Origin of the sequence: Vibrio sp. H11, from assembly GCF_004804295.1 — a bacterium.
GTDB classification, from domain to species: domain Bacteria; phylum Pseudomonadota; class Gammaproteobacteria; order Enterobacterales; family Vibrionaceae; genus Vibrio; species Vibrio ostreae.
The window spans coordinates 115,343-230,685 of record NZ_SSHN01000002.1 but is presented as its reverse complement, the minus strand read 5'-3'; the positions used below and the strand labels follow the sequence as shown (position 1 = coordinate 230,685).

Below are 115,343 nucleotides of genomic sequence, written 5' to 3'. Positions count from 1 at the left end.
CTGGATCTGGACGTGATCGGTTATCGCGTTCTGCCAACCGACAACTCAATGCTGGGTGCAGACCCGCTGAGCACGGAACCGCAATTCGAGCATGTGTTTATTTCCGGCGGTCCGGGCATGAGCGCGGACGAGCTGGAGCGTAAACTGTACGTTCTGCGTAACTACACCGTACGTGTGTGTCTGGAAAGCGTGTCGAACATCGGCGACGACTTCTACATCAACTCACTGTCTTACAAGACTCTGGTGTACAAAGGTCAGCTGACCACCGAGCAGGTACCACAGTACTTCCTCGATCTGCAGAATCCGACTATGGTGACCGCGCTGGCGCTGGTTCACTCACGCTTCTCTACCAATACATTCCCTAAATGGCGCCTGGCGCAGCCTTTCCGTTATATTGCCCACAACGGTGAAATCAACACCGTGCGCGGTAACCTGAACTGGATGAAGGCACGCGAAGCGATTCTGCAATCAGACCTGTTTACCCAGGCTGAAATCGACATGCTGCTGCCAATCTGTCAGGAAGGCGGATCAGACTCAGCCAGCTTCGATATGGTACTGGAACTGCTGGTACTGTCAGGCCGCAGCCTGCCACATGCCCTGATGATGATGATTCCGGAAGCGTGGCAGGAAAACAAAAACATGGATCCGAAGCGTCGCGCTTTCTACCAGTTCCACGCCAACGTGATGGAACCGTGGGACGGCCCGGCTTCAGTGTGCTTTACCGATGGCGTACAGGTTGGTGCAACCCTGGACCGTAACGGTCTGCGTCCGTCACGTTATACCGTGACCAAAGACGATTTCCTGATCATGGCATCCGAGTCCGGCGTGGTTGAAATTGCTCCGGAAAACGTTGAACACCGTGGTCGTCTGCAACCTGGCCGTATCTTTGTGGCGGACCTGGAACAGGGTCGCATCATCTCTGATGAAGAAGTCAAAGATGGCATTGCTAATGCTCAGCCATACCAGAAATGGGTGGAAGACAACCTGCTGAGCCTGAAAAAACTGCCGGCTTCAGACAACGTCCACAGCCAGCCTTCACCGGAACGTCTGCTGCACCGCCAGCAATCATTCGGTGTCAGCAGCGAAGAAGTCAACGACATCATCCTGACTCTGGCCAAAACCGCGTACGAACCGCTTGGTTCTATGGGTGCGGACTGGCCGGTTGCCGTGCTGTCACATCAGTCACAGCATCTGTCTAACTACTTCAAGCAGCTGTTTGCTCAGGTCACCAACCCGCCGATCGACCCGATCCGTGAGCGTATGGTGATGTCGCTTAATACCTACATTGGCCGCGACCAGAACCTGCTGGCAGAAAGTCCGGCTCACTGCCGTAAAGTTGAGCTGGAATCTCCGGTCATCTCTAACGCCGAGCTGGAAAAACTGCGTGCTATCGACAACGAGCACCTGCAGGCGAAAACCCTCGACATCGTATTCCAGGCCAGCGAAGACGCCGGTAAGCTGGAACGCGCGCTGAAACGTATCTGTCAGTACGCCGAAGATGCGGTGGTTGACGGTTACTCTATTATCGTTCTGACTGACCGCGCGGTGAACTCAAACCACGCGGCGATTCCGGCCATGCTGGCAGTCGGTGCCGTGCACCACCACCTGATCCGTAAAGGTCTGCGTGCTAAATGTGGCATCGTGGTTGAAACCGGCGATGCGCGTGAAACCCACCACTTTGCAACTCTGGTCGGTTACGGCGCCAACGCGGTCAACCCGTACCTGGTCACCGAGACCATCGTTGATCTGCAGCGCGTCAAGAAACTCGACGCAGACGTTTCTGTCGAGCAGTACTTCGACAACTACCGTAAAGGTATCAATGGCGGCCTGCTGAAGATTTTCTCGAAAATGGGCATCTCGACCCTGCAGTCGTACAGCGGCGCGCAAGTGTTTGAAGCGCTGGGGATCAGCAAAGCCGTGGTGGATAAATTCTTCACCGGCACCGTGACCCGTATCCAGGGCATGACGCTGGATGATATCGCCAAAGAAGTGCTGGTTCGTCACCGTGTCGGTTACCCGACCCGTGAAATCCCGCTGCAAATTCTGGATGTGGGCGGTGTTTACCAGTGGAAACAGCGTGGTGAAAAACACCTGTTCAACCCGGAAACCATCCACCTGCTGCAAAAATCGACCCGTAACAAAGATTTTGCTCAGTTCAAGCAGTACGCCGCTGAAGTCGACCGTCAGGGCGACAAAGCCGTCACGCTGCGCAGCCAACTGGACTTCGTTAAGAATCCGGCCGGTTCCATTCCGATTGAAGAAGTGGAATCGATTGAAAGCATCGTGAAACGTTTTGCGACCGGTGCGATGTCGTTCGGTTCTATCTCGTACGAAGCGCACTCGACCCTGGCTGTGGCGATGAACCGTCTGGGCGCGAAATCGAACTCTGGTGAAGGTGGTGAAGACCCAATCCGCTTTACGCCAAAAGAGAACGGCGACTGGGAACGCTCAGCGATCAAACAGGTCGCGTCAGGCCGTTTCGGCGTCACCTCTTACTACCTGACCAACTCTGAAGAGATTCAGATCAAGATGGCGCAGGGCGCAAAACCGGGTGAAGGTGGCCAGCTACCGGGCGACAAAGTCGATGACTGGATCGGTGCAACGCGTCACTCCACTCCGGGCGTCGGTCTGATCTCGCCACCGCCGCACCACGATATCTACTCTATCGAGGACTTGGCGCAGCTGATCTACGATCTGAAAAACGCCAACCGTAAAGGCCGTGTCAACGTTAAGCTGGTGTCCGGCGCAGGCGTCGGTACGATTGCCTCTGGTGTGGCGAAAGCGAAAGCTGACGTCGTGCTGATTGCCGGCCACGATGGTGGTACCGGTGCATCGCCAATTTCATCCATCCGTCACACCGGTCTGCCGTGGGAACTGGGTCTGGCTGAAGCGCACCAGACACTGCTGAAAAACGGTCTGCGTAACCGTATCGTGGTTCAGGCTGACGGCCAGATGAAAACCCCGCGTGACATCGCGATCGCTACTCTGCTGGGTGCAGAGGAATGGGGTGTGGCGACGGCGGCCCTGGTGGTTGAAGGCTGTATCATGATGCGTAAGTGTCATAAAAACACCTGTCCGGTTGGTATCGCAACCCAGAACAAGACCCTGCGTGAGCGCTTTGACGGCCGCGTAGAAGACGTGGTGACCTTCTTCCAGTACATGGCGCAAGGTCTGCGTGAAATCATGGCTGAGCTGGGCTTTCGCACCATCAACGAGATGGTTGGTCAGGCCCAGAAACTGAAAGTGCGCGAAGAAGTCGGTCACTGGAAGTACAAAAACCTGGATCTGTCGACCCTGCTGTTTATCGAGCCGCCACGTGCCGGCGACGGTATTCACTGTCAGACTCAGCAGAACCACCAGCTGGAAAGCGTGCTGGATCGCCAGTTGATCGAAATTGCCCAACCGGCGCTGCACAGCGGCCAGGCAGTTGAAGCTGAATTGCCGATCATCAACACCGACCGCAGTACCGGTACCATGCTGTCGAATGAAATTTCGAAAGTGTACAAAGATGCCGGTCTGCCGCAGCCAATGAACGTCAAGTTCAACGGTAGTGCAGGTCAGTCATTCGGTGCCTTCCTGACCAAAGGCGTTAAATTCGAAGTCGAAGGCGATGCCAACGACTACTGGGGTAAAGGCCTGTCCGGCGGTACGCTGGTGCTGTATCCGGATCGCAACTCCAGCCTGGTGGCTCAGGATAACATCGTGGTCGGTAACGTCTGTTTCTACGGCGCGACCTCAGGTGAGTCTTACATCCGCGGTCTGGCAGGTGAGCGTTTCTGTGTACGTAACTCAGGCGCCAAGGTGGTGGTGGAAGGCGTGGGCGACCACGGCTGTGAATACATGACCGGTGGTGTGGCTGTGATTCTGGGCGCAACCGGACGTAACTTCGCCGCCGGTATGAGTGGCGGTACCGCCTACGTGTGGAACAAATCAGGCGACTTCGAAACCAAGCTCAATGCTGAACTGGTGGACTTGGATCCGATCGAAGCCGAAGACAAAGCACTCCTGAAAGAGATGCTGACCAAACATGTAGAGTTCACAGGAAGTGACGTTGCACAAGCGTTCCTGGACAACTTCGAAGATAACCTGGCCGATATGGTTAAGGTCATGCCGCGTGATTACAAAGCGGTACTGAAGCAGCGTCAGGAAGCAGCAGCAACAGCAGAAGCGGAGGCAGTGTAATGGGTAAGCCTACTGGATTTTTAGAATTTGGTCGTGAACTACCACAGAAGATCGACCCGGCAGAGCGTATCAAGAACAACAAAGAGTTTGTTCTCAACGACGAGTTTGGCAGCAAGATCAACGAGCAGTCATCCCGTTGTATGGATTGTGGCGTACCGTTTTGTCATAACGGCTGCCCGATTGGTAACATCATTCCTGAGTTTAACGATGCGGTGTATCGTGACAGCTGGGAAGAAGCGTGGAACATTCTGAGCTCGACCAACAACTTCCCGGAGTTTACCGGTCGTGTGTGTCCTGCTCCGTGTGAAAGTGCCTGTGTCCTGGGCATTAACCAGGACCCGATCACCATCTGTAACATCGAAAAGACCATCGTGGAGCGTGCCTACCAAGAAGGTTACGCCAAACCGAAAACCCCACGCAGCCGCACCGGCAAAAAAGTGGCGATCATCGGTTCAGGCCCGGCGGGCCTGTCCGCAGCCGAGCAGCTCAACAGTGCCGGCCACGAAGTGACGGTATTTGAACGGGATGAGAAAGTCGGTGGTCTGCTGCGCTTTGGTATCCCGGATTTCAAACTGAGCATGGATGTCATCGATCGTAAGATTAATCTGATGGCGGAAGCCGGCGTCAAGTTCGAAGTCAACCAGCACATCGGTGTCGATGTGAACGCTCAGCAACTGCGTCAGGAATTTGATGCCGTGCTGCTGACCGGTGGCTCAACCGTACCGCGTGATCTGCCGATCCCGGGCCGTGAACTGAATGGCGTATACTTTGCGATGCAGTTCCTGGGTCAGAACAACCGCCGTGCCAACAACATGGACCTGAAGACGGAAGAAATTCACGCCAAAGGCAAGCATGTGGTGGTCATTGGTGGTGGTGATACCGGCTCTGACTGTGTCGGTACGTCCAACCGACACGGCGCAGCCAGCATCACTCAGGTGGAAATCATGCCGATGCCACCGGAAAAGCGCCCGGCAAACATGCCTTGGCCGCAATACCCGATGATTCTGCGCACCTCAACCTCCCATGAAGAAGGCTGTGAGCGTCACTGGAATATTCTGACCAAAGAATTTATCGGCAACGATAAAGGCGAAGTGACCGGTCTGCGCATTGCCGACATCGTGTGGAAAGACGCCGCACCTGGCGAACGTCCGGGCTTTGAAGAAGTCGCGGGCAGCGAGCGTGTGATTGCGTGTGATATGGCGTTCCTGGCCATGGGCTTCCTGCATCCGGAACCACACGGCGTGCTGGCTCAACTGGACATTAAACTGGATGAGCGCGGCAACGTGGCGACCCAGGATTTCGCCACCAACCAAAAAGGCGTATTCGCAGCAGGCGATATGCGTACCGGCCAGTCTCTGGTGGTACGTTGTATCAACGAAGGCCGTGAATCTGCCCGTGCGGTTGACGCTTACCTGATGGGTAATACCCATTTAGAGGCAAAAGCGGACTCACTGATGCTTTCAGCATAAAAGTCCAGAAATTAAGGCTCGACAGAAGCAATTCTCTGCAAGCCTTAATTTAGACACCATAAGATCCTTCCTATTGTTCCTATTTGGCTAGCAGTCTCTGCTAGCCTTTTTTATGTGATTCTCATCCGCTGAGAGTTATTTGTTAAAAACCTGTAACACCACCATTCCTATCTATTTGAATTTATTGACAATTAACAGAGTAATAGCTGGTAAATAGCTGACAGACATGATTATTCACCAAAAACTTGACCTTTTTCACAATAAGCTATAGGTTGTGAATTCAGTGATAAATAGACTGTCTCGAATTGTTAAGTTTTTAGTCACTTAATTTTCATAATTATTTAAATTATAACAATACGAACGAATAGTTAGTCATTTACTGTCTGGATGACAGAGAAGCAAAAGGGAGAATTGCAATGGCTCTATATGATCCAAGTCTTGAGAAAGACAACTGTGGATTCGGCTTGATCGCGCACATGGAAGGTCAGGCTAGTCATAAATTGGTTCGCACCGCGATTTCTGCTCTCGATCGCATGACTCACCGTGGCGGTATTGCTGCCGATGGAAAAACCGGTGATGGCTGTGGTCTCCTGCTACAAAAACCCGATTCTTACCTGCGCCTGATGGCTGAAGAACAGCACTGGAAGCTGGGTAAGCAATACGCGGTTGGTATGATCTTCCTGAGCAGAGATCCTGTAAAAGCGCAGACTGCGCGCGACATCATTAATAAAGAGCTGGCGCAAGAAACACTCACGGTATCCGGATGGCGTACCGTACCAACCAATCCGAAGGTACTGGGTCCGATCGCCGCGGAATCCCTGCCTGATATTCAACAAGTCTTCATTTCTGCCCCGGCTGGCTGGCGCGAGCGTGATATTGAACGCCGCCTGTATATCGCCCGTCGTCGCATCGAAAAACAGATCAGCGAAGACAAAGATTTCTACATCTGTTCGCTTTCAACTCAGGTCATTGTTTACAAAGGCTTGTGTATGCCGGCGGACCTGCCACGTTTCTATCTTGATCTGGCAGACCTGCGCATGGAATCCGCGATCTGTCTGTTCCACCAGCGTTTCTCAACCAATACTCAGCCTCGCTGGCCGCTGGCTCAGCCGTTCCGCTATCTGGCGCACAACGGTGAGATCAACACCATCGAAGGTAACCGTCAGTGGGCCCGTGCCCGCGCGTACAAGTTCTCTTCGCCGCTGCTGCCGGATCTGAAGAGTGCCGCCCCGTTTGTTAACGAAACCGGTTCTGACTCGTCCAGCCTGGATAACATGCTGGATCTGTTTTTGGCCGGTGGTATGGATATCTTCCGTGCCATGCGCATGCTTGTGCCGCCAGCGTGGCAGAATCACCCGGATATGGACGACGATCTGCGCGCGTTCTACGATTTTAACTCCAAACACATGGAGCCGTGGGATGGCCCGGCCGGTATCGTTCTGTCTGACGGCCGCTACGCAGCGTGTAACCTCGATCGTAATGGTCTGCGTCCGGCGCGCTACGTTATCACCAAAGACAAGCTGATCACCCTCGCCTCTGAAGTCGGTATCTGGGATTACGCTCCGGATGAAGTGGCCGAGAAAGGCCGCGTCGGTCCGGGCGAGCTGCTGGTGATTGACACCCGTAAAGGCAAACTGTGGCAATCGGCCGAGATCGATAACGATCTGAAGAGCCGTCACCCGTACCGCGAGTGGATGAAAAATAACGTCTACCCGCTGAAAAGCTTTGCTGAACTGCCGGATGATCAGGTCGGTGAGCGCAACTTCGATGAAGATCAGCTCAACACCTACCAGAAACAGTTTGCAGTGACCCGTGAAGAAGTGGATCAGGTGCTGCGCGTCATGGCCGATATGGGCCAGGAAGCGGTCGGCTCTATGGGTGATGACACTCCGATGGCGGTGCTGTCTTCCAAAGAGCGCCTGCTGACCGACTATTTCCGTCAGAAATTTGCTCAGGTCACCAACCCGCCGATCGATCCGCTGCGCGAAAAACACGTGATGTCGCTGGCGACCAGTATCGGTCAGGAAATGAACGTCTTTAACGAGACCGATGGCCACGCCCATCGTGTGACTTTCGACTCGCCGGTCCTGCTTTACTCAGACATGCAGCAGCTGCTGACGCTGAGCGATCAGCATTACCGCAATACGATTCTCGACATCAACTTTGATCCGCAGCAGCAAGATCTGAAACAGGCCCTGCTGGAACTGTGTGATAAAGCCGAGCAGGTGGTGCGCGAAGGCACAGTGCTGATCGTTCTGTCGGACCGCGCCCTGACTGAAGGCAAACTGCCGATCCCGGCCGCGATGGCCGTCGGCGCGGTGCAAACCCGCCTGGTGGAAGCCAACCTGCGTTGTGACGCCAACATTATTGTTGAAACCGCGACCGCCCGTGACCCGCACCAGTTCGCCGTACTGATCGGCTTTGGCGCGACAGCAGTCTACCCGTACCTGGCGTACGAAGTGGTTGGCAAACTGGTTGATGACGGCGTGCTGGAGAAGAGCTACCGCGACGCGATGCAGAACTACCAGTACGGTATCAACAAAGGTCTGTACAAGATCATGTCCAAAATGGGCATCTCGACCGTGGCCTCTTACCGTTGTTCACAACTGTTTGAAGCGGTCGGCCTGCACACCGACATCGTCGATCTGTGCTTTAAAGGTGTGGCGACCCGTATTCAGGGCGCGAACTTTGAAGACTTCCAGCAGGATCTGTTCAACCTGTCACGCAAAGCGTGGACCAAACGTAAAACTGTTGAACACGGTGGTCTGCTGAAATACGTCCATGGCGGTGAATACCACGCCTACAACCCGGATGTGGTCGGCACACTGCAAAAAGCGGTCAAATCCGGCGCAAGCAGCGATTATGCTGAGTTTGCCAAACAAGTGAACCAGCGTCCGCCAGCCATGCTGCGCGACCTGATGACACTGAAAAAATCCGATAAGCCACTGCCGCTGGAGCAGATTGAACCGGCTACCGAGCTGTTTAAACGTTTCGACTCAGCCGCAATGTCTATCGGTGCCCTGAGTCCGGAAGCGCATGAAGCGCTGGCCATGGCGATGAACCGCATCGGTGGTCACTCCAACTCAGGTGAAGGTGGTGAAGATCCACGTCGTTTCGGTACCGAGCGTAACTCGCGCATCAAACAGGTCGCCTCCGGCCGCTTTGGCGTCACACCGCATTACCTGACTAATGCTGACGTGCTGCAAATTAAAGTCGCACAAGGCGCGAAACCAGGTGAAGGCGGCCAGCTGCCGGGCCACAAAGTGACGGCGGAAATCGCCAAGCTGCGTTACTCGGTGCAGGGCGTCACCCTGATTTCACCGCCGCCGCACCACGATATTTACTCGATTGAAGACTTAGCCCAGCTGATCTTCGACCTCAAACAGGTTAACCCGCAGGCGCTGGTTTCGGTCAAACTGGTTTCCGAACCGGGGGTCGGCACCATCGCGACCGGTGTGGCGAAAGCCTACGCGGACCTCATCACCATTTCCGGTTATGACGGCGGTACCGCCGCCAGCCCGCTGACGTCGGTTAAGTATGCCGGCAGCCCTTGGGAACTGGGTCTGGCGGAAACGCAGCAGGCACTGGTCGCCAACGGTCTGCGCCACAAGATCCGCCTGCAGGTGGACGGTGGCCTGAAAACCGGTCTGGACGTGATTAAAGGTGCGATTCTCGGTGCGGAAAGCTTCGGTTTTGGTACCGGTCCAATGGTGGCGATGGGTTGTAAATTCCTGCGTATCTGTCACCTCAACAACTGTGCAACCGGTGTGGCGACTCAGGACGAAACCCTGCGCCGCGACTACTTCAAAGGTCTGCCGGAAATGGTCATCAACTACTTCACCGGTATTGCCGAAGAAGTGCGTGGCTACCTGGCGGAGCTGGGCGTTGAGAAACTGACCGATCTGATTGGCCGTACTGACCTGCTGGAAACCGTGCAGGGCATGACCGCCAAACAGAGCAAACTGGACTTGTCCGGTATTCTGGAAGCGCCGCTATCACCGGATAACTTGCCACTGTACTGCACCCAGCCAAACACACCGTTTGACAAAGCGGTACTGAACCAGAAGATTGTCGACGATGCGCTGCAAGCGGTTGAGAACCAGCAGTCGACTGAACTGTACTATGATGTGATTAACACTGACCGCTCCGTCGGCGCCCGCCTGTCGGGTGAAATTGCCAAACGTTACGGCAACGCCGGTATGGCGGCTAACCCGATCAAAGTGGTACTGCAAGGTACCGCGGGTCAGTCCTTCGGGGTATGGAACGCAGGCGGCGTAGAGCTGTACCTGACCGGTGATGCCAACGACTACGTCGGCAAAGGCATGGCCGGCGGTAAGATTGTGATCAAACCGCATCTGGGTACCGCGTTTACCTGTAACGAAGCGACCATTGTCGGTAACACCTGTCTGTACGGCGCAACCGGCGGTAAGCTGTTTGCGGCCGGTAAAGCGGGCGAACGTTTCGGCGTACGTAACTCAGGCACCATCGCGGTTATCGAAGGCGCGGGCGACAACGCCTGTGAATACATGACCGGCGGTATCGTCGCGATTCTGGGTGCAACCGGGGTCAACTTCGGTGCGGGTATGACCGGTGGTTTTGCTTATGTGCTGGATGAAAACGGCGATTTCGCAGGCCGCGTCAATGACGAGTCGGTCGAAGCGCTGTCGCTCAATGAGCTGTACATCCATCAGGAGCATCTGCGTGGTCTGATCGCCGAGCACCTGGAAGAAACCGGTTCAGTGCATGCTGAAAACATTCTTGCGAACTTTGATGAATGGATTCCGAAGTTCTACTTAATTAAACCTCAGTCTGCGGATCTACAGACCCTGCTCGGTCACCAAAGCCGCAGCTCTGCAGAACTGCGCGTTCAAGCACAATAATTGGAAGGAGCCGAAGTAATGAGCCAGAACGTATACCAATTTATTGATGTTAACCGGGTTGATCCGGCCAAGAAGCCGATCAATGTGCGTAAAATTGAATTCGTAGAAATTTACGAACCTTTCACCCAGCAGCAAGCGGGCGCTCAGGCGGACCGCTGCCTGGATTGCGGTAACCCGTATTGTGAATGGAAATGTCCGGTGCACAACTACATCCCGCAATGGCTGAAACTGGCCAACGAGGGCCGGATTCTGGAAGCGGCCGATCTGGCGCACCAGACCAACAGCCTGCCGGAAGTGTGCGGACGCGTCTGTCCGCAGGACCGTCTGTGTGAAGGTTCCTGTACCCTGAACGATGATTTTGGCGCAGTCACCATCGGTAATATTGAAAAATACATTACCGATACCGCGTTCGAAATGGGCTGGAAACCGGACATGTCGAAAGTGGTGTGGACCGACAAAAAAGTCGCGATCATCGGTGCCGGCCCTGCTGGCCTCGCTGCGGCTGACGTACTGGTGCGTAACGGGGTCAAACCGGTCGTGTTTGACCGTTACCCGGAGATCGGTGGCCTGCTGACGTTCGGTATCCCGTCCTTCAAGCTGGAGAAAGGCGTGATGGAAAACCGTCGCCGCGTCTTCACTGAGATGGGGGTTGAGTTCCGCCTTAACATCGAAGTGGGTAAAGATGTCCAGCTGCAGGATCTGATCAACGAGTACGATGCCGTGTTCCTGGGCGTAGGTACCTACAAGTACATGCGTGCCGGTCTGGAGAACGAAGATGCGCAAGGCGTGTACGATGCGCTGCCGTTCCTGATTTCCAACACTTATAAAGTGATGGATCTGCCAAGCAACGAACCTTTCCTCGATATGGCCGGTAAAAAGGTCGTCGTGCTGGGTGGTGGTGATACCGCAATGGACTGTGTACGGACCTCAATTCGTCACAACGCGGCTAACGTTATCTGTGCGTACCGTCGTGACGAAGAGAACATGCCGGGCTCACGCCGCGAAGTGAAGAACGCCAAAGAGGAAGGGGTTGAGTTTATGTTCAACCTGCAGCCACTGGGGATTGAAGTCAACGCCGCGGGCCATGTCAGCGGTGTCAAAGTGGTCAAAACTGCACTGGGTGAACCGGATGCCGCCGGCCGTCGTCGTCCGGAGCCGGTCGAAGGCAGCGAACACGTGCTGGCGGCAGATGCCGTTATCATGGCGTTTGGTTTCCAACCGCACCAGATGAGCTGGCTGGAACCATTCGGGGTCGAGCTGGATCAATGGGGCCGCATTAAAGCGCCTTCTGAGCAATCATTCCGCTTCCAAACCAGCAATGAGAAAATCTTTGCCGGTGGTGACGCAGTACGCGGCTCAGATCTGGTGGTGACCGCTATCGATGAAGGTCGTAAAGCGGCCGAAGGCATCATGGACTTCCTCGAGGTCTGATCGATAGCCGTAGTGCCTGTCGCCATGCGTCAGGCGCTACACGCTTCACTGTTTGACAAAAGGATTCATCATTGATGAATCCTTTTTGTTTTATACTAGGGACTGTCGGCTGCAGCGCTCAGGGCGTTGGGTTTAGTCAAGCTAAGCGAGGTAAACCTAAGCTAAGCGTGATGACCTTGCGGCCGCTTATCTTCACTCATATCAAGTTACAGGACCGCGCCGATGCGAAGAGAGGGAATCCTGCTGGTTGCCGTGCTATTGCTCAGCGCGTGCAGTCAGGGAGTCGCACCAATGACAGACAGAACCCAAACCCCTTGCGGTGATAAGCCCAACTGTGTTTCCACCCAGGAAAGCCGCGACAAGTTTGCCCTGGCGCCCTTTATCCTGCGTCCGGGCGTCACGCTCGATCAGATTGAACGGGTCGCCCTGACCCTGCAGGGGGCGAAAACCGCCGACAAACAGGATAACTACCTGCGCATCGAGTGCACCACGCGCTTCCTGCGTTTCGTCGATGATCTGGAGCTCAGGCTGCGTGACGATCACCTGATCGTGCGCTCTGAATCGCGGGTCGGTTACAGTGACTTTGGCGTCAACCGCCGCCGCGCCGAAAATCTGCGCGAGAAACTGGCCGCCGCCGGTATGCTGCGCCAGCCTTAGAGCTTCTCTATACACGAATAAACCCGGCCTCACACGAATAAACCCGGCCTCGCGCAAGCAGCGCAGAACGTGGTAGACTCTGCGCAGTTTTTTCATAATTGATATAAGAGATTCTGCATGAAAATTGGCATCATCGGCGCAATGCAACAGGAAGTCGCGATTTTAAAAGACGCCCTGGAGAACGTTCAGCAAACCAGCAAAGGCGGCGCGACCTATTACACCGGTCAGCTGCACGGCGTAGACGTTGTGGTACTGCAATCGGGCATCGGTAAAGTGGCCGCTGCGGTCGGTACCGCGATCCTGCTTGACCAGCACCAGCCGGATGTCGTGATCAATACCGGTTCAGCCGGTGGTTTTGACTCCTCCCTCAACGTCGGCGATGTAGTGATTTCAACTGAAGTTCGCCATCACGATGCTGATGTGACCGCATTCGGCTACGAAATCGGTCAGATGGCTGGCCAGCCAGCCGCGTTTAAAGCCGATGACAAGCTGATGGCGGTGGCAGAGCAAGCGCTGGCCACCATGCAGGACAAACATGCGGTTCGCGGCCTGATCTGTACCGGCGATGCGTTCGTGTGCAGTGCGGAACGTCAGGCAGAAATCCGTCGCCACTTCCCATCGGTAATCGCGGTTGAGATGGAAGCCTCGGCCATTGCCCAGACCTGTCACCAGTTCCAGGTACCGTTTGTGGTCGTGCGTGCTATCTCTGACGTGGCCGACAAAGAATCTCCGATGTCTTTTGACGAGTTCCTGCCACTGGCAGCGCAAAGCTCGTCAGAGATGGTGATCAAAATGGTGGAACTGCTGAAGTAAAGCCACGCTCATGGACGAGATATTTCATACTCTGTATGCCAACGGTGCGCTCCTGGTTATGTGGGGCGCGCTGTTATTTCATCTGATCCTGCCTATCCCACGCGGTGCTCATCCGGTCACGCTGTGGCACAAGTTCGCCGATCTGCTGGCCAGTAAAGTCAACACCCAAACCAATTACGCTCAGAGTCAGTTATCCGGTACCTTAGCCTGGATGCTGATGATCCTGCCGGCGCTGGCGGTTCTGATTGCCCTTAAACCACTGGTCTGGCAGCCACAGCTGTTTGAAATGGCCCTGCTGCTGCTGGCGCTGGACTGGCGCAGCCAGGAGCAGCTCGCTAATCAGCTCAGTCAGGCTCTGGCACGCGAAGATAAAAAGCTGGCGCGCAGCCTGCTGATGCCTTACGTCAACCGCGATACCTCCACCCTGTCACCTCTGGGGCTGGGTAAGGCCGGCACCGAAACCATAGTGATGGGTTTTGGCCGCAATGTGGTATGCGTACTGTTCTGGTACGGATTACTCGGTGGCGTTGGCGCCCTGCTCTATCGCCTGATGGTCGAACTGTCTCGCGCCTGGTCACCGTCCCGCGCCCGTTTTCAGCCATTCGGACGACCAGTGGTGCACGCGGTCGCAATACTGGAATTTATTCCGCTGCGCCTGTTCAGTTTGTTTGTGGTGTGCGGCAGCAAAGCCACAGAAGTGTTGTCGACCACGCTGGCACAAAGCCGCGCCTGGCCGCTGCCCGGGCCGGGCTGGTTGCTGTGTGCCGTCGGCAACAAACTGCAGCTGTCGCTGGGCGGACCAGCCATTTACGGCGAGCAGAAAGCGGTGCGGGTTAAAATTGGCGGTCGAATAGCCCCGTCAGCCATTCATCTGGCGCAGGTACATAAACTGCTGGCTTGGCGCATCTTCGCCTGGATTGTGGCAGAAAGTGCCGTGCTGGTATTGATTCATCAAGGAGTTTAAATGCGCCTCTGGACGCTCAGCCTTATCTGTTTCAGCGCCTGGTGTCAGGCCGCCCCGTCTCAATCTCAGGTCGCCTCGTCTCAATCTCAAGCCTCATCGGTGCAGCGGATTATCAGCCTGGCACCGCACGCAACCGAAATCGCCTTTGCCGCCGGCCTCGGCGATAAGCTGGTGGCGGTCAGTGAACACAGCGACTACCCGCCAGCCGCGCGGAAAATAGAGAAAGTGGCCAACTATCAGGGCATCAAGATCGAACGTATTCTGGCTCTGCACCCGGATCTGGTGCTGGCCTGGCCGTCGGGTAATCCGGCACGCGAACTGGATAAACTCAAACAGCTCGGCCTCAATATTTACTATTCAGAAACCGGCGATCTGGACAGTATTGCCAACAATATCGACAAGCTGAGCCAGTATGCCGATGATCCGTCGGTCGGTGCCAGGGCCGCAGCCGATTTCCGTCAGCAGCTCAGCGAACTGCGTGCCCGCTATGCCGATGCAAGACCAGTGCGCTACTTTTATCAGCTCAGTCAGAAACCAATCATTACTCTGGCGCAAAACGGCTGGCCGACGGAAGTGTTCCGCTTTTGCGGCGGTGAAAATGTGTTTCAGAACAGCCCGTCTCCCTACCCGCAGATAGGTATCGAGCAGGTGCTGGTCGCCCAGCCGGAAGTGATTTTCACCTCCCAGCATGCAATGGCCAACGGCACCATGTGGTGGCGCTGGTCAGAACAACTGCCGGCGGTAGCAGAGCGCCATGTCTGGTCACTCAATTCGGACTGGATCAACCGCCCGACCCCGCGTACGCTCAATGCGATCAAACAGGTGTGTGATTATTTTGATCAGGTGCGAAATCAGTAACAGGATCAGCAAAAATCCCTTACAATCTGCGCCCCATAAATACATCACTCGCAGGATGTTATCCGCCGATAAACCGGCTGTGACCAGATTAGGTTATGCTTAAGGCAGCCAAAGGTCGCAGGTTATCTCGTGGCGGCTACCATCCGGCGAACCTTTATTCACAGATCTAACAAAGCGAACGACATCTTGGATACTTCACTGCTCTTTCTGATCGATATGTTTGGTACTGCAGTTTTCGCCATTTCCGGCGTACTTTTAGCCGGACGGTTAAAAATGGATCCGTTCGGGGTTATTGTGCTGGCCAGCGTCACCGCCATCGGCGGCGGCACGATCCGCGACATGGCTCTGGGCGCTACCCCGGTCTTCTGGGTACGGGATACCACTTATCTGTGGGTGATCCTGATCACCTGTATTGTGATGATGATTGTGGTACGCCGCCCGAAGCGTCTGCCGTGGTGGATTCTGCCGGTGTGCGATGCCATCGGCCTGTCGGTATTTGTCGGCACCGGAGTGGAAAAAGCGCTGATGTATCAGGAATCGGCGATGATTGCGATCATCATGGGCGTGATCACCGGCTGTGGCGGCGGCATTATCCGGGATGTGCTGGCGCGCGAAATCCCGATGATACTGCGCAGTGAAGTGTATGCCACCGCTTGTATTATCGGCGGGGTATTCCATACCACTGCACTGGCGATGGGCTACGACAGCTCGACCGCGTTTATCTCCGGTACCCTGTCGACCCTGATTATCCGCCTCGGTGCGATTCGCTGGCACTTATCCCTGCCAACGTTTGCTCTGACCCGCTAACGCCAGCCATCACCGCTGGCAGTGGCTTAACGCTGCGTCGCAAACCACCTTAATCGGTGGTTTTTTTATTGCTTTATCCTGCTTTTTTTCCGCCACCAGACGAATTTCTCACCCAGCCCAGGCAATTAAATAAAGTAAAATGTTTACTTAATCAGTTTTACACGACTAAGCTGAAAGAGCAGACCGATAATAACAAGGAGAATGTCATGTCAGCTTATGTCGAACACGCCAATATCACCGTCGCCGATTTAGATCAGGCGATTGTGTTTTTACAGACTGCTGTGCCGGAATTTACCGTGCGTCATCAGGGACAAAACCGCTATCGCTGGTGTCATATCGGTACAGAGCACAGTTACATCGCCCTGCAAGAAGTCGTCGAGCGCACTGAGCCGGACCGCACCCCTTATGTCGATGTCGGTATTAACCATATCGGTATTGTGGTCGATGACAGCCACGCTGTGGAGCAGCGCCTGCTTGCCGCCGGCTATCGTGCCAATGAATTGAGTGAAGACAGTGCGTACCGGCGCCGGGTGTACTTTTTCGACCCGAGCGGAACAGAGTGGGAATTCATCGAATATTTCTCTGCCGACCCGGCGCAGCGTAATCATTATCCGGAGTAAGTGCCAGCCAAAGCGGTCAAAGATAAGGTCAGTGCTGCTTGGTGTGCGCTGCGACATAGACTCATTGGCGGCTTAGGGTACAATAGGACTATCTATTCCTGATTGTCATTGAAAGCCCATGCTATTGGAAGGCATTGAAACTTTGCTGGTACTGAGCAAAGAAAAAACCATGAGTCGTACCGGTAGTCAGCTGTATATCAGCCAGTCTGCGGTCAGCAAACGGATTGCAAATCTGGAAAAAAAACTAGGTAAAAAGCTGATTGCTCCGGCTGGCCGCCAGGTCAAACTGACTGCCGAAGCCGAGCAGCTGATTGCCAATATCGGCCCGACCTTTAACGAACTGCGCGGCATGATTTTCGAGCAGCAGGCGCTGGAAGACAACACCCAGATCCGCCTCGACTGCTCGGAAACGCTGGTGGCCGGTTACCTTAGCAAGGTGATGGGCCAGTTTCGCCAACGCGACCCGCATTTTACCATCACCACCCACCATACCCCGCGTATCGTTGAACATGTCCAGTCCGGTAAAGCGACTTTAGGCTTCTGCGCCGGTTATCTGCCGGGCAATCACGGCCTGATGGCTTTTCACCTGTATGACGAGCCATTCTGTATTGTCAGTCACAGCCAGCTCAGCGGTCTGCCGGCTGAGCTGGTGACCAACGATCTGAACAATCCGGCCAATACCTACCAGGCCGCGATCCTGGAACGACTCGGTATCACGCCGGTAATGGAAATGGACTCCTACACCGCCGCCGCCCAACTGGCGCTGGGCGGAATGACTCCGGCGCTGGTGCCTTTATCAATCGTCAATGCATTGAAAATAGAGCCGGGCTACTGCCACTATTTTGCCGAGCTGGCGCCGCTGTTTCGCCCAATTCACATCTGTGTACGCGCGACCAGCTACCGCTCGCAAAGGGTCAGAACATTGATAGCAACCATTGAGAGTGCTGTTCCCACAACAGCTTGGTCGCCATCAGCATCGACATCACAATCACCAGCGGACGGATCCACTGCTGGCCTTTACTGATCACCACTTTCGCGCCCAGGCGGGCACCGATAAAGCCGCCGACGGCCATCGTCAGACCAAGCTGCCAGATAGGCAGACCGGCTATCAGGAAAAAGGTCAGCGCGGCAATGTTGGAGGTAAAGTTGAGTACCTTGGTACGTGCGGTGGCTTCCACCAGACTGAAATGGCCCAGCACCACAAAACAGACGGTAAAAATTGACCCTGTGCCCGGGCCAAAAAAGCCATCATAAAAGCCGACTCCGCCACCGACACAAAACGCAAACAGCGCTTCCGGCAGAGGCTTTTTACCTGAATCAGCACGGGTTTGCGGTGCCAGCAGAAAGTAGAGTGAGATAGCAATCAGCAGCAGCGGGATCAGGCTGGTCAAAAGCGAGGCATCTATCACCTGCACCAGCTCAGCACCGGCGGCAGAACCAACAAAGGTACACACAATCGCCAGGCGCATATCTTTGAGGCTGACAATGCCGTTACGGATAAAATACCAGCTGGCGGAAAAGCTACCGAACGAACTCTGCAGCTTATTGGTCGCCAAAGCCTGAGTCGGCGGCACCCCGGCCGCCAGCAGAGCCGGCACGGTCAGGAGTCCTCCCCCTCCGGCCATCGCATCAATAAACCCGGCCACACCCGCGACCACAAACAGCAGAGCTAAAATATCTAACGAGACTTCCATGAACTTCCAAAACTGAGACGAGAAAGGCTACACGCTACCACTGCGCCCCGTCCGCTAACAGCGAATTGAAAGAAAATAATCCATTCCTAATATTCAACGATAAAATCCCGTAGCGCGATTAACGATAGTAATCTTTGCCCGTTACCAGTTGCAGCCAGTCTTTCACGGCATATAAAGAAACAAATACCGCCGGATGAGAGGCTTGCTCTCCGTTCGGCCAGAGGACACTGCCCGAGACATAACCATGATTGATGCCAATCAGCTCAGCATGATCATTATAAACCCCGCCACCAGACATACCGCTGGACACGACACCGGTTGTGGCCGACATCTGGCATCCGTCCCAGCCCTGAACAAATACATCGCCGACATACTTACCCTTGCTCGCCGACAGAGGCAGTCCTATCGGATAGCCGACATGCAGGATTTCCTGGCCATTAAACACCATACCTACCGCAGCAGAAATGGTGCCGGCATTTTTGACCAGTGCAATATCGCAGTAAGGATGGTAGTAAACTTCTCTGCCCTGCAGAGCCAGAATGACCCGGTTGTGTTTCGCTGTCAGTATCCAGCTTTCATCCAGCCTGGCCATCGAACCTTCTAAACTGGCAAGTACCGGAATTCCAATAAATATTTTCTGGTTGTTTTGCTCTATCGTGCCATCGATATCACTCCTGGCGATCCATTGACTGCTGCATCCGGTCAGTAGTAAGCACAACATAATGACGAAACGTTTCAACATGACTCATCACTCCGTTCAGTAAGGAGGAACTAGCCACATTGACAATTCAATCAGTAAAGTTTGTTGTTTTTATGATAAAACCCACATTAATAATAGGGAAAGTAGAAACGAAGATGAGCAAGTGATGCCGTTGTCGCAAAAAATAGACAAGCTTTCAGCTGTGCTACCAAACTGAGTCATAGCGACAGGAAATAAAAAAGCCCGCTCAGATGAGCGGGCAATGAGGTTGTCAGATAAGTTTTACTTACCCGTATTGTTATCCGTTATGCTTTTGCAGCCTGATCAGCGCGCACTTGTGCGTGCAGTTCCTGAACTGACGTTACGTTCGCTTTCGCATCCGCAGTGTGAGACATACAGGTTGCAAACGCCGCATTCAGCGTTGTGGTGTAGTTCACTTTCTCAGCCAGAGCGCCGCGACGCAGAACTTTTGAGTCTTCAATCGCCTGACGGCCGGCAGCCGTGTTGATGATGTAGGTGTACTCATTGTTCTTGATACGGTCCAGAATGTGCGGACGACCTTCGTGTACCTTGTTGACCAGACGAGGGTTGATACCCGCTTCGCCCAGAATCACAGCCGTACCGTGAGTGGCATCCAGTTTGTAGCCCAGTTTCTCCAGCTTAGAAGCCAGGTCAACCACACGCTCTTTGTCGCCTTCACGCACAGACAGCAGTGCACGGCCACCTTCAGGGTACACGTTGCCACAGCCCAGTTCCGCTTTCGCGAAAGCTTCAGCAAACGTTGCACCAACACCCATCACTTCACCGGTAGAGCGCATTTCAGGGCCAAGCAGCGGGTCAACACCCGGGAACTTGTTAAAAGGCAGCACCACTTCTTTGACTGAGTAGTACGGTGGAATGATCTCTTTGGTGAAACCTTGCTGTTCCAGAGACTGGCCAGCCATGACGCGCGCAGCGATTTTCGCCAGCGGTGCACCGGTTGCTTTCGATACGAAAGGCACGGTACGGGCCGCACGCGGGTTCACTTCAATCAGGTAAACTTCGTTGTCTTTGACCGCAAACTGCGTGTTCATCAGACCACGAACGCCCAGTTCCATCGCCAGTTTCTCAACCTGCTCACGCATCTTGTCCTGGATTTCCTGGCTCAGCGTGTACGCTGGCAGAGAACATGCCGAGTCACCGGAGTGAACACCTGCCTGCTCAATGTGCTCCATGATACCGCCGATCACAACGCGCTCGCCGTCACAGATAGCATCGATGTCAACTTCGGTTGCATCATCCAGGAAACGGTCCAGCAGAACCGGAGACTCGTTCGATACGCTCACCGCCTCGTTGAAGTAACGACGCAGGTCTGCTTCATCATATACGATTTCCATCGCACGGCCGCCCAGCACGTAAGAAGGACGAACCACCAGCGGGAAGCCGATCTCTTTTGATTTCTCAACCGCTTGTTCGATTGCAGTCACGGTCGCGTTTTCTGGCTGTTTCAGACCCAGACGCTCAACCGCGTGCTGGAAACGCTCACGGTCTTCTGCGCGGTCAATCGCATCCGGGCTGGTACCAATGATAGGCACACCTGCCGCTTCCAGCGCACGCGCCAGTTTGAGCGGAGTCTGTCCGCCGTACTGCACGATAACGCCTTTTGGTTTTTCAACGCGTACAATGGCCAGTACATCTTCCAGAGTCACGGGTTCAAAGTACAGACGGTCTGACGTGTCGTAGTCAGTCGATACGGTTTCCGGGTTACAGTTCACCATGATGGTCTCGTAACCGTCTTCACGTAGCGCCAGTGACGCATGCACACAGCAATAGTCAAATTCGATACCCTGACCGATACGGTTCGGACCACCGCCCAGAACCATGATTTTGTCTTTGTCAGTCGGGTTCGCTTCACACTCGTCATCGTAAGATGAGTACATGTACGCAGTGTCAGATGAAAACTCAGCGGCACAGGTATCCACACGTTTGTAAACCGGGTGAATGTTGAACTGGTCACGCAGACGGCGGATTTCGCTTTCCGCTACGCCCAGCAGAGCAGACAGACGAGCATCCGAGAAGCCTTTGCGCTTCATCGCGCGCAGTGTGGTCTCAGTCAGACCGGCAAAGCCACCCGCTTTGATGTCATTTTCCATCAGTACCAGTTCTTCAATCTGAACCAGGAACCAACGGTCGATGTTCGTCAGGTTGAATACACCGTCGACCGACATACCGGCACGGAATGCATCAGCAATGTACCAGATACGCTCGGCACCTGCGTCTTTCAGCTCGTGACGAATCTTAGTCAGTGCATCCGGAGCATCCAGATCGACCATTTCGTCCAAACCGTTAGCACCCACTTCCAGACCGCGTAGTGCTTTCTGCAGTGATTCTTGCTGGTTACGGCCGATCGCCATCACTTCACCGACAGATTTCATCTGCGTGGTCAGACGGTTGTTAGCACCCGCAAATTTCTCGAAGTTAAAGCGAGGAATCTTGGTCACAACGTAGTCGATGGTCGGCTCGAACGACGCCGGAGTTGCACCGCCGGTGATGTCGTTCATCAGCTCGTCCAGCGTAAAGCCGACTGCCAGTTTGGCGGCGACTTTTGCAATCGGGAAACCGGTCGCTTTTGAGGCCAGTGCAGAAGAGCGCGATACACGCGGGTTCATCTCGATGATAACCATACGGCCATCTTTCGGGTTGATACCAAACTGTACGTTTGAACCACCGGTTTCTACGCCGATTTCGCGCAGAACCGCCAGAGATGCGTTACGCATCAGCTGGTACTCTTTGTCAGTCAGAGTCTGGGCCGGTGCCACAGTGATCGAGTCACCAGTGTGGATACCCATAGGATCGAAGTTTTCGATCGCACACACGATGATGCAGTTGTCCGCTTTGTCGCGCACCACTTCCATCTCGTACTCTTTCCAGCCGATCAGAGATTCGTCAATCAGCAGCTCGTTGGTTGGCGACAGGTCCAGACCACGGCGACAGATTTCTTCAAATTCTTCTTTGTTGTAAGCGATACCGCCGCCGGTACCACCCATAGTGAACGAAGGACGGATGATACATGGGAAACCCACCATATCCAGCACGCGGTATGCTTCTTCCATTGTCTTCGCGGTATCGGCTCGTGGACACTCCAGGCCGATAGATTTCATCGCTTTATCAAAGCGCGAGCGGTCTTCTGCTTTATCAATCGCATCCGCCGTTGCACCGATCATCTCCACGCCGAACTCTTCCAGCACGCCATGTTTTTCCAGCGCCAGCGCACAGTTCAGTGCCGTCTGGCCACCCATGGTTGGCAGAATCGCATCCGGACGCTCTTTTTCGATGATCTTACGCACAACTTCCCACTGGATTGGCTCGATGTAAGTCGCATCCGCCATTTCCGGGTCAGTCATAATGGTCGCCGGGTTAGAGTTGACCAGGATAACGCGGTAACCCTCTTCACGCAGCGCTTTACACGCCTGCGCGCCAGAGTAGTCAAACTCACAAGCCTGACCGATAACAATTGGACCAGCACCTAAAATCAGAATGCTTTTAATGTCAGTACGTTTTGGCATTGTTTACTACTCCAAATTAAGCGCGGTGTTGTTTAATCAATTCAATGAAGTGGTCGAAAAGCGGTGCCGCATCGTGTGGGCCCGGGCTCGCCTCAGGGTGACCCTGGAAGCTGAATGCCGGCTTGTCCGTACGGTGGATACCTTGCAGTGAACCATCAAACAGCGATTTATGAGTCGCACGCAGGTTCTCCGGCAGAGTCGCTTCATCGGCCGCAAAACCGTGGTTTTGCGAGGTGATCATCACGACATTACGATCCAGATCTTTCACCGGGTGGTTAGCACCGTGGTGACCGAACTTCATCTTGACCGTTTTAGCGCCTGAGGCCAGTGCCAGAATCTGGTGGCCCAGACAGATACCGAAGACCGGCAGACCTTTTTCAAGGAATGTCTTGGTTGCTTCGATAGCGTAAGTGCATGGTTCAGGGTCACCCGGGCCGTTTGACAGGAACACGCCATCCGGATTCAGCGCCAGAACGTCCTCGGCAGACGTTTCAGCCGGAACCACAGTCAGACGACAGCCACGGTCAACCAGCATACGCAGGATGTTACGTTTCGCACCGAAATCGTAAGCCACAACGTGGTACGGCAGTTCGCTGTCATCTTTCGCTTCAGGCAGTCCGCCTTCCAGCGTCCATGAACCTTGCTTCCATTCGTAAGCTTCTTTCGTCGTTACTACTTTCGCCAAATCCATCCCTTTCAGGCCCGGGAACTCTTGTGCTTTTGCCAGCGCCAGAGCTTCATCCAGGTTATCGCCTGCCAGAATGCAACCGTTCTGAGCACCTTTTTCACGCAGAATGCGAGTCAGCTTACGGGTATCGATATCCGCAATGCCGACGATGTTTTGCGATTTAAGGTAATCAGAAAGGGAACGTTCACTACGGAAGTTAGAAGCGATAAGAGGAAGATCGCGGATCACAAGGCCTTGTGCATGAATCTGGGATGATTCTTCATCTTCGGCATTGGTGCCGGTATTGCCAATGTGAGGGTAAGTAAGGGTAACGATTTGTTGAGAATAGGAAGGATCAGTGAGGATTTCTTGGTACCCCGTCATCGAGGTATTAAAAACGACTTCACCAACGGACGAACCATCTGCTCCAATGGAAATTCCGTGGAACACTGTCCCATCTTCCAGGACTAACAGTGCTGATTTACTCAAGACAACCTCCAGAATAAAAATGCAAAAATTTTAAATTAAACTGCACATTTGCCTTCCTGTTCGCATTTTAACTTTGCTTTAGGGCATATCAGACAAATTGGCGGTATTCTAATTATCACCGTGACTTCTGTCAATAATTGTTCAAAAATAAAATTGGAATTTGACCTATTACAACGAAAAATTCACTCAAACACAGCAAAACTACATGTTTTGGCCGGTTTGAGAATTAACTTATGCAGAATTGAATAAAAAACAGCCACACAGAGTCAATCTTGGCGTTTTTTTTGCTATCCCGATTGAGGCAAACGATAATCTGGATTTTTTAACACATAAAAAATCGATTACATTCCATTTTTTACTTCAAACTAAAATAATAAGCAGAAAAGTAGTCAGGAAAGACTAAAAAAGGATGAGATGATTTTGCTGAGTTTAACAGAAAGGAAACGAATGCGCCAAGGGGTCTTGGCGCATAATTATGTAATTAGAGATCGTTAAGACCGATCACGTCTGTCATGGTGTAGAAACCCGCTGATTTTTCATCCAGCCAGATCGCTGCCTTAACGGCGCCATTGGCAAAGGTCATGCGGTCGGTCGCTTTGTGGGTGATCTCAACCCGCTCACCGATATCAGCAAACATCGCAGTATGCTCACCGACAATATCGCCTGCGCGGATAGTGGCAAAACCAATTTCGTTACGGCTGCGCTCGCCGGTAATACCTTCACGGGCATACACAGCCACATCGCTGAGCTTATTGCCCATCGCACCGGCAATCGCTTCACCCATGCCGATAGCAGTGCCGGACGGCGCATCGACTTTATGACGGTGATGCGCTTCGACGATTTCGATATCGCAGTAGTCACCCATCACTTTGGCCGCTTTTTCCAGCAGCTTGAACACCAGGTTAACACCCACACTGTAGTTCGGTGCCATCACGATTGGAATAAGCTTAGCAGCTTCATCAATTTGCGCGCGCTCTTGTTCACTGAAACCTGTGGTACCAATCACCAGCTTCTTACCATGTTTTTTACACAACTCCAGGTTAGCCAGCGTGCTGACCGGGGCGGTAAAATCAATAATGACGTCAAACTGGTCAATCACCTGCTCCAGGTTGTCGACCAGGGCAACATCAAAACGGCCTTCACCGCACAGTTCACCGACATCGACCCCCACCAGAGATGACTCGGGACGTTCTGAACCCGCACCCACAGTAGACAGCGGGTTATGATGCGTCGCTTTAACCAGATTACGGCCCATACGACCGGCAGCGCCTGCAATCGCAATTCTTACCATTGCGTATTCTCCATTCTTTTGTTCATTCGTGCAGAGCACGATGGTTCCTGCTAGTAACGATAAACTATCAACTATCGCTGGCTGTGGCTAGCACTTACTGTGGCTGAGCGTTAAGCGAATTCTCTCAGCACGCGCTCCAGCACGGGCACGTTGGCTTCCGGGAAAGGATAGTCTTTCAGATCGGCGACTTTAACCCACTGCCCACTTTGTCCTTCACGTCCGTAAGGCTGGCCGTTAAACGCCGTCACTAGGATGAAATCAAACTTGAGTGATTTTTCCGGATAGTCATATTCCAGGTGCTCGAAACACGCCTGCTCAGTGACTTCAATGCCAATCTCTTCGTTGAGTTCGCGCGTCATCGCCTGTTCAATTGACTCACCCGCTTCAACTTTGCCGCCGGGAAATTCCCAGAAACCGCCTTTATGCAGGTTATCCGGACGCTTAGTGATAAAAATGTGTGATTGGTCGGGATTAAAAATAATCCCTGCGACGATATGAATACGTTTCATATAAATTCCTGTGCATTAGAACTCGGAGCTCACTATTGACCGACTAGATTATCGCTCAAGATGTGAAAGTCCAGAGTTAGCTGCGCCCGGCCGTTATCATCTGAGATCAGGCTGAGCATAAATATGCAATAGATTGCGTTCTAAAAAAACTCATCAGAGAAAGTGGGCTTAGCAACAAAGCCATGACCCTCTCTGTAAACGGGCGGGCAATCTCAAAACACTGACCAGCAGACCAACAGACAAAAAAAGAGCCGCCCTGGGGCGACTCTCTGTTTCAATCAGGATCAGGCAATCTTGCCATGACACTGTTTGTATTTTTTACCACTGCCACACGGACAAGGTTCGTTGCGACCGACTTTACGCTCGTCACGCACTTGTGGCTGATGATCATTCGGCTCGTCGTCGGAACCATCCACGCTCTGGTGCTGAGCCTGAGCCAGACGTGCCGCTTCTTCAGCCTGCACCCGGCGCTGCTCTTCCATGCGTTCCACTTCTTCCTGCTGCTGAACACGAACTTTGGACAGAATCATGATCACATCAGATTTCAGTGAATCAAGCAGACCTTCAAACAGTTCAAACGACTCGCGTTTGTACTCCTGTTTCGGGTTTTTCTGCGCGTAACCACGCAGGTGAATGCCCTGACGCAGGTGATCCATCGCCGCCAGATGCTCTTTCCACAGCGTATCCAGAGTCTGCAGCATCACCGATTTCTCGAAGTTGCGCATTACAGATTCGCCCACTGCGGCTTCTTTCTGCTGGTAAACGGTGACCGCCTGCTCAAGGATACGCTCACGCAGCGCTTCTTCGTACAGTTTGTCGTCGTTATCCAGCCATTCCTGCAGCGGCAGTTCCAGATCAAAGTCGTTTTTGAGGCGATCCTGCAGGCCGGTGATATCCCACATATCTTCCAGTGACTGCGGCGGGATGTATTCATCAATCACAGCCGTCAATACATCGATACGGTTTTGTTCAATCATCTCACTGATGTTGTCTGCCACCATCAGCTCATCACGCAGCTCGTACACCACTTTACGCTGGTCGTTTGCCACATCATCGTATTCCAGCAGCTGCTTACGAATATCGAAGTTGCGGCCTTCCACTTTACGCTGGGCCTTTTCGATCGAGCGCGACAGCATCTTGCTTTCGATCGCTTCGCCTTCTTCCATACCGCTCTGGATCAGGCTCGCCATCCGATCTGAGGTGAAGATACGCAACAGGGTATCTTCCATCGACAGATAGAATCGGGTTGAACCCGCATCCCCCTGACGGCCGGCACGACCACGTAACTGGTTATCGATACGACGTGATTCGTGACGCTCAGTACCGATAATGTGCAGACCACCGGATGCCAGTACCGCATCGTGCACCTGTTTCCACTCTGCTTTGATCTCGGCAATCTGTTCCGGAGTCGGGTTATCCAGCGTCTCAACTTTAGACTGCCAGCTGCCACCCAGCACGATATCGGTACCACGACCGGCCATGTTGGTCGCGATAGTCACCGAACCCGGTTTACCCGCTTCCGCAACGATTTCCGCTTCTTTTTCGTGGAACTTGGCGTTCAGCACGTTGTGCTTGATGTTGTCTTTCTTCAGCGCGTTGGAGAGCAGTTCCGACTTTTCAATCGATACCGTACCCACCAGTACCGGCTGGCCTTTTTCGACCCGTGCCTTGATGTCTTCTTTAATCGCGGCAAATTTTTCTAATTCGGTACGGTACACCACATCCGGCATATCGTTACGAATCATTGGTTTGTTGGTTGGAATCACCACAGTTTCCAGACCGTAGATCGACTGAAACTCGAACGCTTCAGTATCTGCAGTACCCGTCATACCCGACAGTTTTTCGTACAGACGGAAGAAGTTCTGGAACGTAATCGAAGCCAGAGTCTGGTTTTCGTTCTGGATCTTCACGCCTTCTTTGGCTTCCACCGCCTGGTGCAGGCCATCCGACCAGCGACGACCCGGCATGGTACGACCGGTGTGTTCGTCAACAATGACCACTTCGCCATTGTCCGTCACGATGTAATCGACGTTCTTCTCAAACAGAACGTGAGCGCGCAGTGCCGCGTTCACATGGTGCAGCAGGCTGATGTTAGCTGGCGAGTAAAGGGTATCACCCTCTTCCATCAGGCCATTGTTGATCAGCAGCTCTTCGACATATTCCTGACCGGTCTCGGTCAGATAAACCTGTTTGGATTTTTCATCCACGGTGTAGTGACCGTCACCACGGTACTCTTCCGAATCCTCTTTATCCTGCAGCTTCAGGTGCGGGATCAGAGTATTAATCTTAGTGTACAGCTCAGAACTGTCTTCTGCCGGACCGGAAATGATCAGCGGAGTACGTGCTTCATCGATCAGGATCGAGTCCACTTCATCGACCACAGCAAAGAAACGTTCACGCTGCACACGGTCTTCCACACGGAAGGCCATGTTGTCACGCAGGTAGTCAAAACCGAATTCGTTGTTGGTGCCGTACAGGATATCCGCTTGATACGCTTCTTTTTTCTCTTGTGGTGGCATGTTCGGTACGTTGACGCCGACGGTCATACCGAGAAATTCGAACAGCGCACGGTTGGTTTCCGCGTCGCGTTTAGCCAGATAGTCGTTGACGGTGACAATATGCACGCCTTTACCGGGCAGCGCATTCAGATAAGCCGGCAGGGTTGCGGTCAGGGTTTTACCTTCACCGGTACGCATCTCTGCGATTTGGCCGGCATTAAGCACCATGCCACCAATAAGCTGCACGTCGAAATGACGCATGCCAAAGACACGTTTAGAGGCTTCACGTACGGTTGCAAAGGCTTCTGGAAGGAGTTGGTCGAGCGATTCGCCCTGTTCAATACGTTGACGGAATTCGACGGTCTTGGCTTTTAGTTCATCGTCAGAAAGTGTTTCAAATGCAGGTTCGTAGTTGTTGATCTCTTTTACGATTTTTCTTAAGCGACGCAATGTACGGTCATTGCGGCTGCCAACCACTTTGGTCAGTAACTTAGTTATCATTGATGTGAATCTCTCTTTACTTCGATCATCCCGATCTACTTAATGCCTTTGTAGTGTCTACCTAATTTCAACTAAGGATACTGAGGTATGTCATGTATCTTGGGATATTGTGATGGTGACGCGTATTTTCAAGGCAGTAAATGAATTAAGTGGCGCCTAGTTTAGAGAATTTTTGTCCGAACAACCATGCTCAAACCCGTTTGTTTACAGCAAGCTTACTAATTTGTGCGCTCAAGCCACTGTTTAGTGCGTCATTGGTCATCAAAGCGCACTGCAGCAGGCCGGTTGATGCCGGTGTGTAGCGCTCAACTGCCGGGCGCTTCTGGCTCAGTGCAGATCCATTTTCGTTCAGGGCCGATAACAGTTAGAATAAAACCAGACCCATTACCGGATGCACCCGATGCGCGATCACCGCCCGACCAACACTGAAGAACTGCTCGAAGCATCGCGACTCAAGCAGGTGCAAGAGCATGCCAAAGAAATTCTCCAGCTCAATCAAATCCTCAAAACGCTGTTGCCACGCGGCACGGAAAAGCATGTGCGCGCCGCCAACATCCGCGGTGGCCATCTGATCCTCGAAGCCGCCAGCGCGGCGATCAAAATGAAGATCGACTACGATCGTCTGTCACTACTCAATCAGCTGCGCGCGCAAGGCTTTGGGCGCTTGATCAGCATAGAGATCCGGATCAACCCGGCTCTCTATCGCGGCAATTCTGCCGCGGCGGCAAAAAAAGACGAGGCAAAAGCTCGCCCTCCCCTGACTGATCATGCCGCCCATGTGTTGATGACCATCGCCGAAAATGCGTCACCCAAAGTGCGTAAGCGACTAGAAAGCCTGGCCAAACTTGCCAAAAAGTAGTCATCCGCCAAAGGGAAAGCACGGTAACGGATGCCAGTCGCTGTCTATGCCAATAGCTGCGTAACTCATACCTTATATGTAAGCAATACCGATAGCTGTGTAAATCCTACCAAGCGCCAAATTTCAGACACAAAAAAGCCAGACCTGAGTCTGGCTTTATTATTCTTTCGACCTGATGACAGGCTTTCAAGCGCTGATGCGTTAAGCAATCACCATGTTTGGTTCTGCAAATGCCACCGGAGAGCCCACTTCTTCTTCGAAGGTCGCCCATTCCCACGCTTCCTGATCCGCCAGTACTGCGCGCAGCAACTGGTTATTCAGACCGTGGCCCGATTTGTAGGCACAGAATTCACCGACAATCGCGTGTCCGCTCATGTACAGGTCGCCGATTGCGTCCAGGACTTTATGGGTCACGAATTCGTTGGCAAAACGCAGGCCTTCTTCGTTCAGAATGCGGTAATCATCCAGTACGATAGCACAATCGAAGCTACCACCCAGACACAGGTTCTGTGACTGTAAGTATTCGATATCACGCATGAAACCAAAGGTACGTGCACGGGAAATCTCTTTTACAAAGCCTTGCGATGAGAAGTCGAACACCAGATGCTGTTCGTCACCATCAATCGCCGGGTGATTGAATTCGATTTCGAAGTCCATTTTGAAGCCGTTATGCGGGCGCAGTTCCGCCCACTTGTCGCCGTCTTCAATGCGAACTGGTTTCTTAATACGAATGAATCGCTTAGGTGCGTTCAACGTTTCTACGCCCGCTTGTTGCAGCAGGTATACAAATGGACTCGCACTACCGTCCATAATCGGAATTTCCGGCGCATCCACTTCAACGATCACGTTGTCGATGCCCATACCCGCTAACGCTGCGCTCAGGTGCTCAACGGTAGAGATACGAATGCCTTCGTCATTCACCAGAGCGGTACACAACATGGTGTCACGTACAGATTCTGGGTCAGCCGGGAAATCCACTGGTGGATTTACGTCAGTACGACGGTAAACGATACCCGTGTTTGCAGCAGCTGGGCGAAGAGTTAACGTGACCTTACGACCAGAGTGAAGTCCCACCCCAGTTGTTTTCACTATTTCTTTCAGTGTACGTTGTCTAATCATCTACTTGCCTCTAAATCGATGCCACAAAGCTCGGCCGATATACTTACCGACCGACATCCTACCAGAATTTTGAACAGTGTCAAATTGTGGCGAGATTCTAATCAGCCTGACGACGTAAGAAAGCCGGGATATCCAGATATCCGTTTTCTTTCTCTTGCTTAGGCGCAGTGCTTTGGCTTGCTGAAGCAGACGCTGAGCTCTGAGCCGGTGCTGGCTGAGTTTTCACTTCTACTTTTTCTTGCAAAGGTTGTGCCGGTTTTTCTTCCACTTTCGCTGCGACTGCCGCTTGTTGTGGTTGAGCTGCCTGCGCAGGTTTCGCTTTACCGCCGGCGACCAGAGTGATATCCGGTTTACGCTCGTTGCCGATACCTGTGGCAACAACCGTTACGCGAATCTCTTCAGCCATATCCGGATCCAGAGAAGTACCGATCACGACAGTCGCATTGTCAGAAGCAAATGCTTTAACAGTGTTACCAACCGTTTCGAACTCATCCAGACGCATATCCAGACCTGCGGTAATGTTAACCAGTACGCCTCGCGCGCCAGCCAGGTCGATATCTTCCAGCAGTGGGCTGGAAATCGCCATTTCGGCCGCTTCTTCAGCACGGTCTTCACCTTTCGCAACACCGCTACCCATCATGGCGTGACCCATTTCCGACATTACGGTACGTACGTCCGCAAAGTCGACGTTGATCATACCCGGACGAGTAATCAGTTCTGCGATACCTTGTACTGCATTCTTAAGTACGTCGTTCGCGCTGGCAAAGGCTTCAAGTAAAGTGATCCCACGACCCAGTACTTTCAGTAGTTTTTCGTTTGGAATAGTGATCAGAGAGTCAACATGCTTAGACAGCTCTTCAATCCCCTGTTCCGCGAACGAAAGACGTTTTTTACCTTCAAAGCTGAATGGCTTGGTCACTACAGCAACGGTCAGGATGCCAAGTTCTTTAGCCACTTCCGCAATCACAGGAGCAGCACCGGTACCGGTACCGCCACCCATACCAGCGGCGACAAATACCATATCGGCACCTTCGAGAACTTCTTTAATACGTTCTCTGTCTTCGAGAGCTGCATCACGTCCTACTTGCGGATTAGCACCCGCACCCAGGCCTTTGGTGATATCGCCACCGATTTGAATGACTGTGCTTACGCTGGTTTTACGAAGCGCTTGTGCATCTGTATTGATACTGATGAATTCCACGCCTTCGATGGACTCACGTACCATGTGTTCAACGGCGTTACCACCGCCACCACCAACCCCAACGACTTTGATTACAGCTTCGTCAGACATTTCCATCATCGGTTCAAACATGTGTTATCTCCGTTTTTCCTGCAACTCAGGTTAAAACTCTTTTTGTATCCAATTACGCAAACGACCGAATAATCCCGACACCGACTGGCGCTTAGGCTCCTGGTAATCGCTGTCGTCATTAATCTGGCTGTCTTTTGCGTAATGAAGTAAACCCACTGCCGTAGAATGATACGGCTCTTTAACGTAATCGGTCAGGCCACTGACCTCGAGAGGTTTGCCAACTCTGACCTGGTTGCGGAACACCCGCTCCGCACACTCAACTAAACCTACTATTTGCGCTGCGCCGCCGGTTAACACAATACCGGCTGCCAGGTGATGTTTAATTCCGTCCTGGCGCAATGTTTCCTGAACTGAGTCAATCGTCTGGTTTACCAGGCCCATTAACTCAGTGTAGCGAGGCTCAATGACTTCCGACAAGGTTTGACGCTGCAAACTGCGAGACGGACGCCCACCCACGCTGGGAACGTTAACTGTGTCATCTTTGCTGACCAGTTCGCTCAGCGCACAGCCGTATTTAACTTTGATCTCTTCGGCGTCGCTGACCGGTGTGCCGAATGCAAACGCAATATCACTGGTGACCGCGTTGCCGGCGTATGAAAGCACTTCGGTGTGCCTTAGAGCGCCGCCCGTCCAGATGGCAATATCCATGGTGCCTGCACCAATATCGATCACACACACACCAAGTTCGCGCTCATCTTCAGTAATAACGGCATTACTGGCCGCCAATCCTGAGTACACTAACTGTTCAACTTTTAAACCGCAACGTTCCACCGCTTTAATGATGTTTCTTGCCATATCATTGTGACAAGTGATCAAATGTACGCTGACTTCCATACGTACACCTGATAATCCTAGCGGATTTTTAATGCCTTCTTGATAATCAATCGTAAATTCTTGAGGAATGACATGCAAGATTCGCTGCTCTTCACCAATTTTGATTGATTTCGCGGTATGGATCGCCCGATCCATATCGTCCTGGGACACCTCTTCATCCGAAATGGTTCCCATGCCTTTTTCAATTCGGCTGGCAATGTGTCGCCCGGAAATCGACAAAAACACATTGTTAATCTGGCACTCGGCCATTAATTCTGCCTGGTCTATCGCACGCTGGACCGATTTCACCACCGATTCCAGATCGTTGACGCCACCTTTATCCATACCACGAGATGGACTATTACCTGAGCCAATAATATTAATTTGACCATCAGGGAGGACTTCACCCACAAGCGCGGATACGGTGGCGGTGCCGATATCCAGACCAACAATAATGTTGTCGTTGGCAGTTTTAGTCATCTGTATTCTCTTGTGCTAACTCTTGTTCTGAGATCCAACCTACTGCAGCGCCGGTATCGTATCTGAGGTCGATATAACTGACCCGGTCAGCGTCACTGCCTAATTGCTTGTAGAGTAGGAAAAAGCGGTTAATACGTTCATCAAGCGACTCTTTTCCCAACTCCAGCCGGATACCGTTATCCAAAATGATTTGCCAGGCGCGGCGTTCATTGAGCAGCAGCGATGAGATGCTGTGCCCGATACGCGCAAACTTATCCTGATACTGGCGCCAGACTTTTAACACTTCCGGCGCACTGCCCTGTGGGCCATACAGTTTTACGTGCTCTTCATTCACCAGACCGATATCGCCGTCAAACACGTACCCAGTGTCATCCAACAGCGCATTACCATTCCAGATGGCGGCAACTTTGTGCTCGGTCAGAAACACTTTAATCGTATCCGGCCACTGCTTGCGAATCGAAGCATGTGACACCCAGGGAATCGACTGCACGCTGTCCTGCAGCACATCAATATCCTGGGACATAAAAGTGCCGATGTGATCGATACGGGCAAAAGCCCGCTGCACATCAGAGGTCGAGACGTATTGTAAATCACCCTGCAATACGATTTTGGACAGTGGCAGACGTTGCTCGTCCCACATCCAGCTGATCGTCGAATACAACAAAAAGCCAATCAGCAACAGCACCACGATAAAAAAACTGCCGCCAGCGGCATGTTGTTTTAATTGCGGCGACGCGGACAATCGGCGACCTTCGGCAAACACGTTACCTTTGGCGAACACATTATTCAGCAAAGTCCGATGATCCTGTTGACGACTGGCAAATTGATTCCCTATTTCTTTTTGCAATAGAGGCAAAAGCACTGACTTTAACCTTTGGATTATACTGAGGTGCTGGAAAGTATCAAATACTGATAGATAAAATTACTCGTCAATATGAGCTTAGTTCAGCCACCACCCCAGATATACAACTTTTTACTTTTTTTTGCAGCGTTACTGCCCCTGCATCTTTTCAATGCACAGTTCCAACGCCGCCAAATCTTTGGCTACTTTGCCCACATCACCGGCGCCTTGCGTCAGAACCAGGTCACCGTCTTGTAGGACGTTGGCTAAAACTGACGGTAAGGTCTTGCTGTCAGGGACAAAAATCGGATCCAGCTTACCGCGGCTACGAATGGTGCGGCACAGGGATCGGCTGTCTGCACCAGCGATGGGTTTCTCACCGGCCGAGTACACATCCAGCATCAGCAGCACATCAACCTGCTCCAGCACATTGGCAAAATCGTCATACAGATCGCGGGTCCGGGTGTAACGGTGCGGCTGGAAAATCATCACCAGACGTTTATCACTCCAGCCATTGCGCGCGGCAGCGATGGTCACATCCACTTCGGTCGGGTGATGGCCATAGTCGTCCACCAGCATCGCTTTACCACGACCAGTGGCAAATTCACCCAACTGGTCAAAACGACGCCCGGTGCCCTGGGTACTCTCCATCGCGCGCAGAATAGCGCCATCATCGACATCGTCTTCGGTCGCCACCGCAATCGCGGCGGCGGCATTGAGTGCATTGTGGCGGCCCGGAATATTGAGAGTGATATCGAGGTTTTTGCGCCCCTGACGCACCACGGTAAATTTGCCCTGCTGACCCTCCTGGCGGTAATTTTCAATCCGCACATCGGCGTCTTGTGAGAAACCGTAAGTGATCACATGGCGGCTGATACGCGGGATCAATTCACGAATCACCGCGTCGTCAACACACATGATCGCGCGACCGTAGAACGGCAGGTTATGCAGAAATTCGATAAAGGTCTGTTTCAGAGTTTCAAAATCGCCACCATAAGTGTCCATGTGATCCGCTTCGATGTTGGTCACAATCGACATCATCGGCTGCAGATGCAGGAACGAGGCATCACTCTCGTCGGCTTCAGCAATCAGAATACGGCTCGAACCAAGACGGGCGTTAGTACCGGCGCTTTTCACCAAGCCGCCGTTGACAAAGGTCGGATCGAGGCCGGCTTCAGAATAAATCTGTGTCACCAACGCTGTGGTGGTGGTTTTACCGTGCGTACCGGCCACCGCGATACCGTGACGAAAACGCATCAGCTCAGCCAGCATCTCGGCGCGGCGCACAACAGGGATACGTTTTTCACGCGCCGCTTTGATTTCCGGGTTCTGTTCATTGATAGCGGTCGAGACCACGACCACGCTGGCCTGCGCTATGTTCTCTGCAGCATGGCCGATAAAAATGGCGGCACCTTTTTCCGCCAGACGCTGAGTCACAGCGTTCGAGGCGATATCAGACCCTGAGATCTGGTACCCCTCATTGAGCAACACCTCAGCGATCCCGCTCATACCGGCACCGCCGATACCGATAAAATGAATGCATTTCACCCGGCGCATTTCCGGAACCATAGCGCGAATCTGTGCTAAATCTTGCGTGTGTTTAATTGTCATGAATCTGTTCTCAATTTGGAGTGTGGCCAGGCTCTGTCAGCGCAATAATCGCCTCCGCCACCACTTTATCTGCGTCCAGTTTGGCCGCATGGCGGGCCTGCTCGGCCATCGCCAGCAGCGCCGCGCGATCCAGGCCGGAAATCGTCTGTGCCAGTTTATCCACGGTCAGTTGCGGCTGCTCAATCATTCGCGCCGCGCCGCATTCGACCAGATGGTCGGCATTAAGCGCCTGCTGGCGGTCTTTGTGCATAAACGGAATGAAAATCGCGCCGACTCCGGCTGCAGACACTTCAGAAACGGTCAAAGCGCCTGAGCGGCACACCAGAAGGTCGGCCCAGGCATAAGCCTGCGCCACATCATCGATAAACTCGGTCACTTCGGCATCAGCCACGCCCTGCTGCTGATACGCCTGTTCTACCTCAGCCTGGTTATTTTTGCCCGCCTGATGGCGAATCTGATAACCGGCGCCCAGTTTCGCGGCGACCTGCGGCAGAGTCTGGTTAAGAATTCGTGCGCCCTGACTGCCGCCCATGACCAGAATCCGCACCGGGCCCTCACGCCCAGCCAGACGCTGCGCTGGTGCCGGCAACGCCACCACATCGGCGCGAACCGGGTTACCCACTACCGGCGCGTGCGGGAATGCGCCGTCAAAAGCCTGAAAGACCTTACGGGCTATTTTCGACAGCCACTGGTTGGTCAGTCCGGCCACCGCATTCTGTTCATGCAGCACGACTGGAATACCCAGCGTCCAGGCGGCGATGCCTCCCGGCCCACTGACGTAACCGCCCATGCCCAGCACCGCATCCGGCTGCCAGGCCTGCATATGACGGCGTGCCTGCATAATGGCGTTCACTATCTGAAACGGCGCTTTAATCAGGCGCGCAATACCCTGTCCGCGTAATCCTTTGACGCGAATAAAATCAATCTCGATACCATGCTTAGGCACCAGATCCGCTTCCATACGATCAGCGGTGCCCAGCCAGCGGATGTCCCATCCCTGCTGCTGCAGCTGTTTCGCCACCGCCAGCCCCGGAAAGACATGCCCTCCGGTGCCACCAGCCATTACCATCAATCGTTTATTGTTTTTCATCATTGAGTTCTTTTGTGTTGTGGCGTTGCGCCAGCCGGCATTCGTGATCAATACGTAACAGTATCGACACCGCCACCGACATAATAATCAAACTGGAGCCGCCGTAACTGATCAGCGGCAGAGTCAGGCCTTTGGTGGGCACCATACCGGCCGCAGCACCGACGTTAACTAAGGTCTGAAACGCAAACCAGATACCGATGCCAAACGCCAGATAACCACCAAACTGGTGATCGTGTTCGAACGCTTTTTTACCGATCAGGATCGCTTTGAATACCAGGCTGAAAATCAGCATCAGCACCAGAGTGACACCGACAAAACCAAGCTCTTCTGCCATCACGGCGAATACAAAGTCGGTGTGCGCTTCCGGCAGGTACTCCAGCTTCTGAATCGAGTTGCCCAGCCCCTGGCCGAACCATTCGCCACGGCCAAAAGCCATCAGAGACTGAGTCAGCTGATAACCGCTGCCAAACGGGTCTTCCCACGGGTCTAGAAATGAGGTCACACGGCGGATACGATACGGTTCAGCAGCAATCAGCGCCACCACGGCCAGAATGCCAGCCACCATCAGTGCCAGGAACTGGGACAGTTTGGCCCCGGCAATAAACAGCATGCCAAACAGCGTCACCAGCATCACGATCACAGTCCCGAGATCGGGCTGGCCGAGCAGCAGGATCGCCAAGGTACCAAACACCATGATCGGCTTCATAAAGCCGCCGAAGAAGGTCTGGCGTACTTCATCGTGTTTACGCACCAGATAACCGGACATGAAAATAAACAGTGACAGCTTAGCCACCTCGGCCGGCTGCAGGTTGAACAGCCCGAGCGGGATCCAGCGCGATGCACCGTTGACCGACTTACCGGCCAGCAACACGATGATCAGTAAAAGGAATGAGATCGCCAGCAGCACGGTGCTGTATTGCATCCAGCGTTGCATCGGTACCCGCAGCACCACGGAAGAAGTGGCGAGCGCCAGCAACAGAAAGATGCCGTGGCGGAACATAAAGTGGAACGGATCGTCAGTCAGCCGTGAACTGATTGGGAACGAAGCCGACGTCACCATCACCAGGCCAATCAGCATCAGGCCGAGCGCAATCCACACCAGTTGCCGGTCAAACAGGACTTGTGGTGAGGGCGTGCGCAGCCAGTGGCTCAGGGCGGAAATGGGTCTGGACAGTAACAAAATCGTTCCCTTGGTTTAATTGCATCAAGCGCTTAATGAAATAAGCGCTTAGTTAAGTACATCGATAACGCTGCACACCGGCAGATGATGCTGATTGATAGATTAAGCATAGTCACGGGCCAGCTCAGCAAAAGCATCGCCGCGCGCCATAAAGTTAGCAAACTGATCAAAGCTGGCACAGGCAGGCGACAGTAAGACCATATCTCCGGCCTGAAGTTGCGGGCGAATCGCACGCACCACATCCTGCATGCTGTCATAACGCTGCGCCGACGGATGAAGCGACATAAACTGATCGCCGTCGCGGCCGAAACAGCACAATTGCAGCGGCAGCGTAGCCAACACCGGCTGCAGCGGCGTAAAGTCCGCCCCTTTGCCAACCCCACCGACCAACAGGTACAAAGTGCTCTGTACGCTCAGACCAGACAGCGCGGCCAGCGTGCTGGCCACGTTGGTGGCCTTAGAGTCGTTAACCCAGGTTATACCCTGATTATCGGCAACCACCTGACAACGATGTGTCAATCCGGTGTAAGACTTAAGCGCCGCGAGTGCATTTGTATAATTCACGCCCGCGGCATCGAGTAAAGCAAGCACCGTCAGTACGTTAGCGACATTGTGTCGCCCGACTAAGGTCAGTTCACGGCTCGGTAGTACTGCCGTGCCGCGCGCCATCAGCCACTCCTGCGGCTCAGCGCCGTCGGCACTGATGAGTGCCGTGCAGTAATCGGCCGGCTGTTCCAGACCAAAGCTCACGCTGCGGACATTGTCCTGCTCGGGCCAGGTCTGATTGTCATCGGCGTTGATCACCGCCGTGGCCGTATGGTCAAAAATCCGCAGTTTCGCCGCGCGGTAGTCCTGCATGCTGTCGTAGCGGTCCATATGATCTTCAGACAAATTAAGGAAGGCGGCGGCAACCGGCGCCAGGCTGGCAGTGGTTTCAAGCTGGAAGCTGGACAGCTCCAGCACATACAGCTCAGCAGACGTCGCGAGTAAATCCAGTGCCGGCACACCAATGTTACCGCCAATCGCGGTTGCAACACCGGCAGCGTTAGCCAGCACGCCGGTTAAATCGGTGACGGTGCTTTTGCCGTTTGAACCGGTAATCGCAATCACCGGCTTATCGCAGTGCCAGGCAAACAGCTCAATGTCACCCACCACAGGGACTCCGGCGGCCAGCGCCTGCTGAATCTGCGCCGTGGCCAGCGCAATGCCGGGGTTGGCGACAATCAGATCCGCCTCCAGCAGCCACTCCAGGTTCCAGCTGCCGCAATGCAGGCCGACCTCAGGGGTAAGCTGGTCACGCCCGGGCGGCGTATCACGGGTATCAATTACCCGCACCTGCAACTGAGGATGAAATTTTTGCAGATATTTAACGACAGAGAGCCCGGTAATACCGAGCCCTGCGACCACTACATGCTTAATGCCTTGCCAACGGTCCATTTTATTTCCAATTTCAGTGAGTTACTTTAACGTCACCAGCCGGATTAGCGCACCTTAAGCGTCGCCAAACCAATCAGTACCAGTACGATGGAAATGATCCAGAAACGTACGATAACCCGCGGCTCCGGCCAGCCTTTCAATTCATAGTGGTGATGGATAGGGGCCATACGGAAGATACGCTGACCGCGCAACTTGTAAGAGCCGACCTGCAGAATCACCGACAGAGTTTCCATCACGAACACACCGCCCATGATCACCAGCACAAACTCCTGACGCACCAGCACGGCAATCGTACCCAGCGCGCCGCCCAGTGCCAGTGAGCCGACATCGCCCATAAACACTTGCGCCGGATAGGTGTTGAACCACAAGAAGCCCAGGCCGGCACCGACCATGGCAGTACAGACCACCACCAGCTCCGAGGTGTACGGAATGTATGGAATATGCAGATAATTAGCGAAGTTAACGTTACCGGTTGCCCAGGCAATCACGGCAAAACCGGCCGCGACCAGTACGGTCGGCATGATCGCCAGGCCATCCAGACCATCGGTCAGGTTGACCGCATTACTGGTTCCGACAATCACAAAGTAAGTCAGCACGATGTACAACAGCCCCAACTGCGGCATGACATCTTTGAAGAAAGGCACCACCAGCTGAGTCGCGGCAGTATCCTGGCCATGGGCATACAGGGCAAATGCCACCACCAGCGCAATCGCCGACTGCCAGAAATATTTCCAGCGTGCGATCAGGCCGTCGGTGTTCTTACGCACCACTTTACGGTAATCATCGACAAAACCGACCACCCCATAGCCGAGTAGTACCGCCAGTACCGCCCACACATACGGGTTGCTTAAATCAGACCACAGCAGGACAGTGATAATGATCGAAGCCAGAATCATCACCCCGCCCATGGTCGGCGTACCGCGTTTACTGAAATGCGATTCCGGACCGTCGTTACGTACCACCTGGCCGATTTGCAGCAGCTGCAGGCGTTTAATCAGACGCGGGCCCATCCACAAGGAGAGCGCCAGGGCGGTCAGGATGCTGACGATTGCTCGAAATGACAGGTATTCAAACAAACGGAAAAACGAAAAATATGGCTGGAGTAACTCCGCAAGCCAAATAATCATGAGTATTTCTCCTTAAGAGCAGCAGCGATCTGGCCCATACCCGCACTGTTCGCCCCTTTGACGATCAGTACGTGAGCGCGATCCTGTTGTTGGTCAAGTTGCTGCTCGATAAACATAATCATATCCTGATGAGAGGTAAAATGACGGCCGTGACAGACCTCGCTGATCACTTTCGTATCCTCACCATATGTCAGAACATATTCAAACTGGAATGGTGCAGCATGTTCACCGACTTGTCGGTGAAGTGCAAGGCTTTCCTCGCCTAACTCGGCCATATTGCCTAAAATCAACCAGCGGGTGGCACAAAAACCACCCAGCAGATCCACCGCGGCCTGCATGGCCGGAACACTGGCATTGTAGCTGTCGTCAATCAGACGAATGTTGTCGGTCAGTTGCGTCGCCTCCACCCGGCCTTTCACTTTGGCCAGATGAGCCAGCCCGGCCTGAACCTCACTCAGTGTCGCGCCCAGTTCCAGTGCCAGTGCGCAGGCTGCCAGCGCATTGGCGACATTGTGCTGGCCGATAATGCCAAGCTTCACCGCGATTTCTCCCTGCGGCGTCACCATGATAAAACTCGCTTCACCGGCGCTATTCAACACGATGTCACGCGGATAAAAGTCAGCGCTGTGATCCGTCACGGAAAAAGTTTGCACCGTTTTGTCGGCCAGCACCGCCTGCCACAGTTCACCGCCGTGACTATCGAGGTTGACCAGTGCGGTGCTCCCCGGCTTAAGACCCTGATAAATTTCACCTTTAGCGCGTTTCACCCCATCAATCGAGCCAAAACCTTCCAGGTGCGCAGCCGCCACATTGTTGACCACTGCCACATCCGGCTTCACCAGCGCGGTGGTATAAGCAATCTCACCGATGTGATTGGCACCAAGCTCAATCACCGCGTAATCATCCTGCGCTGTCGAGCGCAGCAGCGTCAGCGGCACCCCGATATCATTATTAAAGTTACCGGCGGTAAACAGCACCTGACCTTTGGCGCTAAGAATACTGGCCACCATCTCTTTAACCGTGGTTTTACCGCAGCTGCCGGTGATCGCAATGGTCGGGGTTTGGCACTGCTGATGCACCCAGCTTGCCAGCTGGCCGAGCGCCTGTTTGCTGTCGTCCACAATCAGTTGCGGCGCCGCAACCGCCAGTTCGCGCTCAACCAAGAAGGCACTGGCACCGGCTTCTACTGCCTGGGCGGCAAAATCGTGCGCGTCAAAGCGCTCGCCGACCAGAGCCACAAACAAGGCTTCAGGCGGCAGATTGCGGGTATCGGTTGAAACCGCACTGATTGCGCGGTCTGCGCCCACAAGGCGCGCGCCCAGTACAGCCGCAAGCTGAGTTAAAGTCGTGGTAATCATGCCGGTAACTCCAGTAGTTGTTGGGCGCTTTCACGGTCCGAGTAGTGAATCGTCTCATCCGCCAGCACCTGATAATCTTCATGCCCTTTGCCCGCCAGCAGAATGATGTCCTGCTCACCGGCCTGCTGCAGCGCAAAACGCGCCGCATCCAGACGGCGGTGCTCGACATGGGCATGGGCAGGCTCACGCATACCGGCCAGCATGTCCTGGACGATTCGTTGCGGGTCTTCACTGCGCGGGTTGTCGTCGGTCAGAATCACCCGATCGGCAAACTGCTCCGCCACGGCGGCCATCATCGGGCGTTTGCCGCTATCGCGGTCACCGCCACAACCAAAAATCGCCCACAGCTGCCCCTGGCAATGCACGCGCAGTGCCCGCAGCGCCTTTTCCAGCGCATCCGGGGTATGGGCGTAATCGACCACGATTTTGGCCTTGCCCGGCGCCTGAAACAATTCCATGCGACCTAACACCGGCGTTAATTTAGGCGCCGCTGCTAACAGCGCTGCTTTATCAAAACCAAGACTGAGCAAGGTCGCCAGTGCCAGCAGCAGATTGGACGCATTAAATTCGCCAATCAGCGGTGCATGCAGCTGCCCTTCGCCCCAGCTGCTGCTGAAATCAAGGGTAATCCCACTTTCAGCATAACTGACGGACGTTGCCCATAAACGGCGTTCAGACGCTGGCTGAGCAAGCAGAGAAACCGCCACAGATTGGGAGAGCTGTGCGGCCCATTCAGCGCCGACAGCGTCGTCGACATTGATAATCGCATGCTGCGTATTGTGCTCGGTGAACAGGCTCAGTTTGGCGGCGGCGTAAGCCTGCATGGTACCGTGATAATCAAGATGGTCGCGGCTGAGATTAGAAAACACCCCGGCGGCGAAAGTCAGCGCTTTGACGCGCCCCTGTACCAGACCATGCGAGGAGACCTCCATCGCGGTGTATTGCGCACCTTGCTGCGCCAGCGTATGCAGCGTCTCCTGCACCTGAAGTGCATTACCAGTGGTATTGGCGGCAGGCGCAAGGTTGGCCAAAAAGCCATTACCGGTTGTACCCATCACCGCAGCTTTGCTGCCGAGCAGTTCAATCCACTGCGCGATCAGCTGGGAAATGGTGGTTTTGCCATTGGTGCCGGTGACGGCAATCACCTGATTAGCATGTACGCCGTACAGACGGCCGGCCAGAGCGGACAAATGGTCACCCAGTTCGGCCAGATAGACGACAGCCATACCGCTGCGCCACTCGAGCTGGCCATGCGGATGCTGCTCACACGCCTGCGCCAGAACCAGATTCGCGCCTTGCTGCAACGCTTTATCGATAAAGCGGCGCCCGTCGGCTGCATGGCCGATAATGGCGACAAAGGTATCGCCCGGATTGACTTTGCGACTGTCGAGTTCCAGCCGGGTGACGGTCAGCGCCGTCAGTTCTGGCTCATCAATGCTCAGCCAGGGAGCAAGCAGTTGGGGTAAGGCCATGCCAGTGTTCATTGTATTCTCACACTCTCTGCCCCTGCCGTGACGACGGCCGGGTTGGTTCAGTTTTGAAAACGGTTCTCATCCGGTGCAATGTTTAAGATCTGCAACGCGCCTTTCATAATTTCAGAAAAGACCGGACCGGCGACCGCACCGCCGTAATAGGAGTCGCCCTGCGGCTCATTGACCATCACCATCAGTGAAATACGCGGGTCGCTGACCGGCGCCACACCCGCGGTATAGGCAAAATATTCATCGCTGTAGCCACCGGCAATCGCTTTGCGCGATGTGCCTGACTTGGCCGCAATCCGGTAACCCGGTACGGCGGCTTTGACTGCCGTACCGCCCGGCTGGGTCACGGTTTCCAGCATATCCAGCACTTTGCGGGCATATTTGGCGTCCACCACCTGGTGCGACAGATCGTCATCGTTACTGTCAATCAGATGCACCGGCTGGTATTTACCCAGGTTACCTAAGGTGGCATAAGCGTGCGCAAGCTGGATCGGGGTGATCGCCAGACCGTAGCCAAACGCCAGGGTGGCAATTTCAAACTGCGACCAGCGGCGGCGATTGGGGAAAATACCGGTGGTTTCACCAACCAGGTTAAGGCCGGACACTTCACCCAGGCCGACTGCGTTATACATACTGAGCATATCCTGCAGCGGCATCCCCAGCGCCAGGTGAGCCACACCGACGTTGCTGGATTTTTTCAGAATCATCTGCAGCGTCGCTTTACCGACTTTCGACGTATCGCGCACCCGGCTGCCGCCGATGCGCATTACCCCATCGCCGGTATCGATAATGGTTTTCTCATCCGCCGTGCCGTTGGCCAGCGCCGCCAGGACCACAAACGGTTTGACCGTCGACCCCGGCTCAAACGCATCGGTGATGACCCGGTTACGCATTTTAAAGCTCTGCCAGTCAGCACGGTTATTCGGGTTATACGACGGCGCATTGACCATCGCCAGCACCGCGCCGGTTTTGACATCCAGCATTACCGCCGAAGCAGAAGTGGCGCGATAATCGGCCATTGCCTGCTTGACCGCACGAAACGCAATCGCCTGCAGACGCTGATCGATGGTCAGCTTAAGCGGCTTGCCCTCTTCACGCTCTTCGAGCGAGATGTTCTCCACCACGCGGCCATAGCGGTCTTTACGAATAATACTCTTACCCGCTTCACCGGTCAGCCATTTGTCATAACTGCGCTCGACCCCTTCCAGGCCATGACCGTCTATACCGGTCACACCAATCAGGTGCGCACTGACTTCACCGGCCGGGTAGTAGCGGCGCGATTCCGATTTCAGTCCGACCCCGGACAACTTGAGCTCACGAATGTATTTCGCCATCGCCGGGCTGACCTGACGCTGCAGGTAGATGAAGCGCCGGGTTTGGTTGTCGGCGATTTTTTTCATCATTTCCTGACGGTCCAGACCCAGTACATCGGCCAGCGCGTACCAGCGATCCTTTTCGACCAGACCGCCCTTTTTGTAAATCGTGGCCGGATCGGCCCATACCGCTTCGACCGGCACACTGACCGCCAACGCTTCACCATTGCGATCGGAAATAATACCGCGCGCCGATTCGAGCGTTTTGGCCCGCACCGAGCGCATATCGCCCTGACGGATCAGGTTATCCGGCTCAATGATCTGGATAAATGCCAAACGCCCGACCAAAAGGCCGAAAGCCAGCAACACAAAAAATACGATCAGATAAAAACGCCAGCGAATGAATGTCGGCGCATCGCCTGCGCTGGCTTGAGGTTTGGATTTAGGGCTATCGGCAGACTTAGATTTAGACTTGGCGCTGTCTTTGGCTGGCTTTTTCGTCATTTGAGTTCAATCACTACTTCTTTGTCAGCATCAGGACGTTTCATATTGAGGTCGTTTTGGGCCACTTCCTGCACCCGGCTGTGTTCCGCCAGTGCGGTTTCTTCCAGGATCAGGTTGCGCCACTCGTTGTCGAGGTGGTCACGCTCTTCCAGTACCTGATCTTTTGCAGTAATGGCCTGGCGGGTATGGTGGGTGGTGAACACCACCCCCATGGCTGACGCAAAAATCAGCCCCAGCATCACCAAAGGCACCCGCCCGACCGTAAGCAGGTCGAGAGCGATAAGTTTGGCAAGGTTCGGCTTGGTTTGCGACATATTAACTATTTCTTACCTGCTTTGAGCTAATCATTACCCGCTTTCAGCTCTCGGTTAGCGGTTATGTTTATCGGTTATGAGAAGGTCGATTGCTGGCCATCACAGTTTTTCTGCAATGCGCAGCACCGAACTGCGTGAACGCGGATTCATCTCCACTTCCTGCTGCGAAGGTTTAATCGCCTTACCGACCGCTTTCAGATTAGCGCTACCGAGCGCTTTGATCTGATCCTGGGTCAGTGGCAGGCCGTGCGGCACTTCCGGGCCCTGACTCTCTTTACGGATAAAGCGTTTCACCATGCGATCTTCCAGCGAGTGGAAACTGATCACAGACAAACGGCCTTCAGGCGCCAGAATCGAAGCCGCACCTTTAAGGGCAGTATCAATCTCTTCCAGTTCACTGTTGATGTAGATACGAAAGGCCTGGAACGTGCGCGTCGCCGGATGTTTTTTCTCTTTAAAGCTCTTTGGCGCCGCTTCAGAAATCAGCGCAGCCAGATGACTGGTGCGAGTCAGCGGCTCTTTTTCTTCGTTGTCACGATGAGCAACAATTGCTTTGGCAATACGGCGCGCGTGCTTGTCTTCCCCAAATTCACGAATCACCCAGGTGATGTCATCGAGATCCGCCTGCAGCAGCCACTCCGACACCGGCAGGCCGGAAGTCGGGTCCATCCGCATGTCGAGCGGGCCGTCTTTCATAAAACTGAAACCACGTTCGGCATCGTCCAGCTGCGGTGAAGAGACACCTAAGTCAAACAGCACCCCATCGACCTTACCGACTAAATCGTAACGCTCGGCGTATTCGGCAATGCCGGAAAACGGGCCATGTACGATGGTAAAGCGCGGATCGTCGATCTTCTCTGCTTCGGCGATGGCCTGCGGATCGCGGTCAATACTGAACAAACGGCCATTCGGACCCAATTTGGACAAAATAGTACGGCTGTGCCCGCCACGACCAAAGGTGCCATCGATATAAGTGCCGTCCGGCTTAATTGCCAGACCGTCGATCGATTCATGGAGAAGCACGGAAATATGTTGGAAAGATTCAGTCATAATGGTCTCATTTTGCGGGAACGCCCGTCAGTGTCTGTGAGTAGTGTACCGATTTCCCGCACTACTGCTACCCATAAGCATATACAGGACGTGACATTGCGCTAAGTTTAATGGTTTTACGGTCGACTAAGTCAGTAAAAAGCAAAAAACCCATCATAACGTTGCCGTTATGATGGGTCCTGAATAGGTGGAGCCGACGTATAAGCCGGGTTCTGTTCCGCTTGCGCGGTAGTAGCCATTCGTCTAGGCCAGCAATCGCTCACTGGCTCAAGCAACCTACCCGCTTCCTAACGCGAGCCACGCTGTGTGGAAGCCTATTTGGTCTTGCTCCGGGTGGAGTTTACCCTGCTACGAACTGTTGCCAGACGCACGGTGCGCTCTTACCGCACCCTTTCACCCTTACCTGATCCCTTGCGGGCCATCGGCGGTCTTCTCTCTGCTGCACTTGTCGTAGGCTTGCGCCCCCCAGGCGTTACCTGGCACCCTGCTCTATGGAGCCCGGACTTTCCTCCCCCTTATCAGTCTCCCCAACACAAGGTCAAGGGACGTCAATAAGGCAGCGACTACCCAGTCAACTCCAGGCGCGAATTCTAGCGGCAACGCCCGCCACTGTCTAGGAAGAATCGGACTTAGTGCTAAAATTGAGCCCAAGTGGTCATTCCTGCAGCGATTTGGGTGCCATTGTGGGCTTAGCCCAGGTTGTCCAGCCCCCACTTATACAGTGCGTTCTTTTTCAGGTTGTAGATTTCCGCTGTGGCGGCGGCCGCTTTTTTCAATGGCAGCTCTTTAACCAGAATCCCCAGCGTGCGCAACGCTTCTTCCGGCAGCGACTCTTCAGCACTATCACGATAGCCGTGGATCAGCAGCACCATCTCGCCCCGTTTGCGGTTGTCGTCTTCTTCAATCCAGTCGATCAACTCGCCGAGCGGCAGCCCCTGAATGGTTTCAAAGGTTTTGGTCAGTTCACGCGCCAGCACCACATCACGCTCCGGGCCGAGGATCTCCAGCATATCCTGCAGGGATTCGGTAATCCGGTGCGGCGATTCATAAAAGATACAGGTCCGTTCGGCTTTAGCGATTTCCAAGAATTTATCCTTACGGCCCTTACTCTTCGCTGGTAAAAAGCCTTCAAAACTAAAGCGGTCAGATGGCAGACCCGAGGCACTCAGCGCGGTGATTACCGCGCACGCACCTGGTAATGGCACAACTTTAACACCGGCCTGACGACACTGATTGACTAAATGGTAACCTGGATCACTGATGAGTGGTGTCCCGGCATCAGACACAAGCGCAATAGATTGCCCGGCCAGTAATTTCTCAACTAATACTTGAGCTTTTTGCTGTTCGTTGTGATCATGCAGAGCGAACGTCTTCGTTTGAATATTGAAGTGCGACAGCAGTTTGCCCGTGTGACGAGTGTCTTCTGCGGCGATAACGTCAACATTTGACAGCACATCCAGTGCCCGTTGGGTAATATCCCCTAGATTGCCTATCGGAGTCGGAACTATGTATAAAGTTGGGACTTCTGTCGGCAAGGTTTTGCTATCTGTCATTTGTTTACCATCACTTCAACGATTAATATAGAGACAATTTTACACGGATTAACGAAAGAACTCATGGCTATGAAAAACCATCAGAGACGCAGTGTACCACGCTTACTCACTCCCGTTGCATTAGCAATTACCCTGGCCGCCTGTTCGTCGACCTCAACCTCACCGTTGAAAGTCAACCTGACAGACGAGCCAAGCTTGCCGACCCAGGTCTATTTGATGCAAGCGGACAGCAGTCAAGGCAGCCTGCAAAACGACTGGTTGATCATGGCGCTGAAAGCAGCACTGGCAGAAAACGACACCGCGCAGGCCGACCTGATTAACCGTCGCCTCGCCAAACAGACCCTGAGCCATTCGCAGCAGGCGGAATGGCGCCTGACTCACGCAGCACAGCTGTTTAACGCCGGGCAGTACGCCGATGCCCTTGAGCAGCTGCAATTTACCCACGACTGGCAACTGGCCGATCAGCAGTGGCAGCAATACCACCAGCTGCGGGCCGATATTTTCACCGCGCAGGATCGCAGCTTTGACTCCAGCCGCGAGCTGGTTGCGCTGTATGATTTCGTCAATCGCGAGCAGTATGAAGCCTTATCCGACCAAATCTGGACCAACCTGAGCCGCTACTCTGCCCAGGACATCACCAAGCTCTCGGCCGGTGCCGATGAAGCGGTGCTGGACGGCTGGCTGCAACTGGCAGTGTATGTCAAAACGCTGGGCAGCGATCTGCCCCAGTTGAAGAATACCCTGCAAAAATGGCTGCAGGAGAATCCGGATCATCCGGCAGCACGTTATACCCCGCAGGCAATTGAAGATATCCTTAACCTGGAAATCGTCAAACCTAAGCACACCGCGCTGCTGCTGCCGCTGAGTGGTAAATTCTCCAAGCCGGCACACCAGATCCGCGATGGCTTCATCATGGCACTGATGAACGATGAACAGCGCGATCCGCAAGCAACGCTGACCATCATCGATACCAACAGTGAAACGCCAGAGTCGATCGACAAAACCCTCATCAACAACAAGATTGATTTCGTGGTCGGTCCGCTGATTAAAGACAACATCCAAGCGCTGCAGAAACATCAGCAGCAACGCGGTCAGACCATCCCGGCCCTGGCACTCAATATTCCCGATCAGGTCGAGGAAGGTGCGGACACCTGTTACCTCGCCCTGTCACCCGAGCAGGAAGTCGAGCAGGCAGCCAAGCATTTGTATGATCAAGGCTACCGCTATCCATTGATTCTGGCCCCGCAAGGCAACTACGGCCAGCGTGTGGTTGAAGCCTTTGACCAGGCGTGGAAACAGTACAGCAAACACAAAGTCGCGGTCAGTCAGTATCAGGATCGCCGTCAGCTACAACGCAACATCAACAATGTGTTTGGTCTGCAGGACAGCCAGCAGAATATTGCTCAGATGGAATCCCTGCTGGGCATGAAGATGGAAAGCCAGCCGCGCAGTCGTCGTGACATCGACGCCGTGTATATCGTCGCCAATAGTGCGGACCTGACCCTGATTAAGCCATTCATTGAAGTAGCGATTAACCCGGATACTCAGCCACCAAAACTGTTCTCGAACTCAGCCAGCAACAGCGGCGGTCGCCAGTATGAAGATCTGAGCGGTGTCAGCTACAGCGACATTCCACTGCTGATTCACCCGGATGAGAAGATTGCCGAGCAGATGGAAAAACTGTGGCCAAACTCTTCCAACGCCGAGCGCCGTTTACAGGCAATGGGCATGGATGCGTACCAGCTGATGGTTGAACTTCCGCAGATGAAAGTCGTCCAAGGTTATACTATCCAGGGCCAGACCGGTGTGCTGGGCATTGACGATAACTGTGTTGTACAGCGTGAAATCAGCTGGGCTGACCATGGGGCTCTTTAGCCGTCTTAAGCCAGTCAACCGGCGTCAGCAAGGTCAGAATTATGAACAGGCGGCGGCAGATTATCTGCGCCGCCACGGCCTGCTCCTGATTGAGCAAAACTTTCAGGTCAAGGCCGGTGAACTGGATTTGATCATGCGCGACAATGACACCCTGGTGTTCGTTGAAGTGAAATACCGCCATGACCAGCGCCACGGTCACGCTGCTGAAACCGTAACCAGACAGAAGCAGGCACGCTTGATCAAAGCGGCAAATTGGTGGATGCTCAAACAAGGCCTGAGTGCCGACCACACCAGTTTTCGATTCGATGTCGTGGCCATTCATGATAACGGACGCCAGATTGACTGGATAAAAAATGCAATCACCGAAGGATAATCGATGCTAGACAGCATTAAAGACAGTTTTACCGAAAGTATTCAAATTCAAATCGCCGCCGCAGAAGCGCTGCCGGATGCCATCATGCATGCCGCTCAGGCGATGGTCGCGACCCTGCTTAATGGCAACAAGATCCTGTGCTGTGGCAACGGGGGATCAGCCTCAAACGCGCAGCAGTTTACCTCTTGCCTGATTAACCGTTTCGAAACTGAACGCCCGAGTCTGCCAGCCATGGCCATGACCGCTGATAATACCACCCTGACCGCGGTCGCTAACGACTACCACTATCAGGAAATCTTTTCCAAACAGGTGCGCGCATTTGGTCAACCAGGTGACATTCTGCTGGCGATCTCCACCAGTGGTAACAGCCAGAACATTATCAAAGCGATGGAAGCGGCAGTAACCCGTGACATGACCATTATCGCGCTGACCGGCAAAGACGGCGGCGAGATGGCGGGCCTGCTGGGTGAAAACGATGTGGAAATCCGCATTCCTTCGCACCGTACCGCCCGAATTCAGGAAGTGCACATGGTCACCCTGCACTGTTTGTGCGACTTGATCGATCAGGTTTTATTTCCCGCTCACGAAGAGTAAGTTATGAAAACACTACGCCTATTTTCTGTTTTACTGGCTCTGGTCTCCCTGTCGGGATGTGCCGGACTGTTTATCGCCGGTGCCGCGACCACGGTCAATATCGCAACCGATCCGCGCTCCACGCAAGAGATCTGGAAAGATAACAATCTGGAGCTCGACATTACCGGTCTGGCCAATAAAACGCCTTACCAGCATCAGATGCGTATCACAGCCAAATCCTACCGTGGTACCGTGATTCTGATCGGTCAGTCGCGGACTGAAGATATGCTGCGCCAGTTCGTCGGCCAGGTCGAGCAGCTGCAAGGTGTCAAAGAGCTGCACAACCAGGTCAAGATTAAAGAGCCGCTTTCGTTTGGCCAAATCAGTAATGACAGCTGGATCACCACTAAGGTGAAATCAGCGCTGCTGGCCAAAGGTGAACTCAACGGGGTGAAAGTCTCGGTGATCACCGAGGACAGTGAAGTGTACCTGTTTGGCTATGTCAGCCGTGAACATGCTGCTATCGCCACCGACGTTGCGCGCAATATCTCCGGTGTTACTCAGGTCATCAAAGCGTTTCAGTATGCGGACTAAACGCTGAGTGTCTCACGCAGATTAGCCCAGGCTCCGGGCATAAAAAAATGCCCGGTCCGCAAATCGAGACATAAAAATCAAGACATAAAAAAAGCAGCGTAATAACGCTGCTTTTTGATTTTCTGCTGGCTAACTTGCCACTCTAATGACGAATAACCCTGCGGTTATTTCACCACACGCAGGCTTGGTTTGCCTTTGGCCGGACGAGGTGTTTCTTCCTCGTCACCAGCTTGCTCGCCATCATCCTCAACCGTAGCAACCGATACATCGGTCAGCGCCGGCTCAGCCGGGCTCTCATCCTGCAGGTTTTCTTCCGGCAGTTCCATGTACGCCTCTTCAGGCTCAAACATGGTACCCGCCCCGTTCTCACGGGCATAAATGGCCTGTACCGCGTAAATAGGCACGATAACCTGATGCGGGCGACCGCCAAAACGGGCGCTGAATGTGACCGCGTCGTTACCCAGTTCCAGGTTACCGACCGCACGTGGCGCAACATTAAGAATGATCTGACCGTCCTGTACGTATTCCATCGGAACACGTACACCCGGCAGAGTGGCATCAACCACCAGATGAGGCGTCAGTTCGTTATCCAGCAGCCAGTCATAAAATGCCCGAAGCATGTATGGCCGGCGCGGTGTCATTTGCTCGATATCCATTACTCAGGCCTTAACGAGACAGACGCATCTCGCGTTCTGCTTCAGTCAGAGAAGCCAGGAATGAATCACGTTCGAACACACGGTTCATGTAAATCTTCAGCTCTTTAGAACCCGGGCCGATCAGTTCAATGCCCAGTACCGGCAGACGCCACAACAGCGGAGCCAGGTAGCAGTCGATCAGGCTGAACTCTTCGCTCATGAAGTATTCGTATTCAGCAAAGAGCGGCCCCAGAGTCAGCAGCTCACCACGCAGTTCGTTACGTGCAGATTCCGCTTCCTCCGCACTACCTGTCACGATCTTGTCTGCCAGTGAATACCAGTTACGTTCGATACGGTAAATCATCAGACGGCTGTTACCACGGGCAACCGGGTAGACAGGCATCAATGGCGGATGAGGAAAACGCTCATCAAGGTATTCCATGATGATTTTTGAGTCGTAAAGCGCAAGCTCACGGTCAACCAATGTTGGTACTGATTTATATGGGTTCAGTTCAAGCAGTTCTGCAGGCAGATTGTTATCGTCTACCAGCTCAACCTCAACACTGACACCCTTTTCAGCCAGCACAATACGCACCTGATGGCTATACATATCTGACGCACTAGAAAATAGAGTCATCACAGAACGTTTATTGGCAGCTACAGCCATGGAGCCCTCCAGCACACACTTACAAATATAAAAAACAATGGAGGCTAAGCCTCCATTGATGATTCGATGAATCAAGAATTAGCACGGCATAATAGCACAATTAGTGCACATCACGCCAATACTCTTTCTTGAGCAGCACAACAACTATGGTCAACAGCACCAGGAAGGCCATCACCCACCAGCCCATGCTCTGACGCTCGAGCTTGACCGGCTCACCGGAATACTCAAGGAAGTTCACCAGGTCACGCACTGCCATATCAAATTCGCCGCTGCTCAGTTCGCCATTACCACGTGATTGGGTGCCCACCACGGTACGCACTTCTTCACCGTTCACCATATGGGTGCCGAATACCGGATCCGGAATACCTTGCAGCTCTTCCAGTACGTGCGGCATACCAACGCTCGGGAAGACAATGTTGTTGACCCCGAACGGACGACTCGGATCGGCATAGAAAGAACGCAGGTAGGTATACAGCCAGTCAACACCACGCACACGAGCCACCAGAGTCAGATCCGGAGGCGGCGCGCCGAACCACTTGGCCGCGGACTCTTGCGGAATCGCGTTTTCCATCAACGAACCAATTTTGGTTTGCGGATCAAAAATCAGATTCTCTTTCATCAGGTCAGCCGGAATCCCCAAGTCAGTGGCAACGCGCTCATAACGCTGATACTGAGTCGAGTGACAACCAAAACAGTAGTTCATAAACAGCTTGGCGCCACGCTGCAAAGAAGCCTTGTCAGTCAGGTCATTACCCGCTTTGTCCAGATGTACATTGGCTCCGGCTGCCATCACCAGGGAAGGCAGCATGGCAAACAAAATTACAATCCATTTTTTCATTTGAATGTCACCCTCTTCGGTAATGGTTTGGTTGCTTCGTTTTTACTGTAGAAGAACAGCAGCACGAAGAACATGAAGTAACCCAGACTAAAGATGCGCGCCAGCAGAGTATAAGTTGGCGTCGCAGGCAGCGCGCCCAGAATACCCAGGGCAATGAAACAAATGGTAAATTGGATAATGTTCACCAGGTGGAACTTACTGCGGTAGCGGTAAGAACGCACTTTACAGCGGTCCAGCCACGGCAACAGGAACAGCACCACAATCGATGCACCCATCGCGATAACACCAATCAGCTTGTCCGGTACCGCACGCAAAATAGCGTAGAACGGAGTGAAATACCAAACCGGTGCAATGTGCTCAGGGGTTTTGAGCGGGTTAGCCGCTTCAAAGTTAGGCGGCTCAAGGAAATAGCCTCCCATCTCTGGATTAAAGAACAGCACATAACAGAACAGGAACAAGAAACCCGCCACACCAACCAGATCTTTTACCGTGCCGTAAGGATGGAAAGGAATCGAATCGATAATGTCGTATTTCTTGGTGTAGTACTCATGGAACTTGAACTGGCTCTGGTAATCGTCCCCCATCGAGCCTTTTGGCAGCTTGGTTTCGATACCATCCGGGTTGTTTGAACCCACTTCATGCAACGCCAGAATGTGCAGTACAATCAGCAGCAGCAGCACGATCGGCAGCGCAATCACGTGCAGCGCAAAGAAGCGGTTCAGGGTCGCACCGGAGATCACGTAGTCACCACGGATCCACAAAGTCAGGTCGTCACCAATCACCGGAATGGCACCAAACAGAGAAATGATCACCTGTGCGCCCCAGTAAGACATCTGACCCCATGGCAGCAGGTAACCCATAAAGGCTTCCGCCATCAACGCCAGGAAGATCAGCATACCGAAGATCCACAGCAGCTCGCGCGGTTTCTGGTACGAGCCGTAGATCAGACCACGGAACATGTGCAGGTAAACCACCACGAAAAACGCCGACGCGCCGGTCGAGTGCATGTAACGCAGCAGCCAGCCGTATTCGACATCACGCATGATGTATTCGACTGAGGCAAACGCCCCTTCGCCGGACGGCACATAGTTCATTGTCAGCCAGATACCGGTCAGGATCTGGTTCACCAATACCAGCATTGCCAAGGAACCGAAAAGGTACCAAAAGTTAAAGTTCTTCGGCATCGGGTATTCAGACAGGTGCTTTTTGTACGCATTCATTGCGGGCAGGCGTTTTTCCACCCAATCAAGTAGTGCTTGCATTATGCCTCCCCGGTTTCGTCAAGACCGATAACCATACGGGTATCGCTCAGGTACATGTACTTAGGAATGACCAGGTTGAGTGGAGCAGGTACACCCTGGAATACACGGCCCGCCATGTCGAACTTAGAACCATGACAAGGACAGAAGAAACCCGATTTAACACCTTGCACTTGTTCACTAAAAGAGTCCGGTAAATAGGTAGGTGAACAGCCCAGGTGGGTACAGATACCAACCGCGACAAAGTATTCAGGCTTGATCGAGCGGTAGGTATTTTGTGCGTAGTCAGGTTGTTGATCTTCTTCAGAATTTGGATCGCGCAGTTGATCATCGTGCTGTTTAAGACCATCGACGATTGACTGCGAACGACGTACAACCCAGACCGGTTTACCACGCCATTCGACGCGAACCATTTGCCCCGCTTCGAGTTTACTGATGTCAACTTCGACCGGGGCGCCGGCGGCTTTCGCCTTGGCACTTGGGTTCCACGATTTGATAAAAGGTACAGCCACAGCAGCCGCTCCCAACCCGCCGACCACTGCTGTGGTAGCGGTTAAGAAACGTCTGCGACCGTTATTTAAAGGCACATTGCTCATCCAGACATTCTCCCATTTGCTCCTTGTGGATTCCTGTTATTCCTCTCAAGAGCATGGCTAACAAAATACGTTTATAATTGTATGTATTTGATGAGTGAGCATAAATAAAACCCTACTTTTTGACAAGATAAAGCTACCTTTTGCTAACATCAGTGCGGCGTTTCGCACGTCAGGTCACAAAAGAAGCAGAAGGGTGAGAAAACCGGCAGAAGGACGCTGTGAGAAAGAGCAGCATTGCCCTGCGGGAGAAGAGTGAAAACAGTTCTATTTGCTGACAAATTAGCTGCTAACTATCTAAAAAAACTGAATTTAAAGCGAAAGTCCTGAATGACAGACACAAAAAAGCCCGGTAAAAACCGGGCTTTTTGATCCACAATCCAGCCAGGCTGGAAAGCGAGACTCTTTTCGTAGTGAAAAGATTAACGCTTAGAGAACTGTGGACGACGACGTGCTTTACGCAGACCAACTTTCTTACGTTCAACGCGACGAGCGTCACGAGTAACGTAGCCAGCTGCACGTAGAGCAGGACGTAGAGACTCATCGTATTCCATCAGAGCGCGAGTGATACCGTGACGGATAGCACCTGCCTGACCAGAAATACCACCACCAGAAACAGTGATGTAAAGGTCTAGTTTCTCAACCATCTCAACTAGCTCTAGAGGCTGTTTAACAACCATGCGAGAAGTTGGACGACCGAAGTACTCATCAAGGCTACGCTTGTTGATTACGATGTTGCCGCTGCCTGGTTTAATGAAAACACGCGCAGCTGAGCTTTTGCGACGGCCAGTGCCGTAGTATTGATTCTCTGCCATTTCCGAAATCCCCGATTAGATGTCTAGTACTTTAGGTTGTTGAGCAGCGTGGTTGTGCTCAGCGCCTGCGTAAACTTTCAGCTTACGGTACATAGCACGGCCTAGAGGACCTTTTGGAAGCATACCTTTAACCGCTAGCTCAAGTACCATCTCTGGCTTACGTTCAATCAGCTTCTCGAAGCTAGTTGACTTAAGGCCACCTGGGAATTCAGTGTGACGGTGGTACATCTTGTCTTTAGCTTTGTTACCAGTTACAGCAACTTTCTCCGCGTTTACGATGATGATGTAATCACCAGTGTCAACGTGTGGAGTGTATTCAGCTTTGTGTTTGCCACGTAGGCGAGATGCAATTTCACTTGCTAGACGGCCAAGAGTTTTACCTTCAGCGTCTACAACGTACCAGTCGCGTTTTACAGTTTCTGGTTTAGCAACGAAAGTTTTCATGCTAATAATAACCCGTTTAATCAAATTTACACTTAAAGGAGCGTATACGCTCCCACTGTCTAAGAGCCCAGTCATCACCCCTTCGAGTGGGTGGCACTCTCGGCCTTTAAAAGACCTGCAGTAACGGTGGGTCGCAGGATTATAGAGAAGAGAGAAGAAAAAATCACCTCTTTTTGCTTAAAAAACTCATTTTTTTAAGCCCTGCGCCCTTTTTTTCGGGCTTGCGCCCAATGTTTTTCAGGCTGACGCCCTATGTACAGCGGAATGAATTACGCGAGATGCTCGCGAGCCAGATATTCATGGCTCTGCATTTCTGTCAGCCTTGACTGACAACGTTTAAATTCAAACTCCAGCTGGCCCGCAGTATACAGATCTTCGAGCGCAACTTCTGCAGAAATTATCAGTTTTACATGCCGTTCGTAGAATTCATCGACTAAGGCGATAAAACGGCGTGCCGCGTCATCGATGGTGCGCCCCATCTGCTCCACGTCCGCCAGCAACACCGTGTGATACAAACGTGACATCTCTATATAGTCGTTCTGGCTGCGTGCGGTCTGGCACAACTGGGCAAACGTGGCATGCAGCACACCATCACTGGCAGCAAGCACATCAATGCGGCGATGATTGATCTCAATTTGATCCGCTTTAGGTTTATCTAGGCCAACCAACTGAGTGTAATATTGCTGCAGATTGCTGCGCGCCTGGTCATCAAGCGGATAATGGTAAATTTCAGCCTGCTGCAACGTACGCAAACGGTAATCCACTCCGCTGTCAACATTCAGCACATGGCAATTGGCTTCAATCAGGGCGATGGCCGGCAGGAAACGGGCGCGTTGCAAGCCGTTGCGATACAGATCGTGCGGCGGAATATTGGAAGTGGCGACCAGGATCACGCCGCGCAGGAACAGCGCCTGAAACAGAGTTCCTAGGATCATCGCATCGGTGATGTCTGACACAAAAAATTCATCAAAGCAGATGATCACCGCCTCATCACGGAATTTATCTGCCACGATCTCTAAAGGATCGCCGACATCACCCAGTTGTCTCAGTTCATCATGTACCCGATACATAAAGCGGTGGAAGTGGACGCGCATCTTTTTATCGGTCGGCAGCGCCTCATAAAACGTATCCATCAGATAGGTCTTACCGCGCCCGACGCCCCCCCAGAAATAGAGACCTTGCGGCGGCTTCGGCACTACCTCTTTTTTACCGAGTAACTTTTGCCAGCGTGAAGGTCGTACCACTGGGGTATTAATGAAATCGATTACCTGATGATGCAAGGCATCCAACGCATCAACCGCGCGCGCCTGCGCTTCATCCCTTTGAAAATCAGATCGTTTTAGATCTTGCTCGTATCGCTGCTTTGGTGTCATGACAGTCTGCTAAAAAAATGAGGGGGAAATTCTGACGGTTAAAGGGTGTGCTTTTTGCTTTATCCGCCAACAGTCTCATAGTAACATGTCCCTTGAACATGTGTAACCAACCAGTGAAAAACATGTTAAATAACAACAATAAGGAGCAGTTATGCCTTGGATATATGCCATTGTGGGCTTGCTAGTAGGACTCGTTGCAGGGATTGTAATTGCTCGCCTGACGACCCCTCAATATAAGTCCCAGAAGACCCTACAGAAAGATTTAGACAGCGCTAAGTTTGAAATTGAACAGCATCGCCAGGAGCTGGCGGACCACTTCGCCCAGGCTGCGGAGATGCTGGATACACTCGGTAAAGATTACACCAAACTTTACCAGCACATGGCTGCCACCTCGTCAGAGCTGCTGCCAAGTTTGCCTGAGCAGGACAATCCGTTTGTGAAAAAGATTGCCCAGCATAAAGAGAGCGACACCTCATCAGCCAGCAGTGACGATACGTTCGAGCAGCCGCCGAAGGATTATGCCCAAGGCGCGACCGGCCTGCTGAAACCAGAAGAGAAAGCCATCATCCGCTCTTCTGAAGTGGTCAGTGCCAAAGCGAGTTAATCGTCCGCAACGGTTGTGCGCTGAAGCGACTGTTTTATCGAGATATCGCTTTATGCAAACAATGTTTTATCTAGACGTGTTTTATACATACGCTTTATACAAACATACGCTTTATACAAACATAGTTTTCTATAAACATAGTTTTCTATAAACGTTGCTATACCGAGACAACTTGGCGTTGCAGCCAGCACCGCGGCAGCTTCAAGTAGGAAGGTAATCTGCGCCACACCATGCGTCACCGCCCACCATACCTTTGTGGCCGGTGACGCATTCGTTTAAGGACTGCTTTCTTTTAAGTCATGCATGCGTTATCGGTGAGGCCGTGTTTAGTGCTTACACATCGTTTATGAGTTAAACATCGTTTAGCGCGCAAACATCGCTGTGCAGTAAATGAACTTTACGCATGTTTTTGAGTCATAACCCTCACTGAGCCTGTTGAAATGTCAGATCCTGACACAAATATCACAATAGCCAGACGTTAATCTATGAGGAGTTTTATGATGAAAAAACCTTTGCTTGCCTTAACCGTCCTGTCTCTAAGCTTAAGTTCCATCATCACCCCACTACCGGCCTCCGCCGCCCTGCCTTTATCTGTCAACGGAGAACAGGTTCCCAGCCTGGCCCCGATGCTGGAAAAAGTCACTCCGGCCGTGGTCAGCATTGCGGTTGAAGGCACTCAAGTCTCTCGCCAACGTATTCCAGACCAGTTCCGTTTCTTCTTTGGCCCTGACTTCCCGACTGAACAATTACAGGAACGCCCGTTCCGTGGCCTCGGCTCCGGTGTGGTCATCAACGCCGACAAAGGCTATGTGGTCACTAACTACCATGTCATTAACGGCGCGGAAAAAATTCGCGTCCAGCTGCATGACGGTCGTGAGTATGACGCCGAGCTGGTTGGCGGCGACCAGATGGCCGATATCGCCCTGATCAAACTCGATAAGGCGAAAAATCTGACCCAAATTAAGATTGCCGATTCCGACCAGCTGCGGGTCGGTGATTTTACCGTCGCGATCGGTAACCCGTTTGGTCTTGGTCAGACCGTCACGTCGGGTATTGTGTCGGCGCTGGGCCGCAGTGGCCTCAACATCGAAAACTTTGAAAACTTCATCCAGACCGATGCCGCGATCAACAGCGGTAACTCCGGTGGCGCGCTGGTCAACCTTAATGGTGAACTGATCGGCATCAACACCGCGATTCTCGGCCCGAACGGCGGTAACGTCGGCATCGGCTTTGCCATCCCGGCCAACATGATGAAAAACCTCACCGATCAGATCCTCGAATTCGGCGAAGTGAAGCGCGGTATGCTCGGCGTGCAGGGTGGCGAGATCACCTCTGAACTGGCCGAGGCACTAGGTTACGACTCCAGTAAAGGCGCATTTGTCAGCCAGGTACTGCCGGACAGCGCCGCGGATAAAGCCGGTATCAAAGCCGGAGACATCATTACCTCGGTCAACGGCAAGAAGATCGACACCTTTGCTGAGCTGCGTGCCAAAGTCGCCACCCTTGGCGCAGGCAAAACCGTTGAACTGGGTATCGTGCGTGACGGCAAGTCGCGCAGCTTCGATGTCACCCTGGGTGAACAGAGCAACGCTAAGACCAAGGCGGATAAACTGCATGAAGGCCTGACCGGTGCTGAGCTAAGCAATACCACCGATCAGGATCCGATAGAAGGGGTCAAAGTGACCAGCGTGGAGAAAGATTCTCCGGCGGCCAACTATCAGATCGAAAAAGATGACATCATCATCGGCGTGAACCGCAAACGGGTGAAAAACCTCGGTGAACTGCGTAAAGTTCTGGAGAAAACCCCCAATGTACTGGCGCTCAATATCCAGCGCGGTGAACGCACCATTTATCTGGTGGTTCGCTAGTCAGCTTTCAGGGCGAGACTCCGCCCTGATCTGTCACCAGAAACATTCTGGTTATTAGTGATATATTTATAGGAAAAGGGCAGCTTTGTTACGCTGCCCTTTTGTTATTTCAGCCGGTAATGCTATTCTTCGGATTCGTTACCAAACTGCCCCAACGCGAGTCAGGTCGTTGAAATCGTTATCCGAACTAAACCGGGCAGAACCGAACCAACCCACGCGATGCCGAGCAGGTACTGTTGTATCCCTGACTCACCATCAGGCCCTGAGCAGCGTACGTGGAATACCTTTATTTTCGTCATCGACTAACCGTTTGGGGAATATATGCTGAAATTTCTGGGTCGCTCGGTCGGACTTGGGCTGGTCACCGCTGCTGTGGTGGTGTTTGCTGTGCCTTCACTGCGTCAGCACGTGATACCACCATCGGCGCCCAAACCAGCCAATATTGCGTCACTGCAAATCTCATTTAATCAGGCCGTACGCCGCGCTGCGCCTGCCGTGGTCAATATCTACAGCCGTAAATATTCCGAGAGTGACAAATCCAAACTCTCCACCCAGGGGCTGGGCTCGGGGGTTATTGTCAGCGAAAAAGGCTATATCATTACCAACTATCATGTCGTAGCCCAGGCAGACCAAATCATTGTTGCGCTGCAGGACGGCCGTGTTGCCGCCGCCCAGTTAGTCGGTAAAGACCGCCGCACCGATATCGCTGTGTTGCGGGTCGATGGCACCAACCTGCCGGTTATCCCGCAAAACCCGAACTACCAGGCTGAAGTCGGTGACGTGGTACTGGCCATCGGTAACCCATATAACCTCGGCCAGACCACAACGTTCGGCATCATTTCGGCGACCGGCCGCTCCTCAATCAGTGCCGATGGCCGCCAGGCGTTTATTCAGACTGACGCCGCCATCAATGAAGGCAACTCAGGCGGTGCGCTGGTCAATACTCAGGGCGAACTGGTCGGCATCAACACCGCCTCATTCCAGCAGGCAACCGAGCTTGAGACTTACGGCATTTCGTTTGCCATTCCGTTCGCGCTGGCGCACAAAATCATGGACAAGATCATCGCCGACGGCCGGGTCATCCGCGGCTATATCGGCGTTGACGGCCAGGACATCAACTCGATGACCTCAAGGCTGCTCGGCAGTGAACATGTCGGCGGGATTGTGGTACTGGGCATTGACCCGAACGGCCCGGCCGCCAAGGCCGGCTTTCAGATCCGCGATGTCATTCTTAAAATCGACGGCCAGAAGATCAACGGCCGCCAGAACGTGATGGATACCGTGACTGACCTGCGTCCGGGCACTGTGGTCGAATTTACCCTGCTGCGCAAAGGCAAAGAGGTCACGGTGCCGGTCACGATTGCTGAGGACAGCCGCGAATAACCCGGGTCAACAGCCTGAAGTCCGATGGGCACAAGGTAACCCAAGGCACAAGGTAAACAGATGGGCTCAGAAGCTGGCCACTGCATTGCAGCCGTTAGAAAAACGCTGAGCGAGAAAAATACCTGAACCTATTCAAGAACGCATAAAAAAACGGAGCCCAAAGGCTCCGTTTTTTATGAGAACGCGAGTTCTAGCATTACTTCTTAGCAAGCTTCTCTTTGATACGAGCAGCTTTACCAGACAGTTCACGCAGGTAGTACAGCTTGGCACGACGTACTGCACCACGGCGTTTAACTTCAATGCTATCAACAACTGGAGAGTGTGTTTGGAACGTACGCTCAACACCTTCACCGTTAGAGATCTTACGTACAGTGAATGCTGAGTGCAGACCACGGTTACGGATTGCGATTACAACGCCTTCGAAAGCCTGTAGACGCTCACGGTCACCTTCTTTTACCTTAACTTGAACAACAACAGTGTCACCTGGTGCAAATTGAGGTAGGTCTTGTTTCATTTGCTCTTGTTCTAGAGCTTTGATGATGTTACTCATTGTGTAAATTCCTAGAATAAACTGATACTAAATTTAATAGGTTACTTAGCGTGAGTCTCTTTAATGTACTCGGCTAGTAATTGTTCCTGTTCGTCAGTCAGAGCTAGGTTTTCCAGGAGCTCTGGTCTTCTCAGCCAAGTTCGGCCCAGCGACTGTTTCAGTCGCCAACGACGAATGTCCTCGTGATTGCCGGATTTCAGTACCGCAGGTACCTCTTTTCCGTCTAACACTTCCGGACGCGTATAGTGCGGACAATCCAGCAGGCCATTGGCAAAAGAGTCTTCTTCTGCCGACGCGAAATCTCCCAATACTCCCGGAATAAACCGTGAGACCGAATCAATCAACGTCATGGCCGGGATTTCCCCGCCCGTCATCACAAAGTCACCAATTGACCATTCTTCGTCAACTTCAGACTGTATGATGCGCTCATCTACCCCTTCATAACGGCCACAGATCAGAATCAGATTCTGATTGGTTGCCAGTTCTTCAACGCCTTGCTGGTCGAGTTTTCGACCTTGAGGCGAGAGGTATATGACTTTCGTCTTTCCCGGTGCAGCGTGTTTCGCAGCATGGATGGAATCGCGCAAAGGCTGAACCATCATTAACATGCCAGGGCCGCCACCGTAGGGTTTATCATCGACAGTGCGACGTTTGTCATGAGTGAAATCACGAGGATTCCAGGTCTCAACTGACAACAACCCTTTTTTAACCGCTTGACCTGTTACTCCGAAATCGGTAACGCTGCGGAACATTTCAGGAAATAGGCTAATTATGCCAACCCACATGTGTTCTTCGCCTTATCGTTTCGAGTTTAGAACGCAGGATCCCAGTCAACTTCGATCCGTTGAGCTGAGCGATCAATCTGCTTGATCACTTGCTCTTCAAGGAACGGAATCAATCGTTCCTTTTGGCCAAAAGCATCTTTCAGATTTGCTTTCACTACCAGAACATCGTTCGAACCGGTTTCTAGCATGTCCACCACTTCACCAAGGTCGTAACCTTTCGTCGTGAACACCTTCATACCGAACAATTCCCGCCAGTAGAACTCGTCTTCTGACAATTCAGGCAGAGATGCCGGGTTGATAGCAATTTCTAAGTTAGTCAGCAGGTTTGCGTCTTCACGGATTTCAAGCCCTTCCAACTTAGCCACCATACCTTTGTTATGGCGCTTCCAGCTTTCTACTTTGTACTCAACCCATTCGCCCTTGTGGTTCACGAACCACGGACTGTAATCGAAAATGCTTTCAGCATTGTCTGTATAGGAAAAAACTTTAAGCCAGCCACGAATGCCATAAGAAGCACCAAACTTGCCTACAACAATCTTTTCGCTTTGCTCACTCATTGTTTCTTTGCCTTTCATCGACATAAACTAATTACTTCTTACTAAAGTAAGAATTAAGCCGCTTTTTGAGCGTCTTTAACTAGCTTAGCTACGCGGTCAGAAACTGAAGCGCCTTGTGAAACCCAGTGGTTCACGCGATCCAGATCCAGGCGCAGGCCTTCTTCTTGACCTTGAGCTGTAGGGTTGAAGAAACCTACTTTCTCGATGAAACGGCCAGTTGCAACGTTGCGGCTGTCAGCAACAACGATTTGATAGAATGGACGCTTTTTAGCGCCGTGACGTGCCAAACGAATGGTTACCATGTCGTCCTCTTTGCTTTCTCAAAAATAAAATTAACCCCAGTAACCATTTTATCAAAAACGGCTTGGGGTCTCGTGCCAAAATAAAGCCCCGGAATTTTACTCTTATTCCGGGGCATTGCAAGGGTTTTAGCTATTTTTTCGCCACCAGAAGTGGGGATAAAATACCGTGAGCTGGCTAACAGTTTGAAACTTAGCTGCAGAAGCGCACTGATGACGGGCGACTGCATTTAACCAACCTGCTGGCCTGAGCCGGTTTTCACCCGTTCAAGCCAACTGTCTGCCCCGGCTGCAGACTATCCGTGCTAGCGACCGAAGAAACCGCCGCCACCGCCACCCATGCCGCCCATCATGCCTTGCATGTTGCGCATCATGCCTTTCATGCCACCCTTTTGCATCTTCTTCATCATCTTCTGCATCTGGGTGAACTGTTTGAGCAGACGGTTGACATCCTGTACCTGAGTACCGGAACCGGCTGCAATCCGTTTTTTACGCGAACCTTTAATCAGCTCCGGACGCTCACGCTCTTTCATCGTCATCGAACTGATGATGGCTTCCATCTGCTTGAACATACGGTCATCAACTTTATCTTTGATGTCGGTTGGCAGCTTGTTCATGCCCGGCAGCTTATCCAGCATACCCATCATGCCGCCCATGTTCTGCATCTGACCCAGCTGTTCGCGGAAGTCTTCCAGATCGAAGCCTTTCTTCTCTTTGAACTTCTTGGCCAGTTTTTCCGCTTTCTCTTGGTCGACATTGCGCTGCAGATCTTCGATCAGCGACAGCACATCGCCCATGCCCAGAATACGTGACGCCACGCGATCCGGGTGGAAAGGCTCCAGCGCATCGGTCTTCTCACCAACACCGAGGAATTTAATCGGCTTACCGGTAATATGACGCACCGACAGCGCTGCACCACCACGGGCATCACCATCGACTTTGGTCAGAATCACACCGGTCAGCGGCAGTGCATCACCAAACGCTTTGGCGGTATTGGCCGCATCCTGACCTGTCATCGCATCGACCACAAACAGGGTTTCCACCGGCGTGATCGCCTGATGCAGTTGCTTGATTTCCGCCATCATCTGTTCATCGATAGCCAGACGACCGGCGGTATCGACGATCAGAACGTCGTAGAATTTTTTCTTCGCGTGATCAATTGCCGCGTTGGCGATATCAATCGGCTTCTGGTCAGCAGAAGACGGGAAGAAATCGACCCCCAGGTCGGTTGCCAGGGTCTCGAGCTGTTTGATCGCCGCCGGGCGATACACGTCCGCCGAGACCACCAGCACTTTCTTCTTGTCACGCTCTTTGAGCAGTTTCGACAGTTTACCGACCGAAGTGGTTTTACCGGCACCCTGCAGACCCGCCATCAGAATCACTGCCGGTGGCTGCGCCGCCAGATTCAGTGCTTCATTGGACTCCCCCATGACCGCTTCAAGTTCATTGCGAACGATCTTGATGAATTCCTGGCCCGGAGTGAGAGATTTAGACACCTCAACCCCAACCGCATTTTCCTTCACACGGGCGACAAACTCACGCACAACCGGCAGAGCGACATCCGCTTCCAGCAACGCCATGCGAACTTCACGCAGCGTCTCTTTAATATTGTCTTCTGTAAGACGTCCTTTTCCGCTGATATTCTTCAGCGTACTGGACAATCGATCCGTTAAATTCTCAAACATGCTTTTCTCTTCGCGATTAGGCGATCAATAGCGCTGAGTATACCTTAGCCAAAAGGATAGGCATACCCATAGTGCGGTTGCTGGTCAGTTTCTTTGTCGGTTTGCGCCCATCGAAGCGGGATTTTGCTGCTCACAGCGCGATTTTGCGCGTCACTGTCAGGCAGTGACTCCCTTGTGGCGGCCTTTGGGGACGAAAACTGATACTCAACCCTAAGGTGGGGGTAAATTCTTATATCTCAACTCTCAAAATCGATCACGATCCAACGTAGCCCATCGTGGTCAGGCAAGGTATAATTCGCCACTTAGTCCACCATTATTGTGAGAAGCATGGATAACCTTATCGCTATCGTTGCCGCCATCTTGTACCTGCTGTCAATTGCGACGATTGTACCCGGCCTTTCCGGCCAGACCGGCATCAAAGCTAAAGCTGTCTTCGTCAGCGCCGCACTGGCACTGTTGTTTCACGCCTGGCTGCTCAGCGACCTGATTCTGCACGGCAGCGGCCAGAACCTGAGCATGCTTAACGTCGCCTCTTTAATCAGCTTTATTATTTCGCTGGTAATGAGTATCGCGATGTTCAAAACCCGTTTGTGGTTCCTGCTGCCGGTGGTGTACAGCTTCTCTGCCATCAACCTGTCGGCGGCAACCTGGTTGCCGGGCACGTTTATTACTCACCTCGAGAATGATCCTAAGCTGATGGTACACATCTCGTTTGCACTCTTCTCCTATTCAACCTTATCGATTGGCGCTCTGTACGCGTTGCAGCTGGCATGGCTCGATTACAAGCTCAAAAAGAAAAAAGGCCTGAGTATCAATCCCAATATGCCGCCACTGCTCATGGTTGAGCGTCAGCTGTTTAAGATTATTCTGATTGGTAACCTGCTGCTGACCGGCACCCTGATCACCGGTATTTTCTTTATCGGCGATATGTTTGCCCAGGGCAAAGCGCATAAAGGCGTGCTGTCTTTTATCGCCTGGATTGTTTACTCCATTTTATTGTGGGGACATTACCAGCGTGGCTGGCGCGGGCGCAAAGTGACCTGGTTTGCGGTCGCAGGGGCGACACTACTGACGTTGGCGTACTTTGGCAGCCGATTTGTCAGAGAGATTATTCTGCGCTAAGGTCAACGGGTTAGAAGATTGACACCCAGCCACAGTTAAGCCATTAATAGTTAAAACGACCGTTAGTTCATCATTAAAAAACGGATCAGGCCAACCTGATCATCTAAATTCATTACAAGGAAACCAAGCGTTTTGGACGACATATCAACGGGTATCTTATTTGCGCTGCTCGCGTGTCTCATTGTTATATCTGCTTATTTCTCCGGTTCAGAAACCGGCATGATGTCGCTTAACCGCTACCGTCTTAAGCATTTAGCGAATACCGGCCACAAAGGGGCCAAGCGGGTCGAAAACCTGCTGGGACGTCCGGACCGTCTGATTGGTCTGATCCTGATCGGTAACAACCTGGTCAACATCCTCGCCTCTGCCATTGCCACCATTCTCGGCATGCGTCTGTACGGCGACATGGGGGTTGCTATCGCTACCGGTGTGCTCACCCTGGTGGTACTGGTATTTGCCGAAGTGACACCAAAAACCCTGGCCGCGCTGTATCCGGAACGGGTGTCCTACGCGAGCAGTATTCTGCTCAGCCTGCTGATGAAACTGCTGTCACCACTGGTGATTTTCGTCAACTTCATCACCAACGGTTTTATCCGTCTGCTTGGCCTGTCAGCCCAGCACGGCGGTGACGACCCGCTCAGTTCAGAAGAGTTGCGCACTGTGGTCAACGAAGCCGGCGGTCTTATCCCACGCCGTCACCAGGACATGCTGCTGTCGATCCTCGATCTGGAGCACGTCACCGTCAACGACATCATGATTCCGCGGAACGAGATTACCGGCATCAACATTAACGATGACTGGAAATCGATTGTGCGTCAGCTGACCCACTCGCCGCATGGCCGCGTGGTGTTGTACCGTGACAATATTGATGAAGTGGTGGGTATGCTGCGTCTGCGTGAAGCATCGCGTTTTATGCTGGAGAAAAATGAATTCACCAAAGAGACACTGCTGCGCGCAGCCGATGAAGTCTATTTCATTCCGGAAAGTACCCCGCTCAACGTCCAGCTGCTGAAATTTCAGCGCAATAAAGAGCGTATCGGTCTGATTGTCGACGAATACGGTGATATCAATGGCCTGATCACGCTGGAAGATATTCTGGAAGAGATCGTCGGTGAGTTTACTACTTCGATTGCACCAAGCCTGTCGGATGAGATCACACCGCAAGGGGATGGTAGCTTCCTGATTGAAGGCAGTGCCAATATCCGCGATATCAACAAGAGCCTGAAGTGGAAACTGCCGACCGATGGTCCGCGCACCCTGAACGGTTTGATTCTGGAACACCTGGAAGAGATCCCGGCCAGCCACCTGAGCGTGAAGGTCGCCAGTCATCCGATGGAGATTGTCGAGCTGGAAGAGAACCGCATCAAGCTGGTGCGCGTTCACCCGCGCAAGAACAAGAAATCTTAGTCGCAGGCCGCTTAAAAGAGAATCGGCAGATTCAGACACTAAAAAAGGCTTGGGAAATCCCAAGCCTTTTTTATCCGCCTACACACTGCTTTTCCGCCCGTAAACTGCGCCGTCATTGCTACGCAGCATGCGCGGGCTTAGTTCACTTTCAGCTCTTGCAGCATCGACTCCGGCAAGGCCAGTTCGTCGTTCTTGTTGACTGAAATACCGGCCGCAATCACCTTCTCTGCAATCGCTTTCGCTTCGGTCAGTGAGTGCATCGCTGCGGTACCGCACTGGTACTCGTTCAGCTCAGGGATTTTATCCTGACCTTCGACTTTCAGTACATCCTGCATCGCTGCCAGCCACGCGCTTGCAACCTGGTCTTCGCTTGGCGCACCAATCAGGCTCATATAGAAACCCGTGCGACAGCCCATTGGCGAGATATCGATGATTTCGACGTTAGCCCCATTAAGATGGGCACGCATAAAGCCGGCATACAGGTGCTCCAGCGTATGGATACCACGCTCTGACAGAATATCCTGATTCGGCAGGGTGAAACGCAGGTCAAATACCGTGATGGTATCGCCCTTTGGTGTTTGCATGGTCTTGGCCACACGTACCGCCGGCGCACTCATGCGAGTGTGGTCTACGGTAAAGCTGTCTAATAATGGCATGTTTGTCTCTCCCTTGCAGGCCAGCTTAGAAAAACCAGCTGCGGTTATCTTCTAATTCCTGACGGCACTGTTTCAGTTGCCATCCATAATCATTGGCTTGTTGTTCAACCTTGCGCGCCACACGTTGTAATGCGGGCTTCGACTGATAGGTTTTACGTTTAAATCCGCCCCGTCCTTCATGATAGGCGAGATACTGATGATAGGTATCCCATTTCGAGACCCCAAGCGTACGCTGAGTTTCGCTGGTATACCAGCCAATAAACATCAGCGCATCATCAAAATTGGTGCGCGAGCCGCCATAATCGGTCGCATCCTGAAAATCGTCCCAGGCCGGATCCTGAGCCTGGGCATAACCATATGCACTGCTGACCCGGCCCCAGGGAATAAAGCCGAGCAGGTAATCTTTCGGTGGTTTGGCATCATGACGGAAACTGCTTTCTTGTTTGACGAACGCCATCGCAATTTGCATCGGCGTGCCCCACTCTTTTTCCATCGCCAGCGCATCTTCGTACCAGTCCGGATACTCACGGAAAATCTCGCACAGATTATTCTGCTGGGCCGGTGGCGATGTCGCACACCCGGCCAGCATTCCGGCACTGGCAAGAACCGCTAACTGGAAACCTTTTCTCATCGCAGTGCCCGGCCGCTTATTTCAGGTAGGCAAAGTAGTGTTGCAGAAAGGCATCGAAGTTGAGCTCGTCCTGCTGTTCAATCTCAGCCTGAGCCGCAACCGAACGCACCACTTCCTGTTCCATCACCTGTTGTGAATACACTTCATATTGATGGTCGAGGTTGTGCTGACGGTACTTCAGCCCCAGCGCGCAGCCGGTTTTACCCAGGCCGCCCATCTGTTTGGTCATCGCCAGGATTTGCGCTGACAAGGTACGCTCCGGATGGTCGATCCAGCCTTGCAGCTCACGACACACATCCTGATAGGCACTGCCGCCCTGGGCCGCATCCATCAACTCAGCAATCTGCGCCAAATCGGCAAACACACGTTTGGCCCAGCTTTGCAGCGACAATTTTTCACCATGACAACCGATCTGCAGTTCCAGACCCGGCTTGCGCCCTTCCAGTACCACTTTGCTCCAGTTGTCACGCCAGCATTCCAGCTCACAGCCATCCATCGGGTCGGAATCAGACAATGCCGCCCAGGTCAGGAACAGATCGAGGAAACGCACCTGCTGCTCAGTGATCCCCACCGGGCTGAACGGGTTGACGTCCAGTGAACGCACTTCGATGTATTCCACCCCGCCGCGACCAAGCGCTTCGGACGGTTTCTCACCGCTTTTCGCCACCCGTTTCGGACGGATTGGCGCATAGAGTTCGTTCTCAATCTGCAGTACATTGCTGTTGAGCTGACGGTATTCACCGTCCACTTTCACGCCCAGCTTGGCAAACTCGTCAGAAGGCGTGCGAATCGCCTGGTTAAGGCCCTGCAGGTATTGCTCAATGCTGTTAAAACCAATTTTCAGCGCACTCTGCGCATTATTGGTGTAACCCAGATCGCTCAGACGCAGCGAAGTGGCGTAAGGCAGATACAGAGTCTGACCGATATTCTCAAACGGCAGCTTACTTTCGCGGCCACGCAGAAAAGAGGAGCACAAGGCCGGCGAGGCACCGAAGAAATACGGGATCAGCCAGCCAAAGCGGTAGTAGTTACGGATCACGGCAAAGTAAACATCGGACTTGGTCGCCTGACGCTGCTCGTCATCCTGTTCACCATACAATGCATCCCAGAACGAATCCGGGAACGAGAAATTAAAATGCACGCCTGAAATGATCTGCATCAGGCTGCCGTAACGGCGTTTCAGACCGGTACGGTAGAGTGTTTTCATGCGGCCACTGTTGGAGCGGCCATACTGCGCCAGTTCGATGTCATCTTCACTGCCGACATAACATGGCATCGACATCGGCCACAGCTTCTCTTCACCCATTTTGCTCTGGGCAAAATGATGGATATCAGCCAGCTGGGACATCAGGACAGGCACCTGGTTCGACACCGGGGTGATGAACTCAAGCAAAGGCTCAGCGAAATCCGTCGTGATCCAGTTGTTGGTCAGTGCCGAACCCAGTGCTGTTGGATGAGGCGTCTGTGCGATAGCTCCATCCGGAGTATAACGCAGCGTTTCACGTTCAACGCCTCGGCCAAACTGTTGAAACACTTCAGGTTGTTGAGCGACTTTGGTAAGTCGCGCGGCAAAATTAGTCAAAATGAGATTCGCTTATGTGTGTGATAATCCAAATGAAGCTGAGCTAACTCCGCAACACAAAACAGCGTCGATTATACGCGGGACCGATAAGGTAGCCCGTAATCCACCATGTTTGCAACAGGAGGCGTAAACTTCGCCTCCTGTGTTATGTGTACTCTAGCGGATGATTTCAAGCTCTTCTACGGGAATTGTTAACTTTTCCAGTTCAGGTTTGAGTGTTTTGGCATCGCCGACCACTATGATCTGGTAATCATCCGGATTGAACCATTTGGCGGCCAAATCATCCAGGGTCGATTTATCGATATCCTTCACGATCTCATTGCGCTGCTGCAGATAATCGCGATCGAGATTGTAGGTCAGGATACTGCTCAGCAGCTGCGCTTTCTGTGACGGTGTTTCATAGTTCAGCGCATCCTGCTGGCCCACCGCCAGGCGCATAAACTGCAGCTCTTTCTCCGTCATACCCTGCTGGCTGAAGCGGCTCATCTCTTTTTCCATTTCGATGATCGACGGCACAGTTGAATCCGCACGCACCTGAGCATTATAGACAATCGCGCCGACTTCACGGTTGCTGGCAAAATAGCCGTTCGCGCCGTAGGTGTAACCTTTGTCTTCACGCAAGTTCTGGTTAATGCGGCTGTTAAAGTTACCGCCGAGATTAAAGTTAGCCAACTGGCTGCGGTACAGCTCACCGGTGGCGTCAAACGGCAGACCGCGCCGTACCAGACGCACGATGCTTTGCGGCGCGCCCGGTTTATCAACCAGATACACTTTCTGACCGTTGAGTGTCGGGATCACCTGCGGGCGCAGCAGTGGCGACACCTCACCTTTCCAGTCGGCGAAGAAATGCAGCTCACGACGCACTTCACGTTTGCTGATATCGCCCACCACCACAATCTGCGCGCCTTGCGGGGTGTAATGCTGCTGGTAGAAACCTTTGACATCATCCAGCGTCAGCGCAGCAATCGACTGTTTGGTCCCGTCACTGGTGCGGGCAAACACCGAATCACCAAACAGCACCTGACGGGTGGCCTGGGAAGCCAGCCAGCCCGGCTGCTGGTGCTGATACACCACGCCTTCAATCATCTGCTGCTTGATACGGGCAAAGTCTTCGGCGCGGAAGCCGGGATGGAACAGCACTTCCGACACCACATCCAGCGTCTGCGGTAGATTTTTCTTCAGGCTCGAAATCACGATGCTGGTCGAATAGGAATTGGCATTAACGCTGACCTGCGACCCGAGTTTATCCAGTTCAGCCTGGATCTGTTCCACACTGCGCTTAGTAGAGCCTTCCTCCAGCATCGCCGCGGTCAGATTGGCCAGCCCTTCTTTCCCGCTCTCGACATGGCGCTCACCGGCCGGCAGCTTGATTTTGACCAGCACGGTCGGGGTTTCTGAAGTCTCGGTGCCGAGCAGTTCAGCGCCATTATCAAAATACAGCTCATACAGCGCCGGCATATGCGCCTGTACCGCCTCGGCCACTTGCGGCATCACCGAACGGTCAAAGTCGTCATCAACTGTGCGGTAGTTGAGCTCGTCATCGCTGATTTTGTGATACTCAGGCAGCTCGCGTGCCGGCGGAGTGAAGTTGTCTGGCTGCACCGCCAGCTCGGTTTTCCCGCGCGGCACCACACTCAGGGTCACTTTATGTTGACCATCAAGATAACGCTGATAGACATCCTTGACCGATTGCGGCGACACCGCGCGCAACTGCTCAAGCTGGGTTTCAATCCGATCCGGCTGACCATAGAAGGTTTCATTGCTGGCCAGCTGAGTCACCTTACCCTGGACACTTTCCAGCGCAAATACCGCATTGGCCTCCGCCATGCCGTTGATCTGATCAAGACGACCTTCAGGCACACCCTGCTGCTCAAATTGCTGCAGCGTCTGCATCAGCTCATGATAAAGCGGTTTAAGCTGCGCCTTATCGCCGGACGGTGCCATGGCGTAAACATAAAAGTTGCACGCCAGCTCAGCACATTCCTGGAACGCACCGGCGTCGACCGCTTTCTGGGTTTTGACCAGGTTCTGATACAGCAAGCCGTTAGTTCCGCCGCCCAGCACCTTGGCCAGCGCATCCAGTGACGCCTGATCATCCGAGCCGCGGTAGCTGGTCGGCCAGCCGATCACGACCATAGGTTGCTGAATGCGATCCTGCATGGTGACATAACGGTCCTGCGGCACAATCGCCGGCTGTTTCGGCGCCTTATCCACTTCCGGACCGCGCGGGATAGAACCGAAGTACTTATTGACCCACTGCAGCGTCTGTTTGACATCGATATCACCACCGATCGTCAGCACCGCATTGTTCGGGCCGTACCAGCGCAGGAAGAAAGCTTTCAGGTCATTAACATCGACCCGGTCGAGATCCTCAACATAGCCAATCGTCTGCCACGAATAAGGATGGCCTTTGGGATACATGGCTTCGCCCATTTTCTCCCAGATCAAACCATACGGGCGGTTGTCGTAATTTTGCGCGCGTTCGTTTTTCACTGTGTCGCGCTGAATCTCGAACTTACGCTGCGAGACGGCGTCGAGCAAAAAGCCCATCCGGTCGGACTCCAGCCACAGCACTTTTTCCAGCTGATTGGCCGGCACAGTCTCGTAGTAGTTGGTGCGGTCGCGGTTGGTCGAGCCATTGAGCGAGCCACCCGCTTCGGTGATCAGACGAAAATGTTCCTGATCCGCCACATGTTTCGAGCCCTGGAACATCATGTGCTCAAAGAAATGGGCAAAGCCGGATTTGCCCGGAACTTCACGCGCCGAACCGACGTGGTAAGTCACATCAACGTGAGTCAGCGGATCGGAGTGATCCGGCGAAAGAATCACCGTCAGGCCGTTGGCCAGGCGGTACTTTGAATAAGGGATCATCACTTTTCCCGGCTGTGCATCCTCTTGTTCAACAAGAGTGACGCCGGAAGGCAGAGATGAGAAAAGCGATGTTGGGGTGTTCGTTGAGGTACAGCCATAAATGGCGATAAGAGAAACGACACCAATCCAGATTTTTCTCATGACATATCCTTAGAAAAAACCATAAAAAACAGCAGCCAGCAAAGAATAACGTGCGGCTTTGCCAATCAGAGTCAGTAAGGCGACCAAAAACCAGTGCATACGAAGCCAGCCAGCCGCCAGGCAGAGCGGATCACCGATAATCGGTAACCAGCTCAGCAGCAGAGCCCAGTAGCCGTGTTTATGCAGCCAGGCTAAAGCTTTATGACCCTGCTTTTCCTGATCAGTTCGATTTGGCAGCCACAAACCAAGCCAGTAGTTTGTCATACCACCCAGGGTATTGCCCAGTGTTGCCACCAGAACAATCATGATTGGCGAGTATTGCGGAAGAGATAAGGTTGCAACCACGGCGGCTTCGGAGCCGCCGGGCAGTAGAGTTGCACTGAGAAACCCGCCCCAGAACAGCACCCACAGGGCGGAGTCTGCAAACAGGGGAATCAGTTGGGAAAAGCCAGAGTTAATCCACTCTAGCATTGCATATCAAGCAGTACCTTGCCCCGGGTATGGCCAGACTCAAGCTGAATGTGGGCCTGCGCCGCCTCGGTCAGCGGATAGACGTGCTGAATTTCGGTTTTCAACAAGCCGACACTGACCATGTACAGCATGGTATCGAGTTGCTGCGGATTGGGGTCAACCAGCATACCGGTGGCATTAAAGCCAAGCAGCTTGGCTTTTTCACAAATCAGCTCGGCGCTTAACGTCGGCACAGTGACCACCCGCGCGTCATCGCTCAGACACTTGAGCGCATCCAGCGCCGCATCGCCGCCGACCAGGTCAATCAGCACATCCACATCCTGCAGACGCTGTGACACCGGCTCGAAATTGTAGTTAATCGCATGCGCGCCTAAGGTGGCAAGGTAATCCAGGTTACCTTCACTGCAGGTGGTATACACTTCGGCTTTGGCCGCAATGGCGATTTGCACCGCCAGATGACCGACGCCGCCGGCCCCGGCCAGGATCAGCACTCGTTCACCTTCTTTCACTTCGGCTTTGCTCAGCGCCTGAGCGGCGGTTTGTCCGGCCAGCGGTAACACCGCCGCGGCTTCGAGTGTGACCGCATCCGGCACCACACTCAGCTCACTTTGCGGCACGCACACATACTGACTGTAACCACCGCCACGCAGCGGAAAGCCGATAAAGCCCGCCACATTCGCGCCCGGCTGCAGAGCGCTGACACCTTCGCCGACTTTGACCACAGAGCCGGAAATATCATAACCCGGCACCCAAGGCAGATTGTCTTTATTCTGCGCGGCGGCCCAGCCAAGCCCGGCCCGGGTTTTCACGTCAATCGGATTCACGCCGGCAAAGGCAACCTTAACCAATACTTCGCCGGCCTGCGGCTCGGGTAGCGCGGATGATTGAATGGCGAGCACGTCCGGCCCGCCAAATCGGGTAATTACAATCTGCTTGTTGTCCATGTCCTTTCCTTGAGCCTGTGGGCGAAATGAAAAAAGGATGCCGAAGCATCCCTTTGAATATATACCAAATTATCTGCGACCGTGAATACGGGCTTCGCAATTTGGCCTTGAGTTAACCGACCAGCGCCAGCAACACACCCGCGGCAACTGCCGAACCCAATACCCCGGCCACGTTGGGCCCCATGGCATGCATCAGCAAAAAGTTCTGCGGATTGGCCTGCAGACCGACTTTGTTGACCACCCGCGCTGCCATCGGTACTGCCGATACACCGGCCGCGCCAATCAGCGGGTTGATGTCCTCTTTGGAAAACTTGTTGAGCAGCTTCGCCATCAGTACGCCACCGGCAGTACCGATACTGAATGCCGCCGCACCCAGCGCCAGGATACCCAGCGTCTCCAGGTTGAGGAACTTGTCTGCCTGCAGTTTAGATCCGACACCCAGGCCAAGAAAAATGGTCACTATGTTGATCAGCTCGTTCTGCGCCGTTTTCGATAAACGCTCGACCACGCCCGCTTCACGCATCAGGTTACCCAGACAGAACATACCGACCAGCGGCGTCGCCGCCGGCAGGAACAGAATCGTCATCAGCAGTACCATCAGCGGGAAAAGGATCTTTTCCGCTTTACCGACATGACGCAGCTGCGCCATTTTGATCTGACGCTCTTCTGGCGTGGTCAGCGCTTTCATGATCGGCGGCTGAATAATCGGCACCAGCGCCATATAGCTGTACGCCGCTACCGCAATCGCACCGAGCAGATCCGGCGACAACTGACTGGCGAGGAAAATCGCCGTCGGGCCGTCCGCACCACCGATAATCGCGATTGACGACGCATCGGCCATGGTGAACTCCATGCCCGGCACATAGTTGAGCAAAATCGCCCCGAACAGCGTGGCGAAAATACCCAGCTGCGCCGCTGCGCCAAGCCAGAGGGTTTTCGGGTTGGCGATCAAAGCGCCAAAGTCGGTCATCGCACCAACGCCCATAAAAATCAGCAGCGGGAAGACACCCGACTCAATACCGATATGGTAGACGTAGTACAACAGGCCGCCCGGCTCGGTAAATCCGGCGTTAGGAATGTTGGCCAGCACCGCACCAAAGCCAATCGGCAGCAACAGCAAAGGCTCAAAGCCTTTACTGATCGCCAGAAACAGCAGCAGGCAGCCGACCAGAATCATGATGATCTGGCCAAACTGGAAGTTGGCAATGCCGGTTTCCAGCCACAGGGTCATTAATCCGTCCATGGTTCTCCCTTACGCCAGGCTGATCAGAGGTGCGCCGACAGTCACAGAGTCACCCTCTTTGACCAGCAGCTCCTGCACCACACCGCCGCGTGCGGCGCGAATTTCGGTTTCCATCTTCATCGCTTCCAGTACCACCAGAATATCGCCTTCGGCGACTTCGCTGCCGGCATGGACATTGATTTTGAAGATATTGCCGGCCAGCGGTGCCGGAATCGATTCGGCATCCTGCGCCGCGACGACCGGGGCGGCCGCCGCCGGTGCTGCTGCCGGAGAGACCGACGTCAGTTGGCCCTGCGGCCCGACTTCGACGTTGTAGACCTGACCGTCCACTTTCACGCTGTAAGTTTCAATCTTACCGGCAGATGCCGCAGGCGCAGATGAAGGCGCAGCAGGCGCTGGCTCACTGCCTGGTGCCGGTTCAAACGCATCCGGATTGCCGCGATTGGTAAGAAACTTGAGGCCAACTTGCGGGAATAAGGCGTAAGTCAGTACATCATCCACCTGCTCATCCGCCAGTCGGATACCGTTGGCTTTCGCTTTAACCTGCAGCTCACTGGTCAGGTTATCCAGCTCATCACTGAGCAGATCAGCCGGGCGGCAGGTAATCGGCTCAGCGCCTTCCAGCACGCGGTTTTGCAGCTCAGCATTGACCTCGGCCGGCGTCGCACCGTATTCGCCTTTCAGCACACCAGCCGTCTCTTTGGTGATGCTCTTGTAGCGCTCACCGGTCAGCACATTGATCACCGACTGAGTGCCGACGATCTGCGAGGTGGGTGTCACCAGCGGGATATAACCGAGATCCTGACGCACACGCGGGATCTCCTGCAGCACTTCGTCCATACGATCAGACGCGCCCTGCTCTTTAAGCTGGCTTTCCATGTTAGTCAGCATCCCGCCCGGAACCTGGGCAATCAGGATACGTGAATCGACCCCTTTCAGCTGACCTTCGAATTGAGCGTATTTTTTGCGCACTTCACGGAAGTAGGCCGCAATCGGCGCCAGTTTTTCCAGTTGCAGCTGGGTATCGCGCTCTGTGCCTTCCAGCATCGCCACCACGGTTTCAGTCGGGGTGTGGCCGTAAGTCTGGCTCATGGAGGAGATCGCGGTATCCAGAATATCGATACCGGCTTCAACCGCTTTAATCGCGGTTGCGGTCGACAGACCAGTCGTGGCATGGCAGTGCAGCGCCAGCGGCACATCACACGAGGCCTTAATACGGCGGATCAGTTCATCCGCTTCATACGGCTTGAGCAGACCGGACATATCTTTGATACACAGCGAGTGACAGCCGAGATCTTCCAGGCGCTTGGCCAGGTCAACCCAGGTCTCGATGTTATGCACCGGACTGGTGGTATAAGACATGGTGCCCTGGGCATGACCGCCGACATCAATCGTGGCTTTCACCGCCTTCTCGAAGTTACGTACATCGTTCATCGCATCAAAGATACGGAACACATCCATGCCGTTGGCATGGGCACGTTCAACAAATTTTTCCACCACGTCATCGGCGTAGTGACGGTAACCAAGCAGGTTCTGACCACGCAGCAGCATCTGCATCGGCGTATTCGGCATCGCTTGTTTCAGCGCGCGCAGACGCTGCCACGGATCTTCACCCAGATAACGGATACAGGCATCGAAGGTGGCGCCGCCCCAAGTCTCCAGCGACCAGTAGCCCACTTTGTCCAGTTCGGCAGCGATCGGTAACATATCCTCGATACGCATACGCGTCGCGAACAGGGATTGATGTGCGTCACGAAGGACCACATCGGTAATAGCGAGTGGTTTAGACATGCTTATAAACTCCTTTTAAATTCTGACTACTTCGCCGCTGAAGTACGGTGTTGGTGTACAGCAGCGGAAATCGCAGCCACAACCTGAGGGCTGACAGCAGCAGAGGCGGGTTGCATTTTTTTCGCTGGGGACTTGGATACGATCGGCTGAGGTACTTCTTGTGGTACCCATTTAGACATTAACCGAACGAGATAAACCAAAATGGTGAGGAATAGAAATACGACCGTCATCCCTGTAACCATCAGGGTGGCCGCATCAACTAGCAGGCTTCCGATATTTGTCATTTTGCTTCCTTTCAGTGTCATCCTGACAACATATATCGCATACGTATAAAGACGCAGCAATATGTGAACAAGGATTATCAATTGTGGTGAAAAATTGTCAATTTAGTTCACACCACTCTTTAAGGCTTGCCACAAAATCAGCGTAAGATTCGTCACAAAAATCACAAAATGTCATGCAATCTGCGATTTACTCGCTCAGTTATGTGCCGAATATGACGAGGTTAGTAGATAATCGGAATGAAAATTGAGATGCGGTTAATAAAGTGGCAACTCGCTTTGTAAAAACAAAGAGTTGTAAATAAAGAATAGACAAAATGCTAATGGAATGTAAACAAAAAAGCCCCGCACGAATGCAGGGCTTTAGAAAGGTGGCGCGCTCGAGAGGATTCGAACCTCTGACCGCCTGGTTCGTAGCCAGGTACTCTATCCAGCTGAGCTACGAGCGCGCAATTTTTGTTATCGATGGCAAATAAAGCCAAGATAAACAGGGCAATGCCCTTCACATTGCTTCTGTAAACAGAAGCTCTGTTCAAAAAGCGATTCAGGATAAAACCTGAGTAACTTTTCAAACTGAAAAGTGGCGCGTCCGAGAGGATTCGAACCTCTGACCGCCTGGTTCGTAGCCAGGTACTCTATCCAGCTGAGCTACGGACGCGCAGGCTTGACTGTAGCAGCGAGAAATCCCGCTTCTGCAATCGGCTTTTGATAAATCAAAAGCTTAAAAATAGTGGCGCGCTCGAGAGGATTCGAACCTCTGACCGCCTGGTTCGTAGCCAGGTACTCTATCCAGCTGAGCTACGAGCGCGCAATGTTTGTTATCAATGGCGGATAAACCAAAGATAAACAGGGCAATACCCTTCCCAATACTTCTGTACCAGAAGTTCGGTTCAAAAAGCAGTTCAGGATAAAACCTGAGTAACTTTTCAAACTGAAAAGTGGCGCGTCCGAGAGGATTCGAACCTCTGACCGCCTGGTTCGTAGCCAGGTACTCTATCCAGCTGAGCTACGGACGCGCAGGCTTGACTGTAGCAGCGAGAAATCCCGCTTCTGCAATCGACTCCTGATAAATCAGAAGCTTAAAAATAGTGGCGCGCTCGAGAGGATTCGAACCTCTGACCGCCTGGTTCGTAGCCAGGTACTCTATCCAGCTGAGCTACGAGCGCGCAGTGTGTGAAGTGTATCACGTTTTGAGGCGTGAACCATATCACGTTTTTATTCTTTTGGAATAAAAAATTGACCTAAGGTCAAGAAATGGCGGTGAGGGAGGGATTCGAACCCTCGATGCGGCTACAAACCACATACTCCCTTAGCAGGGGAGCGCCTTCGGCCTCTCGGCCACCTCACCACTTTTCTTCTCAAAGAACTTATGTTCCAAGAGAACCTTGCATATTCCCGCAGGAATATGGCGCGTCCGAGAGGATTCGAACCTCTGACCGCCTGGTTCGTAGCCAGGTACTCTATCCAGCTGAGCTACGGACGCGCATTTCACTTAACATGCTAAAATTAAGCGTCGCAAGAATGGCGGTGAGGGAGGGATTCGAACCCTCGATGCGGCTACAAACCGCATACTCCCTTAGCAGGGGAGCGCCTTCGGCCTCTCGGCCACCTCACCGTCTTGCGGGGGCTCATATTACGTTTTACCAAAAATATGTCAAACACTTTCTTGGCAAAAATAATAAAAAACTGCTTAAGCGTTGGCTATTTAACCAAAGCGCCGGGAATTTGAACTTTCACCATTCAAATCCCCCTATCCCGATAAAAAACACGACAAAAAAGGCCGGCAAAATTGCCGGCCCTTCTCTGATAATCAGTAGTTGCCTGATGCAACGTTACCATTACCCTTTTCCGCTTGAATGCGCATGTAGATTTCTTCACGGTGTACCGATACTTCTTTTGGAGCATTCACACCGATACGTACCTGGTTACCTTTTACGCCCAGCACAGTCACTGTCACTTCGTCACCGATCATGAGTGTTTCGCCAACACGGCGAGTCAAAATTAGCATTATTTGCTCCTTGAGTGATCTCTGTATTCTCTTGCAACGCTTTTATTATCCACTAAAAGTTATATTTACGTAAACTCTCTAATGCAGACTAATCATCCCGAACAGGCATGTTTAGCTTCAACTGCGACGAAAAGCTGCGAATCAATATAAGCTTCATGTAAAATATTTGCTGCTTTATCAATATTTTGCGGCGAAAGCATTAACATTAATGATTGTGAAGTGGTTGAAACATGCTCAACCCCAATATTATTTGCCGCCAACAATGCACAACACTGTTCCTTCAGTTCTGGTGCTTGCAAACCAACCTTGGTCAGTAAGCTTACTTGCTCACTATTACGGATTTTATTGCTGAACACCAGATCCAACTTAGCACAAGCGTCATGTTTTATCACAACACCCGCCCATTCTGCCTTTTCGATCACATTCCACACTTCAATTCCCAGCATCTGACATTGTGCTGTCAACGCGGCAAGTGAGTCATGATCAACCGTGACCAACGCCAAATCACGCTGCAGCGCCAGGCCGCAGATTGGCTGAGTACCGGTCTCGCCTTTAATCAGGCTGCCGGCATTAACATCAAAGGTCGACAGAACGCGCAGCGGAACCTGGTTTTTCCATGCGAAACGAACGCATGGCAGGTGCAGGACCTTAGCGCCTTTACGAGCCATCTCTTCCATTGAAGGAAAATCAATCACATCCAGCTTTTTCGCGCCAGGAACCACACGCGGATCGCAGGTATATACCCCGTCAACATCAGTAAAGATCTGACACTCATCCGCTTTTAAGGCGCCCGCCAACGTCACCGCACTGGTATCAGAACCGCCGCGGCCTAACGTGGTGATATCCCCATTCTCATTAACACCCTGGAATCCGGCCACGATAACAATTTGATCCTGCTCCAGCAGGTCCGTTATCGCCTGAGTATCAATGGCTTTAATCGTCGCATCATTATGCTGATTATCGGTGACGATATTTGCCTGACCGCCCGTTAACGAGCGCGCCGCATAACCCAGTTTATTCAGGGTCATCGCCACCAGTGCCATAGATACCTGCTCACCGGCAGAGAGCAAAACATCAAGTTCACTGGCAGTCGGAACACTGTCCACCTGATGGGCCAGGCCCAGCAGACGGTTGGTTTCACCCGACATAGCAGAAACAACTACAACAACTTGATTACCATCATCTTTCGCTTTGATGATGTGCTTGGCGACTAAGTGCATGTTTTCAATTGAACCAACTGAAGTGCCACCAAACTTTTGCACGATAATGGGCTTTTTCACCAGTATTCACCTTCCCAGGACCGAAGTCTCATTAAGACCAAACCTGTCAACAATCAGTTGAATATCAGTTTGATCACAATAAAAAACAAAACCAAGCGGCTAATCAGCCCGCTGTTGCTCAAGCTAATTAAACCACTTGGTTGACCAGATAAAGTTACACTCAATCAACAAAACGCTGATTGAGTGTCTTTAATTTTCAATGAATAACGATTTGATCGTTACAGACGCTCGGAAATCCAGGCATCGACTGACGCAAGCGCTGCCGGCAATGCTGCAGCATCGCTGCCACCCGCCTGAGCCATATCAGGACGACCACCGCCTTTACCACCGACTTGCTGGGCCACCATGTTGACCAGCTCACCGGCTTTCACTTTAGCCGTCAGATCTTTTGTCACACCGGCAATCAGGCCCACTTTATCGTCAGCCACGTTACCCAGCATGATGATGCCGCTGCCCATCTGGTTTTTCAGTTCATCAACCATACCGCGCAGCGCTTTGTTATCCGCGCCATCCAACTGCGCAACCAGTACCTTCACGCCGGCAATCTCTTTGACATTGCTGGTCAGGTTGGCACTTTCTTTCGCTGCCAGTTTGTCTTTCAGCTGATTGATCTCTTTTTCCAGAGTCTTCGCTTTTGACGCCATCTCGTTCATTTTCTGCTGGTACTGAGCCTGTTGCTCGTCCAGGTAATCCAGCGCAGCTTCACCGGTCACCGCTTCGATACGACGCACACCGGCTGCGATACCGCTTTCCGAGATGATTTTGAACAGGCCGATATCACCAGTACTGTTGGCGTGGATACCACCACACAGTTCAGTGGAGAAATCACCCATCGACAGTACGCGTACCATCTCTTCGTATTTCTCGCCAAACAGTGCCATCGCACCTTTCGCTTTCGCCGATTCCACATCCATAATGTTGGTTTCGATCGGGTGGTTACGACGCACTTGTTCGTTCACCATACGCTCAACTTCTTTCAGCTCTTCAGCAGTGACCGCTTCCAGATGAGAGAAGTCAAAACGCAGCGCTTCAGCACGCACCAGCGAGCCTTTCTGCATGACGTGCTCGCCCAGGATACGGCGCAGCGCTTCGTGCATCAGGTGTGTCGCTGAGTGGTTGAGTGAAATGGCTTTACGACGCTTGGCATCCACATCTGTGGTCACGCTGTCGCCTTCAGCAAATACGCCTTCCGCCAACACACCGTAATGGGCAATCGCGTTACCCAGTTTCTGGGTATCTTCGACCTGGAAAACACCAGATTCAGTTTTGATCGTACCGGTATCACCGCACTGACCACCGGATTCCGCGTAGAACGGCGTTTCATCCAGAATGATGATCGCCTCATCGCCTGCCGACAGTGACGATACTTCATTGCCTTCAACAAACAGCTTGCTGATGCGGCTTTGACCGGCAGTTGCGCCGTAACCACAGAATTCAGTTTTGCCGTCCACTTTGATCATTGAGTTGTAGTCAGCACCAAAGTTACCCGCCTCGCGCGCGCGCTGACGCTGCTCTTCCATCGCCGCTTCAAAGCCCGCTTCATCAATGATGAAACCACGCTCACGTGCCACGTCGTTGGTCAGGTCAGCCGGGAAACCGTAAGTATCGTACAGCTTGAAGACAGTCTCGCCGTCCAGCTCGTTACCTTGCAGATTGTCCAGCGCTTCATTGAGCAGTGACATACCGCGATCCAGGGTGCGGCCGAAGTTTTCTTCTTCGATGCGCAGTACTTTTTCCACGATAGCCTGTTGGTTCTTCAGAATATCACCGGCTGTGCCCATGATGTCCGCCAGAGGGCCAACCAGTTTGTGGAAGAAAGAACCCTGAGCACCCAGCTTGTTACCATGACGTACCGCACGACGAATGATACGACGCAGTACATAGCCACGGCCTTCGTTAGACGGCATTACGCCATCCACAATCAGGAACGCACAAGAACGGATGTGGTCTGCCACCACGCGCAGTGACTGATTAGACAGGTCGTCGTAACCAATCACTTCCGCCGTCGCTTTAATCAGCGTCTGGAACACATCGATTTCGTAGTTAGAGTGTACGCCCTGCATGATGGCAGAGATACGCTCGATACCCATACCGGTATCTACCGATGGTTTTGGCAGCGGTTCCATAGTGCCGTCAGCGTGACGGTTGAACTGCATGAAAACGTTGTTCCAGATTTCGATGAAACGGTCACCGTCTTCTTCTGGTGTGCCCGGACGGCCGCCCCAGATGTGATCACCGTGATCGTAGAAAATTTCGGTACACGGACCACAAGGGCCGGTGTCACCCATCTGCCAGAAGTTGTCTGATTCGTACGCTTTACCGCCCGGCTTATCGCCGATGCGCACAATACGATCCGCCGGAACACCCACTTGTTTATTCCAGATATCAAACGCTTCATCATCGGTTTGGTAAACCGTAACCAGCAGGCGGTCTTTTGGCAGTTTCAGTACATCAGTCAGAAACTCCCATGCAAACTTAATCGCATCTTCTTTGAAATAGTCACCAAAGCTGAAGTTACCTAACATTTCGAAGAATGTGTGGTGACGTGCGGTGAAGCCCACGTTTTCCAGATCGTTGTGCTTACCACCGGCACGCACACAGCGTTGCGCGGTCGCCGCTCGGGTGTATCCACGCTTCTCCAAGCCTAGGAAACAATCTTTAAACTGGTTCATACCTGCGTTGGTGAACAGCAGGGTCGGGTCATTATCAGGCACCAGAGATGAACTCTCGACAATTTGGTGGCCTTTACTTTCAAAGAATGAGAGGAACGCGCGGCGAACCTCATCCGTGCTCATGTACATGCAGCTCTTCCTGAAATACTCAAGTTAGAATTTTGCGCTATTGTAAAGCATGGATAAGACTTCGCCTAGTTTTCTTCAAGAAAAGACGAAAATGAATTGAATTTTAATCCAATGTCAGCAAGTTAAATTTGCCCGCAACCGACAGGACAACAGAGAGTCCGGCCAGCCCCCGGGCACAGGTGGGATTATTCGGTCTCGTCACTCAGCGCATACTGGATTTGCTCAAAGCTGAAGCCGCGGTACTGCAGAAAACGCACCCGTTTGGCGTACTCTTTATTATCCTTGCCGCGCAAATCGCTGAATTTTTTCTGCGCCGTCTGTCTGGCCAGTTCAAACCAGTCGGTGCCCTCTTCGGCCAGCGCCTGATCAATCAGGTCACCGTTGACCCGTTTTTGCTGCAGCTCCTGACGAATGCGCCGTTCACCGTGACCTTTACTGATGTGCTGACGCACCTGGCTGTGGGCAAAACGCAAGTCGTCCAGAAAGCGGTGCTCAAGACAAAAGCTGAGCGCCTGGGCGATCTCCTGCTCGGGGTAGCCCTTTTGTTGCAGTTTCTGCGCCAGTTCATGTTCGCCATGGTCACGGCGTGACAGCAGTGCCAGTGCACTCTCCTGACAACTGCGCGGAGAAGATTTGCCAAACATAGTCGCTCCTTGGCGTGTGAATCACATTGATGAGGTGAGCGCGGCTTAGCACGCCAGAATAGGCAAAGCCCCGCACAGGCGAGGCTTTGATTAACTGTTGATTGTAAGTCAGTCTTGCTCGGTGGCAAACCGCGCGGCTTACAACTCTTCTTCTTGCTCTGGCACTGCACCAAACTCTGGCTCATCGGCTGGCACCTGAGTCGGGTTCAGCAGCATATCACGCAGTTTAGTATCCAGTTCTTTGGCAATATGGGTGTTCTCACGCAGGTACTTACACGCGTTTGCTTTACCCTGGCCAATTTTATCGCCATTGTAGCTGTACCAGGCACCGGCTTTTTCCACCAGCTTGTGTTTCACGCCCAGATCAACCAGCTCACCTTCGCGGTTAAAGCCCTGACCGTACATGATCTGAGTATTGGCTTCTTTAAATGGTGCCGCGATCTTGTTCTTAACCACTTTGATACGGGTTTCGTTACCGACCACTTCGTCGCCTTCTTTAATCGAACCGGTACGACGGATATCGAGACGGACTGACGCGTAGAACTTCAGCGCGTTACCACCTGTTGTGGTTTCCGGGTTACCGAACATCACCCCGATCTTCATACGGATCTGGTTGATGAAGATACACATACAGTTCGACTGTTTCAGGTTACCGGTCAGCTTACGCATCGCCTGTGACAGCATACGTGCCTGCAGACCCATGTGGCTGTCGCCCATCTCACCTTCGATTTCCGCTTTCGGCGTCAGTGCTGCAACCGAGTCCACCACCATAACGTCAATCGCACCTGAACGAGCCAGCGCATCACAAATTTCCAGCGCCTGTTCACCGGTATCCGGCTGAGACACCAGCAGTGCGTCGATATCTACGCCCAGCTTCTTGGCATAGACAGGATCCAGTGCGTGCTCAGCATCGATAAAGGCACAGGTTTTACCTTCACGCTGCGCAGCGGCAATCAGTTCCAGAGTCAGTGTGGTTTTACCTGATGATTCAGGACCGTAAACTTCGACGATACGACCCATTGGCAGGCCACCGGCACCCAGAGCGATATCCAGAGAAAGTGAACCTGTAGAAATGGTTTCAACATCCATGGTGCGGTTATCACCCAGACGCATGATGGAACCTTTACCGAATTGCTTTTCAATTTGACCCAGGGCTGCGGCCAGAGCCTTCTGTTTGTTCTCGTCCATTACTCTCTCCAGACTGTCACTACTGCTCATGGTGAGGCTATCAATAGTGATACGTGAATGCGTAAAATTTGGTTCGACATAAGCTGTCATATTGCTGCTCATTATACTGTTGATTCATACAGTGTCTACCCCTGTGTAGAAAAAACTTGCAGCAACCCGACAAACTTCAAACTAACTTACTGATAAATGGTTTGCCACCCCGGCCAGGGCATGCTGTACCGCTAACTGACGCACTGTTTGCCGATCGCCGGCAAAAAACTGAGTCTCAACCTGCTGCCAGCCCTGCTTGTCCGCCCAGGCAAAACAGACCATGCCGACCGGTTTTTCTTCGCTGCCGCCACCGGGTCCGGCGATACCGCTGATCGACACTGCGATGGTGCCGTTCGAATGGGCCAGTGCGCCCTGCGCCATCTCAATCACCACCGGCTCAGATACCGCGCCATGCTCCGCCAGCGTTTCTGCGCGCACGCCAATCATCTCCCGCTTGGCCTCGTTACTGTAGGTAACAAAGGCGCGGTCAAACCAGGCCGAGCTGCCGGCAATGTCGGTGACCGCGGCGGCCACACCACCACCGGTACAAGATTCTGCCGTGACCAGCACCTGCTGCCGTGCAAGCAATAACTCGCCTACCTGTTCACTTAATCGTTGCTGCAATTCCATGCCCAAAAACCTCTTGTTGTGTCTTTTCGCTCGATAGGGATTCACGTATCCTAAGCCGCTATGTCCACAAACAAAAGAAGTAACCCGTGACTGCCGAGCAAAAACATACGCCCATGATGCAGCAATATCTCAAACTCAAAGCAGAGAATCCGGATATTTTGCTGTTTTACCGGATGGGCGACTTTTATGAGCTGTTTTATGACGATGCCAAACGTGCCTCGCACCTGCTGGATATTTCCCTGACCAAACGCGGCGCGTCGGCCGGGGAGCCGATCCCGATGGCCGGTGTGCCATTTCATGCCGTGGAAGGGTATCTGGCCAAACTGGTTCAGCTCGGCGAATCGGTGGCTATTTGTGAACAAATCGGCGACCCGGCCACCAGCAAAGGCCCGGTGGAACGTAAAGTGGTGCGTATTGTCACGCCGGGCACGGTCACCGACGAAGCCCTGCTCTCGGAGCGGGTTGATAACCTGATCGCGGCGATTTACTACCATAATGGCCGCTTTGGTTACGCCACGCTGGACATTACCTCCGGCCGTTTCCAGCTCAGTGAGCCGGAGTCGGAAGAAGCCATGGCGGCCGAACTGCAGCGCACCGCGCCGCGCGAGCTGCTGTTTCCGGAAGATTTCGAACCGGTGCATTTGATGGCCAGCCGTCAGGGTAACCGCCGTCGCCCGGTGTGGGAGTTTGAACTCGACACCGCCAAGCAGCAGCTCAACCAGCAGTTCGGCACCCGTGACCTGGTTGGTTTCGGCGTCGAGCAGGCCAAGCTGGGCCTGTGTGCGGCCGGCTGCCTGATCCAGTATGTCAAAGACACCCAACGCACCGCCCTGCCGCATATCCGCTCGCTGACGTTTGACCGGCAGGATCACTCAGTGATCCTCGATGCTGCGACCCGCCGTAATCTGGAACTGACCCAGAACCTGGCCGGCGGCAGCGACAACACTCTGGCCGAAGTGCTTGATCACTGTGCCACCCCGATGGGCAGCCGGATGCTGAAACGCTGGATCCACCAGCCGATGCGCAGCCTGGATACCCTCAATCAGCGTCTCGATGCGATTGGGGAAATCAAACAGCAGGGCCTGTTTGCCGATCTCTATCCGGTGCTGAAACAGATAGGTGATATCGAACGTATTCTGGCCCGTCTCGCCCTGCGCTCGGCCCGGCCGCGCGATCTGGCCCGCCTGCGCAACGCGCTGCAGCAACTGCCGGAGCTAAGTGACGTATTGCAGCCGCTTGAAGGCGACTATCTTGGCAAACTGCGTGAGTTCGCCCAGCCTCTTGATGAGCTATGCGAACTGCTTGAGCAGTCGATCAAGGACAACCCGCCAGTGGTGATCCGCGATGGCGGCGTGATTGCCGACGGCTACAGTGCCGAACTGGATGAATGGCGCGATCTGGCCAACGGCGCGACCGAATACCTCGACAAACTGGAGGCAGAAGAGCGCGATCGCCACGGCATCGACACGCTCAAAGTCGGCTATAACAATGTGCACGGCTTTTATATTCAGGTCAGCCGCGGCCAGAGCCACCTGGTGCCACCGCACTATGTGCGTCGCCAGACCCTGAAAAATGCCGAACGCTACATTATTCCGGAACTGAAACAGCACGAAGACAAGGTACTCAATTCCAAATCCAAAGCACTGGCACTGGAAAAACAGCTGTGGGAGCAACTGTTTGATCTGCTGCTGCCACAACTGGAGCAGATGCAGAACCTGGCCTCAGCGCTGTCGCAACTGGACGTACTGCAAAACCTGGCCGAACGGGCGGAAAGCCTCGATTACTGCCGTCCGCAACTGAGCGAAGAGCCGGGCATTCATATTCAGGGCGGCCGCCACCCAGTGGTCGAGCAGGTGCTGGACGAACCCTTTATCGCCAACCCGATAGAGCTGAATCCGCAGCGTAAAATGCTGATCATTACCGGTCCGAATATGGGCGGTAAATCGACTTATATGCGCCAGACCGCTTTGATTGCCCTGCTGGCGCACATCGGTGCGTATGTACCGGCCGAGTCCGCCCGTATCGGCTCGCTGGATCGCATTTTCACCCGTATCGGCGCGTCAGACGATCTGGCCTCAGGCCGCTCGACCTTTATGGTTGAGATGACCGAAACCGCCAACATTCTCCACAATGCCACCGCCCGCAGCCTGGTACTGATGGACGAAATTGGCCGCGGCACCAGTACCTATGATGGCCTGTCTCTGGCCTGGGCCAGTGCGGAATGGCTGGCCAAACAAATTGGCGCGATGACGCTGTTTGCGACCCATTACTTTGAGCTGACCGAGTTGCCCAACACCCTGCCGCATCTGGCCAATGTCCATTTAGACGCGGTAGAACACGGCGATGATATTGCCTTTATGCACGCAGTGCAGGAAGGCGCGGCCAGCAAGTCGTATGGTCTGGCCGTAGCCGGACTGGCCGGCGTACCGAAAGCGGTGATCAAGAACGCGCGCAGCAAACTGAGCCAGTTAGAGCAGCTCAGCCTGCAGCAACCAAGCAGCCACCCAAGTCAGGTGGATATCACCAACCAGCTCAGCCTTATCCCGGAGCCAAGCGAAGTGGAACAGGCGCTGGCCGGTATCGACCCGGATGATCTGACCCCGCGTCAGGCACTGGAAGCGTTGTACCGCCTGAAGAAAATGCTCTGAGCCTTGCCAGCATCAACTGACGGTCGGTAAGTTCACACATTCAGCAAGATCAAAAAAGGCACTCAACTGAGTGCCTTTGTCATATTTAAGCTGCGCATTGACCGCTTTAGCTGCACGTTGGCCTTGCTAAACGGCGCAGTAAGGTACAATTCAGCAGGGTACAATGCCGTAAGAACAATATCGACCGTAAAGAACAATATCGGTAAAAGGTATCACTAACGGATTATTGCTCGTTTTCTACGTTAAACAGCGATTCCATATTCAGACCCTGTTTCATCAGGATTTCACGCAGACGACGCAGGCCTTCGACCTGGATCTGACGTACCCGCTCACGGGTCAGGTTAATTTCGCGACCGACTTCTTCCAGCGTAGAAGGTTCATAACCGAGCAGGCCAAAACGGCGCGCCAGCACTTCTTTCTGTTTCGGATTCAGTTCATCCAGCCAGGCAACCAGTGAGTCACGGATGTCATCGTCCTGAGTCGAGACTTCCGGGTCCGAGTTGTTGATGTCCGGAATAATGTCGAGCAGCGCTTTGTCGCCGTCACCACCAATCGGCGTATCCACTGAGCTGATACGCTCATTGAGGCGCAGCATTTTGCTGACATCATCCACCGGTTTATCCAGTTCCAGTGCGATCTCTTCTGCCGTTGGCTCGTGATCGAGTTTTTGCGACAGTTCACGCGCAGTACGCAGGTAAATGTTGAGCTCTTTGACGACGTGAATAGGCAGACGAATGGTACGGGTCTGGTTCATCAGCGCACGTTCAATGGTCTGGCGGATCCACCAGGTGGCGTAGGTCGAGAAACGGAAGCCGCGTTCCGGATCAAATTTTTCCACCGCACGGATCAGACCCAGGTTGCCTTCTTCAATCAGATCAAGCAGAGCCAGACCACGATTGCTGTAACGGCGTGAGATCTTGACCACCAGGCGCAGGTTACTTTCGATCATACGTTTGCGTGCCGCTTCATCGCCACGCAGAGCACGGCGGGCATACAAAACTTCTTCTTCGGCGGTTAAAAGTGGTGAGAAACCAATCTCACTCAGATACATCTGAGTGGCATCCAGACTCTTCGTCGATGCGTCAAATTCTTCGCGAATCTCTTCAGATTGGTCTTTACTGTTAGTGAGTTGTTCTTCAGCTTCCGCGGCATTCATTGCTTCAGCATCGAATTCAAACTCTTCGTCGACTTTAGTGGCTGTATTGCTGATACTCATAGCGCCTCCCCTGGCGAGCTAGCAAGACATTACTACTGCTTAATGTCACATGACTCTGAACAAGTATGTTTATGGTAAGTAGCGTTTTGGATTCACTGACTTACCTTGATAACGAATTTCAAAATGCAAGCGAACACTACTGGCTCCTGAACTGCCCATTGTGGCTATCTTCTGGCCGGCGTTTACACTTTGTCCTTCTTTAACCAGCAACCGATCGTTGTGGGCATAAGCACTCAGATAATGATCGTTGTGCTTGATAATGACTAGATTGCCATATCCGCGTAGTGCACTGCCCGAATAAACCACTGTTCCTGCTGCGGTGGACATGATGGACTGACCGCGCTGTCCTGCGATGTCGATCCCCTTGTTGCCTTGATCCCCAGCGGAAAAGTTCTGAATCACCCGACCTTTAGTCGGCCACATCCACTTCGCTACTTTAGCACTCGAACTCGCTGGCTTAGCGTTGGAACTCGCTGGCCTGGCGTTCGATTGAGCTACCTTAGCGTTCGAAGATGAAGATTCACTTACTTTTTTGTTAACAGTTTGTTTATTTACAGAACCAACATACTCCTTTGGTTTTGATTGTTCAACACCCTTATTTGGGTATTTTTTAACCTGATCAGCGGTTACATTAGCAGTTTGTGATATTGATGCGGTATTAGAGCCATTGCTCGTTTTGATCGGTTTAGCAGCAGAAGCCGCTGCTTTAGCCGGCGCTGATGCGGCCGCAGCCACAGCAACCGCTGGACCAGCTCCGGTGCCGCCATAAGCGGGAGGCGTGTAGGCAGGCTGCCAGAGCTTAAGTTTCTGTCCCGGGTGAATGGTGTAAGGTTTCGGCAGATTATTGTAACGAATGATGTCATTAACGTTCTTATCGGTAATATAGGCGATGTAGTACAAGGTATCGCCACGGCGAACCTCATAGTAGCTGCCACGATAACTGCCACGTTCGATAGAGGTGTAATCTTTCTTCAGTCCCGATACCGGCGCAGGGGTATGCGCTACGCAGCCTATCATCAGACTGCACAGCCCTGCGACCAGTAAACTTCGGCACCAAAGCGGGCGCATCAGGCCAGATCACCAGAAACTAAAGGCACAAAACGCACCATCTCCACCACATGGGTGTCGAAATGGTCACCATGGCGAACAATCAGCAGCAGTTGCTGCTCTTCTTCACCGACCGGGATCACCAGACGTCCGCCGTCAGCCAGTTGATCCAGCAGAGCCTGCGGAACAACGGGAGCGGCAGCGGTCACAATGATGGCATCAAACGGCCCTTTCGCCGCCCAGCCCTGCCAGCCGTCACCGTGTTTGGTGGAAACATTATAAATATCGAGCTGCTTAAGACGGCGCTTGGCTTCCCACTGCAGCGACTTTATCCGCTCCACCGAACAGACATGATCGACCAGTTGTGCCAGCACTGCGGTCTGGTAACCAGAGCCTGTGCCGACTTCCAGCACCTTACTGTCACGCTGCAACCCGAGCATCTGGGTCATTTTCGCCACGATGTAAGGCTGGGAAATGGTCTGACCCTGACCGATCGGCAAAGCGTTATTATCATAGGCCTGATGCATCATCGCCTGCGACACGAACTTTTCCCGTGGCAGAGCGTGGATGGCGGCCAGTACTTTCTCATCACTAATACCGTGACCGGATAACAGTTGAATCAGTTTGTCCGCTTTCGGATTAGTCATCCGCACCTTCCTTTCCCTTGGTCATCAACCAGTCGTTCATCGCGCCCAGCGACTCATGGGCCGTCAGATCCACCTGCAGCGGAGTAATCGACACAAAACCATGCTCAACCGCATGGAAATCGGTGCCTTCACCGGCATCCTGCTCACGCCCCGGAGGACCAAGCCAGTAGATATCGTGGCCACGCGGGTCTTTCTGTTTAATCATATTCTCGGCATGGTGACGGGCACCCAGGCGCGTGACCTTCTGGCCTTGCAGTTTGGCCAACGGCACATCCGGAATGTTGACATTGATTAATCGGTTGGTCGGAATCGGAGAAGATAAATGTTGCTCAACCAGCTGACGGGCAATTTTCCCCGCGGTGGCAAAATGATGTTTTCCGACCAGAGAAAACGCAATCGACTGCACGCCGAGGAAATGGCCTTCCATCGCCGCCGCAACCGTGCCTGAATAAAGCACGTCATCGCCGAGGTTAGCGCCGTGGTTGATACCACTCAGCACCAGATCCGGCAAATCATCTTTCATCAGCTCGTTTAACGCAAAATGCACGCAGTCGGTCGGCGTGCCCTGCACTGAATAGGTATTCGGTTCAATCTTGGTGACGCGTAATGGCTGCTCTAAGGTCAGAGAGTTCGACGCTCCGCTGCGGTTGCGATCCGGGGCGACAATCACGATTTCAGCCATATCTGCCAGCGCATAAGCCAGAGCACGAATGCCCTCCGCGTATACGCCATCATCATTACTGAGCAGAATTTTTAATTTTTTATCACTCATCCGTCCGTTACGCCTGTTGATGTTCACTCATAAAACCGCTGTGTTCATTCGTAGCCACGCGGTATTCACTCATAGACCCGTTCGACGGCAATCTCTTCCACCAGCTCGCGTACAATCGAGGTCGCGAAGCTGCCGGCATCCAGCGCAAAGCGCAGGGTAATCTCATCACCGTTGACGTCCCAGCTCAGATCCTGCGGCATCATCGACACCGCACGTCGATCATGACGCATACGGTTACCGCCAATCAGCTTGAGCAGGTCCGGCTCCGCATCCAGCTGCGGCTGCTCCAGCGCCAGCGCGTCATTACGGGTTGGCAGCGCGTTGTCACCCGCCAACGCCGCAGAAATCGCCGCCTGACCTTGTTCCAGCAGCGCGTTCCATTCGCTGAGCTTATCGTCCTCAACCAATGACTGCTCCTTACCTTGCAGGGCGATGTCGCCGTCAATAAAGCGATAAAAACAGCCGGCCTCAATGCGCGCAGACACGATATGATTAAAGATCCACGAACGGGCACTGGACAGATACAGGCTACGCTGACTCTGGTTGCGGGTACGCACATTCTCTCGTCCCCAGCGCCGCGCTTCATGCAGGTTGTTGCCATCGCGGCCAAAGCGCTGATTACCAAAATAATTCGGAACGCCTTGCTGTGCAACTACTTGCAACCTTTGCAGCACATCATCCATATCGCTGACTTCACTTAAGGTCACCTCAAACCGGTTGCCCTGCAGATCGCCCGGACGCAGCTTTTTATTGTGACGCTGCATCGCCAGCACCTCAATACTCGGATACTGGGCTTCAAACTGAGCCAGATTGGGGAACTTACCCTGTGGCAGGTGAACACTCAGCCACTGCTCGGTCACCGCATGGCGGTCTTTCAGGCCGGCCCAGCTGACGTCTTTCGACTTCACGCCGCACGCTTTGGCCAGTTCATTGGCAACAAAACTGGTATTCTCACCGGTTTTGCGAATCCGGATCATTACCTGTTCGCCCTGACCACTGAACTCGTAGCCGAGCTCCTCAAACACCTTAAAGTGTTCCGGCTTGGCTTTGATTTTTGCTTTCGCTGTTGGTTTACCACATAAATAAGCCAACGATGATAAAAGATCTGTCATTTTTTATTCCGATATGTGAGCGCAGTACGCCAATCACCTGATGTGATCAGGCTTTAACCAGCAGTACCACAGCCTCACAGGCAATGCCTTCTTTACGCCCGGTAAAGCCAAGCCGCTCTGTCGTGGTGGCTTTAACATTGACGTTGGTTAATGCTGTTTCTAAATCGTGCGCGATGGCCGCACACATGGCGTCGATATGCGGCGCCATTTTCGGAGCCTGAGCCATGATAGTGACATCGCAGTTACCCAGACGGTAACCCTGCGCCTTCACCCGGCGGTAAACATCTTTGAGTAGCTCTCGGCTGTCCGCGCCTTTCCATTTCTCATCGGTATCCGGGAAATGGCGGCCGATATCACCGGCCGCAATCGCGCCAAGCAGCGCATCACACAGCGCATGCAAAGCCACGTCGCCATCGGAGTGCGCGATCAGACCTTGCTCGTAAGGCACCGCGACACCACCGATAATCACCGGTCCTTCACCACCAAATTTATGCACGTCAAAACCGTGGCCGATTCGAATCATGTTCAGTCCTTCTTCTTTTTATCGCTGCTTTTTATCGCTAATTTTTTTGAGCTATTTGTTAAGACACAGGTTGTCGCGACTCAGTTGGTCAGCCGTGGCTTAAGCTTTTTGTCTTATGCTTTTTGCCTCAAACTTTTTGTCTTAAGCTTTTTGTCTTAAGTAAAAGTCCGCCAACGCGAGATCTTCCGGCTGAGTAATTTTAATGTTATCGGCGCGGCTGGCAACCAGGCCGGGTTTGTCACCCAACCACTCGAAAGCGGACGCTTCATCGGTGATCGCTATCTGTTGCTGCAAAGCCTGAGCCAGCGCATCACGCAGTGGCCGGATGCGGAACATCTGCGGCGTCAGCGCGTGCCATAAAGCCACCCGTTCCACTGTATGGTCGATATTGCCGCTGCCGTCACCACGCTTCATGGTATCACGTACCGGCGCCGCCAGAATCGCCCCGACCGGATGTTCCTGAGCGGCCTCAATCAGGCGCGAAATATCCGCATGCTGTACACAAGGCCGGGCAGCATCATGCACCATGACCCACTGATTAGATAACTGCTGCTGGCAAAGATAGTTCAGCGCCGATAACACCGAATCGGCCCGTTCACTGCCGCCATCAACCCGCACCACGCGCGGATGAGCAGCCAGCGACAGCTCAGCAAAATAGGGATCGCCCGGACTGACAGCAATCACCACCTGACCGATAGCCGGGTGACTGAGCAGTTTTTCAACCGTATGTTCAAGCACAGTATGGCCGTGCAGAGTCAGATATTGTTTCGGCCGGTCGGCCTGCATCCGGCTGCCGACGCCGGCGGCAGGAACGATGGCAGTGATAAGGTCAGTCATGACCGGTTTTCCTCACCTATGATGCGGTAAAACGTTTCGCCATCCTTGACCATACCCAGCTCGTGGCGGGCACGCTCTTCTATCGCGTCCAGTCCCTGACGCAGATCGTCAATTTCGGCAAACATCTCCTGGTTGCGCACATGCAGGTTATTGTTCACCTGCTGCTGAACCTCGATTTCACCCGCGACCGAACGATAGTCAGCAATACCGTTTTTACCCATCCACAAGTCATACTGCAGGCAGGCAAACAACAGAGTCAGTGCCACTGCAAATACACGCATTGCCTTTCTCTCGCTTCTCTCATAAACACATACTGATTAATGGAAATGCTGCCGCCCAAAGGCAGCAGCGTATATATCGATCTATTGTCTTTAACATAGGTATTATCTTTAACATCGGTATCATCGTTAACCGATGACCATGGTTACCCGATGACCATAGTTACATGTTAAGAAAAGTTCACCACTTATACCATAAGCCCGATAGTGAGGCGAGTCAGGAGCCGGCCCGCCCCAACACTTAGCTTACTGATTGAGTAAAAAGGCAAACAACCCGATACCTAATAATAAACGGTAAATCACGAACGGTGTCATGCCCATGCGAGAAATCAACTTCAGAAAAAAGAAGATACACAAATAAGCACTGACAAAAGAGGTCGCAATTCCGGTCAGCATAAAACCGGCATGGACAGGCGCACCACTGGTCACCAGCTGCATACCAAGATAGCTGGCTGCCAGCACAATGATCGGAATCGACATCAGAAATGAAAAACGTGCGGCTGCCTCGCGGGTAAAACCGAGATACAGCGCTGCAGTGATAGTGATACCAGAGCGGGAAGTGCCGGGAATGATCGCGACCGCCTGAGCCAGACCGATAAACAGCGCCTTTTTCCAGCCGGCCTGATATTCATCATCCTGCGCGACGGAGTATTTATCGACATACCACAGCAGCAGACCAAACACGATAGTCGTGGTCGCTATCACCCACGCACTGCGCAGATAGGTTTCCACCACATCTTTCATCACCAGGCCAAACACGCAAGCAGGGATCGTCGCCAGCACGATCATCCAGGCCAAAGTGACCTCTTTGCCGCGCTGACCTTTGAAAATCGATCCGAAAAACGCCCGTAACAGGGTGATGACCTCACGCCGAAAATAAATCACCACCGCTGCCAGCGTACCGGCGTGCACTGCCACGTCGAACGCCAACCCCTGATCGGCCCAGCCAAAAATGGCCGAAGGCAAAATAAGGTGCGCGGAACTGGAAATGGGTAGAAATTCGGTTAAGCCCTGAATTAAAGCCAACATGAAAGCTTCAAAATAACTCATTGTATTCTCTTATTATTAATTAACTGAGAACCAAAGCTCCACAGGCTTAAGCGCCTCCAGCCCTTTGGCTTGCTGCCACACCTGTGCGATCGTTTGCTGATCGCCGGGAATGGACAACGCCGGACACAGCTCATACAAAGGCTGTATCACAAAGGGATATTGATAAATGTCCGGGCGGGGCAACTTGGGTGCCGCGGGCGACACAGTGTCTCCATACAGAATGATGTCGAGATCAAGCGTCCTGTCCTGAAATTTCTGCGCCTGGCTGTCACGGCCCCAGCGCAGTTCAATATCACGCAGGGTTTGAGACAGCTCTGACAAATTTAGTTCCGTCTGCAATTCAACCACCAGATTAAAAAAGGCATGGCTGTCAAATCCGACCGATTCACACTCATAGATAGTGGAAAGGCGCAGCCCTTCCCCTAACCCGGCCAGCTCGTTAATCGCGGCCTCTATGTGTTTGTGACGCTGCAGATTGGAACCCACGCCCACATAGGTGGTGATCATGCTTTTCCTCGCTCAATGATCACACCCACGCCTTTGGCCTGAGCCACTGCACCCGGCTTAGTGAGGCGAATCCGGATCCAAGGCACCGAGAAACGGCTCATAATGATCTCTGCCACTTCTTCTGCCACGCGTTCCACTAACAGGAAACGGCCGTTTTCAATGTGATCGATCACCGCCTGACTGACCTGAGAATAGTCCAGGGCATCCGCCACATCGTCACTCAGCCCGGCAGGCTTATTGTCGTGTGCCATTTCCAGATCCAGTACAAGCTTCTGCTTGATCTCTTGTTCCCAGTCATACACACCGATGGTGGTGATCACTTCCAATTGCTCGATAAAAACTTTATCCATCTTTCTATTACATCCTTTTTACAGGTCGGATACCCTATTTGAGGAAAAAAACGTATTATTCTGCTGAATCGCGTTATCATATACCTAAACCACCTCAAGATGCGAAATCCGGACAGAATTTTTACTTTGAGCTTGGTTAACAAGGACTTGTGAACCGATCTTCCGGTAAATCTTCACTTTGAGGAAATTATGACGCCACTGGCACTCATTATGATCATTTCTGCTTACCTGCTGGGATCCGTCTCCAGTGCGGTGTTGATCTGCAAAATGACCGGACTGCCAGATCCGCGCGCCGTCGGCTCGCATAATCCGGGCGCGACCAATGTGCTGCGTATCGGCAGCAAAAAGACCGCGGCGGCCGTGCTGCTGTGTGACATGCTCAAAGGCACCATTCCGGTCTGGAGTGCGTATTTTCTCGGCATTGATGCGCTGCTGCTGGGCGTGATCGCGATCGCTGCCTGCCTTGGCCATATGTATCCGCTGTTTTTTCATTTTAAAGGTGGTAAAGGGGTCGCTACAGCACTGGGGGCGATCGCACCGATCGGACTCGATCTGACTGCGATGATCATGGCCACCTGGCTGGTGATCGCGGTGATCTTTCGCTACTCTTCTCTGGCCGCACTGGTCACCGTACTGCTGGCACCGTTTTATACCTGGATGGTCAAACCGCATTACACCCTGCCGGTAGCGATGCTGTGCTGCCTTATCGTGCTGCGCCATCATCAGAATATTAAACGCCTGATCAGCGGCACCGAGCCGAAAGTCGGCACCAAACACCGGGATCTCGACTAACCGGGCAGACCCGCAGTAAACGCGAGCGCGGCCGTGAGGTTCAGATCTAAAAAAAGGCCGTAACGGCCTTTTTTATTGGTGTTGCAGAGTGACTTATTTCAGCGCCTTGGCCAAAAAGCGTTGCAGCATTTCCGTCACGAACTGCGGCTGCTCCAGATTACTGATGTGGCCGGCCTGCGGGATCACCACCAGTTCACTGCCGCTAATGCTGTCCTGCATCAGATACGATTCCAGCACCGGACGCGGGCTGTCTTCAGCGCCAACCGCAATCAGTACCGGCAGCGCAAACTTCTCGACCTCTTCCATCAGGTCACGACGACCAAATACCATCCGCCCGATACGCGCCACTTCCACCGCCTGCTCACCGCTCAGAGCGGCCAGATGCTGTTTAAAGTCCTGCACCAGTTGCGGCGTCGTTTGCGCTGCCTGCTTGGCAAAAAACATCGGTGCCACCGTCTCGACAATCGGCTCCGGCACCGCTTGCAGTGCAGTAATGGTATCCAGCATGTGGAAGTACTTCGCATGGGTCACTTCCGGCTCCAGGCCGACAAAAGTATCCATCATTACCAGGGCGTTGACGCGCTGCGGCGCCAACGCCGTGAGCTCTGCGCCCCACATACCGCCCACCGACAGGCCAACGATGGTGAAGGCCTCAATGCCGAGATGATCCATCAGCGCCAGAATATGTTGGGCATAATCACTCAGGCTGCGCATCGATGCCGGCGCCGGTTGCGACTGACCATGCGCCCACAGGTCAGGCACGATACAGCGGTATTTTGCGCTCAGCGCTTCGACCTGCGGCGCCCACATCGCGCTGTCCCACAGATAACTGTGGCCAAACACAATCACTTCACCCTCGCCCTGATCAAGATAATGCATCTGCTGGCCGTCATGGGTAAACATCGTCATGGTCATTATTCCTTTCTTGGTCTGGCAATCAGCATCGTGGCTAATTGCTGTTGTCACTGATAACTATTGTTACTAATAACTATTGTTACTAATAACTGTTGTCACTGATTACGATTGCCGCTGAGTGATGGGATTGCATCGGATCTTACTGACTGACCACACATCACCCGCGCTCAGATAAAAAAACGGCCGCCGCAGCGACCGCCCTTCTTTATTTAACACTGATCCGATCCGAGATTTAAAATCAAACCGAACCGAGGATTAAGCGTCAGCCGCAATCGGCGTCAGTTGATCAATCGGCCAGCGCGGACGCGCATCCAGGCTCAGATCCGTGGTATCACCGTTCTTGAGACGCTGCATCCCGGCATAAGCGATCATCGCACCGTTGTCGGTACAGAATTCCGTGCGCGGGTAGTACACCTCACCGCCGATTTTGTGTGCCAGTTTACCAAGCGACTCACGCAGCTGCTTGTTGGCACTCACGCCGCCGGCAATCACGATACGTTTCATCCCGGTTTGTTCCAGGGCACGTTTACACTTGATCACCAGCGTGTCACACACCGCTTCCTGGAACGCATAGGCGATATCGGCGCGGGTCTGCTCATCATCACCATTGCTGGCAATGGTATTGGCAGTAAAGGTTTTCAGGCCGGAAAAGCTCATGTCCAGACCCGGACGGTCGGTCATCGGACGCGGAAACTTAAAGCGGCCCGGCGTCCCCTTCTCCGCCAGACGCGCCAGCAGCGGGCCGCCCGGATAATCCAGCCCCATCAGTTTCGCGGTTTTATCAAACGCTTCACCGGCCGCATCATCAATCGACTCACCGAGGATCTGATATTCACCAATGCCTTTCACTTCCACCATCATTGAGTGGCCGCCGGACACCAGTACCGCGACAAACGGGAACGGTGGCGGGTTATCTTCCAGCATCGGCGCCAGCAGGTGGCCTTCCATGTGATGCACAGGCACCGCCGGCACATTCCAGGCGTACGCCAGGCTGCGGCCGATTGTGGCGCCAACCAGCAGCGCGCCCACCAGGCCCGGGCCGGCCGTGTAAGCCACACCGTCAATATCGGCCGGCGTCAAATTGGCATCGGCCATCGCCGCTTTAATCAGAGGAATGGTTTTTTTCACGTGGTCGCGTGAGGCCAGTTCCGGCACCACACCACCGTAGTCTGCATGAAGTTTGACCTGACTATAGAGTTTGTGCGCCAGCAATCCGTTCTCGTCGTCATAAATCGCTATACCCGTCTCATCACAAGAGGTTTCAATACCAATAATGCGCATAGTTTTCTCAGCGTGCTTTCATCTATAATTAGAAATTGGCGCCATGTTACCTCGGCTTGGCTTTACAAACAAATTTTGTACAGACTGTAGTCGACAAAATGCTTTACAAAGCCCTGTCGATCGGATTAAAATTCGGCACCATTTTTGATCAAGCTGGTAGATAGACTAAGCAAATTATTGTTTCGGTCACTGAACTCCAGCGTTAACGAATTAACCCCTGAGGTGAAAGGCATATGCCAGTAGTTAAAGTACGTGAAAACGAACCGTTCGACGTAGCACTGCGTCGTTTCAAGCGCTCTTGCGAAAAAGCAGGTATCCTTTCTGAAGTGCGTCGTCGTGAGCACTACGAAAAACCAACTACAGTTCGCAAACGCGCTAAAGCAGCAGCTCAAAAGCGTCACGCTAAGAAGCTTGCTCGCGAAAACGCTCGTCGCGTTCGCCTGTACTAATAACTGATTCCTTACTTAGGAATTTGTTATGGCTCTGATTGACACGCTCAAAGAAGAGCAAAAATTAGCGATGAAAGCCAAGGACAAAACGCGCCTTGGCACTATCCGTTTAGCTTTGTCAGCCATTAAGCAACGTGAAGTTGACGAACAGATTACTCTGTCCGACGACGACATTCTTGCTGTGCTGACGAAAATGGTTAAACAGCGTCGCGATTCTGTTGCGCAATTTGAAGCAGCCGGTCGTCAAGACCTCGCTGATGCGGAAAAAGCCGAAATTACAGTACTTGAGGATTTTATGCCTCAACCACTGACCGAAGACGAAGTGTCTGCACTGATTGACAGCGCAATCACCGAATCAGAAGCAGCGGGCATGCAAGACATGGGTAAAGTAATGGCTGTGCTGAAACCGCAAATTCAAGGGCGCGCAGATATGGGTAAAGTAAGCGGTTTAGTTCGCGCTAAGCTGGCTTAATACCACGCCCAATTGCAGCAAGCCGTGCTATTCTTCGGAACGCACGGCTTGTTTGTATCTATACTCCTGGCCTTTGCAGACCCGAACCTCAGCCTTAACCGCGAGGCTCGCCGCCTATCCGGCCGGATGTAATTTTTCGTTTAGCTCTTTGTTTTAGGTTTTATGGCAGGACAGATCCCTCGTAGTTTCATTGATGACCTCCTCGCTCGACTTGATATCGTCGACATCATTGACGCACGTGTAAAACTTAAAAAAAAGGGTAAAAACTACAGCGCCTGCTGCCCGTTCCACAACGAGAAAACCCCCTCTTTCAGCGTCAGCCAGGAAAAACAGTTTTATCACTGTTTCGGTTGCGGCGTACACGGTAATGCCATCGACTTTATGATGGAGTACGAGCGACTGGAATTTCCGGAAGCGATTGAAGAGTTGGCCTCCTTTCTCGGCCTGGATGTACCGCGCGAAGCGCGCTCCAACGGCAGCTTCAATAACAGCAGTAATGCCCCGCGCGCCAGCAGTGAAGAAAAGCGTAACCTGTACGACTTAATGGGCAACATTGCCCAGTTCTACCGTCAGCAGCTAAAAGTTGCCACCAACCGCACCGCCATCGATTACCTGAAAAACCGCGGTTTATCCGGTGAAATCGTACAGAAGTTCGGTATCGGCTACATCGCTGACGAGTGGGACCAAGTGCGTAAAAACTTCGGTCAGAGCCGCCATAACCAGGACATGCTGGTCTCCGGTGGCATGCTGATTGAGAACGAAAAAGGCAACCGCTACGACCGTTTCCGCGGCCGTATCATGTTCCCGATCCGTGACCGGCGTGGCCGGGTGATCGGCTTTGGTGGCCGGGTGCTGGGTGACGGTACACCGAAATACCTCAACTCGCCGGAAACGCCGATTTTCCACAAAGGTAAAGAGCTGTACGGCCTGTATGAGGTGTTGCAGGCTTACCGTGAACCACCGCAGATTCTGGTGGTCGAAGGTTATATGGATGTGGTGGCACTGGCGCAGTATGGTATCGACTACTCCGTCGCTTCTCTGGGTACCTCAACCACAGGTGACCACTTGCAACTGCTGTTCCGCCAGACCAACACCGTCGTGTGTTGTTACGACGGTGACCGTGCCGGCCGTGAAGCTGCCTGGCGCGCGCTGGAGAATGCGCTCAGCTACCTGAAAAGTGGCAACATTCTCAAGTTCCTGTTCCTGCCCGATGGCGAGGACCCGGACAGCTACGTGCGTAAATACGGCAAAGACGCCTTTGAACAGCAGATGCACAACGCAGAGCCGCTGTCTAAGTACCTGTTCTCCAATCTGCTCAGCCAGGTGGACACCAGTACTTATGAAGGCAAAGCCGCCTTACAGGCGATGGCACTGCCACTGATTAACCAGATTCCGGATGAATCGCTGCAGGATCAGCTGCTGCGCATACTGGAGCAGAAGACCGGCATTTATAAAAAGCCGAGCGTGCCGGCGGCCGCGAACCCGCGCCCGCAGCCACACAAAGAGATTAAACGCACCCCGATGCGTGAAGTCATCGCTTTGCTTCTGCAAAATCCGAGCTATGCTGAAATAGTACCTGATCTTTCCAGCGTGAAAGAGCTCGCTATACCTGGGTTGAGTTTGTTGGTCGCAGTGCTTGAAAACTGTCGACAAAACCCCCATATATCAACAGGCCAATTACTTGAACATTGGCGCAACGAAAATCATGAGGCACTTCTGTCTCGTCTGGCGAGCTGGGAGATACCGCTCGTCGAAGACAATCAGGAAGAACTATTTTTAGACTCACTGGACAAGATTCTTGCTCAGTGCGTAGAGAAACAAATTGACAACTTGCAGGCTAAAGAGAGAAGCGTCGGTTTATCAAGCGACGAAAAAAGGGAGCTAGTAGCGTTAATGCTAGAATTAAAAGCGTAACCCAGTTTAAATAGTCAGCAACGAATAAATTTGTTAGTATACGTGGTTTGCATTTCGCATACTATTCCTTCACCAGATACGAAGTTGGATACCGTCTATGGATCAAAGTCCGCAGTCACAGCTTAAAGTACTTGTCTTAAAAGGCAAGGAACAAGGCTATCTGACCTACGCCGAAGTAAATGACCACCTACCTGCCGAGATCGTCGATTCTGAGCAGGTAGAAGATATTATTCAGATGATCAACGACATGGGCATCAAGGTAGTAGAAACTGCCCCAGATGCCGATGATCTTGCGTTAAACGACGACGATACGATCACTGATGAAGATGCAGCAGAAGCCGCTGCCGCTGCGCTGTCCAGCGTAGAAAGCGAGATTGGTCGTACGACCGATCCAGTCCGCATGTACATGCGTGAAATGGGTACAGTAGAACTACTGACTCGTGAAGGTGAAATTGATATTGCCAAGCGCATTGAAGATGGTATCAACCAGGTTCAAAGCGCGGTCGCTGAATACCCGGGCACCATCCCTTACATCCTGGAACAGTTTGATAAAGTCCAGGCTGAAGAGCTGCGCCTGACCGACCTGATCTCAGGTTTTGTCGATCCGAATGAAGAAGAGAGCACTGCGCCAACTGCGACGCACATCGGTTCTGAACTGACCGAAGCCGACCTCAAAGATGAAGACGACAAAAACATCGACGACGATGAAGACGACGAAGATGAAGACGGTGACGGCGATTCAAGCGACGACAGCGAAGAAGAAGTCGGTATCGACCCTGAGCTGGCTCTGGAAAAATTCACGCAACTGCGCAACAAATTCCAGAACCTGCAACTGGCGATCAACGAGCACGGTAACGAAAGTTCGCACGCTCAGGAAGCAACTGATCTGGTACTGGACGTATTCCGTGAATTCCGTCTGACACCTAAACAGTTCGACCACCTGGTGGAAACACTGCGCACTTCCATGGATCGCGTTCGCACTCAAGAACGTCTGATCATGCGTTCTGTGGTTGAAGTGGCTAAGATGCCGAAAAAATCGTTCATCGCGGTTTTCACTGGCAACGAGTCAAGCGAAGCGTGGCTGGATCAAGTACTCGCGTCTGACAAACCGTACGCGGAAAAAATCCGTCGTAACGAAGAAGACATTCGCCGTTCAATCCAGAAACTGCAGATCATCGAACAAGAGACTTCTTTGAGTGTAGTACGCATCAAAGACATCAGCCGTCGCATGTCGATCGGTGAAGCGAAAGCCCGCCGCGCGAAGAAAGAGATGGTGGAAGCGAACTTACGTCTGGTTATTTCTATCGCCAAGAAATACACCAACCGTGGTCTGCAATTCCTCGATCTGATTCAGGAAGGTAACATCGGCCTGATGAAAGCGGTGGATAAGTTTGAATACCGTCGTGGTTACAAGTTCTCAACTTACGCCACATGGTGGATTCGTCAGGCGATCACCCGTTCTATCGCCGACCAGGCGCGCACTATCCGTATTCCGGTTCACATGATCGAAACGATCAACAAACTGAACCGCATCTCTCGTCAGATGCTACAGGAAATGGGCCGTGAGCCACTGCCGGAAGAACTGGCAGAACGCATGCAAATGCCGGAAGACAAGATCCGTAAAGTACTGAAAATTGCCAAAGAGCCAATCTCAATGGAGACACCAATCGGTGACGACGAAGATTCGCATCTGGGCGATTTCATCGAGGATACCACCCTCGAGCTGCCACTGGACTCAGCGACATCAACCAGCCTGAAAGGCGCGACCCGCGACGTTCTGGCCGGCCTGACGCCACGTGAAGCCAAAGTACTGCGTATGCGTTTTGGTATCGACATGAACACTGACCACACGCTAGAAGAAGTGGGCAAACAGTTCGACGTCACCCGTGAACGTATTCGTCAGATCGAAGCCAAAGCACTGCGTAAGCTTCGCCACCCAAGCCGCTCAGAAACTCTGCGCAGCTTCCTGGACGAATAATCGACCAAGACTGAAAAAAGGTGAGCTCTGGCTCACCTTTTTTATTGCCTGTTGTGCTAAGTGAATAAAAACTAAGCGCAATTGGCCACCCTAGCGTCTAGACACCCCGTAAAGCTTCCCCTATAATCTTTGACCTGTATGGCCCCTTAGCTCAGTGGTTAGAGCAGTCGACTCATAATCGATTGGTCCCCAGTTCAAGTCTGGGAGGGGCCACCATTCAAATCAAGCACTTATCGCTTACCCTTCTTTGAATGTTGCCTTTTATTTCGTCCCGAGGTACAAAATCAGTACAGTACGCATTCGGGAGTACTCACATGGCAACTTTAGTTAAAACCTCTTCAGGTACCTGGAAAGCCGTTATTCGAAAAACCGGCTGGCCAACGACGTCTAAAACTTTTCGTCTCAAACGCGATGCCGAGGATTGGGCAAGACGCACTGAAGATGAAATTGTACGTGGCGTGTATATCAAACGTTCCTCATCTGAACGACTCACCATTGAAGAAGCATTAAAACGCTACCTGGCAGAAATCTCACCGACCAAACGACCGGCGACCGCTGCCTGTGATGCGAGACATTCCAAACCGATCATCAAAGCCCTGGGAAAATACTCCCTGGCTGCCCTGACTCCCGAAATCATTGCCAAGTATCGAGACGACCGGTTAGCTGGCCTGGACCGTTGCGACGCCAGAGGTAACCCAGATCCCAAACCGCGCTCAGCGAATACCGTGCGCATAGACCTGGCCCTGCTCAGTCACCTGTACAACATTGCGATTAAAGAATGGGGGATCGGCCTGGCCATTAACCCGGTCCAGAATATTCGCAAGCCCTCCCCGCCTTCTGGCCGGGAGCGACGCTTGACCGAGGAAGAAGAGTTACAGCTCCTGGACGCCGTTGAGGCGCACACCAACCCGATGCTGGCCTGGATTGTCCGTATCGCGCTGGAAACCGGTATGCGTTCCTCAGAAATCACCTCTCTGCGCCGCTCTCAGGTTGATTTGAAAAAGCGTGTGGTTTTCCTGGTCGAAACCAAAAACACCATGCCGAGAACCGTTCCGCTCTCTCTCCTGGCGTTAGAATCCTTTAAGCAAGCGATTAATAATCCGGTACGGCCTATTGATACCGACCTGATTTTCTTTGGCGAACCAGGAAAAGACGGCAAGCGTCGCCCGTATAACTTCAACAAGGTATGGATGAAGATCAAAGCCAAGATTGGCCTGAAGGATTTTAAATTCCACGACCTGCGCCACGAGAGCGTCAGCCGTTTAGTGGAAGGCGGATTAAGTGATCAGCAAGTCGCCGCCATCAGCGGCCATAAATCCATGCAGATGCTACGCCGCTACACGCACCTAAGAGCCGAAGACCTGGTTGAAGAACTGGACGCAATTGCCAAAGGGAAAAAGGCTTAGCCAACACCGCCCCTCAAGTGTCAATGAAATGAGGATTAGGCCGATGTGACCTGGCTGTGAGCAATGGTCAGGACGGGTTTATTGACACTTGGGGGGCCAGAAGTACAGATGAGCTGAGCTAAAGGAATTGCATAGCACTAAAGGTTCGTACATGAGCCATTTTTCAACCTTAAGAAACACAAAGCTCATTAATGACATTAAAGCGGTTTACATGGGCTATTTTTGAGCTTATATTTAAATAAAACCGTTATATGGTTCATATTTGACACACCAGAGGCAATGCTATGAATCCTAAAGTACTACAACTTCGCAATCTCACCAGTAAGCTTGAGTCCGAAATTCACGAAGTTTTCGAAGAGATGCTTAGCAACGTTGACGCCTCAAGCAACCGCCCTATTTCAAGTTACTCAATTTACGAGACCGACACTCTGATTGATGATATGCAATCACGCAAGAAGAGTATCTCATTAGAAGACCTTGAATTGCAGACGGATATTTCTAAATCAACGATAAAACGAATGCTTAAAGACCCAAGCAAGACTTCGCTGGATAACTTTTTAGCCGTTGCGAATGAACTCGGAATGAAAATATGGATCGAAAAGTAAAAGTTCTTTTGTACGGCAAGTTTTGCGGTGTTTTGTCTCAAAACGAACAAGGTTTTCTATTCGAATATGAACCTGGTTATCGAGGCCGGAGCTTATCGCTGAGTATGCCTGTCACCGATGGGCCATTTAAGAGTAAAGAGCTGCATCCTTTTTTCCTCAGTCTTGCTCCCGAAGGATGGCTGAAGAAGCGCTACTCAGAACTACAAAAAATTGATGAAAACGATCCGCTGGGTATGCTGCTGTCCAACGGCAAAAATTTACTTGGTGCAGTCCAACTGTTGAGGTTAGAAGACCATGTATCCGAGCAATAGAAGCCTAATTAGCCTCGATGAGCTCAATGAACAAAATAGAGAACAAGTCGAGTATAAAAAAGGGGAGATCAAAACCCTACTAGGTTCGAATAGATTTCAGATCCAATTGCCTTTTTCGCGTACTGAATTTGTTACTGAGTTGCCAAAGAAACAAAAAGGCATGAGCATTTCCGGTTACCAACCCAAGCTTTCTCTGGCGATTAATGACGAGAATCAGATAGGGGTTGTGGAGAATAAGGCTCTATTTATTCTCAAGCCTTCACCAGAAGAATTTCCTCATCTTGCCGAAAACGAACACGCAACCATGTTAGTGATGAAATTCCTTGGTTTCGATACGCCTCCCTTTGGATTAGTTCGATTTAACGCTCCGGACGGAGAAGGTGAACTCGCCTTTATGATTAGGCGCTATGACCGCTTAAACGCAGGTGAAGAGGCGATTCATCAGGAGCAACTGGATGCCGCCATGGCCGTACGGGAAAAGTACGGGAAGACAGAAGGCGATGCCGAAGGATATGTGAGCTACGAGCAAGCCTGTAAGTTCTTAATTCATCAAGTAGACGGCAGCTTAAACTTTAAGAAAGAGCTATTTAACCGAATACTCGTCGCCTACTTTCTCGGTAATAATGACCTACACCTTAGAAATATTGGTTTGCTGCTACCGGAGCAAGAGGCCACCCGACTCGCGCCAATCTATGATTACGTATCTATAGCGCCCTATCCTGGCTACATCGCAAACGAGAACCCATTAGCATTACCTCTTCTCGCGAGTGAAGAAGGCGATAATTTCAATACCAGTGGCTATCAATCACATAGTACCTACACCGGCTATGACTTTCTCACCTTCGCACAAAATATTGGTCTCAACCCTAAACTGGCGACCAAAATGATCAAAGAGTTGTGCGCCAAGCAAGAGGCGATTCTCGATATCTACCGTAATAGCTTCATGCTCCCAGAGCACGTAGCGAAAGTCGCAGAATGGATATTGAGTCGAGTCAACTATTTGGGCCAATTAGAGCATGTTGCTGTTTAATACATGGACGCCCTGACCTGCCCCATGAAAGCGTCAGCCGGTTAGTAAAAGGCGGGCTAAGTGATCAGCAAGTCGCCGCCATCAGCGGCCACAAATCAATGCAGATGCTACACCGTTACACACCTCAGAGCCGAAGACCTGGTTGACGAAGTGGACGCGATTGCGAAAGGGGAAAAGGCTTAGCCAACTCTGCCCCTCAAGTGTCAATGAAATGAGGGTTAGACCTGTGTAACCTGGCTGTACTCAATGGATAAACTTGGTTTATTGACACTTGGGGGACCAGGTCAATACACGGCCAGGTCAATACTGCCTAAATCATTTCTGGACAAAAGTGTGTTTCGGGAACTAGAATATTAGCATTTAATTAATTACAGAAGGTATGGAAAAGAACCTTAATTCTTCGCCCAAAACTTCTGGCGCAGATCAAAAAATGGTGGGCAGTAATGGCGAGAGCTCCAATCAGAGGAAGTCACAAACAGCATCGCAACTTCCTCCGCTTATGTATTGGTTAAGGTTTTACCGAGCCTTTATCAATCCACTTCATGTTCAGATCTCTCTGTGGAAAAGGGATGGTTAATCCAGCCGCTTCGATATTCGGCTTCACTTGCTTCTGCACCAACCAATAGGTTTCCCAGTATTTATCTGTTGGACACCAAGCGCGAAGTTGGAGGTTCACTGAACTATCAGCCAGCATGTGGACAATCACTTGAGGCTCAGGATCTTTAAGAATATATGGCTGAGATAATGCCAGTTCTTTAAGCACATTCAATCCGACCTCGACTGAATCTTGGTAAGAAATGCCAACCGTGATATCCATACGACGTTTGTTGTTACGGCTAAAATTACGGATAGTTGAATTCCAAACGGCACTGTTCGGGCTAGAAATGTAGAGGCCATCTGCCGTCTCGAACACAGAGGTGAAAAGGCCAATATCAACCACGCTACCTGAGTAGCTTCCGAATTCAACGAACTCGCCTTTTTTGATCGGCTTAAGAAATAAAATCATGATACCTGCGGCAATGTTGCTCAATGTGTCCTTCAGTGCTAGACCAATCGCTAAACCCGCGGCACCAACTAAGGCAACCAAGCTGGCGGTATTCACACCAAAGAGATCTAGAACAATGACCAACGCGACTAAATAAACCGCATAAGAAGCCACTTGAGAAAGCAAGCGCGCGATAATTTCATCTCCACCACTGACTTTCTCTGTCGCTTTAAATACACCGCGCTTGACGAGCTTGGATACCACTGAGGCTAAGATAAAAATAAAAATCGTCAAGAGCGCATTTTGCAAGATCTGCATAATGAGCGCCTGATGCGTATCGTAAAAACCAGCGATATGTTCCATGGTTACTCCTCTATCTTTTTTGTAAGGATTGGTAATGGTTACTGCGTAACTCAATAAGTTCGACGTTCAATATTTGTGTATTACAGCGCTCCATAGATGAGATAACCGTTGTACCCCAAATAACACACCAACAGAACAACGCCTTCACTGCGAGAAATCGTCTGTGATTTGCCAAAACGAGCGGCGGTCAACAGCAGTAATCCCGTAACAAAAAGCATCGATGTCCAGTCACGCCAGAAGACTTCAGCACCAATATTGGCAATAGGTTCAATGATGCCAGCAATACCGATGACGGCTAAGGAGTTAAACATATTTGATCCGACCACATTCCCCACAGCTATATCATGCTCGCCTTTACGAGCCGCCACTATGGATGCAGCTAATTCGGGTAACGACGTCCCTAAGGCCACAATAGTTAGGCCAATCAATAAATCGCTGACACCGAGTTGTTGTGCGATTTCCACCGCTCCCCACACCAAAATACGCGAGCTGATAATCAGTAACACTAACCCTGTAATCAGCCAGAAAACGGATGACTTCAGTGACATACTTTGGCTAGACAGTTCATCGTCCATCTCTTGTTCTAAGTGATCCCCCTTTGAGCGTAATGCACTCCAGATTGACCAACCAATCAAAAGCATGAATCCACCAATCAACGCCCAGGCTTCTAACGTGCTGATATGGTGATTCCACAGCATTGCACCAATACCAAGCGTGATGACCAAAAGAATGGGAAGTTCTTTGCGGATGATGCTTGAATGCACAGCAATCGGTGCAATGATCGCGGTCACACCGAGTATTAAGGTAATGTTGACAATGTTCGAACCGACAGCATTTCCGAGTGCCAGAGCAGGGTTGCCATCCATAGCCGCCATTGCCGAAACCACCATTTCGGGAGCCGATGTACCGAATCCGACGACCAACATACCAATCAATAAAGGCGGCATTCCTGCGTAGTTGGCACTAGCGGCTGCGCCTTCAACAAATTTATCTGCACTCCAGACAAGCAGTGCAAAGCCAGCGATAATCGCGAGTGAAGCTAATAGCATGTTTAATCCCTATTAAATAACGTAAAAGTATAGAATAACGGCCAAAATTAATCGGTAGATGACATAAGGCATCATCCCAAATTGATTCAGGAATTTGAGGAAGTAGTGGATCGCCAGTATTGCGGTGAGAAAAGAGGTAACGCTACCAATTAAAAGTGCCAGCCAATCTACGGTTACCGAACTATCCATCGCTACTTCAGCGATTTTGACTGCTGCCGCGAGAGCAGTAATCGGTATGGCAAGCAAAAATGAAAGGCGCGAAGCGGCCTGACGCTCGACGCCAAGCATAAGCGCAGCGGTAATCGTCGCACCCGAACGTGAGGTTCCAGGTATTAACGCTAGGGCCTGAGCGCAGCCTACAACGACCACATCCTTCCAGGTTAACATGCTGATATCTCGTGTTTTCTTACTAAGGATATCAGCCAAGCCCAGTAATACGCCAAAGAACACGGTGGTGAAAATAATCACCTCAACCGAACGAAGTTGATGATCAATCACATCCATTAGCAGTAATCCCGCAAGTGCCGCGGGAAAGGTTCCCCACAAAATCGCCCAAGCTAAACGACTGTGTGATGTCGAATATTGACGATGAGTGATTGACTTACTCCACTCTGAGAGTAACAGAATGATATCTTGACGAAAGTAGATAAGTACAGCGAACAGCGTGCCAATGTGAGTAGCGAGATCGAAGCTGATACCTTGATCGGCTTCGCCAAGCAAAGTGGGCATTAAAATCAAATGGGCAGAGCTAGAAATAGGGAGAAACTCAGTGATTCCTTGCACAATCCCTAAAAACAAAGCGTACCATGCATCCACAGCAGGTTTCCTTTTGTAATCTCGGGAAGGCAAAAAAACAAAAGCTAAATAGCAATCCTACCCGTATCGCTATTTAGCTTAAGTCTTGCCAGAACATGTCGAACGTGAATACCACAAGCATGAGGCTTGGAGACTGTTGATATTCACTCCACTACTAACCAGTAGAGGAAGGCTACTCCCTTAAACGAGCCAGATTGTAACTAATAAGTACGATTTATATCAAATGTTAAATGAATAAGTTGAAATAAGAAAAATTTGGGTGGAGAGTATGTGTGCAAGTTTTGCTCTAACTATTAATACACAGTTTCAAAGTCCATCTGGCTACGATGAAAAATGCGACCCAAGCCGGAAATAAAACAACGACGGCACCATCTGTCGCGTCTGCTGCTTCAAGTCAACCGTCAACCAACGGGACAACCGCTCAGGCTAATCCAACTCAACAAACCGGTGCGAATGCTAAATCTATAAGTACAGCACGAACTAAAGATTTCAAAGAGGCGATTGCCTACTGCTGGACGCTCAAAGAGCCGAAGAGTGGCCAAAAGGACATTTGGTTCTGCCACGGCCCCATCCAAAAACATTAGTTGCGACCACTCTCCCGAAAGCTATGGAGTTAGTCGGTTGTGATTACCCAAATGCACTGAGAAAGTGGGATTTTAAAGATGGTGTGGTTCACGCCTGTGACCTTGGTTTGGAAAATTACGATGAAGACGTCGCTAATCTCTACCAGGTACCTCCGGTCATCACTAAGAATTTGCATCAGTATCGATGCAATCTACCTTACCAAGGCAGATGCAGAACAACTCACTGAACTCAAGGGCGCTCGATTGGGCGCCTTTTTACTAATTTCGATTTCTGAGGTAGTTTTACAATGCTTCATGAGTTGCGACCGGGAACGCATCTAGACATGTGTATCGTTGAGAAGATCCATTGTCCTCCATTTTAGCGATTTTAGGTTGGAGGATTTACTTTTGAGCGCTTTAAACTGCATTCATTGCACGTCCAATTTATCGCAGAACAAACAAAGGCAACCAAGAGCGTGGTCATGTATAAATGCACTGAGCCTGGTGAGATGACATCCAGATAAAAGTCATTGTTTAGAAACTCCAACCCAAACACGAATGCAAATGCGCAAGCCAGTCCCTTCGTGTATACATAGTGAAGAAAACCGTTGCGTCTTTGTAATAACCACTCTTGTCGCTGTTTCCTGTCCATACCTAACTCCTCCTTGAAAATTCCATAGAATGATGCGCTACAATGACAACAGCGTGAGTGTCATTGTCCATCGCAGTAAAGCCCAGAGTCTGCGTTCAAGATGATGGCACTCACGTGCTGTGCTACATGAACTGAAACCCATTTGAGTTTCTGCGCTGGTGCACATAGCAAAGAATACGGGCTTTCCCGTTTGACGATACGCGTTCGCAGTAACGGGGACGACTCATTACGAACGGCGCCCCCTAGAGACCAGCAATGTGGCATCTGTGGCACTCGGCATTTATGTTAACTCGGGCACAGAGAAGTACGTCAACGGAAACACGCTAACCATAGCAGTACCACGGTGATGGTGACATCATTCATCTTCAGTCACATCGACTTTCTCTTCCAAGTCTCTGATTAATTCATCAGCAATATGCTCAGCCGTAAACGCGAAGATATTCAGCTCTGACGTTGCTAGCATCCCTTCAACCGGTCGCTCGAGATGAAAAACCATATCCCAGTATTGATAGTCCATCCAAAGCTTGAGCCAGTCATTCGTCAACTGTAAGCGAGCGCAGACTGGCTTATCGTCACTGAGACGAGTCTGCATATCGTCAATCGTCGCGATGATAAACTGTCTGGTATCGTCACAAATGAGCATCACACTCTTTCTCCTTTCTAAATAGTGAGTGGTAAAAAAAGAGTAGTCAACGAACCGAAGAATTGCTTATGGCCTGTGAGGGCCTATTTGCTCAACGTTATTTTTAACACTCCTCAGGTGGAGTTCTAATTTAGGAGAGCGGCTATGTGGCGGGTTCACTGCTATCGGTGTTTCTGCAAAGCACGCAGTACTGCGAATCACCATACAATCGACGCGAACACCAAGGCCATCGTCCCTGATGGAAATACGCCCAAATAGATTCGGCTTTCAACTTTCGCCTGCAGAGCGCAGCCCAATCGGTGAACCTCATGGTGCCCTTGCGAATTCACACATTTATCTACGTAATATCGATTCACCCCTGACTTCCAGTCCAACGCAAACGAAAGACAACGCTACAATTTTAACCGCTTTAAGAGATAGTGTGTAATGTCCGTTTCCGTCACCAAGCCTTTATAGCGATTATCGGAGACAAGTACGATGGGCAGAGAAAGCGCGCTCTCTTTGAGTAACGGGAGCACATCTGTGAGCAGTGCCTGTGCGTCCATGATGGTCAGCTGCGTGTTCATCATGCTGGCGACCGGCTTATTCCAGATGCCCGCTTCTTTCATGGTTTCATGTTCAGTT

99 protein-coding genes, 9 tRNA genes and 1 other RNA gene (2 of these 109 running past the window's edge) are annotated in these 115,343 nt (G+C 52.5%); 32 read left to right on the top strand and 77 right to left on the bottom strand.

Annotated elements, in window-relative coordinates:
- The 11 genes from gltB (E6C74_RS03825) to E6C74_RS03775 form a co-directional block, all read left to right on the top strand.
- Positions 1–4,182: the 3' portion of a glutamate synthase large subunit gene (gltB, locus tag E6C74_RS03825; protein ID WP_136483372.1), read on the top strand. It extends 357 nt beyond the left edge of the window; only the last 4,182 of its 4,539 coding nucleotides appear in the window; its start codon lies beyond the left edge, outside the window; it ends in the stop codon at positions 4,180–4,182.
- Positions 4,182–5,651 (top strand): glutamate synthase subunit beta, encoded by a 1,470-nt coding sequence (locus E6C74_RS03820; protein WP_136483371.1) that lies wholly within the window; start codon positions 4,182–4,184, stop codon positions 5,649–5,651. Before gltB (E6C74_RS03825) ends, E6C74_RS03820 begins: the two co-directional genes overlap by 1 nt.
- Before the next feature lie 416 nt (positions 5,652–6,067).
- Entirely contained in the window at positions 6,068–10,531 is a 4,464-nt protein-coding gene (gene gltB / locus E6C74_RS03815; protein ID WP_136483370.1) for a glutamate synthase large subunit, read from the top strand.
- 18 nt (positions 10,532–10,549) lie between these two features.
- Complete coding sequence (locus E6C74_RS03810; RefSeq protein ID WP_136483369.1) at positions 10,550–11,962, top strand: FAD-dependent oxidoreductase; 1,413 nt, start codon at positions 10,550–10,552, stop codon at positions 11,960–11,962.
- A gap of 222 nt (positions 11,963–12,184) precedes the next feature.
- A complete protein-coding gene (locus tag E6C74_RS03805; RefSeq protein WP_168796947.1) occupies positions 12,185–12,619 on the top strand; it encodes a DUF1499 domain-containing protein in 435 nt (144 codons plus the stop codon).
- 117 nt (positions 12,620–12,736) lie between these two features.
- Positions 12,737–13,432, top strand: coding sequence for a 5'-methylthioadenosine/S-adenosylhomocysteine nucleosidase (gene mtnN / locus E6C74_RS03800; protein ID WP_136483368.1), 696 nt, complete (start codon positions 12,737–12,739; stop codon positions 13,430–13,432).
- A gap of 10 nt (positions 13,433–13,442) precedes the next feature.
- Positions 13,443–14,396, top strand: coding sequence for a cobalamin biosynthesis family protein (locus E6C74_RS03795; protein WP_136483367.1), 954 nt, complete (start codon positions 13,443–13,445; stop codon positions 14,394–14,396).
- Positions 14,397–15,254 carry a vitamin B12 ABC transporter substrate-binding protein BtuF gene (btuF, locus tag E6C74_RS03790; RefSeq protein WP_136483366.1) on the top strand — a complete coding sequence of 286 codons (858 nt, stop codon included), beginning with the start codon at positions 14,397–14,399 and terminating at the stop codon, positions 15,252–15,254.
- A gap of 186 nt (positions 15,255–15,440) precedes the next feature.
- Entirely contained in the window at positions 15,441–16,061 is a 621-nt protein-coding gene (locus E6C74_RS03785; protein ID WP_136483365.1) for a TRIC cation channel family protein, read from the top strand.
- Positions 16,062–16,267: 206 nt separating this feature from the next.
- Positions 16,268–16,681: a VOC family protein gene (locus E6C74_RS03780; RefSeq protein ID WP_136483364.1), complete on the top strand. Its 414-nt coding sequence runs from the start codon at positions 16,268–16,270 to the stop codon at positions 16,679–16,681.
- A gap of 118 nt (positions 16,682–16,799) precedes the next feature.
- Positions 16,800–17,705, top strand: a complete 906-nt coding sequence (locus E6C74_RS03775; RefSeq protein ID WP_136483363.1) for a LysR family transcriptional regulator — start codon at positions 16,800–16,802, stop codon at positions 17,703–17,705.
- Here the strand turns inward: E6C74_RS03775 and E6C74_RS03770 are convergent.
- From E6C74_RS03770 to secA, 7 genes are all read right to left on the bottom strand, one after another.
- The gene (locus tag E6C74_RS03770; RefSeq protein WP_136483362.1) at positions 17,596–18,375 is read right to left on the bottom strand and encodes a TSUP family transporter; all 780 of its coding nucleotides are present in this window, start codon (positions 18,373–18,375) and stop codon (positions 17,596–17,598) included. The two genes, E6C74_RS03775 and E6C74_RS03770, sit on opposite strands and share 110 nt — an antisense overlap.
- 118 nt (positions 18,376–18,493) lie before the next feature.
- A complete protein-coding gene (locus E6C74_RS03765; RefSeq protein WP_136483361.1) occupies positions 18,494–19,117 on the bottom strand; it encodes a serine protease in 624 nt (207 codons plus the stop codon).
- Between the two features lie 263 nt (positions 19,118–19,380).
- A complete protein-coding gene (gene carB / locus E6C74_RS03760; RefSeq protein ID WP_136483360.1) occupies positions 19,381–22,620 on the bottom strand; it encodes a carbamoyl-phosphate synthase large subunit in 3,240 nt (1,079 codons plus the stop codon).
- 16 nt (positions 22,621–22,636) lie between these two features.
- Complete coding sequence (gene carA, locus E6C74_RS03755) at positions 22,637–23,776, bottom strand: glutamine-hydrolyzing carbamoyl-phosphate synthase small subunit (protein WP_136483359.1); 1,140 nt, start codon at positions 23,774–23,776, stop codon at positions 22,637–22,639.
- A gap of 481 nt (positions 23,777–24,257) precedes the next feature.
- Entirely contained in the window at positions 24,258–25,067 is an 810-nt protein-coding gene (dapB, locus tag E6C74_RS03750; protein ID WP_136483358.1) for a 4-hydroxy-tetrahydrodipicolinate reductase, read from the bottom strand.
- Between the two features lie 110 nt (positions 25,068–25,177).
- Positions 25,178–25,576, bottom strand: a complete 399-nt coding sequence (mutT, locus tag E6C74_RS03745) for an 8-oxo-dGTP diphosphatase MutT (RefSeq protein WP_136483357.1) — start codon at positions 25,574–25,576, stop codon at positions 25,178–25,180.
- Positions 25,577–25,860: 284 nt separating this feature from the next.
- Entirely contained in the window at positions 25,861–28,575 is a 2,715-nt protein-coding gene (secA, locus tag E6C74_RS03740; RefSeq protein WP_136483356.1) for a preprotein translocase subunit SecA, read from the bottom strand.
- 400 nt (positions 28,576–28,975) lie between these two features.
- Between secA and E6C74_RS03735 the strand changes: the two genes are divergently transcribed.
- Positions 28,976–29,434, top strand: coding sequence for a DciA family protein (locus tag E6C74_RS03735; RefSeq protein WP_168796946.1), 459 nt, complete (start codon positions 28,976–28,978; stop codon positions 29,432–29,434).
- A gap of 201 nt (positions 29,435–29,635) precedes the next feature.
- Here the strand turns inward: E6C74_RS03735 and lpxC are convergent, their stop codons facing one another.
- From lpxC to rsmI, 16 genes are all read right to left on the bottom strand, one after another.
- Entirely contained in the window at positions 29,636–30,553 is a 918-nt protein-coding gene (gene lpxC, locus E6C74_RS03730; RefSeq protein WP_136483354.1) for a UDP-3-O-acyl-N-acetylglucosamine deacetylase, read from the bottom strand.
- Positions 30,554–30,650: 97 nt separating this feature from the next.
- Positions 30,651–31,865 (bottom strand): cell division protein FtsZ, encoded by a 1,215-nt coding sequence (gene ftsZ, locus E6C74_RS03725; RefSeq protein WP_136483353.1) that lies wholly within the window; start codon positions 31,863–31,865, stop codon positions 30,651–30,653.
- Between the two features lie 30 nt (positions 31,866–31,895).
- On the bottom strand, positions 31,896–33,158 hold the full coding sequence (gene ftsA, locus E6C74_RS03720; RefSeq protein ID WP_136483352.1) for a cell division protein FtsA: 1,263 nt from the start codon (positions 33,156–33,158) through the stop codon (positions 31,896–31,898).
- On the bottom strand, positions 33,151–33,921 hold the full coding sequence (locus E6C74_RS03715) for a cell division protein FtsQ/DivIB (RefSeq protein WP_136483592.1): 771 nt from the start codon (positions 33,919–33,921) through the stop codon (positions 33,151–33,153). Before E6C74_RS03715 ends, ftsA begins: the two co-directional genes overlap by 8 nt.
- Positions 33,922–34,149: 228 nt before the next feature.
- Entirely contained in the window at positions 34,150–35,610 is a 1,461-nt protein-coding gene (murC, locus tag E6C74_RS03710; protein WP_136483351.1) for a UDP-N-acetylmuramate--L-alanine ligase, read from the bottom strand.
- Between the two features lie 10 nt (positions 35,611–35,620).
- Complete coding sequence (gene murG, locus E6C74_RS03705) at positions 35,621–36,700, bottom strand: undecaprenyldiphospho-muramoylpentapeptide beta-N-acetylglucosaminyltransferase (RefSeq protein ID WP_136483591.1); 1,080 nt, start codon at positions 36,698–36,700, stop codon at positions 35,621–35,623.
- Positions 36,687–37,880 (bottom strand): cell division protein FtsW, encoded by a 1,194-nt coding sequence (gene ftsW, locus E6C74_RS03700; protein WP_136483350.1) that lies wholly within the window; start codon positions 37,878–37,880, stop codon positions 36,687–36,689. The genes murG and ftsW overlap by 14 nt, the downstream gene beginning before the upstream one ends.
- A gap of 102 nt (positions 37,881–37,982) precedes the next feature.
- Positions 37,983–39,317, bottom strand: coding sequence for a UDP-N-acetylmuramoyl-L-alanine--D-glutamate ligase (murD, locus tag E6C74_RS03695; RefSeq protein ID WP_136483349.1), 1,335 nt, complete (start codon positions 39,315–39,317; stop codon positions 37,983–37,985).
- 44 nt (positions 39,318–39,361) lie between these two features.
- On the bottom strand, positions 39,362–40,444 hold the full coding sequence (gene mraY, locus E6C74_RS03690; protein WP_136483348.1) for a phospho-N-acetylmuramoyl-pentapeptide-transferase: 1,083 nt from the start codon (positions 40,442–40,444) through the stop codon (positions 39,362–39,364).
- Entirely contained in the window at positions 40,441–41,802 is a 1,362-nt protein-coding gene (gene murF / locus E6C74_RS03685) for a UDP-N-acetylmuramoyl-tripeptide--D-alanyl-D-alanine ligase (RefSeq protein WP_136483347.1), read from the bottom strand. The genes mraY and murF overlap by 4 nt, the downstream gene beginning before the upstream one ends.
- Positions 41,799–43,286, bottom strand: a complete 1,488-nt coding sequence (gene murE / locus E6C74_RS03680) for a UDP-N-acetylmuramoyl-L-alanyl-D-glutamate--2,6-diaminopimelate ligase (RefSeq protein WP_136483346.1) — start codon at positions 43,284–43,286, stop codon at positions 41,799–41,801. Before murE ends, murF begins: the two co-directional genes overlap by 4 nt.
- Positions 43,287–43,333: 47 nt before the next feature.
- Positions 43,334–45,100, bottom strand: a complete 1,767-nt coding sequence (locus E6C74_RS03675; protein ID WP_136483345.1) for a penicillin-binding transpeptidase domain-containing protein — start codon at positions 45,098–45,100, stop codon at positions 43,334–43,336.
- Complete coding sequence (gene ftsL, locus E6C74_RS03670; RefSeq protein ID WP_136483344.1) at positions 45,097–45,414, bottom strand: cell division protein FtsL; 318 nt, start codon at positions 45,412–45,414, stop codon at positions 45,097–45,099. Before ftsL ends, E6C74_RS03675 begins: the two co-directional genes overlap by 4 nt.
- A 99-nt stretch (positions 45,415–45,513) precedes the next feature.
- Positions 45,514–46,464: a 16S rRNA (cytosine(1402)-N(4))-methyltransferase RsmH gene (rsmH, locus tag E6C74_RS03665; RefSeq protein WP_136483343.1), complete on the bottom strand. Its 951-nt coding sequence runs from the start codon at positions 46,462–46,464 to the stop codon at positions 45,514–45,516.
- Positions 46,465–46,649: 185 nt separating this feature from the next.
- An RNA gene (gene rnpB / locus E6C74_RS03660) (RNase P RNA component class A) lies at positions 46,650–47,043 on the bottom strand.
- A 110-nt stretch (positions 47,044–47,153) separates the two neighbouring features.
- Positions 47,154–48,017 carry a 16S rRNA (cytidine(1402)-2'-O)-methyltransferase gene (gene rsmI / locus E6C74_RS03655; protein WP_136483342.1) on the bottom strand — a complete coding sequence of 288 codons (864 nt, stop codon included), beginning with the start codon at positions 48,015–48,017 and terminating at the stop codon, positions 47,154–47,156.
- 69 nt (positions 48,018–48,086) lie between these two features.
- On the opposite strand from rsmI, the gene E6C74_RS03650 reads away from it, so the two are divergent.
- Genes E6C74_RS03650 through E6C74_RS03635 form a run of 4 tightly spaced genes read left to right on the top strand, consistent with a single transcriptional unit; the run spans position 48,087 to position 51,432 of the window.
- Complete coding sequence (locus E6C74_RS03650; protein ID WP_136483341.1) at positions 48,087–49,892, top strand: penicillin-binding protein activator; 1,806 nt, start codon at positions 48,087–48,089, stop codon at positions 49,890–49,892.
- Positions 49,879–50,265, top strand: a complete 387-nt coding sequence (locus E6C74_RS03645) for a YraN family protein (RefSeq protein ID WP_136483590.1) — start codon at positions 49,879–49,881, stop codon at positions 50,263–50,265. The genes E6C74_RS03650 and E6C74_RS03645 overlap by 14 nt, the downstream gene beginning before the upstream one ends.
- Before the next feature lie 3 nt (positions 50,266–50,268).
- The gene (locus tag E6C74_RS03640; protein ID WP_136483340.1) at positions 50,269–50,859 is read left to right on the top strand and encodes a phosphoheptose isomerase; all 591 of its coding nucleotides are present in this window, start codon (positions 50,269–50,271) and stop codon (positions 50,857–50,859) included.
- A gap of 3 nt (positions 50,860–50,862) precedes the next feature.
- Positions 50,863–51,432: a BON domain-containing protein gene (locus E6C74_RS03635; protein ID WP_136483339.1), complete on the top strand. Its 570-nt coding sequence runs from the start codon at positions 50,863–50,865 to the stop codon at positions 51,430–51,432.
- Between the two features lie 164 nt (positions 51,433–51,596).
- Here the strand turns inward: E6C74_RS03635 and sspB are convergent, their stop codons facing one another.
- The 8 genes from sspB to zapE all read right to left on the bottom strand — a co-directional run bounded on the left by sspB (position 51,597) and on the right by zapE (position 58,056).
- Positions 51,597–52,088, bottom strand: a complete 492-nt coding sequence (gene sspB, locus E6C74_RS03630) for a ClpXP protease specificity-enhancing factor (RefSeq protein WP_276605438.1) — start codon at positions 52,086–52,088, stop codon at positions 51,597–51,599.
- A gap of 10 nt (positions 52,089–52,098) precedes the next feature.
- Complete coding sequence (gene sspA / locus E6C74_RS03625; protein WP_136483338.1) at positions 52,099–52,734, bottom strand: stringent starvation protein SspA; 636 nt, start codon at positions 52,732–52,734, stop codon at positions 52,099–52,101.
- A gap of 100 nt (positions 52,735–52,834) precedes the next feature.
- Entirely contained in the window at positions 52,835–53,572 is a 738-nt protein-coding gene (locus E6C74_RS03620) for a cytochrome c1 (RefSeq protein WP_136483337.1), read from the bottom strand.
- Positions 53,569–54,834 (bottom strand): cytochrome bc complex cytochrome b subunit, encoded by a 1,266-nt coding sequence (locus E6C74_RS03615; protein ID WP_136483336.1) that lies wholly within the window; start codon positions 54,832–54,834, stop codon positions 53,569–53,571. The genes E6C74_RS03620 and E6C74_RS03615 overlap by 4 nt, the downstream gene beginning before the upstream one ends.
- Complete coding sequence (petA, locus tag E6C74_RS03610) at positions 54,834–55,427, bottom strand: ubiquinol-cytochrome c reductase iron-sulfur subunit (RefSeq protein WP_136483335.1); 594 nt, start codon at positions 55,425–55,427, stop codon at positions 54,834–54,836. The genes E6C74_RS03615 and petA overlap by 1 nt, the downstream gene beginning before the upstream one ends.
- 419 nt (positions 55,428–55,846) lie before the next feature.
- Positions 55,847–56,239 carry a 30S ribosomal protein S9 gene (rpsI, locus tag E6C74_RS03605; RefSeq protein ID WP_136483334.1) on the bottom strand — a complete coding sequence of 131 codons (393 nt, stop codon included), beginning with the start codon at positions 56,237–56,239 and terminating at the stop codon, positions 55,847–55,849.
- A 15-nt stretch (positions 56,240–56,254) separates the two neighbouring features.
- A complete protein-coding gene (gene rplM, locus E6C74_RS03600) occupies positions 56,255–56,683 on the bottom strand; it encodes a 50S ribosomal protein L13 (RefSeq protein ID WP_136483333.1) in 429 nt (142 codons plus the stop codon).
- 269 nt (positions 56,684–56,952) lie between these two features.
- On the bottom strand, positions 56,953–58,056 hold the full coding sequence (gene zapE / locus E6C74_RS03595; protein WP_136483332.1) for a cell division protein ZapE: 1,104 nt from the start codon (positions 58,054–58,056) through the stop codon (positions 56,953–56,955).
- Between the two features lie 151 nt (positions 58,057–58,207).
- On the opposite strand from zapE, the gene zapG reads away from it, so the two are divergent.
- From zapG to degS, 3 genes are all read left to right on the top strand, one after another.
- Positions 58,208–58,660 (top strand): Z-ring associated protein ZapG, encoded by a 453-nt coding sequence (gene zapG, locus E6C74_RS03590; protein ID WP_136483331.1) that lies wholly within the window; start codon positions 58,208–58,210, stop codon positions 58,658–58,660.
- A gap of 500 nt (positions 58,661–59,160) precedes the next feature.
- Positions 59,161–60,528, top strand: a complete 1,368-nt coding sequence (locus E6C74_RS03585) for a Do family serine endopeptidase (protein ID WP_136483588.1) — start codon at positions 59,161–59,163, stop codon at positions 60,526–60,528.
- Positions 60,529–60,849: 321 nt separating this feature from the next.
- Complete coding sequence (gene degS / locus E6C74_RS03580; RefSeq protein WP_136483330.1) at positions 60,850–61,911, top strand: outer membrane-stress sensor serine endopeptidase DegS; 1,062 nt, start codon at positions 60,850–60,852, stop codon at positions 61,909–61,911.
- Between the two features lie 196 nt (positions 61,912–62,107).
- Here degS and rplS read toward each other — a convergent pair whose 3' ends face one another.
- The 5 genes from rplS to ffh form a co-directional block, all read right to left on the bottom strand.
- Complete coding sequence (gene rplS / locus E6C74_RS03575) at positions 62,108–62,461, bottom strand: 50S ribosomal protein L19 (protein ID WP_136483329.1); 354 nt, start codon at positions 62,459–62,461, stop codon at positions 62,108–62,110.
- 41 nt (positions 62,462–62,502) lie between these two features.
- Positions 62,503–63,246: a tRNA (guanosine(37)-N1)-methyltransferase TrmD gene (gene trmD / locus E6C74_RS03570; protein WP_136483328.1), complete on the bottom strand. Its 744-nt coding sequence runs from the start codon at positions 63,244–63,246 to the stop codon at positions 62,503–62,505.
- Between the two features lie 26 nt (positions 63,247–63,272).
- Positions 63,273–63,827 (bottom strand): ribosome maturation factor RimM, encoded by a 555-nt coding sequence (rimM, locus tag E6C74_RS03565; RefSeq protein ID WP_136483327.1) that lies wholly within the window; start codon positions 63,825–63,827, stop codon positions 63,273–63,275.
- Between the two features lie 29 nt (positions 63,828–63,856).
- Positions 63,857–64,105: a 30S ribosomal protein S16 gene (gene rpsP / locus E6C74_RS03560; protein ID WP_136483326.1), complete on the bottom strand. Its 249-nt coding sequence runs from the start codon at positions 64,103–64,105 to the stop codon at positions 63,857–63,859.
- Positions 64,106–64,407: 302 nt separating this feature from the next.
- Positions 64,408–65,787, bottom strand: coding sequence for a signal recognition particle protein (gene ffh / locus E6C74_RS03555; RefSeq protein WP_136483325.1), 1,380 nt, complete (start codon positions 65,785–65,787; stop codon positions 64,408–64,410).
- Between the two features lie 327 nt (positions 65,788–66,114).
- Here ffh and E6C74_RS03550 point away from each other — a divergent pair, with 327 nt between their 5' ends.
- Both E6C74_RS03550 and E6C74_RS03545 read left to right on the top strand, forming a co-directional pair.
- Entirely contained in the window at positions 66,115–66,909 is a 795-nt protein-coding gene (locus E6C74_RS03550) for an inner membrane protein YpjD (RefSeq protein ID WP_136483324.1), read from the top strand.
- A 132-nt stretch (positions 66,910–67,041) separates the two neighbouring features.
- Entirely contained in the window at positions 67,042–68,316 is a 1,275-nt protein-coding gene (locus tag E6C74_RS03545) for a CNNM domain-containing protein (protein ID WP_136483323.1), read from the top strand.
- Between the two features lie 137 nt (positions 68,317–68,453).
- On the opposite strand, the gene luxS is transcribed toward E6C74_RS03545, so the two are convergent.
- From luxS to pncC, 23 genes are all read right to left on the bottom strand, one after another.
- On the bottom strand, positions 68,454–68,972 hold the full coding sequence (luxS, locus tag E6C74_RS03540; protein ID WP_136483322.1) for an S-ribosylhomocysteine lyase: 519 nt from the start codon (positions 68,970–68,972) through the stop codon (positions 68,454–68,456).
- A 25-nt stretch (positions 68,973–68,997) separates the two neighbouring features.
- Positions 68,998–69,603 carry a hypothetical protein gene (locus E6C74_RS03535; RefSeq protein ID WP_136483321.1) on the bottom strand — a complete coding sequence of 202 codons (606 nt, stop codon included), beginning with the start codon at positions 69,601–69,603 and terminating at the stop codon, positions 68,998–69,000.
- A gap of 16 nt (positions 69,604–69,619) precedes the next feature.
- Positions 69,620–71,185 carry a glutamate--cysteine ligase gene (gshA, locus tag E6C74_RS03530; protein WP_136483320.1) on the bottom strand — a complete coding sequence of 522 codons (1,566 nt, stop codon included), beginning with the start codon at positions 71,183–71,185 and terminating at the stop codon, positions 69,620–69,622.
- Between the two features lie 156 nt (positions 71,186–71,341).
- Positions 71,342–74,197, bottom strand: coding sequence for a pitrilysin family protein (locus E6C74_RS03525; RefSeq protein WP_136483319.1), 2,856 nt, complete (start codon positions 74,195–74,197; stop codon positions 71,342–71,344).
- Positions 74,198–74,206: 9 nt separating this feature from the next.
- Positions 74,207–74,668, bottom strand: coding sequence for a YqaA family protein (locus tag E6C74_RS03520; RefSeq protein WP_136483318.1), 462 nt, complete (start codon positions 74,666–74,668; stop codon positions 74,207–74,209).
- On the bottom strand, positions 74,662–75,612 hold the full coding sequence (locus E6C74_RS03515; protein WP_136483317.1) for an NADP-dependent oxidoreductase: 951 nt from the start codon (positions 75,610–75,612) through the stop codon (positions 74,662–74,664). Before E6C74_RS03515 ends, E6C74_RS03520 begins: the two co-directional genes overlap by 7 nt.
- Before the next feature lie 112 nt (positions 75,613–75,724).
- Positions 75,725–76,855 carry a sodium ion-translocating decarboxylase subunit beta gene (locus E6C74_RS03510; protein WP_136483316.1) on the bottom strand — a complete coding sequence of 377 codons (1,131 nt, stop codon included), beginning with the start codon at positions 76,853–76,855 and terminating at the stop codon, positions 75,725–75,727.
- Positions 76,856–76,864: 9 nt separating this feature from the next.
- Positions 76,865–78,646, bottom strand: a complete 1,782-nt coding sequence (gene oadA / locus E6C74_RS03505) for a sodium-extruding oxaloacetate decarboxylase subunit alpha (RefSeq protein WP_136483315.1) — start codon at positions 78,644–78,646, stop codon at positions 76,865–76,867.
- A 26-nt stretch (positions 78,647–78,672) separates the two neighbouring features.
- Positions 78,673–78,930 carry an oxaloacetate decarboxylase subunit gamma gene (locus tag E6C74_RS03500; protein ID WP_136483314.1) on the bottom strand — a complete coding sequence of 86 codons (258 nt, stop codon included), beginning with the start codon at positions 78,928–78,930 and terminating at the stop codon, positions 78,673–78,675.
- A 369-nt stretch (positions 78,931–79,299) separates the two neighbouring features.
- A tRNA-Arg gene (locus tag E6C74_RS03495) sits at positions 79,300–79,376 on the bottom strand.
- Positions 79,377–79,508: 132 nt separating this feature from the next.
- Positions 79,509–79,585: transfer RNA gene (locus E6C74_RS03490), tRNA-Arg, on the bottom strand.
- A 73-nt stretch (positions 79,586–79,658) separates the two neighbouring features.
- Positions 79,659–79,735, bottom strand: a tRNA-Arg gene (locus tag E6C74_RS03485).
- Positions 79,736–79,866: 131 nt separating this feature from the next.
- Positions 79,867–79,943 (bottom strand) — tRNA-Arg (locus E6C74_RS03480).
- A 73-nt stretch (positions 79,944–80,016) separates the two neighbouring features.
- Positions 80,017–80,093: transfer RNA gene (locus E6C74_RS03475), tRNA-Arg, on the bottom strand.
- An 89-nt stretch (positions 80,094–80,182) separates the two neighbouring features.
- Positions 80,183–80,275, bottom strand: a tRNA-Ser gene (locus E6C74_RS03470).
- Positions 80,276–80,333: 58 nt separating this feature from the next.
- Positions 80,334–80,410, bottom strand: a tRNA-Arg gene (locus E6C74_RS03465).
- A gap of 39 nt (positions 80,411–80,449) precedes the next feature.
- Positions 80,450–80,542, bottom strand: a tRNA-Ser gene (locus E6C74_RS03460).
- Positions 80,543–80,737: 195 nt separating this feature from the next.
- Positions 80,738–80,935 carry a carbon storage regulator CsrA gene (csrA, locus tag E6C74_RS03455; protein WP_004415691.1) on the bottom strand — a complete coding sequence of 66 codons (198 nt, stop codon included), beginning with the start codon at positions 80,933–80,935 and terminating at the stop codon, positions 80,738–80,740.
- A 92-nt stretch (positions 80,936–81,027) separates the two neighbouring features.
- Entirely contained in the window at positions 81,028–82,215 is a 1,188-nt protein-coding gene (locus tag E6C74_RS03450) for an aspartate kinase (RefSeq protein WP_136483313.1), read from the bottom strand.
- Positions 82,216–82,433: 218 nt separating this feature from the next.
- On the bottom strand, positions 82,434–85,016 hold the full coding sequence (gene alaS, locus E6C74_RS03445; RefSeq protein ID WP_136483312.1) for an alanine--tRNA ligase: 2,583 nt from the start codon (positions 85,014–85,016) through the stop codon (positions 82,434–82,436).
- A gap of 185 nt (positions 85,017–85,201) precedes the next feature.
- Entirely contained in the window at positions 85,202–85,660 is a 459-nt protein-coding gene (recX, locus tag E6C74_RS03440) for a recombination regulator RecX (RefSeq protein WP_136483311.1), read from the bottom strand.
- 138 nt (positions 85,661–85,798) lie between these two features.
- Positions 85,799–86,848, bottom strand: a complete 1,050-nt coding sequence (gene recA, locus E6C74_RS03435; protein WP_136483310.1) for a recombinase RecA — start codon at positions 86,846–86,848, stop codon at positions 85,799–85,801.
- Positions 86,849–87,019: 171 nt separating this feature from the next.
- A complete protein-coding gene (gene pncC, locus E6C74_RS03430) occupies positions 87,020–87,508 on the bottom strand; it encodes a nicotinamide-nucleotide amidase (protein ID WP_136483309.1) in 489 nt (162 codons plus the stop codon).
- 86 nt (positions 87,509–87,594) lie between these two features.
- Between pncC and mutS the strand changes: the two genes are divergently transcribed.
- Complete coding sequence (mutS, locus tag E6C74_RS03425) at positions 87,595–90,156, top strand: DNA mismatch repair protein MutS (RefSeq protein WP_136483308.1); 2,562 nt, start codon at positions 87,595–87,597, stop codon at positions 90,154–90,156.
- Between the two features lie 223 nt (positions 90,157–90,379).
- Here the strand turns inward: mutS and rpoS are convergent, their stop codons facing one another.
- The 11 genes from rpoS to folB all read right to left on the bottom strand — a co-directional run bounded on the left by rpoS (position 90,380) and on the right by folB (position 98,495).
- Complete coding sequence (rpoS, locus tag E6C74_RS03420) at positions 90,380–91,372, bottom strand: RNA polymerase sigma factor RpoS (RefSeq protein ID WP_136483307.1); 993 nt, start codon at positions 91,370–91,372, stop codon at positions 90,380–90,382.
- 69 nt (positions 91,373–91,441) lie between these two features.
- A complete protein-coding gene (locus tag E6C74_RS03415; RefSeq protein ID WP_136483306.1) occupies positions 91,442–92,440 on the bottom strand; it encodes a peptidoglycan DD-metalloendopeptidase family protein in 999 nt (332 codons plus the stop codon).
- Entirely contained in the window at positions 92,440–93,066 is a 627-nt protein-coding gene (locus E6C74_RS03410) for a protein-L-isoaspartate(D-aspartate) O-methyltransferase (protein WP_136483305.1), read from the bottom strand. Before E6C74_RS03410 ends, E6C74_RS03415 begins: the two co-directional genes overlap by 1 nt.
- On the bottom strand, positions 93,059–93,838 hold the full coding sequence (surE, locus tag E6C74_RS03405; RefSeq protein ID WP_136483304.1) for a 5'/3'-nucleotidase SurE: 780 nt from the start codon (positions 93,836–93,838) through the stop codon (positions 93,059–93,061). Before surE ends, E6C74_RS03410 begins: the two co-directional genes overlap by 8 nt.
- Positions 93,839–93,903: 65 nt before the next feature.
- Positions 93,904–94,950 (bottom strand): tRNA pseudouridine(13) synthase TruD, encoded by a 1,047-nt coding sequence (gene truD / locus E6C74_RS03400; protein WP_136483303.1) that lies wholly within the window; start codon positions 94,948–94,950, stop codon positions 93,904–93,906.
- A gap of 46 nt (positions 94,951–94,996) precedes the next feature.
- Complete coding sequence (ispF, locus tag E6C74_RS03395; protein WP_136483302.1) at positions 94,997–95,473, bottom strand: 2-C-methyl-D-erythritol 2,4-cyclodiphosphate synthase; 477 nt, start codon at positions 95,471–95,473, stop codon at positions 94,997–94,999.
- A gap of 141 nt (positions 95,474–95,614) precedes the next feature.
- Positions 95,615–96,310: a 2-C-methyl-D-erythritol 4-phosphate cytidylyltransferase gene (gene ispD, locus E6C74_RS03390; RefSeq protein ID WP_136483301.1), complete on the bottom strand. Its 696-nt coding sequence runs from the start codon at positions 96,308–96,310 to the stop codon at positions 95,615–95,617.
- Positions 96,307–96,591 (bottom strand): cell division protein FtsB, encoded by a 285-nt coding sequence (ftsB, locus tag E6C74_RS03385; RefSeq protein WP_136483300.1) that lies wholly within the window; start codon positions 96,589–96,591, stop codon positions 96,307–96,309. The genes ispD and ftsB overlap by 4 nt, the downstream gene beginning before the upstream one ends.
- A gap of 243 nt (positions 96,592–96,834) precedes the next feature.
- The gene (locus tag E6C74_RS03380; protein WP_136483299.1) at positions 96,835–97,638 is read right to left on the bottom strand and encodes an undecaprenyl-diphosphate phosphatase; all 804 of its coding nucleotides are present in this window, start codon (positions 97,636–97,638) and stop codon (positions 96,835–96,837) included.
- A 15-nt stretch (positions 97,639–97,653) separates the two neighbouring features.
- Positions 97,654–98,145 (bottom strand): 2-amino-4-hydroxy-6-hydroxymethyldihydropteridine diphosphokinase, encoded by a 492-nt coding sequence (gene folK, locus E6C74_RS03375; protein ID WP_136483298.1) that lies wholly within the window; start codon positions 98,143–98,145, stop codon positions 97,654–97,656.
- Positions 98,142–98,495, bottom strand: coding sequence for a bifunctional dihydroneopterin aldolase/7,8-dihydroneopterin epimerase (folB, locus tag E6C74_RS03370; RefSeq protein WP_136483297.1), 354 nt, complete (start codon positions 98,493–98,495; stop codon positions 98,142–98,144). The genes folK and folB overlap by 4 nt, the downstream gene beginning before the upstream one ends.
- 189 nt (positions 98,496–98,684) lie before the next feature.
- On the opposite strand from folB, the gene plsY reads away from it, so the two are divergent.
- Positions 98,685–99,287: a glycerol-3-phosphate 1-O-acyltransferase PlsY gene (gene plsY / locus E6C74_RS03365; RefSeq protein ID WP_136483296.1), complete on the top strand. Its 603-nt coding sequence runs from the start codon at positions 98,685–98,687 to the stop codon at positions 99,285–99,287.
- 93 nt (positions 99,288–99,380) lie between these two features.
- Here the strand turns inward: plsY and E6C74_RS03360 are convergent, their stop codons facing one another.
- Together E6C74_RS03360 and tsaD are read right to left on the bottom strand one after the other, a co-directional pair.
- On the bottom strand, positions 99,381–100,196 hold the full coding sequence (locus E6C74_RS03360) for an alpha/beta fold hydrolase (protein WP_136483295.1): 816 nt from the start codon (positions 100,194–100,196) through the stop codon (positions 99,381–99,383).
- Positions 100,197–100,457: 261 nt separating this feature from the next.
- Positions 100,458–101,483 carry a tRNA (adenosine(37)-N6)-threonylcarbamoyltransferase complex transferase subunit TsaD gene (gene tsaD, locus E6C74_RS03355; RefSeq protein WP_136483294.1) on the bottom strand — a complete coding sequence of 342 codons (1,026 nt, stop codon included), beginning with the start codon at positions 101,481–101,483 and terminating at the stop codon, positions 100,458–100,460.
- A gap of 233 nt (positions 101,484–101,716) precedes the next feature.
- On the opposite strand from tsaD, the gene rpsU reads away from it, so the two are divergent.
- From rpsU to E6C74_RS03310, 9 genes are all read left to right on the top strand, one after another.
- On the top strand, positions 101,717–101,932 hold the full coding sequence (gene rpsU / locus E6C74_RS03350; protein ID WP_001145625.1) for a 30S ribosomal protein S21: 216 nt from the start codon (positions 101,717–101,719) through the stop codon (positions 101,930–101,932).
- A gap of 28 nt (positions 101,933–101,960) precedes the next feature.
- Positions 101,961–102,404 carry a GatB/YqeY domain-containing protein gene (locus E6C74_RS03345; RefSeq protein WP_136483293.1) on the top strand — a complete coding sequence of 148 codons (444 nt, stop codon included), beginning with the start codon at positions 101,961–101,963 and terminating at the stop codon, positions 102,402–102,404.
- Between the two features lie 162 nt (positions 102,405–102,566).
- Positions 102,567–104,318: a DNA primase gene (gene dnaG / locus E6C74_RS03340; protein WP_136483292.1), complete on the top strand. Its 1,752-nt coding sequence runs from the start codon at positions 102,567–102,569 to the stop codon at positions 104,316–104,318.
- Between the two features lie 97 nt (positions 104,319–104,415).
- Complete coding sequence (gene rpoD / locus E6C74_RS03335; RefSeq protein ID WP_136483291.1) at positions 104,416–106,296, top strand: RNA polymerase sigma factor RpoD; 1,881 nt, start codon at positions 104,416–104,418, stop codon at positions 106,294–106,296.
- Positions 106,297–106,436: 140 nt separating this feature from the next.
- Positions 106,437–106,512: transfer RNA gene (locus E6C74_RS03330), tRNA-Ile, on the top strand.
- 98 nt (positions 106,513–106,610) lie between these two features.
- Complete coding sequence (locus E6C74_RS03325) at positions 106,611–107,702, top strand: site-specific integrase (protein WP_136483290.1); 1,092 nt, start codon at positions 106,611–106,613, stop codon at positions 107,700–107,702.
- A 284-nt stretch (positions 107,703–107,986) separates the two neighbouring features.
- Positions 107,987–108,307: a helix-turn-helix transcriptional regulator gene (locus tag E6C74_RS03320; RefSeq protein ID WP_136483289.1), complete on the top strand. Its 321-nt coding sequence runs from the start codon at positions 107,987–107,989 to the stop codon at positions 108,305–108,307.
- Entirely contained in the window at positions 108,292–108,618 is a 327-nt protein-coding gene (locus tag E6C74_RS03315; protein WP_136483288.1) for a HipA N-terminal domain-containing protein, read from the top strand. Before E6C74_RS03320 ends, E6C74_RS03315 begins: the two co-directional genes overlap by 16 nt.
- Positions 108,602–109,648 carry a HipA domain-containing protein gene (locus E6C74_RS03310; RefSeq protein WP_136483287.1) on the top strand — a complete coding sequence of 349 codons (1,047 nt, stop codon included), beginning with the start codon at positions 108,602–108,604 and terminating at the stop codon, positions 109,646–109,648. Before E6C74_RS03315 ends, E6C74_RS03310 begins: the two co-directional genes overlap by 17 nt.
- A gap of 508 nt (positions 109,649–110,156) precedes the next feature.
- Here E6C74_RS03310 and E6C74_RS03300 read toward each other — a convergent pair.
- The 5 genes from E6C74_RS03300 to E6C74_RS03275 form a co-directional block, all read right to left on the bottom strand.
- Positions 110,157–110,996, bottom strand: coding sequence for a mechanosensitive ion channel family protein (locus tag E6C74_RS03300; RefSeq protein ID WP_136483286.1), 840 nt, complete (start codon positions 110,994–110,996; stop codon positions 110,157–110,159).
- Between the two features lie 80 nt (positions 110,997–111,076).
- Positions 111,077–112,045, bottom strand: a complete 969-nt coding sequence (locus tag E6C74_RS03295; protein ID WP_136483285.1) for a calcium/sodium antiporter — start codon at positions 112,043–112,045, stop codon at positions 111,077–111,079.
- Between the two features lie 12 nt (positions 112,046–112,057).
- Positions 112,058–112,861, bottom strand: coding sequence for an undecaprenyl-diphosphate phosphatase (locus tag E6C74_RS03290; protein WP_136483284.1), 804 nt, complete (start codon positions 112,859–112,861; stop codon positions 112,058–112,060).
- Between the two features lie 1,570 nt (positions 112,862–114,431).
- Positions 114,432–114,719, bottom strand: coding sequence for a hypothetical protein (locus tag E6C74_RS03280; RefSeq protein ID WP_136483587.1), 288 nt, complete (start codon positions 114,717–114,719; stop codon positions 114,432–114,434).
- Between the two features lie 392 nt (positions 114,720–115,111).
- Positions 115,112–115,343, bottom strand: partial view of an EAL domain-containing protein gene (locus tag E6C74_RS03275; RefSeq protein WP_136483283.1) — the 3' end only. It continues 1,514 nt past the right edge of the window; 232 of the gene's 1,746 nt are visible here — the last part of the coding sequence; its start codon lies beyond the right edge, outside the window; it ends in the stop codon at positions 115,112–115,114.

Excerpts from the sequence above, each read along its gene's own strand:
- E6C74_RS03820 (WP_136483371.1), top strand. The coding sequence starts at position 4,182 with ATGGGTAAGCCTACTGGATTTTTAGAATTTGGTCGTGAACTACCACAG.
- gltB (WP_136483370.1), top strand. The coding sequence starts at position 6,068 with ATGGCTCTATATGATCCAAGTCTTGAGAAAGACAACTGTGGATTCGGC.
- E6C74_RS03810 (WP_136483369.1), top strand. The coding sequence starts at position 10,550 with ATGAGCCAGAACGTATACCAATTTATTGATGTTAACCGGGTTGATCCG.
- E6C74_RS03805 (WP_168796947.1), top strand. The coding sequence starts at position 12,185 with ATGCGAAGAGAGGGAATCCTGCTGGTTGCCGTGCTATTGCTCAGCGCG.
- mtnN (WP_136483368.1), top strand. The coding sequence starts at position 12,737 with ATGAAAATTGGCATCATCGGCGCAATGCAACAGGAAGTCGCGATTTTA.
- E6C74_RS03795 (WP_136483367.1), top strand. The coding sequence starts at position 13,443 with ATGGACGAGATATTTCATACTCTGTATGCCAACGGTGCGCTCCTGGTT.
- btuF (WP_136483366.1), top strand. The coding sequence starts at position 14,397 with ATGCGCCTCTGGACGCTCAGCCTTATCTGTTTCAGCGCCTGGTGTCAG.
- E6C74_RS03780 (WP_136483364.1), top strand. The coding sequence starts at position 16,268 with ATGTCAGCTTATGTCGAACACGCCAATATCACCGTCGCCGATTTAGAT.
- E6C74_RS03775 (WP_136483363.1), top strand. The coding sequence starts at position 16,800 with ATGCTATTGGAAGGCATTGAAACTTTGCTGGTACTGAGCAAAGAAAAA.
- E6C74_RS03770 (WP_136483362.1), bottom strand. The coding sequence starts at position 18,375 with ATGGAAGTCTCGTTAGATATTTTAGCTCTGCTGTTTGTGGTCGCGGGT.
- E6C74_RS03765 (WP_136483361.1), bottom strand. The coding sequence starts at position 19,117 with ATGTTGAAACGTTTCGTCATTATGTTGTGCTTACTACTGACCGGATGC.
- carB (WP_136483360.1), bottom strand. The coding sequence starts at position 22,620 with ATGCCAAAACGTACTGACATTAAAAGCATTCTGATTTTAGGTGCTGGT.
- dapB (WP_136483358.1), bottom strand. The coding sequence starts at position 25,067 with ATGGTAAGAATTGCGATTGCAGGCGCTGCCGGTCGTATGGGCCGTAAT.
- mutT (WP_136483357.1), bottom strand. The coding sequence starts at position 25,576 with ATGAAACGTATTCATATCGTCGCAGGGATTATTTTTAATCCCGACCAA.
- secA (WP_136483356.1), bottom strand. The coding sequence starts at position 28,575 with ATGATAACTAAGTTACTGACCAAAGTGGTTGGCAGCCGCAATGACCGT.
- E6C74_RS03735 (WP_168796946.1), top strand. The coding sequence starts at position 28,976 with ATGCGCGATCACCGCCCGACCAACACTGAAGAACTGCTCGAAGCATCG.
- lpxC (WP_136483354.1), bottom strand. The coding sequence starts at position 30,553 with ATGATTAGACAACGTACACTGAAAGAAATAGTGAAAACAACTGGGGTG.
- ftsZ (WP_136483353.1), bottom strand. The coding sequence starts at position 31,865 with ATGTTTGAACCGATGATGGAAATGTCTGACGAAGCTGTAATCAAAGTC.
- ftsA (WP_136483352.1), bottom strand. The coding sequence starts at position 33,158 with ATGACTAAAACTGCCAACGACAACATTATTGTTGGTCTGGATATCGGC.
- murC (WP_136483351.1), bottom strand. The coding sequence starts at position 35,610 with ATGACAATTAAACACACGCAAGATTTAGCACAGATTCGCGCTATGGTT.
- murG (WP_136483591.1), bottom strand. The coding sequence starts at position 36,700 with ATGAAAAACAATAAACGATTGATGGTAATGGCTGGTGGCACCGGAGGG.
- murD (WP_136483349.1), bottom strand. The coding sequence starts at position 39,317 with ATGGACCGTTGGCAAGGCATTAAGCATGTAGTGGTCGCAGGGCTCGGT.
- mraY (WP_136483348.1), bottom strand. The coding sequence starts at position 40,444 with ATGATTATTTGGCTTGCGGAGTTACTCCAGCCATATTTTTCGTTTTTC.
- murF (WP_136483347.1), bottom strand. The coding sequence starts at position 41,802 with ATGATTACCACGACTTTAACTCAGCTTGCGGCTGTACTGGGCGCGCGC.
- murE (WP_136483346.1), bottom strand. The coding sequence starts at position 43,286 with ATGAACACTGGCATGGCCTTACCCCAACTGCTTGCTCCCTGGCTGAGC.
- E6C74_RS03675 (WP_136483345.1), bottom strand. The coding sequence starts at position 45,100 with ATGACGAAAAAGCCAGCCAAAGACAGCGCCAAGTCTAAATCTAAGTCT.
- ftsL (WP_136483344.1), bottom strand. The coding sequence starts at position 45,414 with ATGTCGCAAACCAAGCCGAACCTTGCCAAACTTATCGCTCTCGACCTG.
- rsmH (WP_136483343.1), bottom strand. The coding sequence starts at position 46,464 with ATGACTGAATCTTTCCAACATATTTCCGTGCTTCTCCATGAATCGATC.
- rsmI (WP_136483342.1), bottom strand. The coding sequence starts at position 48,017 with ATGACAGATAGCAAAACCTTGCCGACAGAAGTCCCAACTTTATACATA.
- E6C74_RS03650 (WP_136483341.1), top strand. The coding sequence starts at position 48,087 with ATGAAAAACCATCAGAGACGCAGTGTACCACGCTTACTCACTCCCGTT.
- E6C74_RS03645 (WP_136483590.1), top strand. The coding sequence starts at position 49,879 with ATGGGGCTCTTTAGCCGTCTTAAGCCAGTCAACCGGCGTCAGCAAGGT.
- E6C74_RS03640 (WP_136483340.1), top strand. The coding sequence starts at position 50,269 with ATGCTAGACAGCATTAAAGACAGTTTTACCGAAAGTATTCAAATTCAA.
- E6C74_RS03635 (WP_136483339.1), top strand. The coding sequence starts at position 50,863 with ATGAAAACACTACGCCTATTTTCTGTTTTACTGGCTCTGGTCTCCCTG.
- sspB (WP_276605438.1), bottom strand. The coding sequence starts at position 52,088 with ATGGATATCGAGCAAATGACACCGCGCCGGCCATACATGCTTCGGGCA.
- sspA (WP_136483338.1), bottom strand. The coding sequence starts at position 52,734 with ATGGCTGTAGCTGCCAATAAACGTTCTGTGATGACTCTATTTTCTAGT.
- E6C74_RS03620 (WP_136483337.1), bottom strand. The coding sequence starts at position 53,572 with ATGAAAAAATGGATTGTAATTTTGTTTGCCATGCTGCCTTCCCTGGTG.
- E6C74_RS03615 (WP_136483336.1), bottom strand. The coding sequence starts at position 54,834 with ATGCAAGCACTACTTGATTGGGTGGAAAAACGCCTGCCCGCAATGAAT.
- petA (WP_136483335.1), bottom strand. The coding sequence starts at position 55,427 with ATGAGCAATGTGCCTTTAAATAACGGTCGCAGACGTTTCTTAACCGCT.
- rpsI (WP_136483334.1), bottom strand. The coding sequence starts at position 56,239 with ATGGCAGAGAATCAATACTACGGCACTGGCCGTCGCAAAAGCTCAGCT.
- rplM (WP_136483333.1), bottom strand. The coding sequence starts at position 56,683 with ATGAAAACTTTCGTTGCTAAACCAGAAACTGTAAAACGCGACTGGTAC.
- zapE (WP_136483332.1), bottom strand. The coding sequence starts at position 58,056 with ATGACACCAAAGCAGCGATACGAGCAAGATCTAAAACGATCTGATTTT.
- zapG (WP_136483331.1), top strand. The coding sequence starts at position 58,208 with ATGCCTTGGATATATGCCATTGTGGGCTTGCTAGTAGGACTCGTTGCA.
- E6C74_RS03585 (WP_136483588.1), top strand. The coding sequence starts at position 59,161 with ATGAAAAAACCTTTGCTTGCCTTAACCGTCCTGTCTCTAAGCTTAAGT.
- degS (WP_136483330.1), top strand. The coding sequence starts at position 60,850 with ATGCTGAAATTTCTGGGTCGCTCGGTCGGACTTGGGCTGGTCACCGCT.
- rplS (WP_136483329.1), bottom strand. The coding sequence starts at position 62,461 with ATGAGTAACATCATCAAAGCTCTAGAACAAGAGCAAATGAAACAAGAC.
- trmD (WP_136483328.1), bottom strand. The coding sequence starts at position 63,246 with ATGTGGGTTGGCATAATTAGCCTATTTCCTGAAATGTTCCGCAGCGTT.
- rimM (WP_136483327.1), bottom strand. The coding sequence starts at position 63,827 with ATGTCGATGAAAGGCAAAGAAACAATGAGTGAGCAAAGCGAAAAGATT.
- rpsP (WP_136483326.1), bottom strand. The coding sequence starts at position 64,105 with ATGGTAACCATTCGTTTGGCACGTCACGGCGCTAAAAAGCGTCCATTC.
- ffh (WP_136483325.1), bottom strand. The coding sequence starts at position 65,787 with ATGTTTGAGAATTTAACGGATCGATTGTCCAGTACGCTGAAGAATATC.
- E6C74_RS03550 (WP_136483324.1), top strand. The coding sequence starts at position 66,115 with ATGGATAACCTTATCGCTATCGTTGCCGCCATCTTGTACCTGCTGTCA.
- luxS (WP_136483322.1), bottom strand. The coding sequence starts at position 68,972 with ATGCCATTATTAGACAGCTTTACCGTAGACCACACTCGCATGAGTGCG.
- E6C74_RS03535 (WP_136483321.1), bottom strand. The coding sequence starts at position 69,603 with ATGAGAAAAGGTTTCCAGTTAGCGGTTCTTGCCAGTGCCGGAATGCTG.
- E6C74_RS03525 (WP_136483319.1), bottom strand. The coding sequence starts at position 74,197 with ATGAGAAAAATCTGGATTGGTGTCGTTTCTCTTATCGCCATTTATGGC.
- E6C74_RS03520 (WP_136483318.1), bottom strand. The coding sequence starts at position 74,668 with ATGCTAGAGTGGATTAACTCTGGCTTTTCCCAACTGATTCCCCTGTTT.
- E6C74_RS03515 (WP_136483317.1), bottom strand. The coding sequence starts at position 75,612 with ATGGACAACAAGCAGATTGTAATTACCCGATTTGGCGGGCCGGACGTG.
- E6C74_RS03510 (WP_136483316.1), bottom strand. The coding sequence starts at position 76,855 with ATGGACGGATTAATGACCCTGTGGCTGGAAACCGGCATTGCCAACTTC.
- oadA (WP_136483315.1), bottom strand. The coding sequence starts at position 78,646 with ATGTCTAAACCACTCGCTATTACCGATGTGGTCCTTCGTGACGCACAT.
- E6C74_RS03500 (WP_136483314.1), bottom strand. The coding sequence starts at position 78,930 with ATGACAAATATCGGAAGCCTGCTAGTTGATGCGGCCACCCTGATGGTT.
- csrA (WP_004415691.1), bottom strand. The coding sequence starts at position 80,935 with ATGCTAATTTTGACTCGCCGTGTTGGCGAAACACTCATGATCGGTGAC.
- alaS (WP_136483312.1), bottom strand. The coding sequence starts at position 85,016 with ATGTACATGAGCACGGATGAGGTTCGCCGCGCGTTCCTCTCATTCTTT.
- recX (WP_136483311.1), bottom strand. The coding sequence starts at position 85,660 with ATGTTTGGCAAATCTTCTCCGCGCAGTTGTCAGGAGAGTGCACTGGCA.
- recA (WP_136483310.1), bottom strand. The coding sequence starts at position 86,848 with ATGGACGAGAACAAACAGAAGGCTCTGGCCGCAGCCCTGGGTCAAATT.
- pncC (WP_136483309.1), bottom strand. The coding sequence starts at position 87,508 with ATGGAATTGCAGCAACGATTAAGTGAACAGGTAGGCGAGTTATTGCTT.
- rpoS (WP_136483307.1), bottom strand. The coding sequence starts at position 91,372 with ATGAGTATCAGCAATACAGCCACTAAAGTCGACGAAGAGTTTGAATTC.
- E6C74_RS03415 (WP_136483306.1), bottom strand. The coding sequence starts at position 92,440 with ATGCGCCCGCTTTGGTGCCGAAGTTTACTGGTCGCAGGGCTGTGCAGT.
- E6C74_RS03410 (WP_136483305.1), bottom strand. The coding sequence starts at position 93,066 with ATGACTAATCCGAAAGCGGACAAACTGATTCAACTGTTATCCGGTCAC.
- surE (WP_136483304.1), bottom strand. The coding sequence starts at position 93,838 with ATGAGTGATAAAAAATTAAAAATTCTGCTCAGTAATGATGATGGCGTA.
- truD (WP_136483303.1), bottom strand. The coding sequence starts at position 94,950 with ATGACAGATCTTTTATCATCGTTGGCTTATTTATGTGGTAAACCAACA.
- ispF (WP_136483302.1), bottom strand. The coding sequence starts at position 95,473 with ATGATTCGAATCGGCCACGGTTTTGACGTGCATAAATTTGGTGGTGAA.
- ispD (WP_136483301.1), bottom strand. The coding sequence starts at position 96,310 with ATGACTGACCTTATCACTGCCATCGTTCCTGCCGCCGGCGTCGGCAGC.
- ftsB (WP_136483300.1), bottom strand. The coding sequence starts at position 96,591 with ATGCGTGTATTTGCAGTGGCACTGACTCTGTTGTTTGCCTGCCTGCAG.
- E6C74_RS03380 (WP_136483299.1), bottom strand. The coding sequence starts at position 97,638 with ATGAGTTATTTTGAAGCTTTCATGTTGGCTTTAATTCAGGGCTTAACC.
- folK (WP_136483298.1), bottom strand. The coding sequence starts at position 98,145 with ATGATCACCACCTATGTGGGCGTGGGTTCCAATCTGCAGCGTCACAAA.
- folB (WP_136483297.1), bottom strand. The coding sequence starts at position 98,495 with ATGGATAAAGTTTTTATCGAGCAATTGGAAGTGATCACCACCATCGGT.
- plsY (WP_136483296.1), top strand. The coding sequence starts at position 98,685 with ATGACGCCACTGGCACTCATTATGATCATTTCTGCTTACCTGCTGGGA.
- E6C74_RS03360 (WP_136483295.1), bottom strand. The coding sequence starts at position 100,196 with ATGACGATGTTTACCCATGACGGCCAGCAGATGCATTATCTTGATCAG.
- tsaD (WP_136483294.1), bottom strand. The coding sequence starts at position 101,483 with ATGCGCATTATTGGTATTGAAACCTCTTGTGATGAGACGGGTATAGCG.
- rpsU (WP_001145625.1), top strand. The coding sequence starts at position 101,717 with ATGCCAGTAGTTAAAGTACGTGAAAACGAACCGTTCGACGTAGCACTG.
- E6C74_RS03345 (WP_136483293.1), top strand. The coding sequence starts at position 101,961 with ATGGCTCTGATTGACACGCTCAAAGAAGAGCAAAAATTAGCGATGAAA.
- dnaG (WP_136483292.1), top strand. The coding sequence starts at position 102,567 with ATGGCAGGACAGATCCCTCGTAGTTTCATTGATGACCTCCTCGCTCGA.
- rpoD (WP_136483291.1), top strand. The coding sequence starts at position 104,416 with ATGGATCAAAGTCCGCAGTCACAGCTTAAAGTACTTGTCTTAAAAGGC.
- E6C74_RS03325 (WP_136483290.1), top strand. The coding sequence starts at position 106,611 with ATGGCAACTTTAGTTAAAACCTCTTCAGGTACCTGGAAAGCCGTTATT.
- E6C74_RS03320 (WP_136483289.1), top strand. The coding sequence starts at position 107,987 with ATGAATCCTAAAGTACTACAACTTCGCAATCTCACCAGTAAGCTTGAG.
- E6C74_RS03315 (WP_136483288.1), top strand. The coding sequence starts at position 108,292 with ATGGATCGAAAAGTAAAAGTTCTTTTGTACGGCAAGTTTTGCGGTGTT.
- E6C74_RS03310 (WP_136483287.1), top strand. The coding sequence starts at position 108,602 with ATGTATCCGAGCAATAGAAGCCTAATTAGCCTCGATGAGCTCAATGAA.
- E6C74_RS03300 (WP_136483286.1), bottom strand. The coding sequence starts at position 110,996 with ATGGAACATATCGCTGGTTTTTACGATACGCATCAGGCGCTCATTATG.
- E6C74_RS03295 (WP_136483285.1), bottom strand. The coding sequence starts at position 112,045 with ATGCTATTAGCTTCACTCGCGATTATCGCTGGCTTTGCACTGCTTGTC.
- E6C74_RS03280 (WP_136483587.1), bottom strand. The coding sequence starts at position 114,719 with ATGCTCATTTGTGACGATACCAGACAGTTTATCATCGCGACGATTGAC.